Source organism: Acinetobacter sp. ANC_7635, from assembly GCF_056779945.1.
In genome coordinates, this window is sequence record NZ_JBWYIS010000001.1 from 173,015 (window position 1) to 288,357 (window position 115,343).

At 38.8% G+C, this 115,343-nt stretch carries 109 protein-coding genes, 1 tRNA gene and 1 pseudogene (1 of these 111 cut by a window edge); 64 read left to right on the forward strand and 47 right to left on the reverse strand.

The features are described 5' to 3' along the window. The first annotated feature begins 332 nt into the window (after positions 1-332). Positions 333-1,586: a serine hydroxymethyltransferase gene (glyA, locus tag AC1M89_RS00820; protein ID WP_481613716.1), complete on the forward strand. Its 1,254-nt coding sequence runs from the start codon at positions 333-335 to the stop codon at positions 1,584-1,586. Positions 1,587-1,730: 144 nt separating this feature from the next. After that, positions 1,731-2,135, forward strand: a complete 405-nt coding sequence (gene rnk / locus AC1M89_RS00825; RefSeq protein WP_481613717.1) for a nucleoside diphosphate kinase regulator — start codon at positions 1,731-1,733, stop codon at positions 2,133-2,135. A gap of 38 nt (positions 2,136-2,173) precedes the next feature. Here rnk and AC1M89_RS00830 read toward each other — a convergent pair whose 3' ends face one another. From AC1M89_RS00830 to AC1M89_RS00850, 5 genes are all read right to left on the reverse strand, one after another. Continuing rightward, a complete protein-coding gene (locus tag AC1M89_RS00830; protein ID WP_481595544.1) occupies positions 2,174-2,578 on the reverse strand; it encodes a DUF3106 domain-containing protein in 405 nt (134 codons plus the stop codon). Continuing rightward, on the reverse strand, positions 2,568-2,894 hold the full coding sequence (locus AC1M89_RS00835) for a hypothetical protein (RefSeq protein ID WP_481613718.1): 327 nt from the start codon (positions 2,892-2,894) through the stop codon (positions 2,568-2,570). Before AC1M89_RS00835 ends, AC1M89_RS00830 begins: the two co-directional genes overlap by 11 nt. Next, positions 2,884-3,504 (reverse strand): RNA polymerase sigma factor, encoded by a 621-nt coding sequence (locus tag AC1M89_RS00840; protein ID WP_481613935.1) that lies wholly within the window; start codon positions 3,502-3,504, stop codon positions 2,884-2,886. The genes AC1M89_RS00835 and AC1M89_RS00840 overlap by 11 nt, the downstream gene beginning before the upstream one ends. A gap of 160 nt (positions 3,505-3,664) precedes the next feature. Continuing rightward, on the reverse strand, positions 3,665-4,441 hold the full coding sequence (locus tag AC1M89_RS00845; RefSeq protein ID WP_481595542.1) for a TrmH family RNA methyltransferase: 777 nt from the start codon (positions 4,439-4,441) through the stop codon (positions 3,665-3,667). A gap of 50 nt (positions 4,442-4,491) precedes the next feature. Beyond that, positions 4,492-5,466, reverse strand: coding sequence for a class 1 fructose-bisphosphatase (locus tag AC1M89_RS00850; protein WP_035265714.1), 975 nt, complete (start codon positions 5,464-5,466; stop codon positions 4,492-4,494). A 172-nt stretch (positions 5,467-5,638) separates the two neighbouring features. On the opposite strand from AC1M89_RS00850, the gene AC1M89_RS00855 reads away from it, so the two are divergent. Then, the gene (locus AC1M89_RS00855; protein WP_035265716.1) at positions 5,639-5,824 is read left to right on the forward strand and encodes an NF038105 family protein; all 186 of its coding nucleotides are present in this window, start codon (positions 5,639-5,641) and stop codon (positions 5,822-5,824) included. 47 nt (positions 5,825-5,871) lie between these two features. Here the strand turns inward: AC1M89_RS00855 and pal are convergent, their stop codons facing one another. From pal to ybgC, 6 genes are all read right to left on the reverse strand, one after another. Next, a complete protein-coding gene (pal, locus tag AC1M89_RS00860) occupies positions 5,872-6,444 on the reverse strand; it encodes a peptidoglycan-associated lipoprotein Pal (RefSeq protein ID WP_481613719.1) in 573 nt (190 codons plus the stop codon). Between the two features lie 28 nt (positions 6,445-6,472). After that, entirely contained in the window at positions 6,473-7,756 is a 1,284-nt protein-coding gene (gene tolB / locus AC1M89_RS00865) for a Tol-Pal system beta propeller repeat protein TolB (RefSeq protein ID WP_179998402.1), read from the reverse strand. Positions 7,757-7,893: 137 nt separating this feature from the next. Further along, entirely contained in the window at positions 7,894-9,102 is a 1,209-nt protein-coding gene (gene tolA, locus AC1M89_RS00870) for a cell envelope integrity protein TolA (RefSeq protein WP_481613720.1), read from the reverse strand. 3 nt (positions 9,103-9,105) lie between these two features. After that, positions 9,106-9,555 carry a protein TolR gene (gene tolR, locus AC1M89_RS00875; RefSeq protein WP_481589753.1) on the reverse strand — a complete coding sequence of 150 codons (450 nt, stop codon included), beginning with the start codon at positions 9,553-9,555 and terminating at the stop codon, positions 9,106-9,108. Further along, a complete protein-coding gene (tolQ, locus tag AC1M89_RS00880) occupies positions 9,556-10,254 on the reverse strand; it encodes a protein TolQ (RefSeq protein ID WP_179998400.1) in 699 nt (232 codons plus the stop codon). It abuts the gene before it with no gap. A gap of 23 nt (positions 10,255-10,277) precedes the next feature. Beyond that, complete coding sequence (gene ybgC / locus AC1M89_RS00885; protein WP_035265725.1) at positions 10,278-10,685, reverse strand: tol-pal system-associated acyl-CoA thioesterase; 408 nt, start codon at positions 10,683-10,685, stop codon at positions 10,278-10,280. 262 nt (positions 10,686-10,947) lie between these two features. Between ybgC and AC1M89_RS00890 the strand changes: the two genes are divergently transcribed. After that, positions 10,948-12,174, forward strand: a complete 1,227-nt coding sequence (locus AC1M89_RS00890; RefSeq protein WP_481613721.1) for an acetamidase/formamidase family protein — start codon at positions 10,948-10,950, stop codon at positions 12,172-12,174. A 48-nt stretch (positions 12,175-12,222) separates the two neighbouring features. Here the strand turns inward: AC1M89_RS00890 and AC1M89_RS00895 are convergent, their stop codons facing one another. Beyond that, positions 12,223-13,566: an amidohydrolase gene (locus AC1M89_RS00895; RefSeq protein WP_481613722.1), complete on the reverse strand. Its 1,344-nt coding sequence runs from the start codon at positions 13,564-13,566 to the stop codon at positions 12,223-12,225. Between the two features lie 205 nt (positions 13,567-13,771). Here AC1M89_RS00895 and AC1M89_RS00900 point away from each other — a divergent pair, with 205 nt between their 5' ends. Then, positions 13,772-14,551 (forward strand): hypothetical protein, encoded by a 780-nt coding sequence (locus tag AC1M89_RS00900; protein ID WP_481613723.1) that lies wholly within the window; start codon positions 13,772-13,774, stop codon positions 14,549-14,551. Between the two features lie 14 nt (positions 14,552-14,565). Here AC1M89_RS00900 and ruvB read toward each other — a convergent pair whose 3' ends face one another. The 3 genes from ruvB to AC1M89_RS00915 all read right to left on the reverse strand — a co-directional run bounded on the left by ruvB (position 14,566) and on the right by AC1M89_RS00915 (position 17,649). Further along, positions 14,566-15,573 carry a Holliday junction branch migration DNA helicase RuvB gene (gene ruvB, locus AC1M89_RS00905; RefSeq protein ID WP_481613724.1) on the reverse strand — a complete coding sequence of 336 codons (1,008 nt, stop codon included), beginning with the start codon at positions 15,571-15,573 and terminating at the stop codon, positions 14,566-14,568. 11 nt (positions 15,574-15,584) lie between these two features. Then, entirely contained in the window at positions 15,585-16,187 is a 603-nt protein-coding gene (ruvA, locus tag AC1M89_RS00910; RefSeq protein ID WP_092766079.1) for a Holliday junction branch migration protein RuvA, read from the reverse strand. 121 nt (positions 16,188-16,308) lie between these two features. Beyond that, positions 16,309-17,649 (reverse strand): deoxyguanosinetriphosphate triphosphohydrolase, encoded by a 1,341-nt coding sequence (locus AC1M89_RS00915; protein ID WP_481613725.1) that lies wholly within the window; start codon positions 17,647-17,649, stop codon positions 16,309-16,311. Positions 17,650-18,077: 428 nt separating this feature from the next. Here AC1M89_RS00915 and sohB point away from each other — a divergent pair, with 428 nt between their 5' ends. Further along, on the forward strand, positions 18,078-19,040 hold the full coding sequence (sohB, locus tag AC1M89_RS00920) for a protease SohB (RefSeq protein WP_179998383.1): 963 nt from the start codon (positions 18,078-18,080) through the stop codon (positions 19,038-19,040). 52 nt (positions 19,041-19,092) lie between these two features. Here sohB and AC1M89_RS00925 read toward each other — a convergent pair. Beyond that, positions 19,093-19,734: pseudogene (locus AC1M89_RS00925) on the reverse strand (DUF2238 domain-containing protein). Positions 19,735-19,895: 161 nt separating this feature from the next. On the opposite strand from AC1M89_RS00925, the gene AC1M89_RS00930 reads away from it, so the two are divergent. Next, positions 19,896-20,135, forward strand: a complete 240-nt coding sequence (locus AC1M89_RS00930; protein WP_035265735.1) for a hypothetical protein — start codon at positions 19,896-19,898, stop codon at positions 20,133-20,135. A 74-nt stretch (positions 20,136-20,209) separates the two neighbouring features. Here the strand turns inward: AC1M89_RS00930 and purB are convergent, their stop codons facing one another. From purB to AC1M89_RS00980, 10 genes are all read right to left on the reverse strand, one after another. Continuing rightward, a complete protein-coding gene (purB, locus tag AC1M89_RS00935) occupies positions 20,210-21,598 on the reverse strand; it encodes an adenylosuccinate lyase (RefSeq protein WP_092766083.1) in 1,389 nt (462 codons plus the stop codon). A gap of 55 nt (positions 21,599-21,653) precedes the next feature. Next, a complete protein-coding gene (gene hflD / locus AC1M89_RS00940; RefSeq protein ID WP_092766084.1) occupies positions 21,654-22,385 on the reverse strand; it encodes a high frequency lysogenization protein HflD in 732 nt (243 codons plus the stop codon). Between the two features lie 14 nt (positions 22,386-22,399). Next, on the reverse strand, positions 22,400-23,533 hold the full coding sequence (mnmA, locus tag AC1M89_RS00945) for a tRNA 2-thiouridine(34) synthase MnmA (protein WP_481613726.1): 1,134 nt from the start codon (positions 23,531-23,533) through the stop codon (positions 22,400-22,402). Positions 23,534-23,537: 4 nt separating this feature from the next. Beyond that, the gene (locus tag AC1M89_RS00950) at positions 23,538-24,023 is read right to left on the reverse strand and encodes an NUDIX hydrolase (RefSeq protein ID WP_481613727.1); all 486 of its coding nucleotides are present in this window, start codon (positions 24,021-24,023) and stop codon (positions 23,538-23,540) included. A 676-nt stretch (positions 24,024-24,699) separates the two neighbouring features. Further along, entirely contained in the window at positions 24,700-24,819 is a 120-nt protein-coding gene (locus AC1M89_RS00955; RefSeq protein ID WP_481586643.1) for an SRPBCC family protein, read from the reverse strand. 58 nt (positions 24,820-24,877) lie between these two features. Then, positions 24,878-25,537, reverse strand: a complete 660-nt coding sequence (locus tag AC1M89_RS00960; RefSeq protein WP_035265744.1) for an HAD-IA family hydrolase — start codon at positions 25,535-25,537, stop codon at positions 24,878-24,880. 109 nt (positions 25,538-25,646) lie between these two features. Further along, positions 25,647-26,675 carry a MerR family transcriptional regulator gene (locus tag AC1M89_RS00965; RefSeq protein ID WP_481608333.1) on the reverse strand — a complete coding sequence of 343 codons (1,029 nt, stop codon included), beginning with the start codon at positions 26,673-26,675 and terminating at the stop codon, positions 25,647-25,649. 199 nt (positions 26,676-26,874) lie between these two features. After that, entirely contained in the window at positions 26,875-27,405 is a 531-nt protein-coding gene (locus AC1M89_RS00970) for a gamma carbonic anhydrase family protein (RefSeq protein WP_035270475.1), read from the reverse strand. A gap of 85 nt (positions 27,406-27,490) precedes the next feature. Then, positions 27,491-28,639, reverse strand: coding sequence for a D-alanyl-D-alanine carboxypeptidase PBP5/6 (dacC, locus tag AC1M89_RS00975; protein ID WP_035270478.1), 1,149 nt, complete (start codon positions 28,637-28,639; stop codon positions 27,491-27,493). A gap of 119 nt (positions 28,640-28,758) precedes the next feature. Next, the gene (locus AC1M89_RS00980) at positions 28,759-29,157 is read right to left on the reverse strand and encodes an MCR_0457 family protein (protein WP_092766090.1); all 399 of its coding nucleotides are present in this window, start codon (positions 29,155-29,157) and stop codon (positions 28,759-28,761) included. A gap of 290 nt (positions 29,158-29,447) precedes the next feature. On the opposite strand from AC1M89_RS00980, the gene surE reads away from it, so the two are divergent. The 3 genes from surE (at position 29,448) to AC1M89_RS00995 (ending at position 32,222) form a co-directional block, all read left to right on the forward strand. Next, a complete protein-coding gene (gene surE, locus AC1M89_RS00985) occupies positions 29,448-30,218 on the forward strand; it encodes a 5'/3'-nucleotidase SurE (protein ID WP_035270482.1) in 771 nt (256 codons plus the stop codon). 128 nt (positions 30,219-30,346) lie between these two features. Continuing rightward, positions 30,347-31,186 carry a peptidoglycan DD-metalloendopeptidase family protein gene (locus tag AC1M89_RS00990; protein WP_481613728.1) on the forward strand — a complete coding sequence of 280 codons (840 nt, stop codon included), beginning with the start codon at positions 30,347-30,349 and terminating at the stop codon, positions 31,184-31,186. A 103-nt stretch (positions 31,187-31,289) separates the two neighbouring features. Beyond that, positions 31,290-32,222: a LysR family transcriptional regulator gene (locus tag AC1M89_RS00995; RefSeq protein ID WP_179998372.1), complete on the forward strand. Its 933-nt coding sequence runs from the start codon at positions 31,290-31,292 to the stop codon at positions 32,220-32,222. 53 nt (positions 32,223-32,275) lie between these two features. On the opposite strand, the gene AC1M89_RS01000 is transcribed toward AC1M89_RS00995, so the two are convergent. Continuing rightward, positions 32,276-33,487 carry an aspartate aminotransferase family protein gene (locus tag AC1M89_RS01000; RefSeq protein WP_092766093.1) on the reverse strand — a complete coding sequence of 404 codons (1,212 nt, stop codon included), beginning with the start codon at positions 33,485-33,487 and terminating at the stop codon, positions 32,276-32,278. A gap of 161 nt (positions 33,488-33,648) precedes the next feature. Between AC1M89_RS01000 and grxD the strand changes: the two genes are divergently transcribed. Continuing rightward, positions 33,649-33,990: a Grx4 family monothiol glutaredoxin gene (grxD, locus tag AC1M89_RS01005; protein ID WP_092766094.1), complete on the forward strand. Its 342-nt coding sequence runs from the start codon at positions 33,649-33,651 to the stop codon at positions 33,988-33,990. A gap of 57 nt (positions 33,991-34,047) precedes the next feature. Here grxD and AC1M89_RS01010 read toward each other — a convergent pair whose 3' ends face one another. Continuing rightward, a complete protein-coding gene (locus AC1M89_RS01010; RefSeq protein WP_481613729.1) occupies positions 34,048-36,666 on the reverse strand; it encodes a Lon protease family protein in 2,619 nt (872 codons plus the stop codon). Positions 36,667-36,849: 183 nt separating this feature from the next. Between AC1M89_RS01010 and AC1M89_RS01015 the strand changes: the two genes are divergently transcribed. The 4 genes from AC1M89_RS01015 (at position 36,850) to rpmE (ending at position 40,951) form a co-directional block, all read left to right on the forward strand. Continuing rightward, entirely contained in the window at positions 36,850-39,027 is a 2,178-nt protein-coding gene (locus AC1M89_RS01015) for an AmpG family muropeptide MFS transporter (RefSeq protein WP_481613730.1), read from the forward strand. A gap of 9 nt (positions 39,028-39,036) precedes the next feature. Further along, entirely contained in the window at positions 39,037-39,438 is a 402-nt protein-coding gene (gene gloA / locus AC1M89_RS01020; protein ID WP_481588447.1) for a lactoylglutathione lyase, read from the forward strand. A gap of 100 nt (positions 39,439-39,538) precedes the next feature. Continuing rightward, on the forward strand, positions 39,539-40,510 hold the full coding sequence (locus AC1M89_RS01025) for a bile acid:sodium symporter family protein (protein ID WP_481608337.1): 972 nt from the start codon (positions 39,539-39,541) through the stop codon (positions 40,508-40,510). 216 nt (positions 40,511-40,726) lie between these two features. Continuing rightward, on the forward strand, positions 40,727-40,951 hold the full coding sequence (gene rpmE / locus AC1M89_RS01030; protein WP_004971624.1) for a 50S ribosomal protein L31: 225 nt from the start codon (positions 40,727-40,729) through the stop codon (positions 40,949-40,951). A gap of 57 nt (positions 40,952-41,008) precedes the next feature. Here rpmE and AC1M89_RS01035 read toward each other — a convergent pair whose 3' ends face one another. From AC1M89_RS01035 to epmB, 3 genes are read right to left on the reverse strand one after another with little or no spacing between them, the layout of a single operon-like run. Beyond that, positions 41,009-43,219, reverse strand: a complete 2,211-nt coding sequence (locus tag AC1M89_RS01035; RefSeq protein WP_481608338.1) for an EAL domain-containing protein — start codon at positions 43,217-43,219, stop codon at positions 41,009-41,011. After that, positions 43,216-44,973, reverse strand: coding sequence for a GTPase (locus AC1M89_RS01040; RefSeq protein WP_481608339.1), 1,758 nt, complete (start codon positions 44,971-44,973; stop codon positions 43,216-43,218). Before AC1M89_RS01040 ends, AC1M89_RS01035 begins: the two co-directional genes overlap by 4 nt. 12 nt (positions 44,974-44,985) lie before the next feature. After that, entirely contained in the window at positions 44,986-46,002 is a 1,017-nt protein-coding gene (epmB, locus tag AC1M89_RS01045; protein ID WP_035265849.1) for an EF-P beta-lysylation protein EpmB, read from the reverse strand. Between the two features lie 347 nt (positions 46,003-46,349). On the opposite strand from epmB, the gene efp reads away from it, so the two are divergent. From efp to AC1M89_RS01115, 14 genes are all read left to right on the forward strand, one after another. Continuing rightward, complete coding sequence (efp, locus tag AC1M89_RS01050) at positions 46,350-46,919, forward strand: elongation factor P (RefSeq protein WP_035265851.1); 570 nt, start codon at positions 46,350-46,352, stop codon at positions 46,917-46,919. Positions 46,920-47,089: 170 nt separating this feature from the next. Further along, positions 47,090-49,183 carry a carbon starvation CstA family protein gene (locus tag AC1M89_RS01055; protein ID WP_035265853.1) on the forward strand — a complete coding sequence of 698 codons (2,094 nt, stop codon included), beginning with the start codon at positions 47,090-47,092 and terminating at the stop codon, positions 49,181-49,183. Continuing rightward, positions 49,180-49,482 (forward strand): YbdD/YjiX family protein, encoded by a 303-nt coding sequence (locus AC1M89_RS01060; RefSeq protein ID WP_481588442.1) that lies wholly within the window; start codon positions 49,180-49,182, stop codon positions 49,480-49,482. The genes AC1M89_RS01055 and AC1M89_RS01060 overlap by 4 nt, the downstream gene beginning before the upstream one ends. Before the next feature lie 125 nt (positions 49,483-49,607). Next, positions 49,608-50,624 (forward strand): 2-dehydropantoate 2-reductase, encoded by a 1,017-nt coding sequence (locus AC1M89_RS01065; RefSeq protein ID WP_481613731.1) that lies wholly within the window; start codon positions 49,608-49,610, stop codon positions 50,622-50,624. 98 nt (positions 50,625-50,722) lie between these two features. Next, on the forward strand, positions 50,723-51,682 hold the full coding sequence (locus tag AC1M89_RS01070; RefSeq protein WP_035265922.1) for an AAA family ATPase: 960 nt from the start codon (positions 50,723-50,725) through the stop codon (positions 51,680-51,682). Between the two features lie 10 nt (positions 51,683-51,692). Next, positions 51,693-52,598, forward strand: a complete 906-nt coding sequence (locus tag AC1M89_RS01075; protein WP_481613732.1) for a DUF58 domain-containing protein — start codon at positions 51,693-51,695, stop codon at positions 52,596-52,598. A gap of 29 nt (positions 52,599-52,627) precedes the next feature. Beyond that, complete coding sequence (locus AC1M89_RS01080) at positions 52,628-54,640, forward strand: transglutaminase TgpA family protein (protein ID WP_481613733.1); 2,013 nt, start codon at positions 52,628-52,630, stop codon at positions 54,638-54,640. A gap of 26 nt (positions 54,641-54,666) precedes the next feature. Continuing rightward, positions 54,667-54,743: transfer RNA gene (locus tag AC1M89_RS01085), tRNA-Val, on the forward strand. 583 nt (positions 54,744-55,326) lie between these two features. Then, complete coding sequence (locus AC1M89_RS01090; RefSeq protein WP_481586658.1) at positions 55,327-57,558, forward strand: NADP-dependent isocitrate dehydrogenase; 2,232 nt, start codon at positions 55,327-55,329, stop codon at positions 57,556-57,558. A gap of 234 nt (positions 57,559-57,792) precedes the next feature. Beyond that, positions 57,793-59,997, forward strand: a complete 2,205-nt coding sequence (locus AC1M89_RS01095) for an OsmC domain/YcaO domain-containing protein (protein ID WP_481613734.1) — start codon at positions 57,793-57,795, stop codon at positions 59,995-59,997. Positions 59,998-60,232: 235 nt separating this feature from the next. After that, positions 60,233-60,349, forward strand: a complete 117-nt coding sequence (locus AC1M89_RS01100; protein ID WP_092766106.1) for a hypothetical protein — start codon at positions 60,233-60,235, stop codon at positions 60,347-60,349. A gap of 451 nt (positions 60,350-60,800) precedes the next feature. Further along, the gene (locus AC1M89_RS01105; RefSeq protein WP_481589776.1) at positions 60,801-62,120 is read left to right on the forward strand and encodes an NCS2 family permease; all 1,320 of its coding nucleotides are present in this window, start codon (positions 60,801-60,803) and stop codon (positions 62,118-62,120) included. 73 nt (positions 62,121-62,193) lie between these two features. Next, positions 62,194-63,192 carry an adenosine deaminase gene (locus tag AC1M89_RS01110; RefSeq protein WP_481588437.1) on the forward strand — a complete coding sequence of 333 codons (999 nt, stop codon included), beginning with the start codon at positions 62,194-62,196 and terminating at the stop codon, positions 63,190-63,192. 92 nt (positions 63,193-63,284) lie between these two features. After that, the gene (locus tag AC1M89_RS01115) at positions 63,285-63,647 is read left to right on the forward strand and encodes a hypothetical protein (RefSeq protein ID WP_481588436.1); all 363 of its coding nucleotides are present in this window, start codon (positions 63,285-63,287) and stop codon (positions 63,645-63,647) included. 12 nt (positions 63,648-63,659) lie between these two features. On the opposite strand, the gene AC1M89_RS01120 is transcribed toward AC1M89_RS01115, so the two are convergent. Next, complete coding sequence (locus AC1M89_RS01120) at positions 63,660-64,217, reverse strand: cytochrome b (protein WP_035265864.1); 558 nt, start codon at positions 64,215-64,217, stop codon at positions 63,660-63,662. 203 nt (positions 64,218-64,420) lie between these two features. Between AC1M89_RS01120 and AC1M89_RS01125 the strand changes: the two genes are divergently transcribed. Both AC1M89_RS01125 and rnhB read left to right on the forward strand, forming a co-directional pair. Beyond that, positions 64,421-64,801, forward strand: a complete 381-nt coding sequence (locus AC1M89_RS01125) for a hypothetical protein (protein WP_180027580.1) — start codon at positions 64,421-64,423, stop codon at positions 64,799-64,801. Between the two features lie 66 nt (positions 64,802-64,867). Then, positions 64,868-65,434 carry a ribonuclease HII gene (rnhB, locus tag AC1M89_RS01130; RefSeq protein WP_481595669.1) on the forward strand — a complete coding sequence of 189 codons (567 nt, stop codon included), beginning with the start codon at positions 64,868-64,870 and terminating at the stop codon, positions 65,432-65,434. 66 nt (positions 65,435-65,500) lie between these two features. Here the strand turns inward: rnhB and csrA are convergent, their stop codons facing one another. From csrA to alaS, 3 genes are all read right to left on the reverse strand, one after another. Next, the gene (csrA, locus tag AC1M89_RS01135) at positions 65,501-65,755 is read right to left on the reverse strand and encodes a carbon storage regulator CsrA (RefSeq protein ID WP_035265869.1); all 255 of its coding nucleotides are present in this window, start codon (positions 65,753-65,755) and stop codon (positions 65,501-65,503) included. Positions 65,756-65,999: 244 nt separating this feature from the next. Beyond that, positions 66,000-67,280 (reverse strand): aspartate kinase, encoded by a 1,281-nt coding sequence (locus AC1M89_RS01140; RefSeq protein WP_092766113.1) that lies wholly within the window; start codon positions 67,278-67,280, stop codon positions 66,000-66,002. Between the two features lie 65 nt (positions 67,281-67,345). Then, the gene (gene alaS, locus AC1M89_RS01145) at positions 67,346-70,039 is read right to left on the reverse strand and encodes an alanine--tRNA ligase (protein WP_180027581.1); all 2,694 of its coding nucleotides are present in this window, start codon (positions 70,037-70,039) and stop codon (positions 67,346-67,348) included. A 368-nt stretch (positions 70,040-70,407) separates the two neighbouring features. Here alaS and gap point away from each other — a divergent pair, with 368 nt between their 5' ends. From gap to AC1M89_RS01170, 5 genes are all read left to right on the forward strand, one after another. Beyond that, a complete protein-coding gene (gene gap, locus AC1M89_RS01150) occupies positions 70,408-71,439 on the forward strand; it encodes a type I glyceraldehyde-3-phosphate dehydrogenase (protein ID WP_481588434.1) in 1,032 nt (343 codons plus the stop codon). A gap of 227 nt (positions 71,440-71,666) precedes the next feature. Next, complete coding sequence (locus AC1M89_RS01155; RefSeq protein WP_035265874.1) at positions 71,667-72,833, forward strand: ATP phosphoribosyltransferase regulatory subunit; 1,167 nt, start codon at positions 71,667-71,669, stop codon at positions 72,831-72,833. Between the two features lie 70 nt (positions 72,834-72,903). After that, a complete protein-coding gene (locus AC1M89_RS01160; RefSeq protein ID WP_035265875.1) occupies positions 72,904-74,223 on the forward strand; it encodes an adenylosuccinate synthase in 1,320 nt (439 codons plus the stop codon). A 137-nt stretch (positions 74,224-74,360) separates the two neighbouring features. Beyond that, the gene (locus AC1M89_RS01165; RefSeq protein ID WP_180027584.1) at positions 74,361-74,669 is read left to right on the forward strand and encodes a hypothetical protein; all 309 of its coding nucleotides are present in this window, start codon (positions 74,361-74,363) and stop codon (positions 74,667-74,669) included. A gap of 102 nt (positions 74,670-74,771) precedes the next feature. Continuing rightward, entirely contained in the window at positions 74,772-75,548 is a 777-nt protein-coding gene (locus tag AC1M89_RS01170; protein ID WP_035265878.1) for a M48 family metallopeptidase, read from the forward strand. 116 nt (positions 75,549-75,664) lie between these two features. Here the strand turns inward: AC1M89_RS01170 and AC1M89_RS01175 are convergent, their stop codons facing one another. Both AC1M89_RS01175 and crp read right to left on the reverse strand, forming a co-directional pair. Then, positions 75,665-76,714, reverse strand: a complete 1,050-nt coding sequence (locus tag AC1M89_RS01175; protein WP_481613735.1) for an NADP(H)-dependent aldo-keto reductase — start codon at positions 76,712-76,714, stop codon at positions 75,665-75,667. Positions 76,715-76,873: 159 nt separating this feature from the next. Continuing rightward, a complete protein-coding gene (crp, locus tag AC1M89_RS01180) occupies positions 76,874-77,587 on the reverse strand; it encodes a cAMP-activated global transcriptional regulator CRP (RefSeq protein ID WP_035265881.1) in 714 nt (237 codons plus the stop codon). Positions 77,588-77,736: 149 nt separating this feature from the next. On the opposite strand from crp, the gene AC1M89_RS01185 reads away from it, so the two are divergent. Then, positions 77,737-78,162, forward strand: a complete 426-nt coding sequence (locus AC1M89_RS01185; protein ID WP_481608349.1) for an OsmC family protein — start codon at positions 77,737-77,739, stop codon at positions 78,160-78,162. A gap of 64 nt (positions 78,163-78,226) precedes the next feature. On the opposite strand, the gene AC1M89_RS01190 is transcribed toward AC1M89_RS01185, so the two are convergent. After that, positions 78,227-78,715, reverse strand: a complete 489-nt coding sequence (locus tag AC1M89_RS01190) for a rhodanese-like domain-containing protein (RefSeq protein WP_481613736.1) — start codon at positions 78,713-78,715, stop codon at positions 78,227-78,229. Positions 78,716-79,157: 442 nt separating this feature from the next. On the opposite strand from AC1M89_RS01190, the gene clpB reads away from it, so the two are divergent. The 5 genes from clpB (at position 79,158) to AC1M89_RS01215 (ending at position 85,985) form a co-directional block, all read left to right on the forward strand. Then, positions 79,158-81,734, forward strand: coding sequence for an ATP-dependent chaperone ClpB (clpB, locus tag AC1M89_RS01195; protein ID WP_481613737.1), 2,577 nt, complete (start codon positions 79,158-79,160; stop codon positions 81,732-81,734). 204 nt (positions 81,735-81,938) lie between these two features. Continuing rightward, positions 81,939-82,775, forward strand: coding sequence for a hypothetical protein (locus AC1M89_RS01200; protein ID WP_481613738.1), 837 nt, complete (start codon positions 81,939-81,941; stop codon positions 82,773-82,775). Further along, positions 82,775-84,298 (forward strand): GH3 family acyl-acid amido synthetase, encoded by a 1,524-nt coding sequence (locus AC1M89_RS01205; protein ID WP_481609466.1) that lies wholly within the window; start codon positions 82,775-82,777, stop codon positions 84,296-84,298. The genes AC1M89_RS01200 and AC1M89_RS01205 overlap by 1 nt, the downstream gene beginning before the upstream one ends. 10 nt (positions 84,299-84,308) lie before the next feature. Continuing rightward, positions 84,309-85,451, forward strand: a complete 1,143-nt coding sequence (locus tag AC1M89_RS01210; RefSeq protein WP_481595507.1) for a GNAT family N-acetyltransferase — start codon at positions 84,309-84,311, stop codon at positions 85,449-85,451. Positions 85,452-85,550: 99 nt separating this feature from the next. Further along, positions 85,551-85,985, forward strand: coding sequence for a hypothetical protein (locus AC1M89_RS01215; protein WP_481612474.1), 435 nt, complete (start codon positions 85,551-85,553; stop codon positions 85,983-85,985). A gap of 51 nt (positions 85,986-86,036) precedes the next feature. On the opposite strand, the gene rlmKL is transcribed toward AC1M89_RS01215, so the two are convergent. Then, positions 86,037-88,241 (reverse strand): bifunctional 23S rRNA (guanine(2069)-N(7))-methyltransferase RlmK/23S rRNA (guanine(2445)-N(2))-methyltransferase RlmL, encoded by a 2,205-nt coding sequence (gene rlmKL / locus AC1M89_RS01220; RefSeq protein ID WP_481613739.1) that lies wholly within the window; start codon positions 88,239-88,241, stop codon positions 86,037-86,039. Positions 88,242-88,411: 170 nt separating this feature from the next. Here rlmKL and AC1M89_RS01225 point away from each other — a divergent pair, with 170 nt between their 5' ends. From AC1M89_RS01225 to AC1M89_RS01255, 7 genes are all read left to right on the forward strand, one after another. Then, positions 88,412-89,023, forward strand: a complete 612-nt coding sequence (locus tag AC1M89_RS01225) for a LysE family translocator (RefSeq protein ID WP_481613740.1) — start codon at positions 88,412-88,414, stop codon at positions 89,021-89,023. A gap of 34 nt (positions 89,024-89,057) precedes the next feature. Continuing rightward, positions 89,058-89,456, forward strand: a complete 399-nt coding sequence (locus AC1M89_RS01230) for a hypothetical protein (protein WP_481595504.1) — start codon at positions 89,058-89,060, stop codon at positions 89,454-89,456. A 586-nt stretch (positions 89,457-90,042) separates the two neighbouring features. Continuing rightward, positions 90,043-91,059 carry an aspartate carbamoyltransferase catalytic subunit gene (locus tag AC1M89_RS01235; protein ID WP_092766128.1) on the forward strand — a complete coding sequence of 339 codons (1,017 nt, stop codon included), beginning with the start codon at positions 90,043-90,045 and terminating at the stop codon, positions 91,057-91,059. Between the two features lie 10 nt (positions 91,060-91,069). Continuing rightward, positions 91,070-92,305: a dihydroorotase gene (locus AC1M89_RS01240; RefSeq protein WP_481586674.1), complete on the forward strand. Its 1,236-nt coding sequence runs from the start codon at positions 91,070-91,072 to the stop codon at positions 92,303-92,305. Between the two features lie 191 nt (positions 92,306-92,496). Beyond that, the gene (locus tag AC1M89_RS01245) at positions 92,497-93,396 is read left to right on the forward strand and encodes a lysozyme inhibitor LprI family protein (RefSeq protein WP_481589789.1); all 900 of its coding nucleotides are present in this window, start codon (positions 92,497-92,499) and stop codon (positions 93,394-93,396) included. Between the two features lie 128 nt (positions 93,397-93,524). Beyond that, positions 93,525-94,550 (forward strand): lysozyme inhibitor LprI family protein, encoded by a 1,026-nt coding sequence (locus AC1M89_RS01250; RefSeq protein WP_035265899.1) that lies wholly within the window; start codon positions 93,525-93,527, stop codon positions 94,548-94,550. 85 nt (positions 94,551-94,635) lie between these two features. Next, positions 94,636-95,412, forward strand: coding sequence for a Rossmann-like and DUF2520 domain-containing protein (locus AC1M89_RS01255; RefSeq protein ID WP_092766132.1), 777 nt, complete (start codon positions 94,636-94,638; stop codon positions 95,410-95,412). Positions 95,413-95,440: 28 nt separating this feature from the next. Here AC1M89_RS01255 and trmB read toward each other — a convergent pair whose 3' ends face one another. Continuing rightward, entirely contained in the window at positions 95,441-96,157 is a 717-nt protein-coding gene (trmB, locus tag AC1M89_RS01260; protein WP_035265903.1) for a tRNA (guanosine(46)-N7)-methyltransferase TrmB, read from the reverse strand. A 210-nt stretch (positions 96,158-96,367) separates the two neighbouring features. Here trmB and AC1M89_RS01265 point away from each other — a divergent pair, with 210 nt between their 5' ends. Continuing rightward, positions 96,368-98,830 carry an ExeM/NucH family extracellular endonuclease gene (locus tag AC1M89_RS01265; protein ID WP_481608356.1) on the forward strand — a complete coding sequence of 821 codons (2,463 nt, stop codon included), beginning with the start codon at positions 96,368-96,370 and terminating at the stop codon, positions 98,828-98,830. A gap of 36 nt (positions 98,831-98,866) precedes the next feature. Here AC1M89_RS01265 and AC1M89_RS01270 read toward each other — a convergent pair whose 3' ends face one another. After that, the gene (locus AC1M89_RS01270) at positions 98,867-100,312 is read right to left on the reverse strand and encodes a SulP family inorganic anion transporter (protein ID WP_481608357.1); all 1,446 of its coding nucleotides are present in this window, start codon (positions 100,310-100,312) and stop codon (positions 98,867-98,869) included. A 209-nt stretch (positions 100,313-100,521) separates the two neighbouring features. Here AC1M89_RS01270 and AC1M89_RS01275 point away from each other — a divergent pair, with 209 nt between their 5' ends. From AC1M89_RS01275 to AC1M89_RS01285, 3 genes are all read left to right on the forward strand, one after another. Next, positions 100,522-101,133: a glutathione binding-like protein gene (locus AC1M89_RS01275; RefSeq protein ID WP_092766135.1), complete on the forward strand. Its 612-nt coding sequence runs from the start codon at positions 100,522-100,524 to the stop codon at positions 101,131-101,133. A gap of 264 nt (positions 101,134-101,397) precedes the next feature. Continuing rightward, on the forward strand, positions 101,398-101,589 hold the full coding sequence (locus AC1M89_RS01280) for a glutathione S-transferase N-terminal domain-containing protein (RefSeq protein ID WP_481608358.1): 192 nt from the start codon (positions 101,398-101,400) through the stop codon (positions 101,587-101,589). 156 nt (positions 101,590-101,745) lie between these two features. Next, positions 101,746-102,060 (forward strand): glutathione binding-like protein, encoded by a 315-nt coding sequence (locus AC1M89_RS01285; protein WP_481613741.1) that lies wholly within the window; start codon positions 101,746-101,748, stop codon positions 102,058-102,060. Between the two features lie 31 nt (positions 102,061-102,091). Here AC1M89_RS01285 and AC1M89_RS01290 read toward each other — a convergent pair whose 3' ends face one another. The 5 genes from AC1M89_RS01290 to AC1M89_RS01310 all read right to left on the reverse strand — a co-directional run bounded on the left by AC1M89_RS01290 (position 102,092) and on the right by AC1M89_RS01310 (position 104,818). Next, entirely contained in the window at positions 102,092-102,877 is a 786-nt protein-coding gene (locus AC1M89_RS01290) for a thiazole synthase (RefSeq protein WP_092766137.1), read from the reverse strand. 12 nt (positions 102,878-102,889) lie between these two features. After that, entirely contained in the window at positions 102,890-103,087 is a 198-nt protein-coding gene (thiS, locus tag AC1M89_RS01295) for a sulfur carrier protein ThiS (protein ID WP_481608360.1), read from the reverse strand. Between the two features lie 15 nt (positions 103,088-103,102). Further along, positions 103,103-103,468, reverse strand: a complete 366-nt coding sequence (locus tag AC1M89_RS01300; RefSeq protein ID WP_035265913.1) for a DUF423 domain-containing protein — start codon at positions 103,466-103,468, stop codon at positions 103,103-103,105. Between the two features lie 117 nt (positions 103,469-103,585). Further along, positions 103,586-104,455 (reverse strand): RNA polymerase sigma factor RpoH, encoded by an 870-nt coding sequence (rpoH, locus tag AC1M89_RS01305; RefSeq protein ID WP_035265916.1) that lies wholly within the window; start codon positions 104,453-104,455, stop codon positions 103,586-103,588. 141 nt (positions 104,456-104,596) lie between these two features. Next, on the reverse strand, positions 104,597-104,818 hold the full coding sequence (locus AC1M89_RS01310) for a sulfurtransferase TusA family protein (protein WP_035265917.1): 222 nt from the start codon (positions 104,816-104,818) through the stop codon (positions 104,597-104,599). A 387-nt stretch (positions 104,819-105,205) separates the two neighbouring features. Here AC1M89_RS01310 and AC1M89_RS01315 point away from each other — a divergent pair, with 387 nt between their 5' ends. After that, positions 105,206-105,418 carry a cold-shock protein gene (locus tag AC1M89_RS01315; RefSeq protein ID WP_004824348.1) on the forward strand — a complete coding sequence of 71 codons (213 nt, stop codon included), beginning with the start codon at positions 105,206-105,208 and terminating at the stop codon, positions 105,416-105,418. 106 nt (positions 105,419-105,524) lie between these two features. Beyond that, a complete protein-coding gene (gene rhlB, locus AC1M89_RS01320) occupies positions 105,525-106,676 on the forward strand; it encodes an ATP-dependent RNA helicase RhlB (protein WP_035265921.1) in 1,152 nt (383 codons plus the stop codon). 49 nt (positions 106,677-106,725) lie between these two features. On the opposite strand, the gene AC1M89_RS01325 is transcribed toward rhlB, so the two are convergent. Then, complete coding sequence (locus AC1M89_RS01325; protein ID WP_481608361.1) at positions 106,726-107,109, reverse strand: hypothetical protein; 384 nt, start codon at positions 107,107-107,109, stop codon at positions 106,726-106,728. Positions 107,110-107,339: 230 nt separating this feature from the next. Between AC1M89_RS01325 and AC1M89_RS01330 the strand changes: the two genes are divergently transcribed. The 9 genes from AC1M89_RS01330 to AC1M89_RS01370 all read left to right on the forward strand — a co-directional run. Continuing rightward, positions 107,340-107,915, forward strand: coding sequence for a nitroreductase family protein (locus AC1M89_RS01330; RefSeq protein ID WP_481608362.1), 576 nt, complete (start codon positions 107,340-107,342; stop codon positions 107,913-107,915). A 53-nt stretch (positions 107,916-107,968) separates the two neighbouring features. Next, a complete protein-coding gene (locus tag AC1M89_RS01335; protein ID WP_481588416.1) occupies positions 107,969-109,042 on the forward strand; it encodes an NAD(P)H-dependent glycerol-3-phosphate dehydrogenase in 1,074 nt (357 codons plus the stop codon). A gap of 73 nt (positions 109,043-109,115) precedes the next feature. Continuing rightward, a complete protein-coding gene (locus tag AC1M89_RS01340) occupies positions 109,116-109,571 on the forward strand; it encodes a SixA phosphatase family protein (RefSeq protein ID WP_092766142.1) in 456 nt (151 codons plus the stop codon). Positions 109,572-109,613: 42 nt separating this feature from the next. Next, positions 109,614-110,756, forward strand: coding sequence for a type II secretion system protein GspL (gene gspL, locus AC1M89_RS01345; protein WP_481613742.1), 1,143 nt, complete (start codon positions 109,614-109,616; stop codon positions 110,754-110,756). Continuing rightward, positions 110,756-111,235 (forward strand): type II secretion system protein GspM, encoded by a 480-nt coding sequence (gene gspM / locus AC1M89_RS01350; RefSeq protein ID WP_180027608.1) that lies wholly within the window; start codon positions 110,756-110,758, stop codon positions 111,233-111,235. Before gspL ends, gspM begins: the two co-directional genes overlap by 1 nt. Positions 111,236-111,323: 88 nt before the next feature. Next, entirely contained in the window at positions 111,324-112,328 is a 1,005-nt protein-coding gene (locus AC1M89_RS01355) for a quinone-dependent dihydroorotate dehydrogenase (RefSeq protein WP_481596875.1), read from the forward strand. A 3-nt stretch (positions 112,329-112,331) separates the two neighbouring features. After that, the gene (locus AC1M89_RS01360; RefSeq protein ID WP_179998321.1) at positions 112,332-112,916 is read left to right on the forward strand and encodes a CvpA family protein; all 585 of its coding nucleotides are present in this window, start codon (positions 112,332-112,334) and stop codon (positions 112,914-112,916) included. A 24-nt stretch (positions 112,917-112,940) separates the two neighbouring features. After that, positions 112,941-114,479, forward strand: coding sequence for an amidophosphoribosyltransferase (gene purF / locus AC1M89_RS01365; protein ID WP_481613743.1), 1,539 nt, complete (start codon positions 112,941-112,943; stop codon positions 114,477-114,479). Between the two features lie 84 nt (positions 114,480-114,563). Then, positions 114,564-115,343: the 5' portion of a M48 family metalloprotease gene (locus tag AC1M89_RS01370; protein WP_481613744.1), read on the forward strand. 1,110 nt of this gene lie beyond the right edge of the window; only the first 780 of its 1,890 coding nucleotides appear in the window; its start codon is at positions 114,564-114,566; its stop codon lies off the right edge, out of view.

The window sequence follows — 115,343 nt, forward strand, 5'->3', positions numbered from 1 at the left end:
GTCAATGAATTGTATAAATTATGCTGAATTGAACAAATTATGGGAATTATTTAGATAAGGTGCTCATTTAAAGAAATTTCGTTTTCTATGATATTGACGCTGCAAGTTTAGACTGTAGGTTGTTAAAAATAATTTTTAAAAATGAATAAATTTAAAAAGAATAGTCATAATTCAGATATTTGTTTTTAATAGTAATAGAGTGAACACACAAGAATTAATCAAATTTAATTGCAAACTGTTTAAACTTCATTCTCGAAATTTAACAAGTTCATGTTACAATACGCGCCAATCTTAGCACGGCTTAAAAGCCCTACATTAATAGGACCTCGCTAATGTTTGCCAATATCTCTATTGCTGACTTTGATCCAGAATTAGCTCAAGCTATTACGAGTGAAGATGCTCGTCAGGAAGCTCATATTGAGTTAATCGCTTCAGAAAACTATTGCTCTCCAGCAGTAATGGAAGCTCAAGGTTCAAAACTCACTAACAAATATGCAGAAGGCTACCCAGGCAAACGCTACTATGGCGGTTGTGAATATGTAGACGTGATTGAACAATTGGCAATTGACCGTGCTAAAGAACTCTTTGGTGCTGATTACGCGAACGTTCAGCCTCATGCTGGTTCTCAAGCAAACTCTGCAGTTTATCTAGCGCTTCTTAACCCAGGCGATACTGTTTTAGGTATGAGCTTAGCTCACGGTGGTCATTTGACTCACGGTGCTAAAGTTAGCTTCTCAGGTAAAACATATAATGCGATCCAATACGGTTTAAATCCAGAAACGGGTGAAATCGATTACGAAGAAGTTGAACGTTTAGCTGTAGAACACAAGCCACGTATGATTGTCGCTGGTTTCTCTGCTTATAGCCAAATCGTTGATTGGCAGCGTTTCCGTGAAATCGCAGACAAAGTAGGCGCTTATCTATTCGTTGATATGGCTCACGTTGCTGGTCTTGTTGCTGCTGGTGTTTATCCAAGCCCAGTTCAAATTGCTGACGTAACTACAACGACGACTCACAAAACACTTCGTGGTCCACGTTCAGGTTTAATCCTTGCAAAAGCAAATGAAGAAATTGAGAAAAAACTTCAATCTGCTGTATTCCCAGGTAACCAAGGTGGTCCTTTAGTTCATGCTGTAGCGGCTAAAGCAATCTGCTTCAAAGAAGCAATGGCTCCTGAATACAAAGCATATCAACAACAAGTTGTGAAAAACGCGCAAGCAATGGCTGAAGTGTTAATCGAACGCGGTTATGATGTTGTTTCAGGTGGTACGAAAAACCACTTGTTCTTGTTGTCTCTCATCAAACAAGACATTACAGGTAAAGATGCTGATGCTTGGTTAGGTGCGGCTCACATCACTGTGAACAAAAACTCTGTGCCAAACGATCCACGTTCTCCATTCGTAACTTCTGGTATCCGTATCGGTACTCCAGCTGTAACAACTCGTGGTTTCGGTGAAGCAGAAGTACGTGAACTTGCAGGTTGGATCGCGGATATCTTAGATTCTAAAGGTGATGAAACTGTCATCAACGTTGTGAAAGCTAAAGTTGAGACTGTATGCGCTAAATTCCCAGTTTACGCAAAATAATCTTCGACTTGAGAAAAGCCCCCTCAAGGGGGCTTTTTTATTGAATGTTGGAATGTCAAATCTGTCATTTTTAGATAGTTCTGATATAACTGATGTATCTATTAATTATTCAATTGTCGTTATACATTTGAATTGGAGCAGAAAATGAGCCATCCAAATATTATTATTTCGGAACAGGATTTAAATCGTTTAGAAACCATGTTGGAACATCAGAAGCAGATAACTCCAACGATGGAGCATTTAGAAAATGAGTTGGCTCGTGCTGAAGTCGTACAGCCTAAAGATATCCCTGCCAATGTAGTAACGATGAATGCTAGAGTGCTGATAACGGTTGCACCGTCCACTGAATCTACAGAGATTGTGCTGGTATATCCCCATGACTTTAAAGGTGAAAAGGGGCAGGTTAATGTGATTGCACCTATTGGTGCAGCAATCCTAGGTTTGGCGGAAGGACAAGAAATTGAATGGCCTCAGCCTGATGGGCAAACAATGAAAGTGAAAATTGATAAAGTGCTCTATCAGCCTGAACGTGAGGGTATATATCTTTAACTAAAAAATAAAGCCTCTTGTGGAGGCTTTAAAGTTTATTATTTCATCGTGGTTTGTTGCATATATTTATTTATATAAGTTTCGCGTATTTCCCTGCGCTGCTCGGCAGTCGTCGCGTTCATCATTTTTTTACGCAAATCATTTCGTTCACTTGAGCTCATCTGTTGCCAAGTTTCGCGCATTTGTATTTTTTCTTGTTCAGGCAGTTTAGTAAACCAATCCATTCTTTGTTGTAGAACAACACTTTGCTCTTCAGGAATTTCTTTCAAATTTTGATAGCGTTTAATCAGTGCTTTTTGTTCTTCTTCAGAAAGCGATTCCCAAGATTCATTAAGTTCAGAATTATTGTCTTTCGAGAAGATCCAAAAACGTTCATAGCCTGCAAAACTGGTTTGTAAAAAACCTAATGTGCAGAGTGCAATCGCTAAGCCTTTAGCTGCCATGAGCTGATTTATCCTCACCAAAAACAGATAACATTTCTAGATCTTCCATCATTTGCGGAGAAAGTTTAGGGGTGACAATCACTTGTTGTGGGCTTGGAGCTTCTTCCAAATCAAATGTATTTGGAAGTACCACAAATCCTGTGATCGCGGCTGCTAATGCAAAACCAGTAACTTTCCAAGTCATCAACTGAGAAAATAACGGTTTGTCTTTAATCTCATCGAGTACATGCTCCATCACGACCGCTTTATTGCGATGTTTTGATGCCAGTACATTCAATTTTTCAGTCACTTGTTTCGTAAATTCATCATGATTCATCCGATGATCCCCCGTCATTTGGGTTTAAGTGAGACAAAGCAGATCTTAAGCCCTGTATAGCTCGATGGTAATGGGTCTTCACACTGCCTTCTGAACAATTCATGATTTCGGCTGTGGTTTGTGTGTCAAACCCTTCCCATGCTCTCAACATAAATGCTTGTTGTTGGCGAACAGGTAACTTAGAAATTGCATTTTGAATCTCCTCAACAGCCATCTCTTGTGCAAGAAATTGCAGCGGATTAGGTGTTGATTCATCCACAATATTGATGGTTTCGTCATCATCTTCATCGTGGTTATTTTTTTTAAATAACGAGAATGGAAAAGCCCGTCGAGATTCTTTACGACGCCAATCCTGAAGTTTGTTATTTAAAATGGTATAGAAAAGGGGATACCACTCTGCAGTGGATTTATCAGCATATGATTTATGCAAAGATATAAAAGCTTCTTGGACTAAATCCATGGCAATGCCATTGTGTCCTTGAGTTGCGCTTTCCATCATCACCAATGCACGCCCAGAGACGTCTTGCATAAAATATTTAAGACGTTGTTCTGCCGTATTCAAAAGAACACTCGAATCTTCAGGCTTGACTTTTTTTGGTGCTAAATCCATAGAGATGGAAAATCCCGTCATTGGGTACCCACCATTATTTTCTAATCGTTACTTATATAACGTCAAAACATAATGGTAGGTTGACAATCTAAGCAACTATTTTTTAGCAGTTTAATAGATTTTTTTATTTTCAGTGACTTCGTTAATATATTTTAACGAATCATATCCGTTGGCGTACCATTTCAAAGAAACAAATCGATCCGGCAACTGCAACGTTTAATGATTCTTGACCACCCGGTTGGGGAATGGTAATTGCTGAAGCATGCGCTAGGGCATATTCCGAAACGCCTTGACCTTCATTGCCCAGTACCCATACGCAAGCTTGAGTTAAGTCTTTTGCATATAAACTTTCTGATTCATGTGAGCTCGTGACATACACGGGAATTTTGAATTGAGACAGCACATCTTCAAGCGCAACGTTTTCATAGGTTTTTAATGAAAAGTGCGCACCCATTCCTGCTCGTAATACGCGAGGAGACCACAAAGATGCTGAACCTTTGGTGCAAACAACTTGTTCAATACCTGCAGCCGCAGCTGAACGAAGTAATGTACCCACATTGCCTGGATCTTGAACATTTTCAAGAATTAAAGTGTCTTGAGTATAATCTAGAGCATCACGTTGAGTTGGTAAATCCACAATCGCTAAACATGCTAAGGTGGTTCCTAGCGTGCTAATGTCTTTATAGAGTGATTCACTAATAACAAACACTGAACCTGTATAGTGTTGTGCGATTTCGTCAAAATCGGCGTGTTCCATTGCTTTTTCAGTGGTAAAAATCGAATTCAATTTACGATTTTTTTCTAACCAAGCTAAGCACAAATGTGTGCCTTCTAGAACAGTTTGGCCTTGCTTTTTACGGTAACTATTTTGATCAATTAAACCACGTAAATGTTTAATTTTCGGGTTGTCTTTAGATTCTAAAAAGATAATGGCCATTCAGTTTGACTTCCATGAGAGCCTAAATCAATAGGCTCTCAATTGTAAAATTATTGATGATAAGCAGTAACAAGCTCAACTTCATTTTTTGAACCAATAACGACTGGTACACGTTGGTGAAGTTCAGTCGGTTGGATTTCCATAATACGCACGCGACCTGTTGTCGAAGCACCACCTGCTTGTTCCATGAGCATACTCATTGGATTTGCTTCATACATAAGACGTAGACGACCTGCTTTCTTAGGATCTTTGGTATCGTAAGGGTATAAGAAGATCCCACTACGGCAAAGAATACGGTGGATATCACCAACCATGCAGGCAACCCAACGCATATTAAAGTCTTTTTCACGTACAGATGTTTTACCCGCTTGTAGCTCACCAATATAGCGTTGAACAGGTTCTTCCCAATGACGTTGGTTTGAAGCATTAATGGCGTATTCTTTTGTATCGGCATCCACTTGGATATTTTCAGTCGTCAACAGGAATGTTTTTGACTCTGGATCAAATGTAAAGAAAACAGTACCTGCACCAACGGTTAATGCCATCATAGTTGATGGGCCATATAACACATAACCAGCTGCGACTTGTTCAGTGCCTGCTTGAAGGAAATCTTCTGCTTGTGTCACTGAATTTTTGGCAGGTAGGATAGAGAAGATGGTGCCAACACACATATTGATATCGATATTACTTGAGCCATCTAGTGGGTCAAATAAAACTAAATACTTACCGTTCTCTTGTGCTGGTGTAAACTCATCGAGTTCTTCAGAAGCTAAACCGCCTACATTTGCGTTGTTTTTTAGCGCATCAATTAAATAGTCATTTGAAATAACATCTAATTTTTTTTGCGCTTCACCTTGTACGTTTTCATTACCAGCACTACCTAATACACCCGCTAAGGCACCCTTTTGCAATGCTGAATCGATGGTTTTACACGTTTCAGCAATGGTTTCAATCACATTAGAGAGTTCAGGCGTTAGATTTCCTTGTTGTTGTGCAAGATATTGTGACAAGGTGAGGTATGACATTACAAGGACGCTCCTAAAAGCTTTAAAAGAATAAAATTTGGATCTTGGGCTATTTTAGATGAGTTCAGTGCAAAATAGAAATTATCCTGCGTTATTTGTGGTGATTTTGCACTTGCCAGAGTTTTAGAACATGGTATGTTGATAGGAGGATGATTTTAAAAGGAGCTTTAAAATGAGCATTCAAAAGTTTGAAGCAACTCCAACGCCAGGTGAGGCAATCGACTTAAACGAAATTAGTTCAGAGAGTTCCAAGGAAGCATGGAAACAGTACGAGGCTAAACCTGAATATAAAGAGTTTAATAAGCATGACATGATTGAGTCTATGCAAGTGCCCATGCCAGACTCGCAAAGGTCTTAAACCTGATGTAAAAAAAGCGCTCGAATTGAGCGCTTTTTTTGCATTCATTAGCGAAGAAGTGGTGGCACTGCTTCATAATTGAGTTCTACACGACGGTTTTCTTTCCACGCAGCTTCATTATTACCTGTATTAATTGGCATTTCTTTACCATAACTCACAGCTTCGAGTTGGTTTGGATTTACACCATTTGTAATTAGATAACTTTCAACTGCTTTGGCACGTCGCTCACCCAAAGCCATATTGTATTCACGCGTTCCACGTTCATCGGTATGACCAGTTAATGCGATTTTAGAGTTTGCATTTGCCAATAAAAATTGTGCATGTGCTTGGAGGGTTTGATAGTCCTCAGTAGATAGCTCACTGCTGTCATAATCAAAGTGAACAACACGTTTAGCCAAGAAAGCTTTATTGGCTTCAGTTACCCCTTTAGCAGAAGCACCCGTTAAGTTTTGAGCATTTAATGCTGCATCTTCACTGAGACCAGTCGTATTTACAGAGGTGGACGTTGATGGTGGTGTCATCGTAGTGGTATCTGTAGTTGCTGGTTTACGGCTTGCGCACCCCGTCATTACTAAACTTACAGCAATGAGTGGAAGAGCAAACGTTTTAATCGCGTTCATGTTCATCTCCTTGAAAGATTAAATTCGATTATTTAGGTGCCCAAGCAGGTTCACGAACTTCACCTTGCTCGCTAGGTAAATTCATGCGGAAGCGGCCGTCTGTAGACATAATCGATAACAATCCACGGCTGCCTTCACGTGTCGCATATACGACCATTTGACCATTTGGTGAAAAGCTTGGTGATTCATCTAAACTGGTTGGCGTTAATATGTTCGTGATCCCAGTGGAGATTTCCTGAATTGCTACCTTATAGTTGCTACCTGAAGGGCGATGTACTAAAGCAACATATTTACCATCGGCACTTAAACTGCCACGTGCGTTGAATGCTCCGCGGAAAGTCAAACGTTTTGTTGAACCATCAGCAAACGTGTAATGATAGATCTGTGCTGAACCACCACGGTCTGAGGTAAAGATAAAACCTTTACCATCTGGGGTATAGCGAGCTTCTGTATCAATTGCTGTATTATTTGTCATACGCTTCACTTGGCGCGTATTTAAATCCATTTGATAAATTTCAGGGTTGTCATGCATTGAAGCAGTGAACAACATGCTTTTACCATCTGGGGAAAAACTTGGCGCACCGTTTAAGCCACGGAACCCAGCTAATTTTTCACGTTGTCCAGTCGCTAAATCTTGAACATAGATCGCTGGACGTTTAGTTTCGAATGAAACATAAGCGATTTTTTTGCCATCAGGTGTCCAAGCAGGGGATAAAATTGGATCGCGCGAACTCAATACAGTGCGTGGTTGTTCGCCGTCCGTATCTGCGATTTGTAAAGTATAGCGATTATCAGGAGTCGCAGGATTTCGCAAAACATAAGCGATGCGACCACTAAAGTCACCAGGAATACCTGTTAATGCTTGGTAAATCGCATCACTGATCATATGTGCTGCAGATCGAATTCGCGATGGTGGTACAGTTAATAGTTCATTGAGCAAATATTGTTGTTTTTGGACATCATAGAGTTGGTAATGAACAGCCAGTGAGCCATCAGGATTGGTTTTAACTTCACCATTCACAACATAAGGTACGCCTGCAGATTGCCAAGCAGCACCATTGGCTTGATTGATGGTTGCTGTTGCAGGTAAATTTTTAGATGAACTGGTAAAGCGACCTGAACGGTTTAAATCTTGCTCTACAACAGGGTATAAGCGTTGATCACCTACGAATGGCACGATAGCAATTTTTGGTGCTTCTTCAGGTGCTTTAGCAATTTCAAGATGAAGCTGTGCATAAGAGGTCGTAATGAGAGCAGGGCTAAATGCTGCCAAAATTGCTAAACCGAGAAGATGTTTTGAGATCATTTTCATGAGAGGTCACGTACTCAAGATACTAATTTTTCGAATATTCTAGCTTTTTAGCATATAGCTCCGTACCGAATCTATATAAAGCGTGTAATTATCCGCAATTCATAAAAAAACCTTTCGACGAATCGAAAGGTTTTTTATTATTTCACGGTGAATGAAGAAGTGAAACTACGAGCTTCACGCCTTGCATCAGGATCGGATGGCATCGGATATGGTGCTGCTGCACGAACAGCCTGTTCAACACTGGCTTTGACATCTGGATCTGATGCATTGACGATGACTGAAGTCACAGAACCACTGTCAGATAATGTCACGCGTGCTGTCGCTTTTTGACCTGAAGAGCCTATTGGCATTCTCCAAGCACCTTTAATTTTTTGCTCAAAGTCTCTTTTTGCTGAAGAAGCGATGCGTTTAGATTCAGCTTTTTTGTTGGCTGCTTCTTGTCTAGCTTTTTCAGCGGCAGATTCTCGAGCTTCAGCTTCGGAACGTTCTTTGGCTTCAGCGTCTGCTTTTCTTTGTGCTTCCTGACGAGCTTTCGCATCAGCCTCTTGTTTAGCTTTGGCATCAGCTGCAGCCTTAGCTTTACGATCAGCATCCTGTTTGGCTTTTGCATCTGCTTCCGCTTTACGATCAGCCTCTTGTTTGGCTTTGGCTTCAGCAGCAGCTTTGGCTTTCCGATCGGCTTCTTGTTTGGCTTTAGCATCGGCCTCTGCCTTAGCTTTCCGGTCAGCTTCTTGCTTAGCTTTGGCTTGAGTTGCCTCAGCTTTAGCTTTACGATCAGCTCCTTGTTTCGCTTTTAAAGCCGCATCAGCTTTCGCCTTTTGTTGTTCCTGTTTTGCGTTTTGCTCTGCTGCTTTGGCTTTTTGGGCGGCCTCTTGTTTAGCTCTAGCATCGGCCTCAGCTTTAGCTTTACGATTCGCTTCTTGAGTCGCTTGACGTTGTGCTTCAGCCGTTGCTTTACGTTCGGCTTCTTGTTGAGCTTTAACCGCAGCCGCTTGCTCAGCTTTACGGTCGGATTTTGGCTCTTCGACTTTTGGTTGAGCTGGAGGAGGTACAGCAGGCGCAACAGGAATCACAGGAGCATTTTGAATCGGCTCATTGGTCTGTTGAACATTTTCTTGAACGTTCTGGTGCGCTGTATCTGAATGATCAGATTCAACCAATGGCGTGGGTTCAGGTGGTACCAGATCCTCAGGTTTCACTAAAACTGTTTTAACAGTTTTAGTTGGCTCAGGAGGTTGAGTCAATCCAAGAAACAATAAGCCTGTGATCGCAATCACATGGACTGCAACAGTGAATCCGATTGCAATTTTCTTTTCTTTTGAAAAGCGGGAGTTAGATTCTTTCATAGCTTATTGAATCGGTTTGGTCAGCAAGCCAACTTGATTGATCCCTGCATCTTGTAAGTTAGACATGAGCGTCATCACCTCACCATAAGGTCGAGTATTATGACCATTGATGACGACACTAAATTGTTTATTCTCACGTTCAGCAATTTGTTGTGCATCACGAAGTGTCTGTTGTAATTCTTGCAAGCTCAGTGGACTTGGTTGGCTACCCTTGTATTCTAAAAAGTATTGTCCTTGTTGATCTAAAGTCACCATAGCTGGTGCATCCTTAGATTCAATCGGTACACTGTTTGCTTCAGGTAAATCAACTTTTATGCCACTTGTGATCATTGGTGCGGTCACCATAAAAATCACTAAAAGTACTAACATGACATCAATATAAGGAACTACATTCATGTCACTGTTAAGTGGCTTTTTGATGCGTTGGAAACGCCCTGAGCGACGAACGGCCATTTATTCAGCTTCCTGTGTAGAACCCACAGATCGACGTTGTAAAAGCGCCACCATTTCTTCAGCAAACAAGGAACGATCGGAGTAAATTTCTTCACTTTTGGCCGTATAGTGGTTGAATGCAAGTACTGCAGGAATCGCAGCAAATAAACCAATAGCAGTCGCAATGAGGGCTTCCGCGATACCTGGTGCGACAGTTGCTAGCGTCACTTGATCGACTTGGGCTAAGCCGATAAAAGCATTCATAATGCCCCAAACTGTACCAAATAAACCAACATAGGGCGCAACTGAACCAATACTGGCAAGTGCACTGAGGCCTTGTTCCATACGGCTCTGATCTCGGCTTAAACCCACCCCAAGAATACGCTCTGTGCCATCAATGACTTGTGCTGTTTCAGCTTTGGTTTTTTTGAGTTTGAGAAATTCTGCAAAACCAAGATAAAAAACATCTTCCAAGCCTTCACGCTTAGAGTTGACTTGTGCATTGTTATATAAAGTGTTGAGTTCTGCACCAGACCAAAAAATCTTCTGAAAATGATCATCACCTTGGCGAGCTTTCTTAAACGTCATATGTAACTTGGCAATAAGGTACCAGCTAAAGAGTGAAGCTAGTACCAACACCAGCATGACCAGTTGTACGACTGGACTCGCTTGAAGAATTAAATCTGTGACGTGAAGTGAAGATTCGAGTTGTGTTGCCATAGTTACATGTGCCAATCATATTTTTATGCGTGGGCTAATTCTTTTTCGATTAGATCACGGATTTCATTTGGAATTCTCAGCGGTTTCATTTCAGCGCTAATACACGCCAATTCTACTTCCCCTGAAGCTAGCATGATTTCACCACGATAAATATTTTGTTGCAATACAAAAGACGTTGCTTTACACGAAACTACACTTGCTGTAACAGTAATTAAGTCATCCATTAATATTGGACGTGAATATTTAAGCGCTAATTTATGCACGACAAAGTTGTAATCTTTTTGATGCCAGTAATGTGAAATCCCTGAAGCACGTAACCATTCTGTACGTGCGCGTTCCATAAAGCGAATATGATTGGCATGATAAACAATGCCTCCTGCATCTGTATCTTCAATATACACTCGGATTTGAAATTCAAATTTGTTCGCCATACAGGTGTTCCATTACTTTAAATAGTCCAGTGTTTTGCAACATTCTTGACAAAGAATGCGAAACGCTGATTTATACAATCTTTGAAAGGCTTGAAGTTTAGCACTCCATTTTTACAGACCAATGGCACAAGATTTCAAAAATAGCTGTAGATTGGGCGAAATATTTTAAGATGAAAATGCAGATTTAATTGAATTTTAATCATGTTTGGCATAGGGATTGCTTAAATAAATTCACATGAAATTTATAGTTGGATTTGAGTGCATGTTAAAAAAGTTAGCTTTATCGATTTCGATTGCTACATCAATATTAAGTTTTTCGACTTTTAGTTCGGCTGAAGATTTTAAAATTTTAAAACAGATTGAAAGCAAGCCAACTTTACTAAAAAAAGGGGAATATGCTGGACACTATTATATTCCAAGTACACTCAATACTATTCAATGGGGTTATCTACCGAATAAAGATGCTAAGCCAGTTTTAACGGTTCCATCGGGGAGTCATGTGACTTTTGATACAGTGTCACATGAAGGTTTATTAGAGGATCAAGGGCGTGATGCTGAAAAATACTTTACATCTAAAGGTGTTAAAAAAGAGCACATTTTAGATGAAGCGAAATTGATCACTCGCTCTAATTTAAAGCATGATTTCCATAAAGATGGTCCACACATTATTACTGGTCCGATCTACGTTGACGGTGCAATGCCGGGAGACGTGCTTAAAGTTGAAATATTGAAAATAGAACCACGTGTTCCTTATGGTGTTATTTCGAACCGTCATGGTAAAGGTACATTGCCTGAATTCCCTAAACGTCAAAAACATGATCATGCGTCACCTGCAAACCCTGAGGCTTATGGCAATGTTTCAGTATTTACACCCATTGCGCAAAATAAAGAGGGTGTATGGGAGGGGGTGATTCAAACAGAATCTGGTAAAGCGATTCGTTTTCCATTAAATCCGTTTATGGGAACAATGGGTGTTGCACCAAATACCAGCGAACCTGTTCACTCAGTTCCACCCTCATTTTATGGTGGAAATATTGATATTAATGATTTAACTGCTGGGGCAACCGCTTATTATCCTGTTCAAGTTCCAGGTGCATTATTCTACGCAGGTGATAGTCATTTCGTTCAAGGCGATGGTGAGGTTGCATTAACTGCTTTAGAGGGTTCAGCGCGCGCAACGTTTAAAATTAGTGTGTTAAAAGTGGGTAAAGATCATATTCCAGGTAAGCAACTTTCTCAGCCATTAGGTGAAAACGATCAATTTTGGATTACACCTGGCTTAGATGAAGATTTGGATGAAGCAATGCGTAAATCTACGCGTGAAGCAATCAATTTCTTAGTAAATGAATATGGCATAAGTGAAGAAATTGCATATGCTTATCTCAGCGCTGCGACTGATTTTGAAGTTTCTCAAGTTGTAGATAAAACCAAAGGCATCCATGCGATGATTCGTAAAGCAGATTTTAAAGAGTTCATCGAGCAGAAATAAATTTTTGAAATAAAAAATCCTCCATCAAGGAGGATTTTTTTATGATGCTTAAGATTTGTTATTCCAATCTTGTTGAACTTGTTGTGCAATAGTCGGATAGTCCATCACAAAACGAATGTGGCTTTCAACGCCAGTTTTTAATGTCGCATCATCTACAATAAATTGAGGGTTATGATTGGGTGCAGCCTTACTCATCTCTTGATCTTGAGGTGTTGCACCAATGAAAATGAACAATGAAGGCATAAGTTGACCATAATAGGCAAAGTCTTCACTTGCACTCGCATTGTTCTCGAGCACATGTAATTTATCTTCACCGTGAACTTTCGCAAGTGATGGCGCGATGAGTTGAGTTAGCGTTTTGTCGTTCGTGGTGACGGGGGCATAAGCGGCAATTTCTACTTTGGCTTTTACGTCATTTGCATGAGCATTATGTTCGACGAGCTTTGGTAAATCCTTGAGAATATTCTGGCGGACTTCTTCATTATTTGATCGAATCGTGCCAACCATATTGACTTGCTCTGGTATCACATTTCCTACCGTTCCACCTTGGATATTACCGATACTGATTGCTCCCATACCTTTGGTTAAATCTGCACGACGGCTGATCAAACTCTGCATATTACTAATCATTTGAGATGAAGCGTAAATGGGATCGCGTCCAAGCCATGGCATAGAACCATGAACTTGTTTTCCACTGACCTGAATGCGCAAATGATCTGCACTGTTTAAAATAGTGCCATCTTTATAAAAAATATGACCACTTGGCATACCCGCCATAACATGCATACCGAAGATCACTTCAGGCTTAGGATTTTTTAAAGCCCCATCTGCAATCATCTTACGTGAACCAATTTGATCGCCATGACTAAAGTTATCAATATCTGCTCCACCTTCTTCAGCTGGTTGGAAGACGAACACAACAGTACCTGCAATTTTATCTTTATTTTCCGAAAGTACTTTTGCAGCGCCGAGTAACATTGCTGTGTGAGCATCATGTCCACAGGCATGCATGACTGGCGTTTCTTTACCTTGATAGGTTGCCTTTGCTTTACTCGCAAAAGAAAGTCCTGTTTTTTCCTCGATAGGTAATGCATCCATATCTGCACGTAATGCCATCACTGGGCCAGGTTTTGCACCTTTAAGAATTCCGATTACACCTGTTTTGGCATAGCCTGTGCGGACTTGAATCCCATATTTTTTTAATTCTTTTTGAACCAGAGCCGAGGTTTTAAATTCCATATTGCCGAGTTCGGGATGTTGGTGAATGTGCTGTCTTAATTTGATGGTATGTTGTTCAACAGCGTTCACACCGTCATCAACCCAATCTGCAAAACTCAAGGTTGAACAAAGGGGCAAGATGGTACAAGCAGAAAATAGCCTAAGTGAAATCATAAACTCAATGTCCTAAAAATCCAAAAGTTTTGGGAGCTTCTCATTCACTTCTGATGGTTGCAAAACTTAACAGGTATATCGAAATACATGAAAAGTATAGTGACCATGAAGCATTGATTTTTAATGCTTTATCCATAGATTTAAAGTTGTTATTATTTGTAAATTATTCATTTTAAATAATTATTTTAATTGTTGTGGGGGGCTAATGAGCGTTGATGAAGAACTTAAGCATAATCAAGATGTCATGATTCAACTTCCATGGACTGTACCTCAACAGCCTGTGATAGCTTATATCCAAGTTGATCCCGATACGAATAAAATTCCTTTAGACATAACCCATTCAGAAGATACAACTGCAATTTCATCTTTTGAAAATAGCACGCTGATAGCAACTTCTGCTTTTGATTATGCTACAGGAATAGCTGTTTTTCTGGCTCTATGTGCAACAGTATTAGCTTATTGGTTTGGTGTGAGAAGTTTTAAACTGACAGAACAAGGTTTTCAATTAACGCTAGAGCAAATAGGAAAGTCAGTAGAACAAACTCTAAATTCTAATAAAGAGCTTTATCAGAGTCAGAAGGAATTACAACTAATACAAATTAAATCTAAGCATCGGCAGGATTGGATTAATGAAGTTAGAGGTTTATTTACTGAAATCTTGGTTGTTAGGTCTAATCTTAAAACAATTTTGATAAATTTAAAAAATGATGGAAGCCACAGAAAAGAACTCTATGAAAATTTAACAAGACTAGAAAGCTTAAAATATGAAATAGAGTTATTTTTAAATCCTGAAGAAGAGTTAAATAAAAAGATTATAGATGAGATTTTTAAACTCATTTGTCTATGTCAATTTGTCTACAATGGTGATGAAGATGTTATTAAAAAAATAGATTCGTACTCTTCTAAGATTGATAACATCTCTATAAAAAACAATATGCAAACTTTATTGAAAAATGAATGGAATAGAGTCAAAAAGGGAGAATAAATCTCCCTTATAAATCACTTCTCTTTTGGTTCAGGCGGTGTCATTCCAAACTGTAAGTACGCCATATTTGTTGCAATACGACCACGTGCAGTTCGCATCACATAACCTTGCTGAATCAAGTAAGGTTCAATGACATCTTCCAGCGTGCCTGAATCTTCTGCCATAGCCGCAGCCAAAGCCTCAACCCCTGCAGGACCACCGTCAAAACGTTCAAGCAACATACTTAAATAACGACGGTCTAAAGTGTCTAAACCATCTTTATCGACATTCAGCATGTCCAAGGCACGTTGCGCCATTTCTTGTGTGACTTCACCAGTACCTTTCACTTGCGCATAGTCACGTACACGACGCAGTAAACGGTTTGCGATACGAGGCGTACCACGAGAACGACGAGCCACTTCCTTCGAACCAGCTTCTGTGATTGGAACATCCATCAGATTTGCAGAACGAGTCACGATATGGGTCAAATCTTCAACCGAATAAAACTCTAATCGTTGGACAATACCAAAACGATCTCGAAGCGGAGAGGTCAATAAACCGGCACGAGTAGTCGCAGCGACTAAAGTGAATGGTGGTAAATCTAACTTAATTGAACGCGCAGCAGGACCTTCACCAATCATAATATCCAGTTGGTAATCTTCCATCGCGGGATAAAGGATTTCCTCGATCACTGGAGAGAGACGGTGAATCTCATCAATAAATAAAACGTCACCTTCTTCTAAGTTAGTGAGCATTGCTGCCAAATCACCAGCGCGCTCTAAGACAGGACCTGAGGTGGATTTTAAATTACCACCCATTTCACGCGCGATAATATTAGCAAGAGTGGTTTTACCTAAACCCGGAGGACCAAAAATCAAGGTATGGTCTAAAGCTTCACCACGTCCACGAGCTGCACCAATGAAAATTTCCATCTGCTCACGCACAACAGGCTGACCAATATAATCATCTAATGATGTTGGTCGAATGGCACGATCAAAATGATCTTCTGGTTTTTCAGAACCACTGATAATACGGTCTTGCATAATATGAGATCTTATTTATTCATCGATTTTAAAGCAGCACGGATAATATCGGATGCCTCAGTGAAGTCACTTTTAACGGTATTGACTAACTTTTGTGCTTCTAGTGGCTTGTAACCTAATGACTGTAAAGCAGCTTCAGCCTCAGCGACAGCAGAGTTACCCGTAAACTGAATTTGCGCTGTTGTAGAGTTTGATGTGGACGGCTGAGCTGCAAGCGCTTTAAAGCGATCTCGAAGTTCAATCATTAAACGCTCTGCGGTCTTTTTGCCTACACCCGGAACTTTGACTAAAGTGTTTACATCTTCATGTTCAACAGTATGAATAAGCATGTCTACGCTGAGTGTTGAGAGAATACCCAGTGCCATTTTTGGACCAACGCCGTTCACTTTAAGTAAAGTGCGGAAAATACTTTTTTCTTGTGCGTTGGAAAATCCATACAGTAATTGAGCATCTTCACGTACAGCCAAGTGCGTCCACAAAGTGACTTTTTGTCCTTTCTGCAATTGGCAAAATGTTGAGAGAGGTGTATCAACCTCATAACCAACACCATTTACATTCAATAAAACTGTTGGTGCTTCTAAAGCAAGCACTTCACCAATAAGACATCCAATCATTCAATTATTTCACTTATTTGTCGATGTTAAATTCACTATGTCAGCATAGTAGTGTTCATTGCTTCAGAACGCAAAATCAAAAAACACTTTATGCTCTTTTCCTGAACACTAAATTTAAGTTTTATAAAAATCCAACTTTATTCCCTTGAAGTTCCTGTGCCAAATGATAAGCCTGATGATCTGAAAATTTTGAGATCACATCTAAGACTTGCATGATATTGTCATAGTGATCATCACTAAAACGAACACCTAAGCCTGAGATAATAGACAGTAAACGTCCTTCCTTAAAATTATGAATTTTATTGGGGGTCGTAAGCGGAATAAAGGCATCTAGTATGTGCTGTAAGCTTTGATGTGCAATGATTTCTAAACCAGATTTTTGAGGATGCTCAAAGATTTTTTCCCGCGCTAAATTCTTTGCACAATCAATTCCTGCTTCGATATCGGGCGAGCAATATTGGAGCAAACTACCTTTAAGCTGTCCTGACAAAATTTCAAAATGATGTTTAGCAAAAGCGGAAGTGACTTCATCAACCAAGCGTTTCATCACACGACCACGCAATGCTGCAATCTTTTGTTGCCACGTGGTGTATGGCATTGCAAGTTCAGCAGGCGTGCCATAGTCACCGAGCAGATTTAAAAAAATAGGTTCGACTTGCTCATAGCTGAGCATGTTAAGAATAATGCCATCTTCTAAATCGATCAGGGCATAACAAATATCATCCGCAGCTTCGAGTAAATAGGTGAGTGGATGGCGACAGAAATGATATTCACCATATTGTATAAGACCTAATTGGTGACCAATTTGTTGCAAAATTTCTTTTTCAGATTGATAGCAACCAAACTTAGCTCGTTTACTGGCAGGCGTATTTCCCTGAGAGTCAATGGTTTTAGAAAGCCATGGGTACTTTAAGTAAGCTCCTAAGGTTGCGTAAGTGAGGCGCATTCCACCGTCATTAGGGTGATAGTCAATATTCGTGAGTAAACGAAGACCTTGAGCATTGCCCTCAAACTGGCGAACATCGGCCTGCTGTTCAGGGGTTAAACTCGATAAAAAATCGCCGTGTGATGCATCATCAAACCATTCACGAATAGCGTACTCACCTGCATGACCAAAAGGAGGATTACCAATATCGTGTGCAAGACAAGCTGCTTGAATAATTGCACCGACATCTGCAGGAGAGATCCACATAGGTAACTCATCACGAATTTTTTCAGCTGCCAGCATTCCCAAAGAGCGTCCGATGCAAGAAACTTCAAGGGAATGTGTTAGACGCGTATGAATGCCATCATGTTGAGTCAGGGGGTGAACTTGAGTTTTACGGTTAAGTTGCCTAAAACTCTGAGAAAAAATAATACGATCGTAATCTTTATGGAAGGGGCTACGTGCTTGTTCTGTATTTTGTTTTGAACTACCAAATCGAACTGTTGATAACAGTTCCAGCCAACGCATTTGAGTCATTTATCATTATTCATCATTACTGTATGGAACCATCATGCCAAAAAAATAGTGAAAAATATATGCTGACACGACATAATTTGGCGCATTGAAAATGCATTTCAGAAAAGTTTAAGAAGTAAAATAATAAGTATTAAGGTGTTGATTTTAAGAATTATTATCCTAATATAATTCAATTTCCTCACTCTCAAATCATATAAGAGTCTCTAATTGATTTTAAAGATAGATATCAATCATGAGATGATGCGTGGATGCTCATCGGTTCGATAATTTTTTATCGAGATAGTATGCATAATGTATCTACTTTTTATGCCGATTGTTGATCAAATTGATCCTACGATTGGCATAACATTTCAATAAAGCTATTGAAATTTGTCTATTTTGACCTCATGTTATCCTCATAAAGATGAATTATAGAGATGTGAATTTATATGTTATTTCATTTGCCGAAACTTCCTGCCGAAATTCGAGTCACTCACTTAAATGCGCGTATTAATGAACAACGAAAAAAAATTGCGCAAAGTACTGCATCTAAACTTGAACTTCTGCAGTTGTCTCAGCAGTTTTCAAAAGAAGCACGCACGCGTAAAAAGAACAATCAGAAAGTATATGTAATTGATTTTAAAGGTGACATGGCAGCTTCAGCTGTAGAGAATCTTCGTGAAGAAATTACTTTGATTTTGGCGACTGCTAAAGCAGGGCGTGATCGTGTCGTAGTTCGTTTGGAAAGTCCAGGTGGGATGGTACATGGTTATGGACTTGCGGCTGCTCAATTGGTGCGTCTGCGCGATGCTGGTTTTCATTTAACCATTTGTGTTGATAAAGTCGCAGCAAGTGGTGGATATATGATGGCATGTATCGGTAACGAAATTATTTCTGCTCCATTTGCAGTGATTGGTTCAATTGGCGTTGTTGCTCAAGTGCCTAATTTTAATCGTTTACTTAAAGAACATAATGTTGATTTTGAGCTTTATACTGCGGGTCAATATAAACGTACCGTGACCATGTTTGGTGAAAATACGGAAGAGGGTAAAGCCAAGTTTGAAGAAGAGTTGCAACAAACGCATGCATTGTTCAAGCATTTTGTTGAAAAATATCGTCCACAGTTAAATGTTGAAAAAGTAGCAACAGGTGAACATTGGTACGGTCAAGATTCATTAGATTTGAATTTGGTTGATAAGCTTCAAACCTCGGATGAGTATTTATTAAGTTTATTGACAGTGCATGATGTTTACTTGATTCAAACTCGCCGTAAACCTACCTTAGGTGAGAAATTAGGACTGCAAGCGGCACAAATGGCGGACAGTTTGATTCCTGCTGTGATGAATAAAGTTATGGACACTTTAGTCAAAACTAATGCGAACTTAGTGCAACTACGTGATCCTAAACTTTAAATTTGATGAAATAAAAAAAGCCAATCTAATGATTGGTTTTTTTTATAATTTATCATTTGTATGGTCGAGAGTCTAATTTTCGATATAACATCACTATTCCTGTGATCATGGACCCAAGTGTTGCGAACAACATATCTTTATGGGCATCCCAAATATCACCTTGTTGACCATTATAATTTTCTGCTGCCTCATGGGAAAGATTAATTGCAATCAACCATTCCATCCATTCGTAAATGAGACTGGTGACCATGACAAACTGAACAACAATAAGAAAAAGTACTCGTGCAGATAATTGGGGTAAATAGAATTGAATGATCCTATGGAAAAAAGGATAGAGAAGTAGACCATAGGTAAAATGGACCAAGCGATCATACATATTTCGCTCCCAACCCATCTGTGCATTTAAATCTATGCCGAAGTTGTGCATCAACCATTCATTATAGGGAATATACGAATATAAATAGTGTGCCCCAAGAATATGAATGATCAGAAATCCAATATAGAGAGAAAATGCGATAAAACTCAAACCAACTTTCTTTTATATATAGATCAAAAACACCAGCATTAAAGCTGTGCCAAGTTGATGTAAGCTATAAGAAGCATATTCAAGAGGCTTTATACTTGCCAAGATCAGCACCATTATGAAAATGAAGAATACGAGGTGGTGTTTAGGAGTAAATTTTTTGTAGTGCATTTTGTTATATGTTGATTTGATTAATTTCTTCATATGATTGTAATGGATCAATCCTGAGAATAAGCTGCAGATCGCATTATTTTTATAAATAGTTGTTTATATCAATAGCTCATTGCAATCAGGATGATCAGTTAGAATATGATTTATTTTGAGTTTTTATTATGACGGTTTCAGCTGCTTTTCTTGCACAGCAAAATGCATATTTTCATTATGAGTTTGAAGAGCTTACTCTGAATGACTTTCCTGAAGAGATCTCAGTATCACTCCGAGGAATGATGTTTAGGCATGACATTCAATATGCTCAAGTGACTCATTATATTTACTATAGCGATGTTTTAACTGGTGATGAATTAGAAAAGCTCAGAACTGACTTTATACGTTACTGTCCTGATGAAGCATGATTTTTATTCAAACATTTGATGAGTCTCATACAAAAAAAGCGAAGCCTAAGCTTCGCTTTTTTATTCAATACTATTTAGATTTTAGCAATCAAATCTTTAATTTGTTTCGCTTGCTCAGCAGCATTACCTGTATAAGATGCAGGTGTCATTTCAGCAAGACGCGCACGATCTGCTGCAGGAACAGCTTCTAATTCGTTACCATTTACAAAATTCACCATCATTTCGCGAGTCATTGCTTGACCACGAGTAAGGGCTTTAAGTTTTTCGTATGGTTTTTCAACGTTATAACGACGCATTACTGTTTGAATTGGTTCAGCAAGAACTTCTTGAGCGTTGTCTAAGTCTTCAAGAATACGGTCGGCATTCAATTCAAGTTTGCCCACACCTTTCAAGCAAGCTTCAAATGCGATCAAGCTTTGTGCAAAACCAACGCCCATGTTACGAAGAACAGTAGAGTCAGTTAAGTCACGCTGCCAGCGAGAAATTGGAAGCTTTTCACCAAGGTGAGCAAGGACTGCATTAGCAATACCCAAGTTACCTTCAGAGTTTTCAAAGTCGATTGGGTTCACTTTGTGTGGCATTGTTGAAGAACCAACTTCACCTTCTTTTAATTTTTGTTTGAAGAAACCAAGAGAGATATAACCCCAAACATCACGGTTGAAATCGATAAGAATTGTGTTAAAACGGCGAAGCGCATCAAACAATTCAGCCATGTAGTCGTGTGGCTCAATTTGAGTTGTATACGGGTTAAACGTGAGACCTAAAGATTCAACAAATGCTTGCGAGTGAGCAGGCCAGTTAATTTCAGGGTAAGCAGAAAGGTGAGCATTATAGTTACCTACTGCACCATTGATTTTACCTAGAAGCTCAACATTGTTGAATTGTTTGATTTGGCGTGCAAGACGGTATGCCACGTTTGCCATTTCTTTCCCCAATGTTGTTGGGCTTGCAGTTTGACCATGTGTACGAGACAACATTGGTTGATCAGCGTGTTTTTCTGCAAGTGCAACAATTGAGTCCACGATTTGTTGCATAGACGTAGCTAGTACTTCACGACCGCTTTTCAGCATGAGTGCATGAGACAAGTTGTTGATGTCTTCAGATGTACAAGCAAAGTGAATGAATTCACCCGCATTTTTAAGTTCATCAATGTTTGCAATTTTCTCTTTTAAGAAATATTCAACCGCTTTTACATCGTGGTTGGTTGTGCGTTCGATTTCTTTGATACGGTTAGCATCGTCTTCAGAGAAATTTGCAACGATTGCATCTAAAGCTGCATTTGTTTCGTTAGAAAAAGCTGGCACTTCAGTAATTTCTGGGCGATTTGCAAGTGCTTGTAACCAGCGCACTTCAACAGTCACACGAGCATGGATTAAACCAAACTCAGAGAGGAAAGGGCGCAAAGCATCACATTTGCTTGCATAGCGACCATCTAATGGAGAAAGTGCGGTTAAAGCGTTCATAGCAATTCCTTAAACTTTGGAATGAAACGTAAAACAGAACTCGATATACATAAGGTTAAACCACCTGAAACTGTAAACGAGCGAGATCTTGAATATCTTTCAGTAACTTGCGTTTGGTGAAGATCATGCTCCATGAACTTCCACCTGACTGACGCCATAAATGCGCCATCTGTAAACCTGTAAACAATGAAGCACGAATACGATTGGTGTGCGAAGAATCCTTAAAAGCTTCTGCATTGCCTTTCACCATAATGCGAGGATTAATCTGTCCTGCAGTTTCGACATAGGTTTGAGCAAGGTTTGCAAGAATACTTGGATGTAGATAATTATGATCAAAAAAGGAGAGTTGTTTTAGTATTTTTTCTTGTGATTTTTCAATAATTTCAACGAATTTTGGGTTGCTATATACTTTCTTTTCTAAATGTAATAATGCCATCGCATAGGACATTGGAAGTTTTGCATTGGCAAATTTAGGTATTCTTGATTTTGGTGCAGTATTGAATGGTTGGGTGATGCTACTTTCTAAAGTTTTCAATCCCAGAGAAATATCTGCAAGCTGGTTAAAAAAATCTAAGGTTTGACAATTCTTATTGGAAGTAGGGCGAATATTTAAACTCGCCTTAATTAATTGTTCTAAATAGAAGTTACCGTTTTCACCAATATTTTGTCGACCTGCAATGGCTGTCATATGTGTCAGCTGAGTCGATTGAAATACTGCTGCCAAAGCCAAAGCTCTGTTTTGACGATCATTCAGAGTCTGAAGCTGCTGGAACGGTAACTCTGTCATGCCTGAAAATTCCTTTAAATAAAATCAGGTTTAGGCGTATTGGTATGATGAATCACACCGCCACCTAAACAAACTTCATCCGCGTAAAACACAACGCTTTGTCCTGGCGTAACAGCTCGTTGAGGTTCATCAAATTCTACACGTACACCTTGCGGTGCATTTGGGTCATTAAATAAGACACATGCTTGATCAGATTGTCGATAGCGAGTTTTCGCTGTGCAACGGAAACCATTTTCTGGAATCTCTTGCTCACCTGCAACCCAATCAATCGCTTCAGACCATAACATGGTACTTTGCATGAGGGGATGCTCATGACCTTGGCCAACAACTAAACGATTGCCTTCGATATCTTTGTGTAATACGAACCAAGCACCTTCTTCAGCGCCTTTCATTCCACCGATACCAATACCACCACGTTGACCGAGCGTATAGTACATTAAGCCGTGATGATCACCAACCTCTTTACCATCTTCAAGGACAATTTTACCCGGTTGAGCAGGTAAATATTGCTTCAAGAAGTCATTAAATCGGCGTTCACCAATAAAACAGATACCTGTAGAGTCTTTTTTCTTCGCTGTTACAAGACCTAAATCTTCAGCAATTTTACGAACTTGAGGCTTTTCAATTTCACCGACAGGGAACAAGGTCTTGTTAATTTCACGACCATGAACGGCATGTAGGAAATAAGTTTGGTCTTTGTTGTTATCCACGCCACGGAGTAAAGGCGCATATTGCTCACCTTTAGAGTTGGTCATGGTTTCACCGCGACGAGCATAGTGTCCTGTTGCGATGAAGTCAGCACCTAATTTCATGGCATGATCGAGGAATGCACGGAACTTAATTTCTTTATTACATAAAATATCTGGGTTTGGGGTGCGACCCGCAGCATATTCAGCCAAGAAGTGCTCAAATACACGATCCCAATATTCCATTGCGAAGTTGGCTGTATGTAATTTGATACCGATACGATCACATACGGCTTGCGCATCTGCAAGATCATCCATAGCCGTGCAGTATTCTGTGCCGTCATCTTCTTCCCAGTTTTTCATGAAAAGACCTTCAACTTGATATCCTTGTTGAAGTAATAAAGCCGCAGAGACAGATGAGTCTACACCACCTGACATACCGACGATGACACGTTGTTGCATAGGATTAGGCATCCAAATTTGAAATTAACGGAGAATTTTGGTGCTCATAAACGAGCGATAAAGGAAATTTTTGTCCTGATTGGGCATCTTCAATGGCTTTGATGACCAAAGGACTACGCGCGCGCGCCGTTTCTAACAGCTCATCTAGACTCATCCAAACTGCACCTACGATACCTGTATCTAGTGTTGCATCTGCAAAATACTGTGTTGATTTTGCTAAAAAACAGAAGCGGTAATAGGTACGATCTGGAAACATAGGTGGGGTATAGGTGTATATACCCAATAAATCTGTGACTTCAACTTGGTGACCTGTTTCTTCCATGGTTTCACGAACCGCGGCTTGAATAAGGGTTTCACCAGCTTCTACATGACCTGCAGGTTGATTAAAAACGGTGTGCATGACACCTTCTGTTTGTTCTTCTACAAACAGATATTTACCATCTTTTTCAACCACTGTTGCAACAGTGACGTGAGCAGTCCAAGCGGTCATAAAAAAGCACCAGATGAAGGGAAGGCATATTGTATAAAATTTTGAGGTGTGTGGCTATGATGGGAGGGGATTTCTTTGAAGGCGTTCTATCTTAAGTTTAACTAAGAAGTTCTTTGGATCAATAATTTAATAAAGGGCGTAGAACATGAAGAATCAACAAAAAAGCCCAATTTAAGTAAATTGGGCTTTTGAATGTAATTTAAGATTATGATTTATATGAAATAAAAAAGATAATTTAGCATAAGGTGTATTATGTTAATTTTAGGGGAATTTAAAAATTGAAAGAATAAAGAAGCGAAGTGCCTACATGGATCTGTTTTAATAAAAATAACAATTTATTACCCTATGATTTCAAATCAAAAGTTTTAATTCTACAAATAATTTTAGAGATTGATTCATGTATTCAAAATCTTTCCTTATAGATTTCAAATTATTACGCATCATAGGTACAAGTAGACCACTAAATGTCTCAGAATGTATGAGACAAGTGCTGCCATCTTCTTGGGAGCAAAGTTTAAAATGATGCTCCATCTAAAAGACCAGGGATTAGAAAGTGACCTAGCCAGCTTAAAGACTGAGCATTTTTAACTTCCAATAGTGTAGGCTTAAATTCCATTGCTTTTTGCTTAGTTGGGTGAATCCTAATCTTTAGTTTTTCACCTATGTTTAACTTTCCTTAAACTTTACGGATAAAGGGATTCCAACTCTCATACGATTTAAAATCAGTCAGTACTTGCCAAACTTGCTCCGGTGTCGCATGAATATCAATATGTGTAGTTATCTTTAAAGAAAGCATAATTTACCTCTGGTATCTAGAATGGCGATTCTCTGCTTATAAGCATAATTTAGTAGGGTTATTTTTTGCTGACAGTAATCCTCTTTATGGCAGACACATTTTCAAATGTCTCATCAGGTGACAATTTCTTTAAAAGTCTTTCTGTGCTGTAACCCCATGAAACTGCACCGAAAGCAATTCCTACCGATCTAGCTGCCTCATAATCGGTAATCTGATCACCTATATAGATAGTTTCTGAGGGTTTATAGCCTGCTTTTTTTAAAAGCTGCTTTAACCTAGATGCTTTTCCAAAAAAAGATGCACCGCATTCAAAGTAATTAAAGTATCGACAGCTTGAACCAAGAATACGGGTCACATTTTCGTATCCATTTGAAGAAACCAGGCCCACTGTAATTCCATGTTCATTAAGGTGGGAAAGCATTTCATCGGTATGGTCGAATAGAGGAATCTTTGAAGGATTTACCTTCATGAGTTTTATGAAATTCTGAGTAATCGCAGGTAGTTTCCATACTGGTATTCCAAGAGTTTTCATTAGCTCTCGGGAAGGTATTTCTCTAAAAGATTCCACTTCATCTAAATGAATCTTCTTGAAAGAGTGCATGTCAGCCAGATGATTTATAGTTGAAACAAAGAAAGGAAATGAATCTGCTAAGGTTCCATCAAAATCGAAAATAACCAACTTATATAGTGTAGTTGGATAAGTTTGTGATAATACCATTTACTCTACTTTCTCTATATAAAATATTTTGAAATCATAAACTTAATGACTACCCCGTATTATGGGATAGCCACACTACTTTGATTATTTGAATAGAGGTAAGCATGTACTAAGCACAACGCATCAAAGCTGCTACTGCTTTTTCTAAAAATTGCAAAGTGGTAGGTTTGAGCCAGGTTCCCTCGGCAAGACTTGGTTCATTTTGCATGGCATTGCGAATCTTCGCATGTGTCGCTGGATTTTTGCCTGCGTAACCCTGTAACATGGAGAGCCATTGCTGTGCTAAACATTTTGCTTGTTCACTGTCAGGTTCAATCCCAGCACGAATGGCCTTCTCCAATCCAATCAATAACTGGGGCCAATTTTTCATCTCACGTACATAATGTTGCTTCATAAAAGCAAATTCCTGCTCGGATAAATAACGTGCAAAAACGTTCAGCTTACTCTCGGCAAATGCTTCAAGTAGAAACTCAACCACTTCCGGACGCACACCCAATTTTTCCTGAAATGCCGATTCAGCTGAATGCATGCTATTCAATTTAGCCAACCATTCAGGATTAGCAGCCGTATTCTGTTCGAGGGTCAGCATCCAGCGTGAAGCCAGGTTTTGGGCAGTTTCACTACTAGAAGATTCTCCGGCCTTAAAGAGTGCATTGGCTTCGATGACAAGCGCTTCCCATTTTTTTTGTTGTTTACTATCTGCCTGTAAAAAAGTCAGTTCTGCAAGTTCCTCTTTTGTAAAATATTGTTCGTACATAGACATAAGCTCCAATGTTTTTAGCCAATTGTCCAGTTCCAGCTCTTCACCATTCATCAGTTGATTTTTGAGACTGCTCAAACGATAGCGCAGTTGAGTCTGCTTAATGATCATCTGATCGATTGCCTGAATCTGCCGATCAATTAATGGGGCGAGTGCAAGGTTTGGACTATTAAGAACCGCGCCAATTTCTGCCAATGTCATTCCAAGCCCTCGCAATGCCTGAATTTGGTATAAGCGAGTAATATCTTGACGACTGTAAAGTCTATAACCGGCGTCGGAGCGGGCCGAAGGCTGAAGTAAACCGATATCATCATAGTGATGAAGGGTACGAATAGTTAACCCTGTTCGCTTCGCCAATTCACCGACTTGTAATAACATCTTTTGACTCCTTTATCCCTTAGGCATGTTTTATGCTAGAGGCTAACGTTACGTGAGGGTCAAGTATCTAAGCTATAAAAAATATTTATGGTAAATAATTTACATTTTTGATGTTTTATTTATTTAGGTAGTAAAATTTTTTATATTCCATACATTTCCATCTTCCATTTAACATAATAGGTGTTATGCGAATTCAAAATTATTTATAATTTCCCGAAACCTTTACATAATTCTGCGCTGAATACGGCAGAAACGCTTTTTCTTTATCAGTCAGTGGACGCACTTTTTTCACTGGGCTACCCACATACAAATAACCACTTTCCAAAACTTTATTTGGCGGAACAAGCGAACCTGCACCAATCATCACATCATCTTCAACAACGACGTCATCTAAAATGATCGTACCAATCCCGACTAAAACACGATTACCAATGGTACAACCGTGTAATTTCACATGATGACCCACGGTGACGTCCTCACCAATAATGAGCGGTGAGCCTTCAGGTTTATCCGCTTTCTTATGACTAACATGCAACATGGAATGATCTTGGATATTGGAATTTTTACCAATCCGAATAAAATTAACATCACCACGGATCACAGCATAAGGCCAGACCGAAACATTCTCAGCCAAGACAACATCACCAATCACTAACGCAGTTGGATCAATATAATTTGTTGTATCAAATTTTGGGTAAGTCTCTAAGTATTTGCGGATATTTTCAGTCATAAAAAATTGCCTGTTTTTATTCATTATAAACAAAAAAGCACCCAAAAGAATTTGAGTGCCTTTATATCTTTAGTCAAGCTGTGACTTAAAACAAATTACTAAAGAACTGTTTGATATGATCAATCATACGCGAGAAGAAACCAGCTTCTTCAACAGCTTGCAAAGCAACAAGCGGCTTCTCCGCAATAACTTTGCCGTCAAGTGTCGCTGTTAATTTACCTACAACTTGCCCTTGTTGAAGAGGGGCATTTAAGTTCGGTTGAACCGCGATTTGAGTCTGAATGGCATTTGCTTGACCTTTTGGCATAGTCACGTTGAAGTTCTCAGCAAGCCCCACACTCACTTGATTAGATTGACCAAACCAAACTTTAGAAGTGGTCAACTCTTTGTGAGCGGGTTGAACACTGACAGTTTCAAAGTTTGCATAACCCCAAGATAACAAATCACGTGTTTGTGTTGCACGTGCTTGCATTGATGGAGCACCAAAAATCACTGAAATTAAACGCATTGGGCCACGTTTAGCTGAAGTCGTTAAACAATAACCAGCTTCAGAAGTATGACCTGTTTTAAGACCATCTACACTCGGATCTGTATATAGCAACGCGTTACGGTTACCTTGCTTGATCCCATTAAAAGTAAACTCTTTTTCAGAGTAAATAGGATAATACTTTGAACTGTCATGAATGATGTGCTTCGCAAGGGTAGCCATATCTTTCGCTGTAGAATAATGACCTTCAGCAGGCATACCTGTTGAGTTCATAAAGTTCGTGTTGGTCATGCCAATACGCTTTGCTTCTTGGTTCATGCTGTGTACAAATGTACCTTCATTACCAGAAATATGCTCAGCCATCGCCTTAGATGCGTCATTACCAGATTGAATGATAATCCCGCGTAACATTTCCAATACGGTTGCTGTGCCGTTGAGAGGTACATACATACAAGATTCTGTACTACTACCACGACACCAAGCAGACTCGTTCATCCGAACTTTTTCATCTTCCGTGAGTTCACCGTTCAACAACTTTTGTTCAATAATGAAACTGGTCATCATTTTGGTCATTGAAGCAGGAGCAAGTTTTTCATTTTCATTTTTACTTGCGAGAATTTGACCTGTTTCATAATCCATCAAAACGTAAGACTTGTTATTGAGTTCTGGTGGTGAAGATAAAACAGTTGCTGCATAAGTAAATGAAGGTAATAGTAATAATGCAGCAATGGCGCTTTTTCGGGTCATTCTATGTAGTTCCAATCTTGTATGAACGCAAAAATCAGCTTTGCATTCTAGGACAAAGCAAAGCCGACTTCTAGCAGTGGAGTCGGCTTATTTCAATCGAATTGTAACTATTTCGTGCTCTATTTAACTGAAGACTGATATTTTTTTATATCCTCGCACACTTGTTGATTTGCTTTATCTCCAGCGTTTTTCGCATCTTGTCTCGCTTGAGCTAATGCTTGCTGATAATCCTGTTGTTTAATTAGATTGTTCAGCGTGGTTTGAGGTGAATTTTCGTTAGGTAAATAGTCTTTTAATAGCTTTTGATAGCCTGCTTTAAACGCCGCATCTTCTTCCACTAAACTTGGGCATGATTCTGAAAAGACATAGATTGCAGCGAGTTCATCTTTAGTCACTTTTTGTTGAGTAACTTCGATATTTTCTTTTAAGTCTTGAGCATTGGCGAAAGTGAAACTTGAAAATAACATTGAGCTGCTGATAAATGCGGTTGAAATCAATTGTAAAAAACGGTTTTGCATAAATGACTCAAAAATTAGTAAGTTAGTTATAAGAATAGAATAATCTTTTTTCGTGTTTAAAAAATAGAGAAAGTGTATTAATGCTGTTGGAACTCAGAAAGTAAAGAAGAAAAGTTCAGGTATGAACAGGGGGATGACTACATGCCGAGTTTTCAAGATTAAAGGGTAAGCAGATTTTCAAGATTAAAGGCGTTTAAAACCTCAACATCTATGCGTGTGCTCATTGTTGTGTTGGGGGATTTTGATTAGGCTATCGAACAGATGGGATTACATGAATTGAGTGAATTGTTTTGAATATTTTGATTGCCAACGATGACGGTGTGTTCGCACCAGGAATACAAGCATTAGCACAAGCATTAAAACCTTTAGGTCGAGTAGTCGTGGTTGCTCCAGAAAGTGAGCGAAGTGGTTTTTCAAGTGCATTAACGCTTGATCGTCCATTGCGACCAGTACAAATTTCAGAGGACGTATGGGCAATTAATGGCACGCCAGCGGACTGTGTTTATCTGTCCATGAATGGTCTATTTGATTTTGAATTTGATCTAGTCGTAAGCGGGATCAACAGTGGTGCGAATTTAGGTGATGATGTGCTGTATTCAGGTACAGTGGGGGCCGCGTTTGAAGGCCGACTCATGAAACAACCTGCAATCGCAGTTTCATTGGCTGGTCCAAATGTTCGTTCGTATCAAGATGCTCAAGATTATGCACAAGCTGCAAATTGGGTATATGAGTTTATTAAAAATGGTTTGCCTGAGTTACCACCGCGTCATATTTTCAATATTAATATTCCAGATACGGCTGAAATAAAAGGGACATTGGTGACTTATCAAGGAAGAAGAAAACAAACGAAACCGATTACCACACAAGTGGACCCGAGAGGTCGTCAAGTTGTTTGGATTGGTTTGGCTGGAGAGGCCGTAACAGATCCCGAAAAAAGCCAACTGGGTTATCAGTCAGACTTTTATGCCATTGCAAATGGATATGTCAGTGTGACACCGATCCAAATGGATGCTACCAACTATCAGGTGTTGGCTTCACTTGAATCTCAGTTAGAGCTTTAATTGAATGACCACAGGTAGGATGTGTTATAACTTTGTGAAAAATATATTTGAAACGGTGAATTTAGCATTAATTTTGCTACTCTTAAGCCGAATTCAGTCTTTTTAATCTTTTGTCAGAGAGGGAAATCATGCTTTTGGCCAGACCCAAAACAGTTTTGAAGTTGTCTAAACCATCTATTCACTCAGCATTGATCGCGGTTGCTGTCGCTTCTTTTCTTGGTTTGTCGGGCTGTGCATCGAAACCCCAAATCCACAATTCTGCTCGTTATGCTGTTGCCCCTGACTTCTATACAGTTCGTTCTGGCGACACTTTAAGTAAAATTGCGGCACGTTATGGATTGAGCTATTTGAGCATTGCGGAGATGAATGATATTGCACCGCCTTATCGCATCTATGTAAATCAATCTTTAAGATTAAAACCCTCTGGCAATCGACAAGTGACACGTTCGACCACGCGTCCTTTGACTGCGACTGAAACTCAGATTCAACGTCAAACCATTCAGTTACCAACAAAACCAGCTGTGGTTACGCCACCACCACAAACCACACCAGTACCAGCGGTAACTGCTGCAGTACCGACGACTTCGTCTAAAGCAACTTCATTACGCTGGGTGAAACCATCGAATGGTCCAGTCATTGAAAACTTCAATGTGGCAAGTAATGTCAAGGGATTACGTTTTGGTGGCAATGTTGGTGATCCAATTTTTGCAGCAGCTGATGGTCAAGTGGTTTACGCTGCTGATGGTTTAAAAGAATATGGTAATTTGGTGCTCATTAAACATATTGATGGTTATATCACTGCGTATGCGCACAATAACCGGATGTTAGTGAAGAGTGGGCAAAACGTAAGTGCGGGGCAACAAATTGCAGAAATGGGCTCGAGTGGTGCAACCCGTACGATGCTTGAGTTTCAAGTTCGTTTAGATGGTAAGCCAATCAATCCAGCAAATATTTTGCCAATCAACTGAAGATATTTAGTGCAATTTAACAATTTCTTCGTATAATACAATGAGTTGCTTTTGTTAATTTTTGTTAATTAGAGAAGCATCTCATAATTTCAGAGGGAAATTTATGTTAGATCAACTTCGCTCGATGGGCGTATTTGCATGTGTTGTTGAAAAAAGCTCTTTCAGTGGTGCTGCTCGAGATTTAGGCATTACGACGAGTGCAGTTAGTCAGCAAATTCGTTCACTAGAACAAGAAATGGAAGTAACACTTCTGCACCGTTCCACAAGAAAACTAAGTTTAACGGAAGCAGGGCAGGCCTTTTTTCATAGCTGTCAAGAAATGCTCGCTGCAGCAGAGCGCGGTAAAATTCGAATTAATGAGTTACGAGACGATTTAGTTGGTGATTTACGTATTGCAACAACGCCAGAACTCGGTGCAACCCATGTAGTTCCTGCGTTGTCGCATTGGATTTCGGCACATCGTGGTTTAACCGTTCACTTTGAAGTTGAAAATCAATTTGTCGATTTGATTCAAGAAAGAATCGATATTGCAGTGAGAATGTGTTCTCGCGTGGATGAGTCTAATCACTTATCTTGTCTGCCGCTTGCACGTGTGGATCAAGTCTTGGTGGCTTCACCAAGTTATTTGAATCAAAATGCAGTTATTTCAAGACCTGAAGATTTAGCACAGCATGATTTGATTCCAGTAAATATTGTAAAAAATCAGCAAATGATGACATTTGAACACAGTACATCGCGTGAATTGGTGAATGTGTCCATGGAAAATCGTTTACAGACAAACAATGTTTATGTCGCTAAATCACTGTGCCAAAATGGTCACGGCATTGCGCGATTATTATATTTAGATGTGCAAAAAGAATTAATGAATGGCACATTGGTTGAAGTTTTACCTGAATGGAAGTTACCTGCATACACTTTGAATGCAATGACATTAAAACGTGAACAACAACCAATGAAAATTCATCGCTGCCTAGATGCTTTAAAACAATATTTCAGCCAGTTGCCTGGTGGTCGAGTATTCCAAGAAGCATCTTAAGTGTTCTTCTTAATAAAAAAGCCGCAATATGCGGCTTTTTTATTGATCTTGGCTTAAGCCAAAAAGTTTTTAATCGCTGGAACTAAGCGTTTTAATAAATCATCAGCTTGTTCTTGATTCATATTCAACGCTGGCAACAAACGAACGACATTACCTGCGGTGACATTAATAATTAGATTGTGCTCTATGCGTGCAATATCCACCAACTCTGCGCATGGTTTTGGTAATTCAATACCAATCATCATACCAAAGCCGCGAACAATAACGTTTTGATCTGCAAGTTGTGTACGGAATTGATCAACTAAGTATTGGCCAATTGTTGCTGCATTTTCAACAATATTTTCTTTTTGCATCAAATCGATAATCGTGTAGACAATGCGCGAACCTAATGCAGTACCACTATAAGTTGATCCGTGGTTACCTGCAGTAAGAATACCTACACCTTTACCTTGAGTCATCACTGCACCAATTGGGAAACCATTACCCAAGCCTTTAGCTGTCGTCATGACATCAGGAATAATATTGGTATGTTGATACGCGAAATATTTTCCTGTACGACCGTTACCTGTTTGAACTTCATCTAGCATCATCAACCAATTATGTTGATTACAGATTTGACGAATTTCTTCAAGATAACTAAAACCTTGAGGGGCAGTATTTACACCACCTTCACCTTGGATCGGTTCAACGAGAATCGCGACGATATCTGGATGGTTGATTGCTGCTTCTTCAATTGCCTCAATGTCGCCAAAAGGTACTCGGATAAAACCTTCAACGAGCGGGCCAAAACCTTCTTGTACTTTTTTATTGCCTGTCGCAGAAAGTGTTGCCATTGTACGACCATGGAAAGAATGATCAGCTACAATGATTTTCGGAAGAGCAATACCTTGCATATGACCATATTTACGCGCAATTTTAATTGCACCTTCATTTGATTCAGCACCACTATTCGAGAAGAAAATTTCTTCCATACCAGATACTTCAGCTAACTTTTGCGCAGCTGCAGTCTGCCAAGGTACTTCATAAATATTACTGGTGTGAATAAGCGTCGCCGCTTGTTCTGCAATTGCTTCTGCCAAAACTGGATGTGCATGACCTAGACCACATACTGCAATGCCAGTCAGCGCATCTAAATATTCTGTACCTTCAGCTGTATAAAGATACGAACCTCGGCCACGCACAAAGCTGATCGGTTGACGGCTGAATACAGGCATCAAATGAGATGGTTGATCAGTTTGAACTGGAGCGAGGGTGATATTGTTCATGTCTAACTCGTATTTGTTAGGTGGAAAATAAAAGTTTATCTAAGCAAAATCTGCTTAAGATTAAAAGCCTAATTGCAAATTAAACTGGAAAAATTTAGCAATCCATACTCTTTACGGCGGTTTTAGGTATAATGCAGGCAGAATAGTTGAGGATTTAATCAATGACTGAACAAGTGCGTGATACAGAAGCGTTAATTCGTGATCAAATTGCAAAACATGCAGTTCTTCTTTATATGAAAGGCACACCACAGTTCCCACAATGTGGTTTCTCTGCACGTGCAGTTGAAGCATTGAGCCAAATTGGTCGCCCATTTGCTTATGTAAATATTCTTGAAAACCAAGACATTCGTGCGACTTTGCCACAAATTGCAAACTGGCCAACATTCCCACAATTATGGATCAATGGTGAGTTGATCGGTGGTAGTGATATTATGCTAGAAATGTTCCAAACAGGCGAATTAAAAACGCTCGTGGAGCAATATAGCCCAGCGCCTGAAGCTTAATTTAAGCGCAATAAAAAAAGCACCGATGGGTGCTTTTTTTATTTTGAAAACTTCAAATTAGTTTGAAGTCTCATCAGCGAGTTGAGAAGGTTGTTCTTCAGCATTGATCGCTTTATCTTTTTTAGCTTTGTCTTTTTTCTTCTTTTTTTTCTTTTTCTTTGGCTCTTCTTCAATTTCAGCGCCATCTTCAATGGCTTGCCAATATTCTAGCTGCTCCATGACAGCAGCGTAAATTGATCCTTTGGTATAGCGACCTTTTTTATTTAATTCTCCGACAGGACGCGCCATGAGAATCTCAAGTGCTTGATCAATTGTGTTGATGGCATGAATATGGAATTGACCGGCCTCGACAGCATCAATCACATCTTGACGTAACATTAGATGCTGCATGTTTTGACGTGGAATAATGACACCTTGTTTGCCTGTTAAACCTTGAAGTTTACATGCATCAAAGAAACCTTCGATTTTGGCATTGACGCCACCAATCGGTTGTACTTGACCCAGTTGATTCATTGAACCCGTAATCGCCCATGACTGATCAATCGGCAGTTGGCTGATCGCAGAAATTAAAGCGGAAAGTTCTGCAACGGTTGCACTATCACCATCGACTTGACCGTAACTTTGTTCAAAAGCCAAAGCGGCAGAGAAGTGCAAGGTTTGTTCACGTCCGAAATGTGCTTTCAAGAAAGATGACATTAACAGTACACCTTTAGCATGAAGTGAACCTCCTAACTCCACGCTACGTTCGATATCTAAAATATCGCCGCCACCCTGATACACTGAAGCAGTCAATCGTGATGGTAAGCCAAACTCGACATCTGCGTAGTGAATCACAGACAAAGCATTAATCTGACCGAGTCGATGACCACGCGTTTCGATAAGCTGTGTACCACGAGATAAATCTTGCCAGTACAACTCTCGTAAATAACCTAGACGATATTGGCGGTGTTTGAGCGCAGTGCCGATATGTTCTGCTGTCACCATAGTTGCATTAGATTTGGATGCATGGTGATGAGATTCATGAATCAGATCACCTAAAGTTAAGGCATGTAGTGACAACGAACTCTGATCCTCTGCTTGACGACTTGAGTCGGTCAGTAAAGCAGCCAAGGCAGAACGATCAAATGGAAGTAGTTTAGAGGATTGAACATAGTCTGCAATCAAATGCATATAAGCTTGTTCATTTTCGTCATTACGTTGTAATGTGTCAGTAAAATCAGCTCTGATTTTAAAGATACTTCCTAACTCAGGCTCCACCTCCAGAATCTCATAATAGATTTCTGGTTCAGCCATTAAAATGACTTTCAATTGTAATGGAATCGATGCTGGCTCAATTGAAATGCTGCCCGTCAGCGTTAGCATGTGCTCTAGAGATGAGAGTTTAATTTGACCAGACTTAATCGCTCGTTTGAGTCCTTGCCATGCATAAGGTTGTTCTAAAAGCTGCTCAGCCTCAAGCATTAAAAAACCACCATTGGCACGATGCAGTGCACCAGGTCGTATTAAAGTGAAATCAGTGCTGATAGTGCCATTTTGCGTTAATTGTTCAACATGGCCAAGTAAGTTGTAATGTGTGGGGAAATCTTCAAAGATGACTGGTGCCCCAGAATTTGGCTTGTTGCTAATGACTAAATTTGCTTGGTAACGCGCAGGGACACGGTTAAATAATGCAGGTGAAAAATCACTTTCTTCCTGTTCTAGTACGGTTTCCACATTGTCGATAATATCTTGAGCATATAATTTTAAGTATTGTTCAAGATGTTTGATATCTGGAAATTTATTTAAAATATGTTCCATGCGAGGAATAATGACTTGTTTGGCAATGTCACGATTCAACTCAGACACCATATCACGTGCTTCATCTTCAAGATCACCAATTTGTAAACCTAAACGCTCAAGCTTTTTATCCATATAACGGATATTGGACGCAATTTCAGAACGTTCTTTGCTACTCAGTGCATTGATGTCATCTTGAGACATCTCTTGAATTTTATTGTCTTTAATATGAACAGGGATAAAGCAGTGTTCTTCATTACGACTGATCAACTTTAAATCAAGCTCTTCACCTTCTTTGGTGAGCTCAATCAAAGCTTGTTGTTGTTCATGACCTGTCGTTAAACGAATTTTTTCTATCCGATTGTGATACGTTTCAGCACTAAAACGACGTTCGAGCTGTTTGAAAATGGTTTGCCATGTTTGATGTAGCGTACTTTGAAACTTTGCGCCTTGTCCTGCAGGAAAGTTAAGCGCAATTGGGTTGCGTGCATTTTTGAAGTTGTATACATAAACCCAATCATCCGGTGTAGGCATATCTTTGGCATGTTGTTGGAGTAAGCGCTTAATCATGGTGCGTTTACCCAACCCTGCCGTACCCACAGCAAAGATGTTATAGCCTGAGTATGGAAGGGCAATGCCTGCTTCTACAGATGCTTTAGCACGATCTTGTCCTAAAAAATTATTAAGAGGCTTGATACGTTTTGTAGACGCAGGAATATTGTCATAATTTGGAATATGCGTCAGTTGTTCTGGTTTGAGTGCTGTTGCATTCAAGGTGTTTTGCGTGGCTTCAAGTTCAAATACGGATAGGAGCTTGTTTTGCGAGTTTTGTTCTAAGTTTGTGGATGTCGTGGTTAAAGCTACTGCGGTGGAACTAATTTGATCGTGTCTCTGGGTCACAGGTGAAATCCAAAACTATAATTTACATTTGATAGTTTAAGGTATACAGGTTTAGCCAAAAATATCAAGTTGAGATAGATCAAATTGATGAAATACTCGGTGAAGTTTGCGTAAATTATATTGAAACCAAGCGCATTACAGAGTTGAATAGCGAGAGTACTTTTCACTGAAAATAACAACGCAATGACATCACAATCTTCGTCACCAGAATCAGCTGGATGGACTTCGGCATTTAAAGCCTTTCTTGATCGACGCGCGATCATTATGCTTTTTTTGGGTTTCTCATCAGGTATCCCAATTTTTCTGATTTTTTCAACTCTATCTTTCTGGTTGAGTGAAGCCGGTATTCAACGTAGTACCATTACCATGTTTTCATGGGCAGCCTTAGCTTATGCCTTCAAGTTCATTTGGGCACCTTTGATTGACCGATTACCATTACCTTATTTAACAAGGAAATTGGGTAAACGACGAGGGTGGTTGTTGGTTTCACAGATTTTGGTTGCAATTGCTATTTGTTCAATGGCATTTACTGATCCGAGTATTCATGGAGGAAGTGTAGGGCCATTTTCAAGTTTAACGTTCATGGCGATATCCGCAATCTTTCTAGGATTCTCATCAGCGACACAAGATATTATCGTGGATGCTTATCGTATTGAGTTGACACAAGATACGAGTGTTCAGACGGTTATGGCTTCGACCTATAACGCAGGTTATCGAATTGCGACCATTGTAACTCAGCTCGGTGCATTACTCTTCGCTGCATCACTTGGTACAGCCATGGGTAACTATATTTATGAGGCGTGGCAGTCCACCTATTTACTCATGGCTGGATTGATGATGATTGGGATTGTGACGACTTTAGTGATTCATGAACCGGTAGTAAATCAAGAACCTCATCAATATCAAGCAAAGGATTATTTTCAGTTATTTATCGTCTTTGTGATTTCAACAGTAGTTTTCGTTTGTGGGTTTCTCCAATTTGGTGCTTGGATTTCACAGTTACATATTGATGGTAATTTTTTGTCATTTATCGGGCAAGTTTTACGTTTCTTCGCGAGTGTGGCGTTGGCTGTGCTAGTCGTATTTGGATTAATCCGAGCAAAACTCATTGATGAAAAAATAGTCGTCGAGACATGGCTATCACCGATTTTAGATTTCTTCAAACGTTATGGTTTGAAAGTTGCGTTAGCTATTTTATTACTCATTGGTTTTTATCGAATTTCAGATATTGTCGCTGGAGTGGTTGCCAATCTTTTTTATCTTGATTTGAATTTTGATAAAGAAGAAATCGCTTGGTTTAACAAGTTTTTCGCCATTTTTTTTGTAATTTTAGGTGGCTTCCTTGGAGGCTTATTAGCTCAGCGTTATAACATTATGAAAATGATGTTGGTGGGCGCTATTGTTGCCAGCACGACCAATCTCATCTTTGTGGGGCTCGTAAAATCTGGACCAACGATGAATCAAGTCTTGGTACAAATGGGAGGTCAACAGCATCAAGTGACTCCTGATGAAGTGGGGAACTGGTCTTTAAAGCTCCCTGCATCTAATTTTGCTGAACATCATAGTATTCAAGTGTTATCCACCCCTGATGGTTATGATAAAGCCCTGAATGTTGAAATCCCGCTTCAACGCTATTCGAGTCAAGATGATTCTCAGATTTTCATCCAAGCCATTGGAGGGGATAATGTTCTCTACCAAGATGAGTTAAGCAAGGATGTCATTATTCGCGGTCAACTCTCGAACTTAAAAGCTGACAGCACACTACAAACATTGAATATTCGTATTTCAAATCAGCAAGTGATACCTGCGAAGTTGGATCAAAATAATTGGAGCGTGGTCGTCCCGGGAGACAGTCTAAAAGACCACAATAAATTTACGGTTCAAGCGGTTGTGCAGCATGCAGGTCAGGCGCATGAATTAACCCAAGATCATATTTATAAAACAGTTTCAGCGATCCAACCGAAGTCACGTATGACTTTATCTGATCTTCCAGCTGTTCAAGTTGATAGTGATCAAATAGTCGAACTCAAAGGTAAAGTGGTTGTCCCTTATAGCAAGGTGTGGCTGGTGATGGGCATTGTATTTGACAATCTCGCATCAGGACTTGCTGGTGCAGTATTTATTGCATTCCTATCAAGTTTGACTAGCGTTTCATTTACAGCAATGCAATATGCAATTTTTAGTTCATTGATGTTATTACTTCCAAAGATGATTGGTGGCTATTCAGGTACAATAGTGACAAACTTCGGTTATTCATCATTCTTCTTTATGACTTTTTTAATGGGTTTACCTATTTTGTTACTTGTTATTTGGGTGGCGAAATTGTTAAATCAGTTGAAAAGTACATCTTTCAATCAATAGGTAAATTTTATGCGAATGTTACATACCATGTTACGTGTAGGCAATTTAGAGCGTTCATTGGCGTTCTATACTGAAGTACTCGGTATGACTTTGCTTCGTAAACGCGATTATGAAGAAGGTCGATTCACTTTAGCCTTTGTGGGTTATGGTGATGAAGAAAACAATACTGTTCTTGAGCTAACGCATAACTGGGATACAGACAGCTATGAGCTGGGTAATGCGTATGGTCATATTGCGATCGCAGTGGATGATGCGTATAAAGCGTGTGAAGAAATCAAAGCACGTGGTGGTAACGTTGTCCGTGAAGCTGGACCAATGAAAGGCGGCGTAACCGTAATCGCTTTTGTGGAAGATCCAGATGGTTACAAGATTGAACTTATTCAACAAGACAGTAACGCGAGAAATAATTAAATTTCACTCGCTGATTGGTGAGTAAAATTTTAAAGATAAGCCCAATCAATGTGTATTGGGCTTATTTTCAATTCAGATAGAATAAAAAGAGGGATATGGGGTGCTAAAGCTCTTAGCGTTAGATCGTTTCACGATATTGCTGTTTGTTATGGTGATTTTAGCGTCAGTGATGCCAATTTCAGGTGTTGCTGCTCACTATTTTTCTTATTTCACCACGATTGCAATTGCAATCCTATTTTTTTTACATGGTGCAAAGTTATCACGTGAGGCGGTGATTCAAGGCATTAAACATTGGCAATTACACAGTTTGGTCTTTGCACTGACGTTCGCAGTTTTCCCAATTCTAGGATTAATAGCTAAACCTGTATTGCTACCGCTACTTGGACAAGAACTGTATTGGGGCTTCTTGTTTATGTGCTTTTTACCCTCAACAGTTCAGTCTTCTATTGCATTTACTTCTGTAGCAGGTGGTAATGTCGCAAGTGCTGTGTGTAGTGCTTCATTCTCTAATATTATTGGTATGTTTATCACTCCTATATTAGTGACCTTATTTATTTTAGGTCAGTCTGATCATGGGTTCGATCCAACCAATGCGATAGTCAAAATTATTCTGCTCTTATTGGTTCCATTTATTCTGGGACAATTATTGCGTCCTATCGTTTTTCCTCTGATTCAAAAAGCCCCGAGCATTGTCAAAACTTTTGATCAAGGATCAATTCTTTTGGTGGTGTATGGCGCATTCAGTAGTGCAGTCGTAGCAGGTCTATGGAATGAAGTCAGTGGGGTGACCTTAATGTGGTTAATTATTGCATGCTCTGTGCTTCTGACTTTGATTATGCTTTTAGCCTATCACGCCCCAAAGTGGTTTGGATTTAATCGTGCCGATCAAATTGCTGTATTTTTTTGTGGTTCTAAGAAAACACTCGCAAGTGGAGTGCCTATGGCGCAAATTCTTTTCATTGGACAACCTATGGGGATGATCATATTGCCAATTATGATTTTCCATCAAATCCAATTAATGGTGTGCGGAATTATTGCAAATCATTGGTCCAAGCAAATTGAAAAGTCTTAAAGGAAAAATTCGCTATCTGAAATAAAGTGGCGTATAATGTCGTCCACTTGTTGTGCTTAGCTCTGACGGAAGCCGTCTCGGTGGGCCAAAAGAATGGTCTGTTGTGGTGTTGATCTGCTGTATTTCAGCCTTTCCTCTGCGTCTGTTGTAATGGATGAAGAGAGTGATCAATTGCGATGACAGCTAAAGCCTTCTTAACTCTATGGAGAATCGACCATGCGCGCCGATATTCACCCAAAATACGAAAAATTAGTTGCTACTTGCTCTTGCGGTAACGTAATCGAAACTCGTTCAGCTGTTGGTAAAGAAACACTTTACCTAGACGTATGCTCAGCTTGCCACCCATTCTATACTGGTAAGCAAAAGAACGTTGACACTGGCGGTCGTATCGACAAGTTCAAACAACGTTTTGCTGGTATGTCACGTTCTATCAAACGTTAATACCCAAAATAAAAAAAACAGGCGTTCAGCCTGTTTTTTTATGTCCAAAATTTGGAATTAACTTTGATCTTGAACATTCATGAGCTGATCCAATTTACGCTGGTAATAATCACCTTGTAAAAATCTCACGTCGACATTCCACGCGTTGGCAAAGCTATTCATATCATTGAGATTTTTGAGTAATAAATTGACTGATCGATGACTATTGAAGTATTCAATCGCTTGTTTAAAACGTTCAATACCTTCTTCAGTATTTAAATCATCTGTGAATTCTTCATGCAGCGTGAAATTCTGAATATTGGCAACTTTGAGAATGAGATCGCTACATTTACTTAATCCAAACTCGCAAACGGCAATATCTGCACCTTGTGCTCTCAATACCTCAATCGCAGGCAGAATTTCATTTAAATGTTGAGCAATGTATTTTTCTTTAAACTGTAAAATCAGTGGTTGAGGTGCTTTTGCGCCTACAATCATGAGCAGTTTTGAAATTAATTCTGCCAATTGATGATGCTTTAAAAGAACATGGTGTCGTAAATTAATAATCAGTTTAGCTTCAGGATATTGTGTTAAAAAATTGTGCAGTTGCTTTGCTGCTTCAACCAAAATCCATCGGTCAATTTTAATAGACAACTCAGGGTCATCCACCAATTCTTCAATATCGTCCAATTGAATCCATTGGTTTTCAAAAATAAACCCACTGCTTACTTCATAGGTATTAAGACTAGTGTCTTCTTTATCATAGATTTGTTGGAACTTTAGCGTAATTTGATCGCGTTCAAGAACTTTACGAAGATGTACTAGGATATCGCCGTGAACTTCGTCTGACTGTACAGGTTCTTCAATTGCTTGAAATACAAATTCTGTTGAATGATCAGGCTCTACTTCAGAAGAAGGTGTATTCAACTGAATAGAGGTCGGCTCATCTGCTTGAGTAACTTCAAAATGAATCTCTTCAATTTCTTCAAGCGTTGTCTCTAAAGCAGCATCATTGCTCAATAAATTGGGTAGGGGTGTGTTATAAGCATTTGCAATGAGCTGTTCAAAATTATCTACATTTAAATCTGACAGTTTGAAGAGACTATAACCAATTTTGACATGCTGTTGATAGGTTTGATCTCCCAGATTGACGAGCCTAGGTTTTTCAAGCGCATGTAGTGCAGAGAGTCTTGATTTTAGAACTTCAATCGTTTCAGCTTGAATGATAGTGGCATACAGGGCTGTTTCAATTTTAAATACAGCGCCATTGGTCTGTTCGAGAATAAAGTCTGAAAGTTTGCCGAAATAGCCTTTAAAAGTATCCCAATCAGAACTCAAGATATAGTCTGGACAACTGGCTAGGCTGAAGATGACCAAAGCATTTTCTTGAGCAGGGTGTTCTTCAAGATGTTGTAAAATTTTTGCCAATGTTGTGTGTGGTGCAATTCTACTGTCTTGGTGAGGTGCAGTCTCAAGTTGAGAACTAAATGGTTGATCATCCTGTTGAAAATGCGTTGAAATCGTAATTTCAATGATTTGATTTTGATCTGTAGGATTACATTCAATTTGGACTGGATTTTGATGTGTTAACTGTGGATTAAGAGAAATCAGTTCAAAAGGTCCATACTCAAATTTACCGAAAGCTAATTTTTTAAATCGTGCTTTAAAAGATTGAATATCCTCAGGTTGTATTAAATCAATGAGCGGGGATCCAATAACGTCATCAAACGTGTTGAAGCCAAATAAATGCGTAAACTCATGGTTGCATTCAACGACAATCCCTTCTTCTATGATTGCAACTGCTTTTTTATGCTCTTCGATCCAATTTTGTTTAATTTGAACATTGTGTTTCAGTTCATCCGTTAATTGCATCTGATTTTTTTGTAAGCGACTAAAAGCCAATGCTCGAATAATTTTAAGTAAACATTGTTCAGGTTGATCAATATTTAAAACATCGTAGATGCCCATCGAAATGAGTTTTACTTCAGACATTTCTAGCGCTTCTGGAGCTAGATAAAGTGTTGGGGTAAAAGCTTTATCAGAATCTGCAAGCAGTCGAAGAAAATGAGTTAAGGTCAGTTCATAGGCACGACCAAACAGAATTAAATCCCAATCTAAATGAAGTTGCTTTTCAAGACTCACTTGATCATCGAGTAGCACTGCTTCTACCTTGTACTCGCGTTTTTCGAGTAAAGAGATAATATGGTTATAACGAATCTGATTATCATCGACAATGAGTAAGCGCATTCCAGATTGCTTTAATTGTGTTGATAGAAGTAGGTTTTTCACTTCAATGCTTCCCATACGTCTTGAAAACGATTTGATTCAAGGTTTTGATGTTGTAAAAATTCATCAATCAGATATTGCTGCTCATCATTAAATAATTCAAATTCAAATTGAACAAAACTTTGTGTGATGAGCATGGTCTTTATCAATTCTACTTTGATATCTTGATCAGTTAAGCGTAAATAAATAGATTGTTGTTCTTTGAAAAACTGTAAATTTGGCAAAATAAGAGAATGCTGTGGAGCATCAATCTTCAAGGTATGTACAAATAAACATGGATGATAATTAAAAGAACTTCGATCTGTATAAACTTTTGCGGCGCAAGGGTGGATGTCGGGTCCAATCACTTCAAGCCCAAGTTCATAGCTTTTTTTAACAGATTGTTTGATCCAACGAATTACACCACCTTTCCATTTGCTGTTCACTCCCTCATTGATCAGGATAAATTCACCAGTTCTTAAATTTGGAGGTGCTTCTTCTTCTAACCAACGTACGCGATAACCATTTAAACTGATATCTAAAACTTGAGCCGCATGGATTTGACGTGTCTGTTTATCTAGAACCTTGTTTGATTTGTCTGTATAGGCATCTGGGTAGTCATTTAAATATGTAAATGCAAACTCGTCTTCTGATTTTGATTTAGGCGGTGTTAGTCGTAAGGTTTCGCTAAAAGTTTTGGTTTTAGAGAGATAATAATGAGCGGTAAGTAAACTGAAACAGAGTTGTAACTGAGCGGAATGTTCATAACGTTCATGTCGGCGTTCAATGGTCGAGCCTAAAACATTTTGTACATGAAATTTAAGAGGCGCAGTTAAATATGCTTTCTCTTTCTTAGATAAATATTCATTGTCCTTTTGAATGGTTAAGTTGACATGCTCAAGCAACGATTGTGTCGCCACGAAAATGTTTGGTTTAAAACTCTCATGGTGTTTTCGGTTGTAAACTGGCGGATGATCTTTAGTGGTATCAATGACGTAACGAGATAAAGCGGTTTCGCGTGGTAAAACTTGCACTAATTGTGCCCAATCCGCTGTGCATTGATAGAGCGCGTAGATCTCAGAAGGACGAATTTGGTGAGTATTAAATATTTCTAATAATAAGACTTGGGCATAGCACTGTTGAATATTTTTTAAAGCGTGATGAGTGCCTTGCAATAAATTAATATTGACCGTGTGTTCTTGGTTTTTTAATGCCAAATCATACAGATAATGGGTCATTAACCATTGCTTAGACAAGGCAGAACGATAAAGCATCTGTTGTTGTACTAGCAATAAACCCAATTGTTGAAGAGCGTAATAACTGGAAAGGAGTCGTGCAGTTTTCAGATTACGCTTTTGAGCAAACTTCAAAATAGAAAACTTTTGTTGTTTTAGCTGCATTTCACTGCGCTGTGCAATATCTATGTAGATATCAGCAAATAATGTTCTCAAGCGAGTGGTTAATTCAATAATATCTTTGTTACGGTCAGATAGAAAAAGACCTTGATTTAAAAAGTTTTTTTCAAGTCTCTCTAAAATATTTTCGATCAAAGGGTGTAGCGCTTGAATAAGATCAAAGCGCAATGTTTCCGAACATTTGAGTTCAGCGATTTCATATAGGGCTTTCAACACCGCTTCAGAGGTGTCACCTAATTGCATAATTGAAAGTTGAGATGCCCAAAAACCCAAGTCATGAACATTTGCATTTGCAAAACTCAGTTGATCTCGAGTCAAGGCAGTAGGATAGTGAAAAATTTCTGAAATCTGAGCCTGAAGCATGTGAATGAGTCTCTAAAAAGTGGCAACTCCATAAAGCGGTGTTTTATTCTGTTCTCCCGCAATTTCTCTAACCAGCTTTGGAACCAAGTATCCAGGCAACCTTGCCAAAACCTCTTTATAGATTGAATCAATAGATTCACTTGGTAAATCAAAATGCTGAGCACCTTTCACTTTATCCAACACATGTAAATAATAAGGCATCACACGCGCATCAAATAATCGATGACTTAGATCAACCAAAATATCAGGATGATCATTAATACCTTTTAATAACACAGCTTGATTCAACACCAAAATATTTTGTTGTGAAATTTGCATTAATTTCGAAGCGGTAAAGTCATCAATTTCAGTAGCATGGTTTGAGTGTACCACTAGAATAATACGTAGCCTACTGTTTTTTAACAGAGAAATAAGTTCATCATCAAGCCGATTTGGGATAACGATTGGAACTCGAGAATGAATACGCAAAATTTTAAGATGTGGAATTGAACTTAATCTATCGATCCAAACGGCAAGTTTACGATTTGAAAGTGTTAGGGGATCCCCTCCGCTTAAGATCACTTCATTGATTTCTGGATGAGCGAGTAAGTAGTCTTGTATTTTTTTCCAGTCGTCATTTTTAGGTAAATTTTCTTGATATGGAAAATGACGTCTAAAACAATAACGACAATGAACAGCACATGCACCTGTTAAAGTCAGTAAAAAACGTGACTGATATTTATGTAATACACCTGGAATTAAATTGGCAGCCTCCTCATCAAGGGGGTCTGTCACAAAATCAGGATGTTCATTTAATTCCAGATGATGAGGGAGTACTTGAAGTAACAGTGGATCATCAGGATTAGATTTTTGCATCTTCGCGACGAAGGCGCGAGGGACTCTTAATTTAAATTGGGCTGATGCCAAAATTGCACCATGTATTAAATCTTCAGGTTGCAATTCCAAGAGTTCAATGAGCTCATGTGGGTCAGTGATTAAATCGCTGAGTTGATTTTGCCAATGTTGCTCTTGATACAAATAGTGGGTCATACAGTTTAAATTTAGAGGGAGATGAAAGGCTTCATTTTAAATCAAAACCCATTGAAAAACTCAGTTGTGTCCTGATTAAGCCTTCTTTATTGAATGTTGGGATGAAAATACTCAAGCCTAAAGATGATCAAATTAAGTCTACAACAGTAGTTCTGCATGGAACTTAGACAGCTTAAACGTTGTATTTCGGAATTTATCATTGCGGCAGAGTAGGTTGGTCATTTAGAATACGCAACATAAATGCATGTGCATGTGGCATATCATGCACCTGTCAGACTTGCTAAATGACAGTGTAGCAGCCCATCGCATTAATAGATTAAAGTTAGTAAGTTTGGAGTGAGCCTCTCATGGCCTATTATTCTACGAACGATTTCAAGTCTGGCCTTAAGGTAATGCTTGATGGTAACCCATGCTCAATCATGGAAAACGAATACGTTAAACCAGGTAAAGGCCAAGCGTTCAACCGTGTTAAATTACGTAACCTTAAATCAGGTAAAGTATTAGAAAAAACATTTAAATCTGGTGATTCTTTAGAAGCAGCAGATATCGTAGAAGTAGAAATGGACTACTTATACAACGACGGCGAACTATGGAACTTCATGGATCCTGTGACTTTCGAGCAAATTGCGGCTGATAAAGTTGCAATGGGTGATGCTGCGAAATGGTTGAAAGACGATTCAAACGAAAAATGCACAATCATGTTATGGAATGGTGTTCCTTTAACAGTGAATGCACCTAACTTCGTGGTATTAAAAATTGTTGAAACTGATCCAGGCGTACGTGGTGATACTTCTGGCGGTGGTGGTAAACCAGCGAAACTTGAAACAGGTGCTGTAGTACGTGTTCCATTATTCGTTCAACAAGAAGAAAGCGTTCGTGTTGATACACGTACTGGTGAATACTTAGAACGTGCATAATGGTGTAAATTTATACTATTATCGAAAGGGATGATGACAATCATCCCTTTTTTAATGCCAAGGTCTAAGGTAAAGAAGAATTATTGAGGAGTATAGTCGCAAGGGAAAACAGCAGTAACACGAATAATAAAATTGAGCTGATTGCAAATACGAAATAATGAGGGTTTGATATGGATCAAATACAACCGAAGTCATCCATGACTTCGAAATTGATTTGGATTATTGTGGCCATAATCGGTGCAGTATCCTTTGGAATATTAGCGGTTAGTCGTGGAGAACATGTCAACGCAGTTTGGCTCGTACTCGCTGCAGTCTGTGTTTACAGTATTGCATATCGTTTTTATAGTTTATTTATTGCTAATAAAGTATTCGAGTTAAATGCTCGGCGTTTAACACCTGCGCACCGTCTAGCGGATGGTCTAGATTATGTGCCTACAAATAAAAGTGTTCTGTTTGGTCATCACTTTGCTGCGATTGCAGGTGCTGGTCCGTTAGTTGGGCCTATTCTTGCTGCGCAAATGGGTTATTTACCAGGAACGATTTGGCTGTTAGTCGGTGTTGTACTGGCAGGTGCAGTCCAAGATTTTCTAGTTTTATTTATTTCTACACGCCGTGACGGACGTTCACTGGGTGAAATGGCAAAACAAGAACTGGGTTCATTTGCAGGAATTATTGTGATGCTTGGCGCATTAGGGGTAATGATCATTATCCTAGCTGTGCTTGCACTCGTCGTGGTTAAAGCATTAACCAATAGTCCATGGGGGGTGTTTAGTATTGCTGCTACCATTCCAATCGCATTATTTATGGGCGTATATATGCGATATATCCGTCCAGGAAAGATTGCCGAAGTTTCAATCATTGGCTTTGTACTGATGATGCTCGGTATCATTTATGGTGAAAACATTGCGCAACATCCTTATTGGGGGCAATTATTCACTTTATCTGGTACAGAGTTAACATGGGCATTGATTATCTACGGTTTCATCGCTTCTGTATTACCAGTATGGTTGTTATTGGCGCCACGTGATTATTTATCGACTTTCTTGAAAATTGGCGTGATTGCAGGTTTAGCATTGGGTATCGTATTTGCGATGCCTGAATTAAAAATGCCTGCAATTACCCACTTCGTAGATGGTACGGGACCTGTATTCTCTGGATCACTTTTCCCATTCTTATTTATTACCATTGCCTGTGGTGCAATTTCAGGTTTCCATGCATTGGTTTCATCAGGAACTACACCTAAGCTCGTAAATAATGAACGCGATATCCGGATGATCGGATACGGCGGTATGTTGATGGAATCATTTGTCGCAATCATGGCGATGATCTGTGCAACTATCTTGGATCCAGGCGTTTATTTTGCCATTAACTCACCAGCTGCGGTGATAGGAACGACGGTTGAAAGTGCCGCAGAGGCGGTACGTAATTTAGGATTTGTGGTTACACCTGAAGCTCTAACACTACTTGCTCAAGAGGTTGGTGAAAGCACAATTCTTTCTCGTACTGGTGGTGCACCGACGTTTGCGATTGGTATGGCGCACATCATCACTGAAATTTTTAATAGTCGAGAAATGATGGCATTTTGGTATCACTTTGCGATCTTGTTTGAAGCGCTATTTATTCTAACTGCTGTTGATGCAGGAACACGTGCTTGCCGTTTTATGGTTCAAGATACTGTGGGGATCGTTGTCCCTGCGGTTAAAAACTCTAAGTCATTTGTGGGCAACTTGATTGGTACTGCCGTTGCAGTCTCAGGCTGGGGTTTCTTTGTATATCAAGGGGTAGTTGATCCACTGGGCGGTATTAATAGTTTGTGGCCATTATTTGGTATTGGTAACCAAATTTTAGCTGCGATGGCGCTGATGCTGGGTACCGTAATTCTGTTTAAGATGAAGAAAGAAAAATATGTATGGGTCACCATTGTTCCAACGATTTTCCTATTCATTACAGCGATGACTGCTGGTTGGCAAAAAATCTTCCATGAAAATCCAAAAATCGGATTCTTGGCACAAGCAGATCGTTTCAATGCGGCTATTGAGCGAAACGAAATTTTAGCGCCTGCGAAATCAATTGCGGAAATGCAAACTGTTGCTTTATCAAATCAGATTAATGCTGCGTTATGTGCATTCTTTATGATTGTTGCTGTGGTGATGTTATTTGCTGCTATTAAAGTGATTCGTCGTGCTTTAGCAAATCCGCAGCCAACGGCTCAAGAAGCTGAAGCAATTTATACTGATCAAATCCCTGCAGGAGAGACCAAATGAGTTTGAAAGAACAAATTCGTCAAAAGCTAGCATTGGGTAAAATCATTAAATTCACGATTTTGGCTCAGCCGAAGAAGTTTTTAATGTTGAATGGAATCAAAACAGTTCAACTGATTTGGCAGCGGCTACAACAAAGTTTTCGTTTAATGGTGGGTGTGCCAGATTACCAAAACTATGTAGAACATATGAAAAAGCATCACCCTGACTTAGAGCCAATGGATGAAAAAACTTTTCATCGTTATTGTGTCGATGCACGCTATCCAAGTGCAGCAGGCGGTATGAAGAAATGTCCATGTTAATTTTCTAGCTTTACATAAAAAACGGCACTGAGGTGTCGTTTTTTATTTGTCTTAATTGTATAAAACCTGACAAATTTATTGTTCTGAAACTCGTATACTCTTGATCAATAACAAAGGATAAAAACATGAAAATTGGAATTTATGGTGCTGGGTCGATTGGGTGTTATATCGGTGGAAGAATGGTCGCAGCAGGCCATCAGGTGACATTTTACTGTAGAGAAAGAAGCTATCAAAAATTAAGCCAAAATGGGTTGGAGCTCAGTGATTTAAACGGCTACCATCATAAGCTCACTCCAGATCAATTAAGACTTACAACAAATCTAGCAGAAGTCCTAGACACGGACTTAGTCATGATTTGTGTAAAATCAGCAGCGACAGAGCAAGTGGCATCTGAAATACGAAGCCGTGATACTCTCAATAAACCACGTCTCATCAGTTTTCAAAATGGGGTGAGTAATGTTCCACGGTTAAAAAAAATGCTGCCAGAATGGGAGATTATGGAAGGAATGGTTCCATTTAATGTCGCAGAAATCAAACCTTCTCATTTTCATCAAGGTTCTGATGGAATATTAATGATAAAAAAATTTGCAGAAAATAATCAGCTAAAAATAATGTTAGATGCGGCGAAACTACAAGTTGAATTCCGTGATGATATGTTAGAGGTACAGTGGGCTAAAGTCTTATTCAACTTGAACAATTCGATTAACGCTTTATCTGGTTTAACTTTAAGAAATCAACTTACTAATCGAATGTATCGAAAGTGCCTTGCTCAGGCACAGTTAGAGACGCTTCAAATTTTAAAGCAGGCAAATATTCAACCCGCACAATTAACGCCTGTACCAGCGAACATTATTCCTCATATTCTTCGACTTCCTAATTGGTTGTTTAAGTTGATCAGTCGCAAAATGTTAGCCATTGATCCACTAGCTCGTTCATCTATGCAGGATGATCTTAATTTAGGGCGCACGACGGAGGTTGATTGGATTAATGGTGAAGTGGTCAGACTTGCTAATACACTCGGGGGGAATGCACCGATCAACAGCTATTTTATTGAACAGATCAAGCTGGCGGAAAACAATCATTCAAGCCTTCAAATTGGACCTGAAGAGATGCTCACACAGTTGAAGCTTATTCAGCATTAAGTTTGATACTGATTCTTTAATACACTGATTATTAGAAATATTTGAGAAAATAAAAAAAACCTGTATGGTAGAAATATATAGTTTTGGAAATGTAGATGATGATTTGGGGAATGAAGCAGAGTGTTCAATCAAAAGATATTATACAGCCTGAGTTAGAATCTCAGATTCAATCATTTACTCCCAAAATTTCATTATTTCTAGAACAAATCAATCAAATTGTTTTGGATAAAAATACGCAAACTGAATTGGCTTTATGTAGTTTAATTGCAGGTGGTCATATTTTATTTGAAGACTTACCTGGATTGGGTAAGACCACATTGGCCAGTAGTTTGGCATCATTATCAGGTTTATCATTTCAAAGAATCCAATTTACCAATGATATGCTCGCCAGTGATGTAATTGGCGTAAATGTTTTTAATCAAAAAGAGCATCAGTTTGAATTTAAGTACGGACCTGTCTTTACCCAAGTTCTTTTGGCAGATGAAATTAATCGCTGTAGTCCTAAGACACAGAGTGCATTGCTAGAAGCGATGGAAGAGGGCTACGCCACGATTGATGGACAGCGTTATGCTTTACCTCAGCCTTTTTGGGTGATAGCGACTCAGAATCCACTCTTTCAAAGCGGGACTTATGCACTACCAGAGTCTCAGTTAGACAGATTCCTCATGCGGTTATCTCTTGGCTATCCATCTCGCCATGCAGAAAAAATACTTCTTCAACAAGAATCACGTGCCAAATTAATCGCACAGTTGATCCATGTATTTAATGAGACTGAAATACTAAGATTGCAATCCTTGACTCATCAAGTCCATTTAAGTGATGCAATTCAAGACTATTTATTGGATTTGGCTGCGGTAACACGAAAAAGTGCGCATGGTTTATCGACGCGTGGATTATTGGCTTTAAAACGAGCATCACAAGCGAGAGCGATCGTGCATGCCAGAGCCTTTGTCATTCCTGATGATGTAAAAGCTGTATTTTCAGCAGTATGCGCTCATCGATTAAACTTGAGTGAGGATGAGACGGTCTCCCTAATGAATCAGGTTAAATTGATTTGAGGGTATGCAGGTGACCAGTATCTGGAAGCAATGGTTAAAAAAAAGATTTCGGTTTGAGCAGAGTAAAAAAATTGGTCAACGCGATATTTTGATTTTTATTTATCAGCAAGGTTTCTTATATCTTGTGTTGATTTTGATCACATTTATTGCGGGTATTAACTATGCCAATAATTTGATATTAGGTTTCTGCTTTTTAATTAGTGCGATCTTATGCATTAGTTTTTATATCACCTTTAAACAATTGCATGGTCTTGAGATAGACATCATTACTGATGAAGTCGGACAGGTAGGGCACTCGATTTTATTTAAAATCTACTTGAATCAACCTTATTCATATTCACGTTATTTATCGATCTCCATCGATTCTGAGACACAGCACATTCACATTGACCAAAAACAGTCTGAATGTGTTATACCGATTCATGTTGATCAACGAGGACAGTATAACTATCCCGATATACACATTGCTTCAGTGTATCCATTTGGACTTGTTCGAGCTTGGACTTATATCTTTCATGGTCGACATGCATGGATTGCGCCACAAGCCAAAATAAATCCGAATACAAGCTTTTCAAATGAATTTGTATTGGATCAGGAAAAAGATGAGTTTAAAGAATTAAGAAGTTTTCAGGTCGGAGACTCATTACAAAGTGTATCTTGGAAGCAGGCTGCTCGTGGACAAGGTTTGTATATTAAAGTTTTTGAAGAGCATCAACAGGATCGATGTGTTGATATTCATTATCATCATATGCCGTCAGTCGAGCATGAAGAAAAGCTCAAATATATGATGGGTGTGGTGGAGCAGTGTGAGCAATTACAAATTCCTTTTAAGCTGGTGTTACCTCATGCCGAACTGAATCAAGGATTTGGAGCTGAGCATATCAAGCAGGCTAAAATTCTGCTTGCTCAGGCATAAAGTGTGAAATAGAAAATAGGTTTAGATATATGGTACATCCTAAAGTTTCACAATCCATGCTATTGAGTTTGGCACTCATTTTATTTATCCAGATTATTTATCTTCCTTATGCTTTAATTTTGGTGCTCTGTATTGAGCTTATATATTTATGGCATATTCAAAAAAGTAAAAAAAATGTCTCCAAAGCAATAAAATTTAGTTTTACAGCAATTGCACTTGGCGCGATTTATCTGCATTACCATACTTTTGTTGGTGTTGAGGCTGGGGTAGCATCGCTGACAACTTTTCTATTTGCAAAAGCATTAGAAACCCAAAAAAAACGTGATTTGATCATCGTTTTTAATTTTGCCTTATTCGTGGCGGCAAGTACGTTTTTATACAGTCAAACGTTGTATGTTGCTTTGGGAGTGGTACTGTGCTTAGTGAGCTGTTTTGTAGGACTGTATAGAATTCAAACTGCGGAGTTTCTGTCCACTCCTGAAACTAAAAATGGCTTAAAGCACGATGTCATTCATGTCGGTAAATTCATCGGATTGGCAATTCCTTTTTTTATATTGCTCTTTATTTTTTTCCCACGATTACCTCCGCTTTGGCATATCCCGATTCAACAAAATAAGGGGATGACAGGAATCAGTGATTCCATGTCCCCAGGTGACATTGCTGAGCTGTCTCAGTCAAATGAATTAGCATTTCGTATTATTGGTGATATCACAAAATTACCGCCTCGTTCAGAAATGTATTGGCGAGCTTTGGTCTTAGATCAATATGATGGTCAAAAATGGACGAGTCATGGATTTAATAGAGGGTTAAACGAGTTAAACTCTTATCAACTTTCTAATTTAAATCAAAAAGTTGAATATCAGTATTTGGCTAAAGATCCTTCTGTAGAATGGATTATGGGATTAGAGCAATCTGTACCTCAACAACGAAATTATTATCTCCGTTATGACGGTGGTATTTCAGCTCAACGACCTATTCAAACGGCTCAACCTATAAACTTAGTTTGGTTAGGGCGTGGGATGAAAATAAATCATGAACTTAGTCAGTTTCAAATTCAGTATTACACCCAGTATCTCCATCAGCGTGATATCAAAAGTCAAAGTTTAGCGTGGGACTTATTTATTAAAAGTGGAGAGCAGCCAGAGCGTTATATCCAGCAAGTTTTAGACTGGTTTAAGCAAAATAGCTTTCAGTATTCTTTATCTCCCGGTGTTTTGAGTGGTGATCGGATAGATGCATTTATGTTTAATTCACGACAAGGATTTTGTGAGCATTTTGCTTCTAGTTTTGTCATGTTGATGCGTTATGTCGGTATTCCTGCCCGCGTCGTGACAGGTTATCAAGGAGGTCAGTTTGCACCAGACCAAAAGAGTTGGGAAGTGAGGCAGTTAGATGCACATGCTTGGACTGAGGTATATTTTGGAGGTCAATGGCAGAGGATTGATCCCACTGCAATGATTGCTCCAGAGCGTATTGACCAGGGAATGCAAAGTTTAATGCAAAATAATCAAACACTTTACTCTGAGAATAAAAATTGGTCAGTTGCAAAATATCCTTTTTTGACAAAAATTCGCGTATGGAGTGATTACGCAAGTTATCAATGGCAAAGTAAAGTTGTTGGATATAACGCTGATCAACAACAGAGTTGGATGACAAAATTTGGAATTCATTCAGTTGCTTCAGTGTTTGTGATTATCCTTGCAGGCTCACTGATCATATTAGGATGTTATGCACTATGGATGTTGAGGAAAAAAAGAAAACACTATTCACAAATCGATTGGGTACTTCAAGTTTTTAATAGAAAATTAGGACTTCACAATCGCCGTTATTCTTACGAAACGGTTCGACAATGGTTAGAAAGAATTTCATCACCTTTAAGTCAAAATGATAGAGCTGTTTTCCTCGAAATTATCATTCTGTACGAGCACTTAAGTTATTCACAATCGAGTATTTCTAAACAAGAGTTCGCAAATTTTAAGTCAATGATTAAAACTTGTTCATATCTTTTGGTTAAATATGAAAAAGGCTTGTCAGCCAAGTGATTTTTGCATAAGATGCGAAGCATTCTAGGTGTATAGCTCAGTTGGTTAGAGCGCTACGTTGACATCGTAGAGGTCTCCAGTTCGAGTCTGGATATACCTACCAAGATTAAAAAAAAGGGCTTAAGTATTTTACTTAAGCCCTTTTTTCGTAAGCAAGATATTACTTCTTTATTTAAAAGTACTTCTTTATTTAAAAGTAAAGTATTCGTTATCACTTGCTCTATCAAGAAAAATTGCGTTTCAAAAATCTCTAAATTTGATATTAAATTATATATTTTAAGTATAAATACCCAAAATGCTTTAATCTAAATATTGGGTATTTCTGTAATTTATTAATATACCTGTACATTAACACTTACAATAACGTCCGAAATGTACGCTTTTGCCATCCTGTTTAAATATGAGACACGTATAATGTTCATATTACAGGGAAGTTGAGATCAACGTTCATTACCAGTTCTTCACTTTTCATTCAGAAATAATGAAATTCATACAGTATTATCAAACTAAAGATGGATACTATTTTGTATGTTATTTCATCAAAATAGCGTACTAAAAGCTTATTTCATTGACTGAAATGCGACGAAGAACGATACTCTCAACGTTTTAATTTAAGCAAATCGGTTCTAAGAGACTGGACCAAAAGTTCGGTGCTCTGTAACTCAATCCAAAGCAAGGGGCTATATATGGCTGGTGGAAAGTCAACTATCATCTACACACTGACCGACGAGGCGCCATTACTGGCGACTTACTCACTACTGCCGATCATTGAGACCTTTACTAAGCCTGCTGGTGTTGAGATTGTAAAAACTGACATCTCAGTTGCAGCACGCGTGCTCGCTGAATTCTCTGAATACCTTAGCGAAGAGCAGAAAGTATCAGACAATCTTGCAGAATTAGGTCGTCTTACACAAGATCCAGACACAAACATCATCAAACTTCCAAACATCAGTGCATCTGTAGCTCAGTTGACTGCATGTATCAAAGAGCTTCAATCAAAAGGCTATGCAATTCCAGATTATCCTGAGAATCCTACGACTGAAGAAGAAAAAGCACTCAAAGCACGTTTTGGTAAATGCTTAGGTTCAGCAGTAAACCCTGTATTGCGTGAAGGGAACTCTGACCGTCGTGCGCCTGCTGCTGTTAAAAACTATGCGAAAAAACACCCACATTCTATGGGTGAGTGGAAACAGTGGTCACAAACTCACGTTTCTCACATGGATGAGGGTGACTTCTATCACGGCGAAAAGTCTATGACTTTAGATCGTCCTCGCAATGTGAAAATGGAACTGATCACGAATTCTGGTGAAACCATCGTTCTTAAAGACAAAGTTGCATTGCAAGACGGCGAAATCATCGATTCTATGTTCATGAGCAAGAAAGCGCTTTGCGACTTCTATGAAAAAGAATTAGATGATTGTAAAGAAGCGGGCATCTTGTTCTCTTTACACGTTAAAGCAACCATGATGAAAGTTTCACACCCGATCGTATTCGGTCACTGTGTGAAGATTTATTACAAAGAAGCGTTCGAAAAACACGGTAAACTGTTCGACGAACTAGGTATTAACGTAAACAACGGTATGGCTGGTCTTTACGAGAAGATCGAAACTTTACCGACTTCTTTACGTGAAGAGATCATCGAAGATCTACACGCATGTCAAGAACACCGTCCTGCTTTAGCAATGGTGGATTCAGCAAAAGGTATCACTAATTTCCATTCTCCAAACGACGTGATTGTAGATGCTTCTATGCCTGCAATGATCCGTGGTGGTGGTAAAATGTGGGGTGCTGACGGTAAGCCTTACGACTGTAAAGCAGTAATGCCTGAATCTACATTTGCACGTATTTACCAAGAAATGATCAACTTCTGTAAGTGGAATGGTAACTTTGACCCACGTACAATGGGTACTGTACCTAACGTTGGTCTAATGGCTCAAAAAGCTGAAGAATACGGTTCACACGACAAAACTTTCGAAATCGCGCAAGCTGGTGTTGCTAACATCACAGATATCGAAACTGGCGAAGTATTAATGTCTCAAAACGTGGAAGAAGGTGATATCTGGCGTATGTGTCAGGTGAAAGATGCACCGATCCGCGACTGGGTAAAACTAGCTGTAACACGTGCACGTAACTCTGGTATGCCAGCAATCTTCTGGTTAGACCCATACCGTCCACACGAAAACGAATTGATCAAGAAAGTTCAAAAATACTTAAAAGATCACGATACAGATGGTCTAGACATCCAAATCATGTCTCAAGTACGTGCAATGCGTTACACACTTGAACGTGTTGCTCGTGGTCTAGATACAATCTCTGTAACGGGTAACATTCTACGTGACTATCTCACTGACTTGTTCCCAATTATGGAGCTTGGTACTTCTGCGAAAATGCTGTCTATCGTGCCTTTAATGGCGGGTGGTGGTATGTACGAAACTGGTGCAGGTGGTTCAGCACCTAAACACGTACAACAACTTGTTGAAGAAAACCACTTACGTTGGGATTCTTTAGGTGAGTTCCTTGCACTCGCTGTTTCACTTGAAGAGCTTGGTATTAAAGAAAACAACCCTAAAGCTAAACTTCTTGCGAAAACATTGGATGCTGCAACTGGTAAATTACTTGACAACGACAAATCTCCATCACGTCGTACAGGTGAGTTAGACAACCGTGGTAGCCATTTCTATTTAGCGAAGTTCTGGGCTGAAGAATTAGCAGCTCAAGACGAAGATGCTGAATTAAAAGCGACATTCTCTACTTTAGCGAAGACTTTAGCTGAAAATGAAGAGAAGATCGTTGCTGAACTTGCAGAAGTTCAAGGTAAATCTGTTGATATCGGTGGTTACTACGCAATCGATCCAGAGAAAGTAAATGCAGTTATGCGTCCAAGTGCAACTTTAAATGCTGCTATTGCAAGCATCTAATAACACTTAAGTTGAACTGAATTTCAGTTTGGCGGATTAAAAAAGCTGGTACTTCGGTACCAGCTTTTTTTGTTAAAATTTTTGTAAATAAAACACTGATTACGCCCAATTAGAGAGAGCTTAAGGGGAGGATCTAGAAAACTTTCATTCAATTTGCATGCATTTCTGATTACAATGCGTTTTAATTTATTTTTAACTTATCTAGCTGTTTGGATAAGTTCTGTAGGTGCCCGCATGGAAATCAAAGTCAATTATCTCGACAATCTTCGACAGGAAGCAAAGTTCGACGATTTCACGGTTATTGCCGATCAACCTATTCGTTATAAAGGTGATGGATCTGCACCAGGCCCATTTGACTATTTTCTTGCGTCTTCAGCATTATGTGCAGCTTATTTTGTAAAGGTGTATTGTGCTGCACGAGATATTCCTACAGAAAATATTCGATTATCCCAAAATAATATTGTTGATCCAGAAAACCGTTATAAACAAATTTTTAAAATTCAAGTCGAATTACCCTCAGATATCTCTGAGAAGGATCGACAAGGTATTTTACGTTCAATCGACCGTTGCACTGTAAAAAAAGTCATTCAAACAGGTCCTGAGTTTGTTATTGAGGAAGTTGAAAGCATTGATGCGGATGCTCAAGCTTTACTTATGCCAAATATTGCCAAGGAAAATGTGACTGTTATTCCGGGCAAAGATTTGCCGCTTGAAGAAACGATTGCCAACATGTCTGCAATTTTGGCGGGCTTAGGGATGAAGATTGAAATTGCGTCTTGGCGGAATATAGTGCCAAACGTATGGTCTTTACATATTCGCGATGCACAAGCGCCAATGTGTTTTACCAATGGTAAAGGTTCAACGAAAGAGAGTGCCTTAGCATCTGCATTAGGCGAGTTTATTGAACGTTTGAATTGTAATTTCTTCTATAACGACCAATTTTGGGGTGAAGAAATCGCAAATGCTGAATTTGTGCATTACCCTGATGAAAAGTGGTTCCAACCAGGTCCAAATGGTGAATTGCCATCAGAAATTTTAGATGAATATACACTTGAAATTTACGATCCTGAAGATGAATTATTAGGCACACATCTGTACGACACAAATTCTGGCAATACTGCGAGAGGTATTTGTTCGTTACCTTTTGTACGCCAGTCGGATGGTGAGATTGTATATTTCCCTTCAAATTTGATTGAAAATTTGTATCTGTCAAATGGTATGAGCGCAGGAAATACCTTGGCTGAAGCACAAGTACAATGTTTATCTGAAATATTTGAACGAGCAGTGAAGCGCGAAATTTTAGAGGGTGAAATTACCCTGCCAGATGTACCTGAACATGTTCTAGCAAAGTACCCAAAAATAGTTGAGGGTATTAAGGGGCTTGAGGAGCAAGGTTTTCCAGTGCTGGTCAAAGATGCTTCATTAGGTGGGAAATTCCCAGTCATGTGCGTGACATTAATGAATCCAAGAACGGGTGGTGTTTTTGCATCATTCGGGGCTCATCCAAACTTTGAAGTTGCATTGGAACGCAGCCTTACCGAACTTTTACAAGGTCGTAGTTTTGAAGGTTTAAATGACTTACCACGTCCTACTTTCAATAGCCATGCCCTGACAGAACCAAATAACTTTGTGGAACACTTTATTGATTCATCGGGTGTTGTGTCTTGGAGATTCTTCAGTTCGAAATCTGATTATGATTTCGTAGAGTGGGATTTCACCAGTCAAGGTGAAAATACAAACGCTGAAGAAGCTGAAAAGATGTTCAATATCCTAAAAGAGATGGGTAAAGAAGTTTACATGGCTGTATACCAACATTTAGGTGCAACTGCATGCCGAATTCTGGTGCCAGGATATTCTGAGGTGTATTTGGTTGAAGATCTGGTTTGGGATAATACCAATAAAGCTTTAGCCTTTAGAGAAGATATTCTTAACTTACATCGTTTAGATAATGAACAGCTCGAAGCTTTGCTAGAGAAACTTGAAGAAGTTGAAGTGGATGACTATACCGATATTATTACCTTGATTGGTGTTGAATTTGACGATAATACGGTGTGGGGTCAGTTAACTATTCTTGAATTAAAACTATTAATTAACTTAGCTTTGGAAAATTTCGAAGAAGCGAAAGACCAAGTAGAACAGTTCTTACAATACAACACCAATACTGTAGAGCGCGGTTTATTCTATCAATGCATGGATGTCGTTTTAGAAGTATTGTTAGATGAAGAGATGGAAATTGAAGACTACGAGTCGAATTTTAGACGTATGTTTGGTGATGAGAGAGTCGATGCTGCAATAGGCTCAATCGAAGGTGATGTGCGTTTTTATGGATTGACGCCAACCAATATGCAACTTGAAGGTCTCGATCGTCATTTAAAACTTATTGAGAGCTATAAGAAGCTTCATGCTGCCAGAGCGCGTTTTGTTTCTCAACAAAACTGATCGAATGAAAGGCCACTATGAAGAGTGGCCTTTTTATTTTAAAGATCAGCAAATCGATGCATCTAGTTAGGGTGCTCAATTTTTTATCATAAAATGAAGTTGTTATGAAAAGTACTGATAGTATTTATTAAAAATAGTAATTTATTGATATTTAAGGGAAATAATTCTATTTAACTGGTATTATTAGCTAAATGCATTATCATAGTGCATGACGAGTTAACTTAAGGCGAGCATTATGAATTTCTTGAAAAAAAAGAATAAAGCAAGTTTCGTTTTCTTTATTATTACTGCGTATTCCTGTTTGGGCTTTGGATTAGGTTACCTAATTTGGGAATACCTCCAAATGAAATAATGTTCATATTGATCGGTAAGAGTGCAAATTTAGAAAGTATTCACTGTTAGCAAGCTTAATTTACTCTACCATTTAAAATTAAATGATCTAAAAATCATCAGTGATTTTTTAAGGGGTATATTTAAATTTATATTTTTTAACGTGATTTAAATAAAGATTAAATTTTAGCGTTTTATAACCTATGACTGTGTATTCAGCCCTTCAAATTCAGTCTATGTTATAATTAAAAATATATCCCGATAGATCGAATTGTCTAGCGACTGTTCAATTGATAGATCATCATATCAAAGCTGCTTTATTGCAGCTTTTTTAATTGTGCTTCAATTTATCGGAAATGTCATTTTGGTACGTTTATTGAATGCGTCATCTGAGCTACATTTGCCAATGAATCATTGAATAAATGATCTAAATAATTTTTACGACTCGCTCGATCTTAAGCAGGGGCTCGACAATGACAAATCCAAATTCTTCAGCGGGTTTGCTTGAACGCTTATTTAAACTAAGCGAAAACAAAACAACTTTTCGAACTGAAATGATTGCAGGGATGACGACATTCCTGACAATGTGCTACATCATCATTGTCAATCCAATGATTCTGTCTGAAACAGGAATGGATCATGGTGCGGTATTTGTTGCGACATGTTTGGCAGCAGCAATTGGTTGTTTTGTCATGGGTATTATTGCCAATTACCCAATCGCATTGGCTCCGGGTATGGGCTTAAATGCATATTTCACCTATTCGGTATGTTTAGGAATGGGTGTGCCTTGGCAAACCGCTTTAGCTGCGGTATTTGTGTCTGGTCTGGTCTTCATCGCGATCAGTATGTTTAAAATTCGTGAAGCTATCGTGAATGCCATTCCAATGTCTTTAAAATTGGCTATTGGTGGTGGTATTGGTTTATTCCTAGCTTTAATCGCTTTGAAAAATGCTGGCATCATTGTGGATAATCCTGCAACTCTAGTGGGTTTAGGTGATTTAAAACAACCAACCGTTCTCTTAGCCTTATTCGGCTTTTTGATGGTTGTTGTTATGCATCACTTTAAAATACGTGGTGCGATTATCATTAGTATTTTAGTGCTGACTGCAATCTCAACATTCCTAGGATTGAGTGAATTTAAAGGTGTGATTGGTCAAATTCCTTCAATTGCACCAACATTCATGCAAATGGATTTTGAAGGCTTATTTACCGCAAGTTTAATCGGTGTAATTTTTGTGTTCTTCTTAGTTGATCTATTTGATTCAACAGGAACGCTGGTCGGTGTTTCACATCGTGCTGGTTTACTCAAAGATGGTAAATTACCACGTTTGAAGAAAGCTCTGTTTGCCGACTCTTCAGCGATTGTTGCTGGTGCTGCATTAGGTACATCATCAACGACACCATATATTGAGTCTTCTGCGGGTGTAGCAGCAGGGGGGCGTACAGGTCTTACAGCGGTAATAGTTGGCTTACTTTTTATTGCTTGTTTGTTCTTAGCACCGTTGGCTCAATCTGTTCCTGGATTTGCAACTGCACCAGCCTTACTCTTTGTAGGGGTATTGATGATTCAGGGTATTACACATATTGATTGGGATGATATTACTGAAGCGGTTCCTGCTTTCTTAACGATCGTGTTTATGCCGTTCACTTACTCAATCGCTGATGGTATTGCCATGGGCTTTATCAGTTATGCGTTGGTGAAGTTACTTACAGGTAAAGCATCTACGGTGCCATACATGGTATGGATTATCGCAGTATTATGGGCGCTGAAATTTGCAATGTTTGGCGGCTAATTTTTAACAGTTTTTAAAAGGGTGTAAACTCAGTTTGCACCCTTTTTATTTTTTGGTTTCATGAGGAGTAGCAATGAACCGTGTTGAGTTAATTAAAGCTTTACCTAAAGCTGAGCTTCATGTCCATATTGAAGGGACATTTGAACCTGAGTTGATGTTTGCCATTGCTCAGCGCAATGAAATTGCAATCCCATATCAATCAGTTGAAGAAGTCAAACAGGCTTATAATTTTCACAATCTGCAATCATTTCTAGATATTTACTATGCAGGTGCGAATGTATTGATCAATGAGCAAGATTTTTATGATCTTGCATGGGCATATTTTGAAAAATGTGCAGAAGATCGAGTGGTTCATACTGAAATGTTTTTTGATCCGCAAACCCATACGGATCGTGGTGTGTCATTTGAAACGGTAATTAAAGGCTTAAAACGAGCTTGCCACGATGCTGAGGTAAAATTAGGCATCACAACGCATTTGATTATGTGTTTCTTACGTCATTTGAGTGAAGAGGCAGCATTTGAAACACTTGAACAAGCTTTACCTTACAAAGACCAAATTATTGGGGTAGGGTTGGATTCAAGTGAAGTTGGGCATCCACCTTCTAAATTTGAAAGGGTATTTGCAAAAGCACGTGATGAAGGATTCTTGGTGGTTGCACATGCAGGTGAAGAAGGTCCAGCAGAATATGTCTGGGAAGCTTTGGATTTACTCAAAGTGAATCGTATTGATCATGGTGTACGTTCTGAAGAAGATCCAAAGTTGTTGGCGCGTTTGATTGCTGAAAAAATGCCTTTAACGGTTTGTCCATTATCAAATTTAAAGCTTTGTGTTGTAGATGATATGGCAGATCACAATATTCGCCGTTTGTTACAGCAGGGTGTGCATGTTACAGTAAATTCTGATGATCCATCATATTTTGGTGGCTACATGAATGACAACTTTATTGCGATCGCTGAGGCCTTGGATTTAACAAATCATGAATTAAAGCAACTCGCTATAAATTCATTTGAAGCATCGTTTATTTCCGATGAGCAAAAACAAAAGTGGAAAGATAAAATTCTCACGATTTAAAACAGTTAAACTTGTTTATGTAACATACTGAAAGGTGGGGGTCAAAATCCCACCTTTGGTTTAAGATGCTTTAAACAATAGAGCCGAATGTGATGTTGAAATTGAAATCTGTGCTTTGCCTGAGTCTGCTAACGTTGCCTGTAGTTATCGCGAATGCAAATATGACTTTGACACAGCGTGTATTACAGCCTGTCATCCAGTATCAATGCGAGCGTGAAGTCGATCATTCGAAAATATGGAAAATAACGACATATTTAATGAATGAAGAAAACAAAAAGAAATTAAAATTAGAAACCTGTGATTGTGTATCAAATCATGCTTTAAAAGATATTCCGGCTCAGGAACTTGCCAAAGCAACAGTTAACGAAGATATCAAGCAAGAAGTCATTCGAAAAGCCATGTTGAATAGCCTAAAAGCATGTGTAATTAGCTCTAAATCTAACTCAGAAATTTAGAGCCGTACTCAATCAATCTTTAGGTTGTTTGGTCATGCTGTCTAAGACATGATCTTTATCTATAAAGTGATGCTTTAATGCCGCAGCAATATGTCCGAGTAAAAGTAAACCTGCAGCCCAAGAAATCCAAATATGAAGTGGTTTTACAATTTCAGTTACTTGAGGATTCTCACCTATTAAAGCAGGTAGATCAAATAAGAATAATACTGGTGCAGGGTAGCCGAGACTCCAACTCCATAAGCAACCCGTAATTGGTAAAGCCAGAAGCATAAAATAAAGTCCAAGATGCCCTAAATGTGCGAGTCTTTTCATGAGGGGAGACATTGTCTCTGGTAACTCGGGTGCAGGATGAGTGTAGCGCCAAAAGATACGAACCACGACCAGAAAAATAATGGTGGTTGCAATATTTTTGTGAAGCGTGATGACGTCACCTTTGAAGCTACCATCTACTTCATAACTTAAAAAATTGCCGCTATAAAAGCCGATCGCCCACGCCGTGATAAAAATAATCGCCATGACCCAATGCAAGACTTGAGCTGTACGTGTGTAATATTTGGATTTATTATTCATGATATAAACTTATGATTGAATTTCGCACATAATAATTTAAGCATAAATTATTTATAAGTATTGAAATGGGACACAGTGTTGAAAATATGCAACGGAATGCGACTTATAACTGAACATATAGTCGGGAAATACAAAAAATCTATTTCTTCATGATGTTACATTAGGCAAAATAGCTCAATTCGTAAGATCATAAGGACAATACTATGAAAAAATTAATCGCTTTACTTGCACCAATGACATTAGTGCTCGGAGCTTGTGCTACAGGTACAACAGGGACATCATCACCTGCCGCAAATACCACTCAACAGTTAGGTTCGGCTGCACTTAAAATTGCGATCAATGCAAAATGCACAACTGAATTGAACAATATTTCTGCTTGGAAAACTGCAACGAAATTAATGACTGCAGAGCAGAAAGAAAATATCCAAGGTGAAATTTGTGGATGTGTAAGTGAAAAAGCTCCTCAAAGCGTAACTACGGTTGATTTGGCTACAGCAGCGATTGATCCAACAGCACGTGCAACAATCGTCAGCAATATCGTGACTAAAACTATTAATGAATGTGTAGCTGAAGCTGTACGTTAATTTCAAAGATACATGAATAGGCTGATTTTGATCGGCCTATTTTTTTAAGGATAAATTAGGAAAATGATGTTGATTGCTGGTGCTGATGAAGCAGGGCGCGGTCCACTGGTAGGATCAGTCGTTGCGGCTGCTGTAATTTTGGATCCTAACAATCCGATTCTTGGGTTAAATGATTCTAAAAAACTCAGTGAAAAAAAACGTGAAAAATTATTTATAGAGATCAAAGAAAAAGCACTAGCTTGGGCTATCGCTGAAGCGAGTCATCACGAAATTGATGAACTCAATATATTGAATGCTTCGTTGTTGGCAATGCGTCGTGCCGTTGAACAATTGACTGTGCAACCACAACATGTATTGGTTGATGGTAATAAAATTCCCCAAGGATTGAGTATGAGTTGTGATGCTGTAGTTGGAGGAGATGCATTACATCCAGAAATTTCTGCTGCCAGTATCCTGGCTAAGGTGACACGTGATCATCAAATGTTAGAACTTGATGCTAAATATCCTCAGTTTGGTTTTGCAAAACATAAGGGCTACCCGACCAAAGCTCATTTTGAAGCTATTGCACAGTTTGGCGTGGTTGAAGAGCACAGGCGTAGTTTTGGTCCAGTACGCAAATCATTGGGACTTTAAACAGCTTAAACACCAAAAATTTAAAGCGGCTAAATTTAGCCGCTTTAGTCACAAAATCATTTCTAATCAACGATTGAAATCATTTTGAGTGTAATTCTCTTCTTCGTAAGAAGGTTGGTAATCTTGGTCAAGATGTTGCAAGTGCTCATGCATCGCACGTTCATGCTGAATTCGTTGATAGATTTCTTCACGATGTACAGATACTTCTTTAGGCGCATTCACACCAATTCGCACTTGGTTACCTTTTACACCAAGTACAGTGACACTGACTTGATCCCCAATCATTAATGTTTCACCAACACGACGGGTGAGAATCAGCATGTTTATCTCCTTGCTTAAACGCTAAACCTGCGATAGTTTTTTCAAAAAGTGAAAATAACAACCTCGGCACCACGAAATATTTTAATAGATAAATGTGACGAATTTAACCATTCGCACAGGACTATTGAAATTATCCCATAAACCTCTAGACCTAATATAACAGAGCCACTATAGGAAAAACTATAGTGGCTCTGAATATTTCTTCATCAAGTATGCATTGTTTCTGCTAACTCATGGCAGAAAATTAAGCACGTGCGCTAGACTCACCATGTTCGCGGTCAAGACCAAACGCAGTGTGAAGTGAGCGAACAGCAAGCTCTAAATAATTTTCTTCAATAATAACAGAGATTTTGATTTCAGAAGTTGAAATCATCAGGATATTGATGCCTTCATCAGCAAGTGCTGTAAACATTTTACTTGCAACACCAGCATGAGAGCGCATACCAACACCTACGATAGATACTTTTACAATATCATCACGTGTTGCAACTTCACGAGCACCGATTGCTTGAGCAGTTTCTTCAAGAATTTTTTTAGCTTTAGCAAGTTCGCCACGATTGACTGTGAATGTGAAGTCAGTTGTACCATCTTCTTCAACGTTTTGGATGATCATATCCACTTCGATATTAGCATCACCAATCGGTTTTAAAATTTTAGATGCAATACCAGGAAGATCAGGCACACCTAAGATAGTTAATTTAGCTTCGTCACGGTTAAATGCGATACCAGAGATAATTGGCTGTTCCATGTTGTCTTCCAATTCAGTAGTGATAAGTGTTCCGACGTTGTTTTTAAATTCTTCGTCAAATGCGCCATCATTTTCATTGTCGAAGCTAGATAGTACGCGTAAAGGGACTTGATATTTACCCGCGAACTCAACGGAACGGATCTGTAAAACTTTAGAACCAAGAGAAGCCATTTCAAGCATTTCTTCAAAAGAAATACGATCAACTTTCTTCGCTTTTGGTGCAACACGTGGATCTGTTGTATATACACCATCCACATCTGTATAAATTTGGCATTCATCCGCTTTGAGTGCAGCTGCTAATGCAACACCAGAAGTATCAGAACCACCACGACCCAAAGTTGTTGTGTTTCCATTAGCATCAAAACCTTGGAAACCTGCAACAACGATGACACGACCAGCATCTAATTGTTCAGTCATGACATCTGTATCAATTGATTCAATACGTGCTTTTGTGAATGAGCTGTCAGTTTTAATACCAACTTGGCGTCCAGTCAAAGATTTCGCTTCCACACCGATAGAATTCAGTGCCATTGCTAACATTGAAATCGTTACCTGTTCACCCGTTGAAACCATTTGGTCTAATTCTCGTGGGTCAGGGGTGTCGGTAATGGCTTTCGCTAAAGCGAGTAGGCGATTAGTTTCACCACTCATTGCTGATACAACAACCACAACCTTGTGGCCGTGATCATGCCAACGCTTTACACGACGAGCAACATTTAAAATGCGCTCAGGAGTACCCATTGAAGTACCGCCATATTTTTGAACGATTAATGCCATAGTTGTTCCATATAAACCATGACCTTGAAGAGTTGTTCAAGGTCAGTTACACAAAAGGTGAAGTTTTATTTTGCAGCTAGCCAAGCAGTTAATTCTGCCATGACAGAAGCAAACTTCTCGTTAAGTGGCGCGCCACCTTGTGCCAAATCAGGCTTACCACCACCTTTACCACCTAGCTCAGTTGCTAAGTGTTTGATGATGTCACCTGCTTTTATAGAAGCTGTGAAGTCTTTAGCTACAGATGCGATCAAGCTCACCTTGTCACCCTCTACACCTGCAAGGACAATCACAGCATTTTCTAATTTTGATTTCACGCCGTCGTGTAGATTGCGAAGTGATTTCGCATCCATACCTTGAACAGTCGTGATTAACGTTTTGCGACCTGCAATTTCCTTAACTTGGCTAAGTAGTTCACCCGCCTGTAAATGTGCAAGTTTTTGATTCAATTGATCGATTTGCTTTTGTAAGCTTGATGCTGTGTCCGCTAAGGCTTCAACTTTCTCAATCGTTTGATCTTTTTGTGCTTTCAATAAGCCATTAATCGTGTTGATGTCTCGATCAGCTTTTTGAGCCACCTCAATTGCTTTCGAACCTGTAACTGCTTCAATACGACGTACACCTGCAGCAACACCGCCTTCAGAAGTGATTTTGAACAGACCAATGTCACCTGTACGTTTTACGTGAATGCCGCCACAAAGTTCGATCGAGAAGTTTTTCTCTTCAATGATTGAACCCATAGAAAGTACGCGAACTTCTTCGCCATATTTCTCACCAAACAACATCATCGCGCCTTTAGCTTTTGCAGATTCGATGTCAAGGAGTTCGGTTGTTACAGGCGTATTGGCAATCACTTCAGCATTTACCAGACGTTCAATTTCTTGAATCTGTTCAAATGTCACGGGTTGATCATTGGCAAAGTCGAAACGTAACACGTCAGAAGCAACCAATGAACCTTTTTGTTGAACATGTGAACCCAAGATTTGACGAAGTGCAGCATGTAGAAGGTGAGTCGCAGAGTGGTTACGTGCTGTTGCTGCACGAATGTCTGCTTTAACTGTTGCTTCTACATTTTGAGTAACTTTAAAGTTACCCATGGTCACGATACCTTGGTGAACGAACGCACCACCAGATTTTTTCGTGTCTTGAACTTCGAAAATACCTGTATCGTTTTTAAAGATACCTGTATCACCGATTTGACCACCGCTTTCTGCATAGAAAGGTGTTTGGTTTAGAACGATTAAAGCTTCATCACCTTCAACGACTTCATCAACTTGTTCGCCATCTTTATAGATTGCGATGATTTGACCCTCACCAGCAGTTGCATCGTAGCCGTCAAACTGAGTTTCGCCTTCAACTTTTACAACGCTGTTGTAGTCGATTGCGAATTTACCCGCATCACGTGCACGTTGACGTTGAGCAGCCATTTCTTTTTCAAAACCAGCTTCGTCAATGGTTAAATCACGTTCACGTGCGATATCCGCTGTAAGGTCAGTTGGGAAGCCGTACGTGTCGTAAAGTTTGAAGACCACTTCGCCCGGAATGACAGAACCTTTTAAGTTAGCAAGTTCGCCTTCTAGCAATTTCAAACCTTGTTCTAAGGTTTTAGCGAATTGCTCTTCTTCTTTTAGAAGTTGTGCTTCGATACGTGCTTGGTTTGCCGCAAGTTCTGGATATGCAGCACCCATCACCTCGGTTAAAGGCTTTAACATTTTGTGGAAGAATGAACCTGTCGCACCCAACTTGTTACCATGACGAACTGCACGACGGATGATACGACGTAGAACGTAGCCACGCCCTTCATTTGATGGGTTTACGCCATCAGCGATTAGGAATGAGCACGAGCGTGCATGGTCGGCAACGACTTTAAGTGATGCTGGGTATTCAACTGGTTTGCCTTCCGCTTGCGCTTTCGCTTCAAGTTCAGCAGTATCTAAACCAATAATTTCAGCTGCAGCTTTTAATAGGTGTTGGAATAGATCAATTTCGTAGTTTGAGTTGACGTGTTGTAAAACAGCAGAAATACGCTCTAAGCCCATACCTGTATCGACAGACGGGGCAGGAAGCGGATGGAGTACGCCATCAGCAGTACGGTTAAACTGCATGAATACGTTGTTCCAAATTTCGATGAAGCGGTCGCCATCTTCTTCAGGTGTGCCTGGTAAGCCGCCCCAAATGTGATCGCCATGGTCATAGAAAATTTCAGAACATGGACCACAAGGACCTGTATCGCCCATTGCCCAGAAGTTATCTGAAGCGTATTGACCGCCTTTGTTGTCGCCGATACGGATAATGCGAGACTCATCTAGACCGATTTCTTTGTTCCAGATGTCGAATGCTTCATCATCAGTGTGATAAACCGTTGCATATAATTTGTCTTTAGGTAGACCTAACCATTTTTCATTGGTTAAGAAATCCCAAGCGAATTTAATCGCGTCACGTTTAAAGTAATCTCCGAAAGAGAAGTTACCTAACATTTCAAAAAACGTATGGTGACGAGCTGTGTAGCCCACGTTATCTAAGTCGTTATGTTTACCGCCAGCACGAACACATTTTTGTGATGACACTGCACGTACATAATCTCGTTTTTCTAGGCCTAAGAAGCAATCTTTGAACTGGTTCATACCAGCATTTGTAAAGAGCAAAGTTGGGTCGTTGGCAGGAACTAGAGAACTCGACGCGACACGTGTGTGGCCTTGCGATTCAAAGTAACGCAAAAATGCTTCACGAATTTCAGCTGATGTCATAAAACGAGTACTCACAACCAAGTCACTCCATTAATTCTGTATTGGCAAATAATATGTCTGGGAAATAAAGTGCGAATTCACAAAAAAATTCACCCCAGCATACCGGGCTAAAAGTTTAAAAACGCCAAATTATAACGGAATTTGCCACCTGTACCAATGATTTTAAAGTGTTTTAATGACAATTCTCTTTAATTCTGATTTTAGGTGAAATTTTAATCATTATTGGTGTTGAGATCATTTTCAAATGCTTAAGCAGTGTATCTCGCACGAAGATCAATCAAAAATATTGAGTAGTCATAAGACCATTATTTATTACTGAATATTTTAGAAATACTTTAACATAGAGCTTTCAAGAACTTGTATTAAAGAGTTGAAGGTTACATATGCAGCGTATCGCAATTAATGGATTTGGACGAATCGGGCGAAATGTTTTAAGAGCTTGGTTTGAAAATCCAAAACAATTCAATTTTGAAATCGTTGCGATTAATGATGTGGCTGATGTAGAAACTTTAATTCATTTATTTAAATATGACACCACACATGGAAGATTTCATGGGGAAGTGGAGTTGAGTTATGTTGCAGAGCAAGTATTTCTCAATATTTATGCCTATCAAAAAAAATTATCTATTGAAGTCCACTGTCAAACAGAACCTGATCAACTGCCATGGAAGCGTTTAAACGTTGATGTTGTTTTAGAGTGTACTGGTTTATTTAGATCTCGAGCAGAAGCGACACGCCATCTCAATGCTGGCGCTCAACGTGTGATAATTGGGGCTGCACCTTTTGATACGGTTGATGCTGCAATTGTCTACGGGGTAAATCATACAGAGGTTAAAACTACGGATCAGATTATTTCGAGTGTTTCATGTACGACACAAGCATTGGTTCCTCTGGTCAAAATTATTGACGATGCCTTTGGCATAGAAAGTGCGTTAATGACAGAAATTCATGCTGTTACAGCGGATCAATCCGTTTTAGATCATGTTCACCGCGATTTACGTCGTGCGAGGGCATCTGGGCAAAACATTATTCCAACGACTTCATCTGCTCTAGGTGCAATCAAACGTGTCATGCCAAAAATGGAAGGGCGAATAGACGGTTACTCAATTCGTGTTCCTACCATTAATGTGGCAGCTATTGATTTGACATTTATAGCGCAACAGCCAATTACAGACCATCAGTTAAATGAAGCGTTAATTTCAGCAGCACGAGAGCAATTTTCGGAAATTATGTCGGTAACAGATGAGCCTTTAGTATCATCTGACTTTAATCATTCTCCATTTTCACTCATTGTAGATTTAACTCAAACCATGGTGGTCGGGAAGCAAGCTAAAGTCTATGCTTGGTATGATAATGAATGGGGATATACCAATCGTTTACTGGATTTATGTCATTCATTTCCAGATCAGTCATGAAACTGAAATGCTGTGTCTTTTATAAAGGCTTAAGTCTATAACATAGATCAACTGCTAGTGCGTTCAGAATTACCAATAGAAGCTTATGAATAATCTAAAATTCCGATTTAATTATTTAAAAGTCTGATGCACATGGGGGTTGATCGTGATAGACTAGGAGAAATCGGGTGTGTTCCCGATTTTTTTATGCGGATTTGTTCCGCGCTGACAGAATTTAGGTTTACAACATGCCCATTTCAGAGACATGGTTATTACCTGATGGTGTAGCTGATGTATTACCAGAGCAAGCGCAAGTTATTGAAACTTTGCGTCGTACCGCGTTAGATTTCCTCGCAGCTCGAGGTTATCAATTGGTGTACACGCCATTTATTGAATACATCGAATCTCTATCTTCTCTTTCAGAATCGAATCAAGATTTAGACTTAGCCACATTTAAAGTAATCGATCAACTTTCAGGTCGTTTACTTGGTGTGCGTGCAGATATGACGCCTCAGGTGGCGCGTATTGATGCACACGTGTATCCAGTTGAAGGTGTTGCACGCTATTGCTACGCTGGAACGGTACTTCATACCAAACCACAAGGTTTCAATACCACACGTGCGCCTTTACAGCTCGGTGCTGAGTTGTTTGGTTCAGACAGTATCGATGCTGACGTCGAAATGATCGATGTTATGTTGGAATTATTAAAAAATACAGGTGTAACTGAGGCGATCCATTTAGATATTGGACACGTTGGTCTATTCCGTAGCTTAGTTAAACATGCAGGATTGAACAAAGCTACAGAGTCGCATCTATCTGATTTATATCAGCGTAAAGCATTGCCAGAACTTGCTGAATATACGCAACAACTTAAATTCGGATCTGATTTTTATTCGCTTGGTCGTTATGCAAGTGATTTAGTCGCTTTAAAATCACATTTAAGCCAAGAAATCTTAGAAGATTCGGCATTCCAAGAAGCATTTAATGCAGTTCAAAGTACACAAGATGCGATTCAGCAACGTTGGCCAAATCTGCATATTGGTATCGATGTAGTAGAGCTTCGTTCATATCACTATCACACTGGCTTAATGTATGCAGTGTATGCACCAAATCGTGCTGCGCCATTAGCTCAAGGTGGACGTTATGATGGTATTGGTGAGCATTTTGGTCGTGCACGTCCAGCAACTGGCTTTTCATGTGACTTATACGCTTTAAGCGCTGGTCAATTTAAAGCATTGGAAGTGATCGTTGCACCTAAGGGCAATAATGCTGACCTAGTCAAAGCAATTCAAGGATTACGTGATCAAGGCAAAAGCGTTGTGCAGTTGCTTGGTCAAGATGAGTTGAATTCAGTACCTAACGCGACTCACCAGTTGGTGAATCAAGCGGGTGAGTGGAAACTCGAACAGATTTAATCACCTGATTTGAATACTAAATTTCAAATCATGTTCTTCAATTTTAACAGCATGATGCAATGAGGCTATTATGGGCAAGAATGTTGTGGTACTTGGTACCCAATGGGGCGACGAAGGTAAAGGTAAAATCGTTGACCTGCTCACAGATCAAGCGGCTGCAGTTGTTCGCTATCAAGGTGGACACAATGCAGGTCATACTCTCGTCGTAGGTGGTAAGAAAACTGTTTTACACCTCATTCCATCTGGTATTTTACGTGAAAACGTACTTTGCTTAATTGGTAACGGTGTAGTGCTTTCTCCTGAAGCGTTAATCAAAGAGATGACGATTCTTGAAGAGCAAGGTGTGCCAGTTAAAGAACGTTTACGTATTTCTCCAAACTGTCCATTAATTTTGCCAAACCATATTGCATTAGACCAAGCACGTGAGAAAAAACGTGGGAATGCCAAGATTGGTACAACAGGTCGTGGTATTGGTCCAGCGTATGAGGATAAAGTTGCACGTCGTGCGGTTCGTGTCGCTGATTTAGTGCGTGGTGGTGATCATCTTAAAGCATTGCTTGAAGAGTTACTTGAATACCATAACTTCCAATTAACACAATTCTACGGTGTAGAAGCGGTTAAGCTTGAAGACGTGCTTGCGTTATGTGATCAATGGCGTGAAGTTGTTGCTCCACTGGTTGTTGATGTTACTGGCGAATTGCATAAATATCGTAAGAACGGTGACAACATCATGTTTGAAGGTGCTCAAGGCTCACTTCTTGATGTTGACCATGGTACTTATCCATACGTAACATCTTCAAATACGACTGCTGGTGGTGTGAGTTCTGGTTCTGGTCTTGGTCCATTACACCTTGACTATGTATTGGGTATTACCAAAGCTTATACAACTCGCGTAGGTGCAGGTCCATTCCCAACTGAGTTGGTTTATGATGCTGCAAACGATGTTGGTGATGCAATTGGTAAGCACCTTGGTACTGTAGGTTCAGAATTTGGCGCATCTACTGGTCGCCAACGTCGCTGTGGTTGGTTCGATGCTGAAATCCTTCGTCGTTCAGTAGAAGTAAACTCACTTTCGGGTATTTGCTTGACTAAACTTGACGTTCTTGATGGTTTAGAAGAAATCAAAATCTGTGTAGGTTATGAAGCTGCAGATTCGGGCTGCGTAGGTTCTTCTGATGCACTTGCATTTGAAACTTTAAAACCAATTTACGAAACAATGCCTGGTTGGACTGAGTCTACTTTTGGTGCTAAATCTTTAGACCAATTGCCAGAAGCAGCAATCAACTATATTAAGCGACTTGAACAGTTAATCGAATGTCCAATCGACATCGTATCAACTGGTCCAGACCGTGATGAAACGATTATTCTTCGTCACCCGTTTGAAGCTTAATTAAAAGTTTTAAAAAAGCCCTGTGATATCACAGGGCTTTTTTTGATCTAAACAACGACCAAAGTTGTATAAAAATTGGCTGTGCTGAATCTTAGAGATTGTTAAAATCGAATGTATAAAATAATAGAGTGTGCAGGATGCATAAAAATATTTCTGGAACAATGTTTTATTCGTTGTTATTTGCAATGGGGGGGGCACCCACGATTGCGATGATGATAATTCGATCTCAAACAGTAGCCGAAGATGTGGTCTACCAAGTCTTTATTGGGCTGTCGATTATGATCGCTTGCATATTGGTCCCTATTATTTTAATTCAGAACACCTATTTATTTTTTAAACGTAAAGATGAGAAGCTTGAAACTCGTTTAAAACCGTGGAGTCAAACCTATCTCGTGCTTAATATTTTTTGTTTGGTCTTTTGGATCAGCTATCAATTTGTTTACTAAATTACATAACAAATAAAAAAGTGAAGAAAAATGAGATATTAAGCTTAGTTGAGTTTGTCTATAATTATGAACAAGTACTTTCAAGTAGATTGGAACATTATAATGAAGAACAAATTATTGCTCGGTCTTACAGCATCTGCGGTAATCTCGATTTCAGGGTGTACAACATTTGCGGATATGGCGGGTGCGGACTCAGCGACATTAAATGCAGCTGCTGCACAAAGTTACTCGCAAGCCATTGATACAGCTCGCAGCAAGGGCTTATTGGATACAAGCTCAAATACCTATAAGCGTATTACGAATGTATACAATCGTTTGCGTCCATATGCTGATCAAATGAATCAAACGGGTCAGCCATTCCAATGGCAGGTATCTGTAATTAAATCAAGTGAATTAAATGCTTCTGTCATGCCGGGTGGTAAAGTTGTTTTTTATACAGGTATTGTGGAACGTTTAAATTTAACAGATGCTGAAATTGCGGCCATCATGGGACATGAAATGATCCATGCTTTGGAAGAGCATGCAAAAAGTAAATTGGGTGCTCAAGCTTTAACTGACTTGGCTTTAGGTGTTGGTTTAAGTGCAGCTGGGGTAGGTCAAGGTGGCGCAGCAGTTGCACAAATTGGTTCTCAACTGGGTGTAGGGTTGCCTTATTCACGTAACTTGGAGAGCCGTGCTGATCAGGGCGGATTAATGTTAATGGCTCGAGCTGGGTATAACCCACAAGCAGCGATTACATTATGGGAAAAGATGGCTAAAGCAAGTAATGGCGGCAATGCATCTTTCTTATCAACACACCCTTCAAATGCTCAACGAATTGAGGCGATGCGTAAAAACTTACCTGCAGCTCAAGCGATTTATAACCAAAGTCGCCGTTAAAAGAATAAAGCTAAAAAAGGATGCGTTAGCATCCTTTTTTTATATTCACCACTTAGTAAATTGTTATCACAGTATGGCTTTGATTCAAATGTATTGAAATCGAATTTATTAGACACTTAAGGTGCTGGATTTGGCTGTTGTTTATGGATGATCTCAATTTCCTGAAGTATTTCTTCTGACAATGACACATTAAAAGCATCAATATTTTCTTTGAGTTGATTTAAATCGGTTGCACCAATGATTGTGCTGGTCACGAAGAACTGCTGCTTAATGAAAGCTAACGCCAATTGCGTTAATGTCAGTCCATGTTTTTCTGCTAAGAGGGCGTATTGTTCAGTTGCCCATTCACTTTCAGGATTACTATAACGCACAAATCTAGAGTATAAGGTGACTCTGGCATTTGCAGGTCTCGCACCATGTCTAAATTTTCCTGTTAAATAGCCAAAAGCGAGCGGTGAATAGGCCAGTAAACCGATGCCTTCAAATTTAGCAATCTCCGACATGCCGATTTCATAGGTACGATTTAATAAGTTATAGGGGTTTTGTACAGAAACAAATTTAGACAGCCCTAACTTTTCAGCTAAATGTAGAAATTTCATGGTTCCCCATGGTGTCTCATTGGAGAGTCCGATATAACGAATTCTACCTCTATTAATTTCCGCTTGAAGGGCAGATAAGGTTTCCTCGAGTGGTGTGATATCTAGTGTACTGTGAGCATGGTGATTGGTATAACCCAATTGACCAAACATATTGGTTGGGCGTTGAGGCCAATGCAGCTGATAAAGATCAATATAGTCAGTTTTTAAGCGTCTAAGATTTGAGTCTAAGGCTGAGCTGATGTCGCTGGCAGTATAGCGAGTTGTGCCGCCTCTAATATTGCTACCACCTTGGCCTGGACCTGCAATTTTTGAAGCAAGAAAAAGTTGATCACGTTGGCCGTGCTGCTGAATCCAATTGCCGATAATTTCTTCCGTCGAGCCTTGAGTTTCGACTTTAGGTGGTACTGGGTACATCTCTGCAGTATCCCAAAAATTTAACCCCCGCTCGAGTGCATATTCCAGTTGTTGGAAAGCCTCGGACTGGCTATTTTGCTCACCAAAGGTCATTGTTCCTAAACAAATTTCGGGAACGTGTATATCTGTTTGCCCAAGTCGATTAAATTTCATGCTCAACATCCTTGCTGTATTTTTTAAGTTGATATATTGAAATCATACCTAATCTAAGATTCAAAACGTATGTAAAATAAATTCGAAAGTTTTCAGAAAAAAGGCAATAAAAAAGCAAATCGTCAGATTTGCTTTTTTGAATGTAGATCAGATGAAAATTTATTCATCATCATTGTTGTCAAAGTCTTCTTCAACAGAATTTACTGCTTCTAATGATGAATCAAAAATTAAGATAGCTTTACCATCAGTTTCAATCATGCCTTGTTCTTCAAGTGTTTTAAGAACACGACCAACCATTTCACGTGAACAACCTACAATACGACCAATTTCTTGACGAGTAATACGAATTTGGCGTCCATTTGGAAGAATCATTGCTTCAGGTTGAGCTGACAAGTCGATTAAACAACGTGCAATACGACCCGATACATCAATAAATGCTAGGTCAGTTACTTTTCGAGTTGTATTTTTTAAGCGACGAACGAGCTGTGCGAACACCGCATAGCTAAGATCTGGATACTGCTTACTTACTTCATGGAAGTTAGCATATGAAATTTCAGCAATCTCACATACATCACGTGTACGTACTTCTGCAGTACGCTGAGGATTACTTTCAAATAATCCCATCTCTCCAAAAAAGTCCCCTGGGTTTAAATAGGCTACAACAATTTCACGTTCATCATCTTCACGTAAAATAATTGAAACCGACCCTTTTAAAATTAGATACAGAGATTTCGACTCTGAGCCCGCATCAATAATTGAAGTTCGTTTTGGAAATCTATTGATGTGCGCACGCTTGAGCAAAGCTTTGACAGATTCAGGTAATTGACCTGGCGACAAAGCATCTGTACTAAGTTGTGAAAAATTAGAAGTCATGCTTTTTAAATTCCGATTTGGATAGTAACTAGATCTTTAGACCTAAATAAACTTGCCACGTGAAGCATAAGAGGTGAAATTCCTTATCAGCTCAATATATGCTAGTGTACAGTCCTAAGTAAATTTATAGTTTTTTTTAGGTAGTTGCAATGCATACTAGCGTACATTGGTTAGAGAATGTTGCTTTTGAAGCAAAATCTGAAAGCGGTCACCAAATTATCATGGATGGTGCTGAAGCTTACGGTGGTGAAAACCGTGGTCCACGTCCGATGGAACTCATTTTAATGGGGCTTGGTGGGTGTGCTTCGTTTGATATTGTGACCATATTAAAAAAATCTAGACAAGATGTGACTGGTGTTCAATGTCAGTTGAAAGCTGAGAGGGCAGACACAATTCCTGCGGTTTTCACAAAGATACATTTGCATTTTGTGGTTACAGGAAAAGCAGTTAAAGAAAAGCAAGTCGCTAAAGCGGTTGAGCTATCTGCAGAAAAATATTGCTCAGCAAGTAAAATGCTTTCAGATGGTGGTGTTGAAATTACACATGATTTTGAAATCATTGAAGCCGAAGCTTGATTTTATCGAGTTGAAAAAAGCAACCTTAAGGTTGCTTTTTTTATGTAAGTTGAGCGAATCAATTTTACTCTTGTACCCATGGCAGATTGTGAAATCGCCAGCCATTGTAAGTACCACGATGTGAGTTAGGGTCTAAATCACCTTCAAAACCTTGATCGATATTGTATACGTTCGTGAAACCAGCGTTATACGCCACACTCGCTGCTGCTGCAGAGCGCTTTCCACTACGGCACATGAGCAAAATGATGTCATATGCATTAACAAAAGATTGTAACTTCTCTAAAAACTCTGGGTTACGTTCAAGTGAGATGCCTGTCAGCCAAGGAATATGTTCTGAATGTTCGACATAACCTACAAATTTTCGCTCTTCATGTGTTCTGACATCAATAATGATCGCTTGCTGGGATTGAAATAAAAGCCACGCATCTTGGGGTTTTAAAGAGCCTGCAAAGAGGAGTGTATGCTCTTCTACATTTTTTTTTGCTTCAGATAAAATAAATTTAATTTTATCTTGATGGACTTTATTTTCTGAGAGATTTATAAAATGATTCATGTAAGTATGCCTGAATGATTAAATCATCCGTTTATGGAAAACGGTGATTATTATAAGTTTTATCTATATTCTTTAAATAAATATAAAATTAAATGTTTATCTTATAAATTCATATTGAATGATTTTGCACAACATGTACCGATTAGGTCGATATAAGTTCGGCGTACTCCTATGTGATGATTTGAGAACAATAATGACCGTTTACTGAGAATATATTTTCTTTGTCATATGTAGTGAATAGTAGATAAATATCATAATCACCATGAAAAAATTGTGAAGTGGTATTGAAAAATGTATGAGCAGCACAAATATTATAATTATAATCTATCTTTATTTTTTAAATAATTGAAATTTAAGAAAATAATTAAAAAACCGACTTGAAATATGACGCTTCTCACCCATTAACTAAGCAAGTACCAAATTTGTTGTGAGGAAAATAATAATGCGTTTTGAAAAATTTACAAATCGCTTACAGCAAGCCTTATCTGATGCGCAATCTTTAGCAATGGGCAAGGATCATACAGCGATTGAAGGCATCCATATACTATCGACACTGCTTGAAGAGCCATCAAATATGAGTTTGTTGCAGCAGGCAGGGGCGAATTTACGAGAATTGAGCACAAAGTTGCAACAGGCGCTTGCTGATGCACCAACACTTGCCCATCCAACTGGGGATATCAATCTCAGTCCAGATGCGGTTAAAGCGCTTAACTTGGCAGATAGTTATGCACAAAAATCGGGTGATGAGTTTCTTTCAACAGATTGGGTGTTACTTGGTTTAGCAGAAACAGGTGCAACCAAAACTATTTTAAATGCGGTTGGTGTTCAATCCGCAGGTTTAAAAGCGGCGATAACTAAAGTTCGAGGTGATGAAAAAGTCATGAGTAACAATCATGAAGATCAACGTGATTCATTAAACAAATACACCATTGATCTCACTGAGCGAGCACTTTCTGGCAAGCTTGATCCAGTGATTGGGCGAGATGATGAAATTCGTCGAACAGTCCAAGTTTTATCACGCCGTACAAAAAATAATCCTGTTTTGATTGGTGAGCCGGGTGTTGGTAAAACTGCCATTGTTGAGGGTTTAGCACAGCGTATCGTTAATGGAGAAGTGCCTGAAAGTTTAAAAAATAAACGTGTCTTATCACTTGATCTTGGATCGCTTTTAGCTGGTGCAAAATATCGTGGTGAATTTGAAGAGCGCTTAAAAGCTGTATTAAAAGATCTTGCTAAACATGATGGTGAAATTATCCTCTTTATCGATGAGTTGCACACTCTAGTCGGTGCAGGTAAAGGCGACGGTGCAATGGATGCAGGTAACATGTTGAAGCCTGCTTTAGCACGTGGAGAATTACGTTGTGTAGGTGCTACAACATTAGATGAATATCGACAATTCATTGAAAAAGATGCAGCACTTGAACGTCGTTTCCAAAAAGTATTGGTTGATGAGCCTAGTGTTGAAGACACGATTGCGATTTTACGTGGATTAAAAGAGCGCTATGAAGTACATCATGGTGTTAAAATCTTAGATTCTGCCATCATTGCTGCAGCTAAAATGTCACATCGATACATTACAGATCGTCAACTACCAGATAAAGCGATTGATCTAATTGATGAGGCAGCATCTCGAATTAAGATGGAGCTAGATTCAAAACCTGAGTCTCTAGATAAATTAGAGCGTCGTCTTATTCAATTAAAATTACAGCTTGAGGCTGTAAAAAAAGATGAAGATGCAGGAAGTAAAGCTGAAGTTTCACACTTAGAAAAACAAATTGCTGAAGTGGAGAAGGAATACAGCGATCTTGAAGAAGTGTGGATTTCTGAAAAGCGTTTAGTGCAAGGCGATCAACAAACTCAGGCTGAGCTTGATCAAGCACGTATTGCGATGCAAAAGGCACAACGTGAAAATGATCTAGCTGAAATGGCACGACTTCAATATGGAGTAATTCCTGATTTGGAGAAACGACTCAGTGAAGAAGCATCTGAAGAGAAAGTTGAACCTAAATTATTGCGTAATAAAGTGACGGACAATGAAATTGCCGAAGTTGTAAGTGCAGCAACAGGAATTCCTGTAGCAAAAATGCTACAGGGTGAGCGTGAAAAATTACTCAATATGGAAACATTTTTACATAACCGCGTCGTAGGCCAAGATGAAGCGGTAGTTGCAGTTTCTAATGCGGTACGACGCTCACGTGCTGGACTTTCAGATCCGAATCGCCCAAGTGGTTCATTCTTATTTTTAGGTCCAACAGGTGTTGGGAAAACTGAGTTAACTAAAGCTTTAGCAAACTTCTTATTTGACAGTGACGATGCCATGATCCGTATCGATATGTCTGAATTTATGGAGAAACATTCTGTTAGTCGTTTGGTGGGAGCACCTCCTGGTTATGTTGGTTATGAAGAGGGTGGTGTGCTAACTGAAGCAGTACGCCGTAAGCCTTATAGCGTGGTGTTATTTGATGAAGTAGAGAAGGCTCATCCAGATGTATTTAACATTCTGCTTCAGGTACTTGACGATGGTCGCTTGACTGATTCGCAAGGGCGTGTGGTGGATTTTAAAAATACCGTGATCGTCATGACTTCAAACTTAGGTTCAAATGAAGTGCGCGAATTAGGTGACATGGCGACGGAACAAGATGTACGCAGTGTTGTGATGGCTGCTGTTTCTGAGCATTTTAGACCAGAGTTTATTAACCGAATTGATGAGCTTGTAATCTTCCATGCACTGAAAAAATCGCAGATTCGAGGTATCGCGGATATTCAGTTAGATCGCTTACGTGCTCGTTTGGCTGATCGTGATTTAAGTTTGACTGTAGATGACACTGCTTTCGATGAATTAATTGAGGCAGGATATGACCCAATCTATGGGGCTCGACCACTTAAACGTGCTATTCAACAAAAGGTTGAAAATACATTGGCTCAAAAAATCTTGGCGGGAGAATTTTTGCCAGGAGATACAATTGTTATACAAAGCACCGATGGAAATTTGAGTTTTAGTAAACTTAAATTAAATTAGAATTTAATAAACAAACTTAGAAAACCTGAATTCGTTCAGGTTTTTTTTCATTTAAGTGATTTAAAAATAATAAATTTATTTTTTAATAAAATTGCTACTCAAATCTATTAAGTATAAGATTGCACTCAATATTTTTGTGAATAAATGTTTAATTTGTTTATTGATTCACAAAAGGAATTCATTGTTTAGCTTAATGGGATCAATATGCTAGAATTAAAACGACTCCGAAAATTAAAAAAAGAACCCTATAGTGAGTTTGTTAAGGTAAAAGATTTAAAACCCCGTGATATTGAAAAGATGTTCAATATTTACAGTAATTATTATTCAAATACAGTCTTTGAAATTTTTGAAAGAGACCTTCTGGAAAAGACTGGTGTGTTTATCATTCGAGAACCTAAAAAAGATTTTTTAGTGGGTTTCTCAACTGTAATGGAGCGAAATTTTACCGTGAACGGTAAAACTGCCCATGCTTTTTTTAGTGGTGATACCATTATTGAGGAGGCGTATTGGGGTAGTCGAGCATTACAACGTGCGATGTTCCGTTATGTAATTACCTTCAAATTACGTCATACGGGTGTACCGATCTATTGGATGCTGATCTCAAAGGGCTTTAAGACCTACTTACTTCTTGCAAATAATTATTATCACTATTATCCAAATCCAGAAAATAAAGATGAATATTTAAAAGATTATGTTGAAGCATATTGTCGTGAGTATTTTGCAGAATACTATGATGATGAATCAAAGCTGATTGATTTTGGAGAAAACTATCAGTGTCTGAAACCTGATGTGGCCCCAATAACAGAAGAAATGCGCCAGAAAAATCGTAAAATCGAGTTTTTTGAGGAATGCAATCCATCTTGGGTTCAAGGTACTGAATTACCGTGTATTGGTGAGCTGCGTTGGGTTGATATTTTGCAAACAGCCGTAAGGTTTGTGAAAAAATCATCGCTCAAAAAAAATAAGTCGAAACTGAATAAAGATAAATTATCTAAATCGGCTCAAACCAAAGATCAAGATCAAGATTCTAAGGTGGCCTAATGTCTGTGATATTTGCAGCTCATCAAGTTTTAAATTTGGCCTGTAAAAAATCATTTAAAGACTTTTATCAATACGCTGATCAATTGGAAAAAGTTCAGCGTGATAAATTAAAAGTTATATGTGATGATCCAAAGATGGAATATGAGTCGTTTGCTCAACATTTTCCAGTAACACGTTATGCTGATTGGAAGCAGAAAGTTGAAGCATCACGTAATCAAGGCGTAAATTTACTTAACAAAAGTAAAATTATCCGATTCCAGCCTACAAGTGGTTCAAGTGAAGCACTCAAATTTATTCCATATACCCAACAATTTTTAGGTGAAATAGATCAGGCGATTGGTTTATGGCTCACGAGTTTATATCGTCGTTATCCTGAACTAAAACGTACAACACACTATTGGTCTGTATCTTGGTTGCCTGAAAGCCAGCGTCAACTGACGACCACTCATAATTTAAATGATGATAGTGCTTTACTTTCTTTTTCAAAACGAATTTTAACTCAAATTACGCAGGCCGTGCCTGCTGACATTGCTTTGGCAGAAACTGCTGAAGATGCGATGTTCGCTACGGCTGTGTATTTAGTCAGAGATGAAAATCTCGGCATGATTTCAGTGTGGAGCCCAACTTTTGCACTGCAACTGATCGAAATTATCCAAGAAAATAAGAGTGAAATCGTTGAGGTTTTATCGACTGGTCAGTGGAGTCGTCAAAGTTTAGATTTTTTAAAAATCAAAAAATCAGTAAAACGTAGCCAGATTCTAGAACGATTAGATTTGGAAGATCCGACTTGTTGGAAAAAATTGTGGCCAAAGCTATTTTTAATTTCATCTTGGGATACCGCAAGCGCACAGCACTGGGCACAAATTTTAAAAACCAAAATTAAGGGTGTAAGTTTTGAAGGTAAAGGGCTTTGGGCCACTGAAGGCGTAGTGACTATACCTTTAGATGATCATTATCCCTTGATGTATCAAGCTCATTTTTATGAGTTTCAAGATTTAGATACTCAGCAAATTTACCCTGCTTGGCAGCTTAAACCAGGTCAAATCGTGAGTCCGATTATTACGACAGGGTCTGGCCTAAAACGCTACATTATTGATGATGAATTATTGGTTGATTCTTTTTATCAGGGCATTCCGTGCTTTAAATTTCTTGGTCGAAAGATGACAGTTGATTTGGTCGGAGAAAAGATTGATCAATCTGTTGCTTTGAGTGTGATCGATACATTTAAACAAAACGGTTTTTTACCCATTAGTTTACTCGGTATAGAACAGACCGAATCGAAACCTTATTATGTTTTGCTTTCTGAGGGTAGTGTGAGTGGGCAGCCGTCCGATCAACAGTTAGATCAATTGCTAAAACAAAATTTTCACTATGAGTTGGCACGTAATTTAGGGCAATTAGATGAAGCACGCGTGATGCATGTGGAAGATGCATGGCATGAATATAAGACAATCGCAATGCGCAATGGCATGATTGAGGGGAATATCAAGCCAGAACCGTTGAAGAAAATGAAATTTATTTAAGAATTTAAAAATGACAGAGCAAAATTTACTATATCGATCAAAAATCTCGCCTGAATTTTATCTACGTTATGCTGCGGAGCAAGATGATCCTCAATTGATTGAGCTGATTTCTGAAAGTATGCCGAGTAACGGTATGGTGATTTCATTTGAGCGGAAACCGAGTTATTTTCGGGCTACACATGCACAATATAATAAGCCTGAAATTTTGGTTGTCGTACATCAAGATCAGCCTGATCAAATTATTGCCATGATGAACATCGGTTGGAAATCGTATTGGATCAATGGCGTCACTGAACAATTACGCTATGTATCAGATTTACGAATCAAACTTACAGCTCGGGGTAAAAAAGCGTTTAATGTATTTATGGAATACATTTTTGAATGTTTCCCTCGTGAAATTATCTTCCAGAGTGTGATTTTAGAAGATAATAAAGTAGCTCGTAATATGATGCATCGTGAAAGAGAAGGATATGCTTTACCTTATATCTTTGATTCGATGACCACTTTTACCATTTCTAAGGTGCCTAAGTTTAAGCAGTCTGCTGAACTTCGCCTTGAAACAATGACCATAGATAAGATTGATGCGGTCAATGGTTTTATACAAGAAATGGCTTCCCATTATAATTTTTTACCTGATTATGACTTTAGACAGTTATTGGAAGCTAATCATCCTTTTTGGTATGGGCTGAGATTAGAAGACTTTCATTTAGTGCTCAATTCAGATCATAAAATCGTAGGTTTATTTGGTTTGTGGGATCAAAAAGATTTCAAACAAACTAAAGTGGCGAGTTATTCTACAACGTTAAAACTGTTAAAACCTGTCTATAACACTTATGCTCGAATTACTGGACAGTTAACGCTTCCCGAAGAAGGGCAATCCTTTGATTATCTCATGACGCATAGTTTCCTCTGTGATCCAAGTGCGTTAGACGTACTAAAGTTTATGCTGACCAAAGTAAATACATTGGTGAAAGCTCAGGGTAAAACATCATTTTGTGTGACTGTGGTTGAGAATGACCCACGTAAGCAAGTTCTAGAGCAGTGTTCATCACATAAAATGAAAGCAGTTCACACGCTTCATAGTTATGAAAGTAAACCCTATGACGTGATTGATCGTTCTAAATACTCTTACTTTGAAGTGAGTCGTATTTAAGAATATGGTGCGTTCATCGGAATGCGAGTGAACGCACTTGATTAGCTGTAATTAATAAATATATAAATAAAATTACAATAATAATTCTCGAGATAAAAAATGGAATTCATAAGTGTTACTTTTCGACGGTCAATTTTAATTTCTTGCATGCTGATGTGTGGTTTCCAATGGGCAACTGCACAGCAATTAGATGAATCTGAACTCATCGAACAGCAAGTGATTGATCAGAATTTGAATGAAAATTTAGTGCAAGAATTAAAAAAAGAAGTATCACAGAGCGCTGAGGTACAAATACAAAATCAACAACATTTGGCTCAGACTCAAGCAGAAGAGTTTAATCAGAAGCAATTGGTTTCAAATGCAGTTTCTGATTTTGAATTGAGCAAAAAAGCAGATCCAGAGCAGATTAGCAAAACCATTAAACCACTGACGTATTATCCTTATGATACGCTACCACGCACTGTCTATGTTTCAACAGATCCAACCATTATTGTGACAAAGGAATATTCACCTTCAAAAAATTTAAAAAAATAAAAAAAGGGCAAACGAATTGCCCTTTTTTTTATTGGTCAAGCTCTCTAGTCATTAGGCTTGAAGGTGTCTAATTTTCCATGAACGATGAATTTTAGTATTACGTTTAAAGTCTAGACCAATTGTTTCATGGGTGAGTTCTTCAATGTCATAAAACGCTTTGATTTCGTCGTCTAATTCGAAACCACGATAGTTATTTGAGAAATACAGCGTACCACCAGTGGTTAAACGATTCATTGCACGTTTAATCAGGGATAAGTGATCACGTTGAACGTCAAACGTACCATGGAATTTTTTAGAGTTCGAGAACGTTGGCGGATCGATAAAGATTAAGTCATATTGTTCATTACCTTCTTTTAACCATTCAAAACAATCGCTGGCAAAGAACTGGTGTTGTTGGTCAGCATGATCAACCGTTAAACCATTTAAGACAAAGTTTTCTTTAGACCAGTTCAAATAAGTATTTGAAAGGTCGACACTGGTCGTGCTCGCAGCACCACCTAACGCAGCATGTAAACTTGCAGTTGAGGTATAACTGTATAGATTAAGGAAATGTTTACCTTTTGCTTCAGCAGCGATGCGTAAGCGAATTTGGCGATGGTCGAGGAAAAGGCCAGTATCCAAATAATCTGTGAGGTTAACCAAAATTTTCGCTTTGCCTTCTTGAACGATAAAGCGTTTAGAGGCAGTACTTTGTTTTGTGTATTGGTTTTTACCTTCCTGACGAGCACGAGTCTTGATAAAAATGGCATCGCGACCTAAACCTGTGACAGCACGGATAGCTTGTAAAGCAAGATTAAAACGTTTTTTCGCTTTTTCAGGATCGATTGATTTTGGTGGGGCATATTCTTGAACATGCAATCGGTCACCATATAGATCTACGGCGACATTGAAGTCTGGTAGATCAGCATCATAAATTCGCAAACAATAGATATTTTCTTTTACTGCCCATTTTTTCAAATTCTGCATATTCTTTTGCAGGCGATTTGTAAAATCTTCAGCACCTTCAATTTTATCGAATTGAAGTGGTTGCCAATTGGCTAAGAAAGGTTGTGTCACAACAGGCGGCTTAATCTTACCTGAGCGAATATAAATAGGTAGCTTACCATTCATTAAGCGAAGTGTTTGAGTTTCGCTAAATGCCAACACGTCTGCTTGTTCAATTTGAGCTGCAATAACTGCGGCAGTTTGGTTGGCAAAGTTCTTTTGAAGTAAGCCAGATAGACCAAGATAGAATGAACGGCTAGAGCCTTTATCACCAAGACGCTCACCATAAGGTGGGTTAGTGACAACGACCACAGATTTACCTTCTGCCTTAAAATCTGGCCAATCAGAAAGGGTGCGCTCTTCTATTTGAATTTGATCTAGCAATGCCTCAAATCCTGCAGCGCGGATATTATTTTTGGTTGCTTTTACTGCTTCCCAATCTGCGTCAAAGGCATAGAATTTTGGAAGCGGTTTTTCTAAGGCAACTTTGTGACGTTCCGCAGCTTCACCTTTAATTTGCATCCAAAGATCATGATCATGACCATTCCAGCCATTAAAGCCGAAACGACGAACCAAACCAGGAGCACGGTCAGTTAACATCATCAAAGCTTCAATAATGAATGTTCCTGAACCACACATTGGATCAAGAACAATATCTGGATTCTTTTCAATTAATTTTGCATGTTGAAGGATGGCTGCAGCCAAGTTTTCTTTGATGGGTGCATCAGTCATATAGTGGCGATAGCCACGTTTATGCAATGAATCACCAGACAAATCTAAACAAAAAGTATGTTCTTTCTTACCAGCCAAAGCATAAATGGTAATTTCTGGTTGTTTGATATCGATGCTTGGACGTTTACCGACAGCCTCCATGAAGGAATCTACGATACCGTCTTTTACACGTAATGTGGCGAATTGGCTATTGACCTTGATCTCACGTTCAACATGTAAACGCACAGCAAATGTACTTTGAGGTGCAAAAATAAGCGACCAGTCAAAACTATTTGCACCTTCGTAGAGTTCTTCAGCTACATCGCGTGCATCGTGAGTAAATTCAACTTCAAACGTATGAATAGGCGTCAAAACACGTGATGCAAGACGAGACCACATACAAATGCGGTAGGCATCAGCCAATTGACCTTTGAAAACCAATCGCCCAGGGAAACGTTCAACGTTTTGTACTCCTAAACCTTCAATTTCTTCTTGAAGTAAGGTTTCAAGCCCATCTGCACAGGTAACCCAATATGTAGAAAGACGAGGTTTAGAATTCATGAACATTCCCAAAGACAAATAAAGCAATCGCATATTTTAACTTATTTTTGATTTTAAAACTGCTTTAATGCGCTGATACAACCATTTTAAAAATAATTTAAATTTAAAGATTGATTGAAACTGGTTGATATAGCCCCATAAAACTAAAAAAACACTAAAAGATAAAAAATATGCTGGCTTTAATTTTCTCTATGTTTACTTTTTCATTATCGATGTCTATCTCTCCTGGACCTGTTAATTTAACTATTCTCAGTAGCAGTATGAACTTTGGTGTTCGAAAAACTTTTGCTTTTATTTCAGGTGCTACCATTGGATTTACTGCTTTACTTGCAGCAGTTTGCTTTGGTTTATATCAGATTATTTTATTGTATCCGGTTCTTTTGGATGCTATTGCGCTGTTAGGAACGGCTCTATTGGTTTGGATTGGCTGGAATATTTTAAGTGCTAAAGGCGAGAAAATTCAAACGGATCAACAAGATCTAGAGAAAATTCCAAATTTTACGCAAGGTGCTTTAATGCAGTGGCTGAATCCAAAAGCTTGGATTGCCGCTGTTTCAGGTACAGCTCTATTTTCAGCTTCAGAGAATAGTGTTTATTTAGCGCTTTTTGTTTTGATTTATTTTATGGTCTGCTATGTCTCTTTATGGCTTTGGGGATATGCAGGGGAAAAATTGGCTCAGTTTCTTAATGTGGGAAATCGAGCAAGAATTTTTAATATTTGGATGGGATTGATTTTAATCTTTATTTCACTTCAGATGTGTTGGGCGCATTTTTATGGTTAAATTGAATCAATAAAAATGCCAAAAAAATAACCATATGAAAAAAATCGCTTTAATATTGAGTATGTTTTTTCTCTTTCAAGGGCAAATATACGCACAAATTTCAACACATGCGTTATGGAACGCCGAAAAGACCTTAGCGATTGACACTCAAAAACAAGATAGAAAGAACAAAATCACAATTTATATGCAATTTGGACAAGATTTACTAGAAGAAATTGATATTAGTCAAGTTGAAGGAATGAATTTGGGGAAGTTGGGTCTTTATCGTTCTAATTATTATGATCGAATTGAAACAACACCTATCGCATGGATCAATCGTGATGATGGAAAGTTTCAGGTGGATATACAGACACGTGTTTGGAAAAATGGGCAGAGACAGACAGTGAAAGAATCTGTTGTTTTTGATAAAGATGGAATATTCTATTGGCGTTGAATTTACTCATGTTATCAATCTCGTTGAATCTAAACTACAGCGCCTATAAATTTAAAAAAGGGGTAATGTCCATATTTTTAGATATTGAAAGATCATGAAAAAAAGTATCATGTAAACTTATAAAAATTAAATTTTTTAAAAACTTATTGCTAAATAGGATGAAACCTAAACCAATATTTTCGGTATTTATCTAATGGCTTTCTTTAGAAGAAGGAGGAAAGGACCATATTCCGAAAGGTGGGATTTATTATTCAACGACACAAATCAATCATTAATTTACTCAAGTTAGTGCCTAGTGATTGAAATAGACACCAATAATGTACAAGTTGCTAGAATGCAATATCTGATACCTGATGTACCAATAAAAATTGCAGTTGGAGATATACTTCCATTATTGGAAAGGTCTCGAATTGTTGCAAATATATGTATTAAGCGTGAATTATGGCAGCGTGGTTGTATTTGGAATAATTATATTTTTGAAATTTAATTGGTTTCTAGTTTTTAAAAAACTAATGTTTAAAAGTTAAACTGCGGTCAGAAAAGAATTTCTGTATAATACGTTAACTTAACGTATAAGGAATCTCTCATGCACTTCGCTGCATTGCATACACCGAGCCAGATTCAACTCAACCAAGATGGGAATCTCAAACACTTCCTCACCATCGAAGGCCTTTCAAAAGAAACTCTTACAAAAATATTGGACACTGCACAGTCCTTTTTTAATGACCAAAATCAGCTCATTACCAATAATATGCTTGAAGGCAAAACGGTAATGAATCTGTTTTTCGAAAATTCGACACGTACACGAACGACATTTGAAGCAGCGGCAAAACGTCTTTCTGCCAACGTGCTCAATATTGATATTGCTCGCTCAAGTACTTCTAAAGGCGAAACACTGAGAGATACACTGTGGAATTTAGAAGCAATGGCGGCCGATATCTTTGTTGTTCGACATTCTTCATCGGGTGCTGCACATTTTATTGCGAAGGATGTTTGTCCAACTGTTGCGATTATCAACGCGGGTGATGGACGTCATGCGCATCCAACACAAGCAATGTTGGATATGCTTACGATTCGCCGTGAAACCAATAAAAAATTTGAAGATATTTCCATTGCGATCATTGGGGATATTAAACATTCACGAGTTGCACGTTCTGATGTGGCTGCATTGCAAACATTAGGTTGTAAAGATATTCGTGTGATTGCGCCGAATACGTTACTTCCTTATGGCTTCGATGAATATGGTGAAGGTGTTCGCCTATTTAACAATATGGAAGCTGGGATTAAGGATTGTGATGTCATCATTACTTTACGTATTCAAAATGAACGTATCGATTCACCTGCATTATCTTCACAAGCTGAATTTTACAAAATGTATGGTTTGAACAAAGAGCGTTTGGCTTTGGCCAAACCTGATTGTATCGTGATGCATCCAGGGCCGATGAATCGTGGTGTTGAGATTGATTCAAGTATTGCAGATGGTCCTCAATCAGTGATTTTGAATCAGGTGACCAATGGTATTGCGGTGCGTATGGCAGTTCTCGCGCTGGCGATGCAGGGTCAGTTACAAGAACAAGGTTTAATTGAAGCAGTTGCGGTATAAGGAATCAGTCATGTCTATTGTTAAAGTCGAAAATGTACGCGTCCTAGATCCAATTGCTCAAACTGATCAAATACAAACTATTTTTATTCAAGATGGAAAACGCATCGAAGCGACTTCAGATGTGCATGAAAGCATCGATGGGCAAGGCAAATGGTTGATGCCAACGATGGTTGATTTGTGTGCACGTTTACGAGAGCCAGGTCAACAACAACATGGAACGTTGAAATCTGAAGGTAAAGCAGCACGTGAAAATGGCATTTTACATGTATTTACCCCACCAGATTCAAAACCTATCGTTCAGGACAATGGTGCTTTAATTCATGGTCTTGTTGAAAAGGCAATGTTAGATGGCGGGATTTACCTTGAAGTGATAGGTGCACAAACACAAGGGCTTCAAGGAAATCAACCAGCCAACATGGCAGGTTTAAAAAAGGGTGGTTGTACTGCTGTATCAAATGCAAATGCACCTTTTGCGAATGACGATGTGGTGCTTCGTACGCTTGAATATGCTGCAGGTTTGAATTTAACTGTCGTATTCTATGCTGAAGAGCCTCAAATTGCGAAAGATGGCTGTGTGCATGAAGGCTTTATTGCTTCACGCCAAGGTTTACCAATGATTCCTGCTTTGGCAGAAACGGTCGCGATCGCAAAATATCTATTAATGATAGAGGCGACAAAAGTCCGCGCACATTTCGGATTACTGTCTTGTGGTGCTTCGGTTGAGTTAATACGTATCGCGAAGGAAAAAGGATTGCCAGTCACGTGTGATGTTGCAATGCATCAGTTACATCTTACGGAATCTTTAATTGATGGATTCAATTCCTTGGCACATGTACGTCCACCTTTGCGTTCAGAGTCTGATAAAGAGTTACTTCGTCAGGGAGTGAAATCTGGAGTAATTGACGCGATTTGTACGCATCATGAACCACTCAGTAGTTCTGCAAAAATGGCACCTTTTGCAGAGACTTTGCCAGGTTTTACTGCTTTTGATTCATATGTTCCTTTTGGAATCAAATTGATTGAAGAAGGTTTATTTAGTCCATTAGAGTGGGTTGAAAAAGTAACGAGTGCGCCAGCTGCTGTTGCACAAATGACTGAGACATGGAAAGCACAGGCTGGATGGGTGCTGGTTGATCCAGATTTGGAATGGACACTTGATAAATCTTCTATTATTTCTCAAGGTAAAAATACACCGTTGATTAATCAAAAAGTCAAAGGTAAGGTAATTCGTACTTTCATAAAATAATGTGAATTCAATCATTTAAAGGTCGATTAATATCGGCCTTTTTTATTTTGGATGATTGAATAATTCATGATTCAGTATATTTTATGAAGATCTTTATTTTTTAATAAAATTTAACTGAGAGCTTTAATAAGAATCAAAACAAAACCAATGAGGTTTGGTATCAAGAGCTTGAGTTTGATTGGGGGAGTAGCATGAAACTTCGGATGAAAACATTGACCACATTGTGCATGGTTGGTGCATTGTCAGGATGCCAACAAGTGTATTCAATCATGTATGCTTTTAATCGTTGTGATCAACCTGAAGTGCAATTAAAACTCGAACAAGTCATCCATAAAGACATCGCGAATATCTCAGCGACTCAACTCAAAAGTATTATAGAAAATGATCAAGTTATTATAGATGGTCAACTCTTACAGCGTAGTTTGAAACCAGTTCAATTTAAAATTGAAAACATTGATAAAATAAAGAAAATGAGATCCTCTGATCAGACGATGTGTACAGCAAGAGTCACTGCTGAACTACCATCAAATTATCTGACGGATGCTGATGTATCGCGCGCATTAAATCGAGAGTCAAATGTTTTAGAATCAGCTGCACTTTCTCAATTAAACTTTGAGAACAATCAGATTTCTACTGAGTTAAATTATAGTGTACGAATTTCAGAGCATGAAGTAACTGTACAATTGGTGAATGCACTACATTTCACCAGTTTTATGCAAAAAGTTCTAATAGATGCCCATTTAAAACCATCACGTTTGACGGCTTTAGTGTTAGATCGTCAAAAGAAACAAGCACTTTTAAATCAGCAAAATAAAACATCAGATGATTATCAATCCATTCTTATTGCTGAAGCACAACTTAAATTAGATCAAGCCAATGAAGATCTAAATTCTGTATGGAGTAGAGCTTCACTTCAAGCACGCCAAAAAATACAATACGAGCAAGAACTGTGGGCAAAAAAGCGTAATTTAGAATGTAAATTAAATAGTGAAGGCGCCGATAATCCTGAAGTTTTTCGATTGAATTGCGAAACAAATATGGCGATTAGTCGAACATCTGAATTACAGCAAAAAATTTTCACTCTAAGTTAGGCATTGATTAAACAGGGTTGTTGAGCGTTAGCTTTTACGCATCAAATTTTAAAAAAATAAAAATGTGATGGAGTTGTTGTTTTTTATTTGATTAAATATGTCAAAATTATAAATATGCGGTATAAAAAATGACGTATAAGATTAAATTGGCTTTGATTATCTCTACCATCTTCGTTGCAGGTTGTGATCTGAATAAGAAAAGCAAAGACACCTCACAGAATGTAGAAATTGCTGATTGGAGTTGTACTTCTCCTACGAATGTCAAAGAAATTGAACGCTTTGCGCAACAGGAATATAACAACATTTTAGATCGTCGTTTAAAAGCAACAGATCAGTATGAGTCAGATTTAAAATTACTTTCCCAAATCAATTCATCGCTTAGATTTGAACTCAAGTCGATTACAACAACGAGTGATCCTTCAAATGCAACAAACAAATTGACGTGTTCAAGCCAGTTGGTTATCCACCTGCCGAAGGGGCTTCAACGTCGTGCTGAAAATGCATACCTTGAAAAACCTTGCGAATACGAATGTGAACATGACGAAGGTAGTTATACGCTCCAACATTGGATTAATGATGTTCATGGCAATATCAGTTATGGGCAAGATAAGCTCACAGGCACTTTGAATTATGAGATTACCAAGACGGATAAAGAAGGTTTAATGCTGAGTGTGCAACCTGATAATGCATTGTTAGATATTGCTGCAAGTATGACGAGATATGCTGTTCAATTTGAAGCATTTCGTAAAGCAAATCAGAATGAATCAAAAGCTTACGAAGAGTATGAGGCTGTTCAACAAAAACAAAAGGCCTTGGCACTCAAAGCTATGCAATTGAGAAAATCTGATTTAGATAAAGAGCAAGCAAGAGCTGTCGAGCGACTTAATTTAACTTGGGATAATTTGAGCGGCGAACAAAAAGAGCAGCTAAAGAGCGATCAAACTGAATGGTTCGAACGTCGTGACGTGGACTGTAAAGTGGTCTCTCAAAAGTCAATTGAAAGTATCCCAGAAAAAGAACGCGAAACTTATCAGCAACATTATCAATATTGGGACAATGAAATGAATCAAATGAATGTTGAGATGCAATATTCTAAATGTTTCATTCAAAAGACCAATGAGAGAATTGTGTACCTAAACAATGTGTTTAATTAATTCATTACAATATAGCAAAAGGGCGAATTGATTCGCTCTTTTTTTATCGGCATGCTTAGGTATACAGAATATATGTGGAAGCGATATGCGTATTAGTGTGATTGGAGCAGGGCGCGTAGCTCATCATTTGGCTCAGGTATTGAGTCAGCATCATGAGATTGTCCAAGTGTTTAGTCGAGAGCAATCTAAAGCCAATTTGTTGGCGGCTTTAGTAAGAGCTAGACCATGCAATGCAATTGAAGATCTCGAAGACACTGTTGATATTGCATTATTGGTGGTGAGTGATAAGGCAATTGAAGAAGTTGCTGAAAAAGTTGCAAAACAGCTTCCTCAGGCTTTAATTGTACATACGTCTGGCAGTACCCATATCTCTAAAATCACGCAATATCATGAACGTGCGGGTGTGTTCTATCCACTACAAACCTTTAGCTTTGAAAGTCAAATTGATTGGTTGAGTACGCCAATATTTGTTGAAGCGATGAGCGACCAGGATTTAGCATCCTTGACTCAAATGGCAAAAGAGTTGAGTCAAAAGGTTTATCAATATGACTCAACACAGCGCTTGAGTTTGCATTTAGCAGCTGTCTTCGCGTGCAACTTTACCAACTACTGCTATGACGTCGCTAAGCAGCTCGTAGATGCACAAAAAGTCGATTTTAATTTATTGTACCCATTGATTTTGGAAACTGCGAAAAAAGCGACTTTAAATCCCCCAAAACAGGTGCAAACTGGTCCAGCGATGCGTGGTGATCAAAACATTATCCATATGCATCAAGAGATGCTGGCGCAGGCTGGACGTACGGATTTAAGCCAAGTGTATAGTGTGGTGAGTGATCAAATTTATAAAAGACAATCAGAATAAAAAACAGGACTTAAGTCCTGTTTTTTTATTATTGAATCTTTTTAAATAAGAAGTCGTTAATTTTATGGCCTTCTTCAATTCCACGACGTTCAAACTTAGTTTGAGGACGCCAGTCAGGGCGAGGATAACTGTTACCTTTACCCGCCATATTTTCTAAACGAGGGCGGTTATCTAATACATCTAACATCCATTCTGCATAGGGTTCCCAATCGGTTGCAGCATGGAATGTTCCACCCATTTCAAGTTTTTCTTCAACTAAAGGCATACGATCGTGTGAGACAAAGCGACGTTTATGGTGACGTTTTTTCTGCCAAGGATCGGGGAAATAAAGTTGAATTGCATTGATACTGTTATCAGGCATTTCACGCAAAACTTGAATTGCATCCGCATCAAGTAAACGTAAGTTTGTCAAACCAGCCATACCCGCTTCATATACACATTGTGCAATGCCAGGAACATGTACTTCAATGCCGACATAATTGCGTTCAGGATTGGCTTTTGCCATAAGTACAAGAGAGCGCCCCATACCGAAACCGATTTCAACCGTCAATGGACGTTCAGGATGCTCAAATTGCTGACGTAAATCACCAACAGGATATTCCAAAATTAAGTGACCATATTGTTCAAGCGCAGTTCGTTGAGAAGTATTCAACGGAGATGAACGGCGCATAAATGTGACAATTTCGCGATGCTCGTTCAAGTTGTCTAATTCTACAACTTGCGGGTCTAATTGATCGTTCGACATAACTTTGGCAAATGAGAAAAAATTCGAATGCGGTATTTTAAGACCTGAGTCTCCTAAGTCAAACCTTTTTCTACCTGAAAGCGCTACGTAGCTATCAATGATTTGTCGATCTATTCATGAACTTTTTCAAAATGTCATGAATTGTTCATCTACTTGTCATGCCTGTACACTAGGCTTGGAAAATAATATGAACAATGAATAAGACTTAAAATGAATAAAATAACGCTAAATAAATGGGTGTTCAATAAACTCACATTATCTTTATGTTTGATCGGATTTAGTTCAACGCCCTATGCTGAACTCATGATCAGCCAGTATGTGGATGGTAATAACAACAAGAAAGGTATTGAACTATACAATCCAGATGGAGGTGTTGTTGATTTATCCGCGTATCAATTAAAAATATTTCCGAATGGTCTAACCACCGCGAATTTGACGGTTAAGCTGCAAGGAACTTTAACAGCTCAGCAGCACTTTTTAATTGGACATTCAAATTTAAAAACTGAATTGGGTGAAGCTGTTCAGCAAACTGCTAACCTTTCATTTAATGGCGATGATGCAATTGTTCTCTATAAAAACAATGTGGCTGTCGACCGTTTTGGTGCGATTGGAATACAGCAAAACTGGGCAACCGGTTTAAGCTTTGAACGTACAAAGAAAACACATGATGTCGTTTCGATAGATCCATCTGCACCCTTTGAAATTCAAAAAGAGTGGGCTAAATGGTCGGATCGCAATGCTTTTAACCAGTATTTAGCGATTAGTACAAATGAACCAATAGAGCCATCTCCGACGACTCTAAGTTGTAACTCTGCGAATACACCTATCGCTGAACTCTCACAAGCAGCTAAGAATCAAAACTATACTGTGAAGGGGGTGATTACTGCGGATTATCGTTATGCGAATGGATTCTCAGGTTTCTATATCCAAACCCCTGATGCTAAAGCAAAACCCGATCTAACTAACGCGATTTTTGTATATGCTCCTGCTTCAAGTCCTATAAAAGGAGGAAAAGTCGGAGAAGAAGTCGTTCTTAAAGGTCGATTAACTGAATATCAAAATCAGTTACAGATTGATAATTTATCCGAAAATATTTTAACTTGTAATCAAGCGGCAAGCGCTTGGATAACGCCATTATCAATCGAGTTACCATTTGAGAGTTTAGCTAACGCGTCAGGGCATGCGCCAAAGCGTTATCAAGGTATGTTGGTTAAAATCCCTCAAACATTAACGGTAAGTGAAAATTACAATTATGGTCGCTACGGACAACTGTCACTAAGTCTAGGACGTTTGTTTATGCCGACCAATATTTATCCAGCTAAATCAGCACAAGCAACGGCATTGGCGCAAAAAAATCTTTTGTCCAAAATTGAACTTGATGACGGATATAATGCACAAAATTTAACGCCTACATTGCCAAGTCAGTTTAGTGCTTTAAATACTTTACGTGCAGGTGATCAGTTAAATGCTGTTGAGGGTATTCTAGAATATCGATTCAATTCTTGGCGTATTCAACCTGTACAAGGTCGTACTCAAATCCAAATTAAAGCGAATAACCCGCGGCCACCAATGATTCAGAAAAATTCAAACCAAACCCGTGTCGTGGCTTTCAATGTTTTGAACTATGATAATGGTTTAAATGGTTTTCCAACTGAGCGAGGTGCTAGCAGCAAAGCTGAGTTTGAGAAGCAACATGCCAAAATTGTCAGTGCAATGAAAGAAATCGATGCTGATGTAGTTGGTTTAATGGAAATTGCGAATAATGGATATGGTGAAAATAGTGCTATTGCATATTTAACACGAGCACTTGGATCGGAGTGGAAATATATCACTCCGCCAAATTCAAATCGATTAGGTGATGATGCGATTGCTGTTGCGATTATTTACAACAGTAAGCGTGTAAAACCTGTTAACGCTGCTGCAGTGTTTGATGACCAGTCACAAAGAAATCGAGTGACCCTTGCTCAAAGTTTTCAACCAGTGAGTGGCGGTAAAATCTTTACGGTTATTCCGAATCATTTGAAGTCTAAAGGAAGTTGTCCTTCAAATGATCAATCTGCTGATGCGGATCAAGGTGATGGTCAGGGATGTTGGAATGCGACACGAGTTAAAGCGGTACAACAACTCATGCAGTGGATTGCAAAGAATCCAACGCAAATTACAGGTCATCCGAATACGCTCTTGATTGGTGATTTAAACAGTTATGCAAAAGAAGATCCTATCTTGGCTTTAGAGCGTGCTAATTATACGAATGTACTGGCGGACAAAGTTGTAGGGCTCGGCGAACAGGCGTATACCTATGTATTTGGTGTCGACAGTAACAAAGCTGGATTTGGTGGAGCAGGTAATTTGGATCATGCTTTAGCTGATGCTTCGCTATTTCCTGCGGTTAAGCGTGCATTTGTATGGCACATTAACGCTGATGAGCCAACTAATCTAGATTATAACGAAGAATTTAAGACTACAGAGCAGAAGTCGCTCTTTTATGCTGATCATGCATTTAGATCATCTGATCATGATCCAGTGATTGTCGACTTAGAGCTCAATAGCTCAACAAATGCTGAGCAGCCACAGCGTGACACTAAGTCAGGTGGTGGTTCGTTGAACTGGCTATCCATTTTAGGATTAAGCCTGTTAGCCTTGGTTGGTTGGAGACGCAGAAACCATTCCTAAAACTTAACAGTAAAAAAGAGCCATTTGGCTCTTTTTTTAAGTATTTGAGATACGTTCTATCAATGTTACGCTCGCTTGGTTTAGACCAATCACACGTACCTGAATTCCTTGGGCTTCAAATTTAGCCACGACATTCGCTAACATATTGACAGAAGTGATGTCCCAAATATGAGCATAGCTGAGATCTATTTCTACTTGCTTGATATCTTCTTTGAAATCAAAAAATGCATAAAAAATTTCTGCGCTACTGAAAAATATTTGACCTTTCACCGTATAGTAGCGCACGTGATTTTCTAATTCAGATTGAACTTTTACTTCACTCTCGAGTTTATTAATGAGAAATAAGGCTGACAGAACTACACCAATCAATACGCCTAGAGCAAGGTTATGTGTTGCAAGAACAATCACCACGACAGTAAGCATGACAACATTACTTTGCACGGGATGTTTGCGGAAATTTTTTACTGAATCCCAATTAAATGTCGTGAACGCGACCATGATCATAATGGCGACTAAAGCAGCCATAGGAATATAAGCCAACCAATCTTTAAAGAAGACCACGAGACATAGCAAAAAAACACCAGCCACTAATGTCGATAATCTTGTTCTTGCACCTGAGCTGACATTGATGATGGATTGACCGATCATTGCACATCCAGCCATACCCCCCATAAAGCCACTTACCATGTTCGCGATCCCTTGACCGCGACATTCTTGATGACGATCTCCTTCAGACTCAGTCATTTCATCAATCACAGTCGTAGTCATCATGGTCTCAAGCAAACCAACTGTGGCGAGCGTGAGAGAGTACGGTAAAATAATAAGTAAAGTGTCGAGATTGAATGGAATTTCAGGAACTAAAAATACAGGCAAGGTATCTGGGAATGCACCTAAATCACTAACTGTTCTCATGTCAGCGCCAAGTAGAAGTGCCAATACACTGAGTACAATAATACACACTAATGGCGATGGTATGATTTTTCCGATTTTGGGTAAATAGGGAAATGCGTAAATGACCAATAAACCAATCGCTAAAAATATATAGCCTAAGCTATTCATTTGAGCAATTTCTGGAAATTGAGCGATAAAAATGAGAATCGCTAAAGCATTTAAGAAACCATAGACCACTGACTGGGAAACAAAACGCATGAGTTTTGCGACTTTGAGATATCCAGCGATAATTTGAATTACACCTGTCAGAATCGTAGCTGCCAATAAATATTGTAATCCGTGTTCTTTAACAAGAGTGATCATCAGCAGCGCCATCGCACCTGTAGCAGCCGAAATCATAGCAGTCCTACCACCAAAGAAGGCGATCGTAACAGCTATACAGAATGAGGCATACAGACCTACCTGAGGATCAACGCCAGCTATCGCCGAAAATGCGATTGACTCTGGAATCAAAGCTAAGCCTACGACTAAGCCTGCAAGTACGTCAGTTCGAATGTTAGAAAACCACTGATCTTTCTTTAAATAAATCACAATTTGCCTTTCACAAAGATGTAGCAGCGCTATGGTAAAACATCACACAAATAAAAGCTGAAAAAAGCTTGAAAATTAATTCAATCTGCACAATATTCATAAGGAGATCATCGATGTTTACGCTTGCTTGCAATTTAAAAAACAGTTCTTATTGAAAAAAAGCGTGAAGCAATTTAAAAATGATAGTAGTTAGATAACAAGGAAAAAGTATGAAGTTGTATTATTCGCCAGGTGCATGTTCACTCGCAGCGCATATTATTTTAAATGAAATTAATGTTGATTTTGATTTGGTTCGTGTTGATCTTAAAACTCATACCACTGAAAAAGGCGAAGATTACTTCGCAATTAATCCTAAAGGCTATGTGCCGGCGCTAGAAATTAATCCTGGCTTAATTTTAACGGAAAATGTCGCAATTTTACCATTTTTGGCACAGCATGATCCTGCTCAAGATTTAATCCCCCCTTCTGGATTAGGTCGAGCAAAAGTATTAGAGTGGCTTGGTTATCTAAATTCTGAATTACACGATGCTTATGCAGTGTTTTTCGGTGCACCGCTCACGGACGATGCTAAACAAAAAGCGTATGCCGAAGTTGATCGTTTACTGACATTCATTGATAAAACAATTGGTGAATCTAATAATGATTATTTGGTAGATGATAATTTTGGACCTGCAGATGCGTACTTATTTGTACTCACCAATTGGTCTAATCATATTGAACATGACTTGAGTCCTTATAAAAATATTATTCATATACGCAATAAAGTTGCAGAGCGTCAGTCTGTACAGATTGCGATGCGAGATGAAGGATTGATTCCTTAACAGGTAAGGTTTCGTTCCGTTTGTTTCGAGAAAGAGCCGAAAGGCTCTTTTTTTACTCTAAAATTTTCAGAGTAATTTCACAAAGATTATTTAGAAATAGAGAGCATTAAAAAGACAAATTTTTCATCATAATTCGTTTCAGATTCAGTGGTAATCCATTAAATAAGATATCGTTATTCATGATATTTTTTGAACTAAACATTATTTAAGTTGCTGATTTAAATCTGATATTTATATTTTGTATTTAAAACGGTGGACTAAAAAATGAGTTTGAAATTATATTCTTACAACGAATCAGGTAACAGTTATAAAGTACGTCTGTTAGCAGCATTATTGAAAGTGGATCTTGAAATTGTAGAACTAGATTATTTCAGTGATGAACAGCATAGTGAGAAATTTTTAAAAATTAATCCAAAAGGCGAAGTGCCAGCATTAGTAGATGGCGATATTGTTTGAACTGATTCTGCCGCAATTTTGGTGTATTGAGCAGATAAATATTCAGATAAAAACACATGGTGGTCTGAGGATTTAGTAGAACAAGCTAAAATTGTAGATTGGCTTGCTTTTGCTGCCAGTTGGGTTCAATACGGGGTTTTCACGGCACGCGCGATATTGTCTTTCAAAGGTCCATACAATGGTTTGGGATTAGAAAGTACTGAGCAAACACTTAAAGAGGCGAAAATACGTGGTCACAAATCTTTGGCTATTTTAGATGGTGTGCTCAAAGACCGTGAATGGTTAGCGAATAATAGACCAACTATTGCGGATATCGCAGTGTTTGTCTATGTCGCGTTAGCACCTATGGGTGATATTTCTCTAGAGCCTTATCCAAATGTACGCGCTTGGATTGAAAGAATAAAAAATTTACCTAACTTTATCAAAATTGATGGATTGGATGATCCTTTGTATCGTCGACGAGTGAGTTAAGAAAAAACCCACTTTTAAAAGTGGGTTTTTTTTATTTAAAAAAGTATCCAGTTTCTGGAGAGCTTGCATTTGCCATACGTTTACGTGGCATACGACCAGCAAGATAAGCCTCGCGTCCAGCTTCAACGGCTTTTTTCATAGCAGAAGCCATTAGAATCGGATTCTGTGCAGCAGCAATTGCAGTGTTCATGAGTACGCCATCACAACCTAATTCCATCGCAATAGCAGCATCACTAGCTGTACCAACCCCAGCATCCACCAATACAGGGACTTTGGCATTTTCTTTGATGATAGAAATGGTATGTGGATTAAGAATACCTAAACCAGAACCAATTAAACTCCCCAAAGGCATAATAGCGACACAGCCCATACTCTCAAGTTCTTGCGCGACGATAGGATCATCAGAGGTATAAACCATGATTTCAAAACCATCATCGATCAATGTTCTTGCAGCTTTTAAGGTTTCAGTAATATTAGGATAAAGCGTTTTTTCATCACCTAATACTTCAAGCTTGACTAAATTGTGACCATCTAAAAGTTCACGTGCGAGCATACAAGTGCGAATGGCACTATTGGCATCAAAGCAACCAGCTGTATTGGGAAGAATGGTGTATTTTTCCGGTGGAATCACTGAGAGTAGGTTAGGTTGATCTGGATTTTGACCAATGTTTACGCGACGGATTGCAACAGTAACGATCTCAGCACCACTGGCTTGGATGGCTAAGTCAGTTTCCTGCATATCCTTATATTTTCCAGTGCCCACTAATAGTCGTGAACTAAATGAACGTGATCCTATGATCAACGGACTATCTTCCATATTTACTCCGAGTTAACCACCGCCAACAGCATGAATTATTTCTATACGGTCAGCATCTGAAATAGGGGTATCTGCTAGTTTACTTTTTGAAATGATCATTTCATTTTTTTCAACAGCAAATCGTTTACCTTCTAGCGATAATTCTTGAATCAGTTCTAATAAGTTTTGGCATTGCGTTTGAATCGACTCGCCATTTAAAAAAATATTCATCAGATGACCTTCAAATTAATGTTGAATTTTGAATGCTTGCCATGCTAAAAGTAGCCAGCCAATAATCATCAATGCTCCACCAAGAGGTGTAATTGCCCCTAACCCGCGCGGGAGCCCTAAAGCCATGAGATATAGAGATCCACAAAATAAAATGATACCGAACTGGATGAAGATAAAGCTGAATTGAGTTGAAAAGTTTGGAATTATTTTTGGTATGAGGGCGAGTATTAATAATCCAATTGCATGATAAAAGAAATAATCAGTTGCAGTCTGCCACCATGTCAGTTGGGCTTCGGTTGCACGAGCTTTAAGGCCATGAGCGCCGAAAGCACCTAGCATTACGGCAAGCGCTAAATTAATGGCTGATATTGAGATCCACATCAGGTTATTCCCAATCGAAAATTGCGTCATACGATAGCATACATGACGTACGATTTTTTTAAACTTGCATAGCGTAAATACAAAAAAAGAGCTTATAGCTCTTTTTTGGTAATCGTATTAATTTGATGACATGGCGATCTTGATCTTGTCCATGGCATTTTTTTCAAGCTGGCGAATACGTTCAGCGGAAACATTATATTCGGCAGCTAGTTCATGCAACGTAGACTTATCATCATCTAACCAGCGGCGCTGTAAAATATTGCGTGAACGATCATCCAGCTGATCCATTGCTTCATGTAAAGCAGAGGTGCTCTGAGATTCATAATCTTCTTCCTCTGCTAAACGAGCAGGGTCATAACGATTATCCTCTAAGTAAAGCGCAGGAGCGACATGAACTGAGCTTTCATCATCTTCATCGGATTGAGCTTCGAAGGCTGCGTCATAAGCTGTTAAACGACCTTCCATTTCAAGAACTTGTTCGGCTGTTACATTTAAATCAGCCGCAATAGATTGCGCTTCCTCGAGCGTTAATTTCTTGCTCGATTTTTTTAAGCTTCTTAAGTTGAAGAACAGTTTACGTTGAGCTTTAGTTGTCGCAATTTTAACAATACGCCAGTTACGAATCACATATTCGTGGATTTCAGCTTTAATCCAATGTACTGCAAAAGAAACTAAGCGTACTCCCATATTGGGATCGAAGCGTTTTACGGCTTTCATCAAGCCTAAATTACCTTCTTGGATTAAATCGCCTTGAGGTAAGCCGTAACCTGCGTAACTGCGGGCAATATGCACAACAAAACGAAGGTGGGACATCACCAGCATTTTAGCTGCGTCTAGATCTTGGTCATAAAAATAACGTTCAGCTAACTCTTTTTCTTGTTCAGCTGTCAAAATAGGGATCTGGTTTACAGTACTAATGTAAGCACCTAAATTGACCCCGGGCGCAGACAATGACAGGGGCATCAATTGATTGCTGCTGTCAGTCATGAGTACTCCTTATAGGAAAATAGTTTAAAAAACCAATTACATTCATCTTAATCCTTATAGCATACAGAATTAAGCGAATTTGGGTAGTGAAATGTAAATTTAAATACAATATTTATCCATGATTAATTTAGATGAAAACACCTAAGATTCAATCACGTAATGAAATTCAGAATCCGAAACTTGTTTAAATGCGCATGTCAATTTATGTAGCTGACAATAACGTTGAATATCGATTTGACTGTTCGGATCTGAAGCTTTTAATAAAAATTGCTGAGGTGCACTATTTTGTTTCATCGATTTCTTAAGTAGCAGTAAAGGTAAAGGGCAAGGTTTACCCATCGCATCGATTAACACTTGAGACATAGTAAAACACGAGATTGAATAATAAAGTTGGGCATTATTCTAGCAAAAGTGTGACTTAAGAATAAAATTAAATGATTTAGATGAACTGTTCAAATAAAGTGCAATTTTTGCACTAAATTTGTGTGATTAATATACAAGTTTTAGTTGGATAATTAGCTAAAATTTTTCTATTAATTGTGTTGTACCCATGTTAAGCTCAATGCGTACTTAAGGATTGCGTAGAGAAATTTGTTCTCTAGGCCTTATTTATAATGGATATAACCGGGATTTTGTTAATAGTTTTACAGAATGATTACAAGCTTTGAAATAAAAAATGTTTTAAAATTTGTTTGCTCTGCTGTTTGCAACACCGGGTGGTCCCTTTTCTTACCAACTGAGGATTAACTTATGACAGCTCGCGAACAAGGCGTTGTTAAGTGGTTTAACGATACTAAAGGTTTTGGCTTTATTCAACGCGCAGGCGGTGATGACGTATTCGTTCATTTCCGTGCTATTCAAGGTGAAGGCCACCGTTCACTTCGTGACGGTCAACGCGTAGAATTCAGCGTTGTGCAAGGTCAAAAAGGTTTTCAAGCTGAAGAAGTTCAGCCTTTAGACTAATCCTACTTTTCACTGAAAATTAGGTTGCGCTCCAATTTTGATAAATTGGGGCGTTTTTTGTTTATACTATAGACCATTATCAAATATTGATTGTAGAGCCCCTTATATGTCATCAGGTTTCGAAACCCTTAATTTACATCCGCAACTTAAGCAAGCGATTGATGCTTTAGGGTTTAATGAAATGACCCCCATTCAACAGAAAGTATTGAAATATACGTTGGCAGGGCATGATGCAATTGGACGTGCACAAACAGGCACAGGAAAAACCGCAGCATTCTTAATTAGTGTTATTAATGATTTATTGAACAATCCGATACAAACACAGCGTTATCGTGGTGAACCCCGTGCCTTAATTATGGCGCCAACGCGAGAGCTTGCGATTCAAATTGAAAACGATGCACGTGATCTGACTAAATTTACCGACTTAAATGTTGTGACTTTGGTGGGTGGCGTAGATTTTGATAAGCAAAAAAAACAACTGGATGAAAATTTCGTAGATATTCTTGTCGCGACACCAGGTCGTTTGATTGATTTTACTGAACAAAAAGAAATTTGGTTGGATCAAATTGAATTTTTAGTCATTGATGAGGCAGATCGTTTACTGGATATGGGATTTATTCCTTCTGTTAAACGCATTGTGCGATTCTCTCCACGCAAAGAACAACGTCAAACCTTAATGTTCTCTGCTACGTTTAGTTATGATGTACTCAATCTTGCTCAACAATGGTTATTTGAACCTGTTACTGTCGAAATTGAGCCTGAGAAAAAAACCAATGCTGACGTAGAGCAACGTGTTTATGTGGTTGGGAAATCAGATAAATACAAATTGCTTCAAGAAATATTGCGTGATGAGCCAATTGAAAAAGTCATGATATTTGCAAATCGCCGTGATCAAGTCCGTAAGCTGTATGATCATCTTAAGCATGATGGTTACAAGGTAGTGATGTTATCTGGTGAAATCGCGCAAGATAAACGTTTAAAGATGTTGGATCAATTTAAAAATGGCAAACACAACATTATGATCGCAACAGATGTGGCTGGTCGAGGTATTCATGTGGATGGTGTGTCACACGTGATTAATTTTACTCTGCCTGAGCAGTCTGATGATTATGTACACCGTATAGGTCGTACAGGTCGAGCAGGAACAAGAGGGGTGAGTATCAGTTTCTTGTCAGAAGATGATGCTTTTTATTTACCTGAGATCGAAAAAGCGATTGGTCAAAAGATTCCATTGACACGTTTAGATGGTTATTGCTAATTGCTCAATAAAAAAAAGTCCCATCAAAGGGACTTTTTTATAGGAAATTTTAGCGGGTTGAATTACAGCTGAAGGTGATTGTTGTTTCATAGTCAGTGTCTTTTTCGATTGTATTTTTAGTACCAATAACAGAGCCAAGAACTGATGAAGCTGCAGTAATGAGTTTACCAGTCTGTTCATCCACAACACCTTTTAGTGCGCCGTTATATTCAGTTTTTTCGTCAATTAAGACAGGTGCAGAATTCTTACCACAAGTTTTGTTCGCGGCAGAAATTGCATTATTTTTTGCAAGAACTTGGGTTTTGCCTAATCCTGACACTTCATATTGATTGTTTGGTTTTTGAATAGCAAGTGTTTCAGTAGGTGTTGATGCACAAGCACTCAGGAGAATTGTTGCAGTAGCTACAGAAGCCAATGTCATTAATTTTTTCATTTTATTTTTCCTCTAGCGTTGCAATATTAAGTTTGGAGCTCAGTCATGTATGCTAGGGCTTAAATTCCAAAGAATTAAGCATGTTTTGTATCGATTTTGAAGTAAAATGCCTTATTTATGTTTGATTGTAATTATGCTGGATGCCTCGTGTATAAGTATAACTGTAGAGTAGTTTTCAATGTTTATGCTAAGCTTAAGTACATAGTGTTAGTTTAAAGATTAGTCTTCAAATGTCAGATCAATTTTCTCAAGTAGTGCATGACAATATTCATCAGCGTCAATCCGTTGGTCATTTGGTAGAACCTCATCCTAACGCAGAACAATTAGAATTAGCTTTTAAAGCCGCTTTAACCGCACCCGATCATCATCGTCTGAAACCGACGCAATTTATTGTTGTGAAAGGAGAGCAACGTGAAGCATTTGGTGTTTTACTCAGTGAAGCAGTAGCAGACCTTGGTGAAACTGATTCAATTCAAATTGAACGCGTACGTCATCATCCTATGCGTGCACCTATGCTGATTATCGCTGTAACACGATTTCATGATCATGCGAAAGTTCCATATTTTGAGCAAACTTTAAGTTCAGGCGCTGCAATACAAAATCTTTTGCTCAGTTTACAAGCTCAGGGTTTCAATACCATGTGGCGCAGTGGTGCTGTTGTGGAGTCAGATCTATTTAAAAGAAAGCTTGGGCTACAAACGCATGATTTAATTTCAGGTATCATTTATGTAGGGACTGCTTTTAAGGCGATTGCACCACGCGCTGAGATTGAAATAGATGCATTCGTCAGTTTTTGGCAGCCGTAATTGCAACATTGCAAATTTAACGATTAGAAAAAGAATGTTTAGGATTTAAAAGAATGTCGGAATTAAAGTTTTCAGATTTGGTCGAGCCAGTTGCAATTGATCATAAAACAGCATTGCGCGTTACGATTCTTGGTGGTGGTAGTTTTGGTACAGCCATGGCGAATACGGCAGTACGAAATGGTTGTGATACCATGATTTGGATCCGTGATGAGGAAATTGCGAAAGAAATAAATCGAACACATGTAAATTCAAGATATTTGCCAGATTATAACCTTGAGCCAGCATTAAAAGCAGAATCCAATCTTGAAAAAGCTGTTCGAGATCGAGACATTATTTTGGTTGCTATTCCGAGCCATTCATTCCGAGATGTACTCAAACAGATTAAGCCCTTTATCACCGCTCAGGCAGTTGTATCACTCACAAAAGGGATTGAAGCTAAAACCTTTAGTTTCATGAGTGATATTATTCGTGAAGAGCTTCCAGAAGTGCCTTATGGCGTCCTTTCGGGCCCAAATCTAGCGAAAGAAATTATGTCAGGAATGCCTGCTGGAACAGTGATTGCCAGCCATTCTGAATTGGTGAGATATGCAGTGCAACAAGCATTACACAGTGCACTATTTCGTGTATTTGGAAGCGATGATGTACATGGCGTGGAGCTTGGAGGTGCACTTAAAAATATCTATGCTGTCGCAATGGGGATGGCTGCAGCTTATAACGTTGGCGAAAATACCAAAAGCATGATTTTGACACGTGCGTTGGCGGAAATGAGTCGCTTCGCTGTACAGCTAGGTGCAAATCCACTGACATTCTTAGGTTTGTCTGGTGTTGGCGATTTATTCGCAACGTGTAATAGTCCCTTAAGTCGAAATTATCAAGTTGGATTTGCTTTAGGTTCAGGTAAAACCTTAGAGCAGGCAACGACGGAACTGGGTCAAACAGCTGAAGGGATTAATACCATTGTGCAAGTGAATGCAAGAGCCAAAGAGCTTGATGTCTATATGCCAATCACCACAGCACTCTATGAAGTGATTTATGAAGGTGCACCACCATTACATATTGCATTATCTTTGATGAAGAATGGTCATCGAAGTGATGTTGAATTCGTATTGCCGCATCATAAAGTTTAAGATTAATGAATGGTTTATCATCATTGTCATAATGTTTAGATATGATGGATGACACATGGTTTAGGGAAAACAAATGCAACTCACTTTAGTTCGTCATGGTGAAGCCGCTCCACCAATTAATGGTAATGACTCGAAACGACCACTGACCGAGCGGGGTCATATTCAAGCTGAACAAACTGCACACTTTTTAAAAGACATGGTTGCACCTGATATATTTGTAGTGAGTACTTTGCTCAGGGCGCAGGAAACTTTAAAACATATACAGCTATTCTTTCCAAATGTTGAAGTTTTAGTATGTGATAAAATTAAACCTGACGATGATGCTAAAGTTGCAGTTGAGTGGTTATCTCAACTACCTTTTGAGAATATTGTGGTTGTATGTCATATGAATGTTGTGGCATATATTGAAGAAATTATTACGTCTGAATTTTTTAATCCTTTTGCACTTGCTGAAGCGCGGATTTATGATCAGACAGTCATTGCTGCGGGACTTTCCACAAAATTAAAACATTTTGTACCGTCAGCTTAATAACCATAAGTGTTTAATGAATAAAACGGCAGAATAAAATTAATGTTGTATTTATGGATGCCAGTGTCGAATGGGGTTTGGCTCTGGTCAAATGGTGAAAATTGGAATTCATCAACAACGCTAGAAGAGTTAATTCAAGATACTCAACCGTATCATGGACAAGAAGCTGTTGTATTCTTTTCAAGCCATGATGTACAAATTATTGAACAGAATATGCCCAAAGCGCAATTCAAGCAAATTGGAAGCGAAGGCGCTAAATATTTACTTGAAGAATATACCATTCACTCCATTGATCAGATGAAAGTGCTTACTCAATTTGAGGCACCAGATCAATTGTCAGTAATGGGGATCAGTCAATACCAAGTCCAGACAATGCAACATGCTCTGAACTTGATTCCGGTGAAAGTGGTTGCGCTATTACCCGATTTTTTGGTCTTACCAGTGCCAGAACAGGGGCAAACTATTTTAGCCAATATTTATGGGCATTTATTGGCGAGAACAGGATCAAATCAAGGTTTTGCGATTGATGATTTAGCATTGTTTTTGGATCTATTGCCAAAGCCTATACATATTTTGCATGATCGGTTAAATGATGATCAGATGATGAATTTGATTCATGCAACGGAACAAAATGAGCGGGAAAGCTTTAATTATGTATTTAAAGCTGAAAAAAAATTAAAGAATCATCCATTCAATGTTTTGCCTAAAGCAAAAAACACAGAGGGTGGAATCTCAGGCTATTGGAAAGCATGTGCAGCACTGCTTGTGGGCTTGCTTGTAGTGCAATTCAGTTATGATTTAGTGCGTTGGGTAAAGTTAAAAAAAGTATCTGATCAAACGGCTTTGGTTGCGGTAGAGCAATATCAATCTTGGTTTGGACCCAATAGTCGTCTCAATGAGCAAAATTTGCGAAGCCAATTTGAAAGTAATTTGCGGATGAGTAAACCTGCAAATACTGAGGTCTTACAGTTAATCAGCCGTGTAGGTCCGATTTTAATGCAACATCAAATTATCGCAAATCGTGTTTCTTATGAAGCATCTGGTTTAAGTATGGATTTGGTGGCGGACTCATCCGAAAAATTACAAAATCTAATTCAGCAAATGAATCAGCAAGGCTTCAAAGCTGAACTTGGGAATGTGCAAACTCAGGATAAAATGGTCGTTGGTTTGGTGAAAGTACAATAATGAAAACTTTAGAAAAATTTCAAAATCAATTTGATCAATTATTTGAAAAGATTGATGACTATTTATCGTCATTGAGTGTACGTGAGCGTGTACTTGTCATCGCTGCAACGATTATCGTTGTCGTCGCATTGATTGGTTCTGCTTTGTGGAAAATGCATGAAGCAGCAGATAATCAGCAAAAAAGATTGAATGAACTGAAAGACACATTGGTGTGGATGCAATCCAATGTGGTGACAATGAAATCTTCAACAGATTTAAGCCTAACACCTTCGGATAAAATTCAGCGTGTGGCACAACAAGCAGGATTATCTGTGGTCACACAACCAAGCGATAATAAATTGATGATCAGTGCTGAGCATGAAAACTACGCGATCCTCGCAAATTTTCTTACCCAATTGGTTCAAATGGGTTTAAGTGTTGAAAAATTGGAACTTATTAAGTCTGGAGCTGCGATTAAATTAACAGCATCAGTACAGTAAGTGGTGAAAATAAACCTATGACAGGCATAGCGTTTTGGGCATACTCAGCCTATAATGTGGCAACTTAAAAAACCGCAGTTTTTGAGATATGTTATATTCGCTTGCTCGTCCATTTCTATTTTCATTGGCGCCTGAGCGTGCACATGATTTGACATTATCAATGCTTAAATCGACATATAAGTTTGGCATAATGCGTCAAAAAATAGACCCAAAGCCAGTGACTTGTATGGGTATTCAATTTCCAAACCCAGTTGGTTTGGCTGCAGGTTTAGATAAAAATGGTGCATATATTGATGCACTTGCGAGTTTAGGTTTTGGTTTTATCGAAATTGGAACCATTACCCCTCGACCTCAGTCTGGTAATCCTCAACCGCGTTTATTCCGCCTTCCAGAGGCTCAAGCGATTATTAATCGTATGGGTTTTAATAATGATGGTGTAGATCAGCTGATTGAGAATGTTAAAGCAGCAAATTATAAAGGTGTATTAGGCATCAATATCGGTAAGAACGCCGATACAGCAGTTGAAGATGCTGTAACTGATTATCTAATTTGTTTAGAAAAAGTTTATAATTATGCATCTTATATTACTGTTAATATTTCATCTCCGAATACCAAGAACTTACGTAGTTTACAAAGTGGACATGCATTAACAGAACTTCTTGAAACTTTAAAAAATCGTCAACTTGAACTTGCTGAACAATATCAACACTATGTTCCACTGGTATTAAAGGTTGCCCCAGATTTAACTGAGTCAGATATTGAATTTATTGCATCTCAATTAATTCAATTTAAAATTGATGGTCTGATTGTGACCAATACGACTTTGTCACGTGAGGGTGTAGAAAATTTAGTGCATGGTGATGAAGCAGGTGGTTTATCTGGTGCGCCTGTATTTGAAAAAAGTACACAATGTCTATCTGCATTTTCAAAATTACTTCAAGGTCAAATCCCATTGATTGGTGTTGGTGGTATTCTTAGTGGTGACCAAGCTGCGACTAAACAGCAATCGGGTGCGCAATTGGTTCAAATTTATAGTGGTCTAATTTATACAGGGCCAAAACTGATTAAAGATTGCGTACAAGCTATGACCTAATCTATGAATACCATCGATATCTTTATACTGATTATTCTGCTCATTGGAGGGCTTAACGGTTTGCGTCAAGGATTCGTTAAAGCCTTTGCGAACTTGGTAGGATGGATTTTTGCACTCATTATGGGTGCAAAATTTGCGGGTCAAATTGCGCCTTCAATGTCCGCACTCAGTCAAGATCCTGTGGTTCAAAAAATAGCGGCATTTGCTTTTATTGTTCTGATTATTGTTGTTTTGACTTGGATCGTCACTGCAATATTAAATCGGTTGCTGAAAAGCTTAAAGCTTGGTCCATTAAATCGATTGGCAGGTGGTGCATTTGGCACCTTGAAAGGTCTCTTAATCGTCCTCATTACTATGCAAGGGATTGGTTCATTTGTAGAGAGCTCTCCACATTGGAAACAATCTAAGTTTATTCAAACTTTATTGCCTTACGCGCCTTTAGCGACTGAGTACACCAAAGAGACAGCGTCAAAAGCTTTAAGTCATATGAAATCAGAAGAGTCGAATCAATCATCAGATTCTTCTCGTCAATCATCTTCTGAACAAGATGATTCGTCATCTCATTCAACGAATAATCCTTTTTATTAATCCTAGCTTGTCTGCGAGGTTGCTATGTGTGGAGTTGTTGGTATAGCTGGTAAATCACCTGTTAACCAAATGTTGTTTGATGCATTAACGATGTTACAACATCGTGGACAAGATGCTGCAGGGATTGTGACATGCCATAATGGTCGTCTCTTTTTGAGAAAAGACAATGGCATGGTGCGTGATGTATTTCATACACGTCATATGCGTGCATTGTTAGGTAATTACGGAATTGGTCATGTCCGATATCCAACAGCTGGCTCATCGAGTAGCGCTGAAGCACAACCATTTTACGTAAACTCTCCTTATGGTATTACTTTAGCGCACAATGGTAATTTAACCAATGCTGACGAGATTCATGATGATCTGTTTAAAACAGATTTACGTCACATGAATACTGATTCAGATTCAGAAGTGTTATTAAACGTTTTTGCACATGAATTACAAAAACGCGGCAAACTTACACCGACTGCGGATGATATTTTCCATGTAGTCACTCGTGTGCATGAGCGTTGTAAAGGTGGTTATGCTGTTGTTGCGATGATCACAGGTCATGGTTTAGTTGGCTTCCGTGATCCAAATGGTATTCGACCTTTAATTTTGGGATCGCGTGATACCGATGATGGTGTTGAATATATTCTTGCTTCCGAATCAGTTGCTTTAACAGCGCTTGGTTTTAAAGTTGAACGTGATGTGATGCCAGGTGAAGCAATTTTTATTGATGATGCCGGTAATCTATTCACGAAGCAATGTGCGGCTAACCCACACCATTGCCCATGTATTTTTGAGTATGTTTATTTTGCTCGTCCAGATGCCATCATTGATGGAATTTCGGTATACAAAGCACGTTTGAAAATGGGTGAGAAGTTGGCGCAGAAAATCCTGCGTGAATGGAGTGAGGACCATGACATTGATGTTGTCATTCCTATTCCAGATACTTCGCGTACATCCGCGTTAGAACTTGCCAATACACTCGGTGTGAAATTCCGTGAAGGTTTCATGAAAAACCGTTATATCGGTCGTACCTTCATTATGCCGGGTCAGCAGTTGCGTAAAAAGTCTGTACGTCAAAAGCTCAATCCAGTTGAATTAGAGTTTAAAGATAAGAACGTATTGCTTGTAGATGACTCAATTGTGCGTGGCACAACGTGTAATGAGATTATTCAAATGGCGCGTGACGCCGGTGCTAAAAAAGTTTTCTTTGCATCTGCTGCACCAATGGTGAAATACCCGAATGTCTACGGTATTGATATGCCAGTTAAAAACGAATTAATTGCTTCAAATCGTGATGTTGAAGAAATTCGTGAAATGATTGGTGCTGATCGTTTGATTTTCCAAGATTTGGAAGATTTAAAGCAAGCTGTTCGTACGAAAAAAGTACCTGAGTTAACTGACTTCGACTGCTCAGTATTTGACGGTATTTACGTTGCGGGTAACATTGATGAGTCATATCTCGATGGTTTAGAGCGCAAGCGTAATGACTCTGCCAAGAAAACCAAAGATGGTTATATCGATCTAAATATTGATGCAGCCTCAGTTGATCTGAGTGGTATTAAAGAAAATTAATTTATAGTTTTCTATTTGAAAAAGCGGGTATTTCCCGCTTTTTTAATTTATGATCACAACACAATGTAATGAGGAAATTTTACATTGAAAGATGTGAGTGGTTACTTAATTAAAAACAAAAATATGCTGTGGTCATTAAGCGTATGTTTAATTGTTATTGTGCTCGCAATTATCATTTTAAACACGACGCTCGGATTGTTGGTTCACTATATTGATCCTTCTGAGTCCATTTGGTGGCATTTTCTCAGTCCATATATGATGCTGCTATTGATTAGCATTATTGGTGGTTCTGTCGTTTATGAGTTTTATGTCTTCCGCTCTGGTGGTCATACGCTCGCAAAACAATTGAAAGCACGACAACTCACTTTTATTGAAAGTACTCCAGAAGAAAGTACAGCGCTTAGGCTTGCTGAAAAATTAGCACATCGTTTCTCAATTGATACACCTACACTCTATGTCTTACCCGATGAAATAGGGGTTAATGCACTGACTGCGGGTTTTCATCCCAAAGATACTGTGATTATTCTGACTTGGGGGGCGCTACAAAATCTCGATGAGTTAGAGCTTTATGGATTGTTGGGTCATGAATTCCATAAAATTTTATCGGGTGAAACTCGAGAAAATACTCGTCTTAAAATTTTATACAGTGGGTTAATTACCTTTAGTCAATGGGGCAGTAAAATCGCGAAGCAGGGATTTCGACGTAATCGGGATCAATTGAGAGATAGTTTGGAAACAACTTTTGTGGCGATCGGTGGAGTCATATGGTTAATTGGTAGTTTAGGCGTCTTTATTACGCGTCTGATGAAATATATTACTTTGGGTAGTCGAACATTGTATAACGATGCAATGACAAGACAATTA

What these genes read in the sequence shown, in the direction of transcription:
- glyA (WP_481613716.1), top strand. Translation starts at nt 333, where the DNA reads ATGTTTGCCAATATCTCTATTGCTGACTTTGATCCAGAATTAGCTCAA.
- rnk (WP_481613717.1), top strand. Translation starts at nt 1,731, where the DNA reads ATGAGCCATCCAAATATTATTATTTCGGAACAGGATTTAAATCGTTTA.
- AC1M89_RS00830 (WP_481595544.1), bottom strand. Translation starts at nt 2,578, where the DNA reads ATGGCAGCTAAAGGCTTAGCGATTGCACTCTGCACATTAGGTTTTTTA.
- AC1M89_RS00835 (WP_481613718.1), bottom strand. Translation starts at nt 2,894, where the DNA reads ATGAATCATGATGAATTTACGAAACAAGTGACTGAAAAATTGAATGTA.
- AC1M89_RS00840 (WP_481613935.1), bottom strand. Translation starts at nt 3,504, where the DNA reads ATGGATTTAGCACCAAAAAAAGTCAAGCCTGAAGATTCGAGTGTTCTT.
- AC1M89_RS00845 (WP_481595542.1), bottom strand. Translation starts at nt 4,441, where the DNA reads ATGGCCATTATCTTTTTAGAATCTAAAGACAACCCGAAAATTAAACAT.
- AC1M89_RS00850 (WP_035265714.1), bottom strand. Translation starts at nt 5,466, where the DNA reads ATGTCATACCTCACCTTGTCACAATATCTTGCACAACAACAAGGAAAT.
- AC1M89_RS00855 (WP_035265716.1), top strand. Translation starts at nt 5,639, where the DNA reads ATGAGCATTCAAAAGTTTGAAGCAACTCCAACGCCAGGTGAGGCAATC.
- pal (WP_481613719.1), bottom strand. Translation starts at nt 6,444, where the DNA reads ATGAACGCGATTAAAACGTTTGCTCTTCCACTCATTGCTGTAAGTTTA.
- tolB (WP_179998402.1), bottom strand. Translation starts at nt 7,756, where the DNA reads ATGAAAATGATCTCAAAACATCTTCTCGGTTTAGCAATTTTGGCAGCA.
- tolA (WP_481613720.1), bottom strand. Translation starts at nt 9,102, where the DNA reads ATGAAAGAATCTAACTCCCGCTTTTCAAAAGAAAAGAAAATTGCAATC.
- tolR (WP_481589753.1), bottom strand. Translation starts at nt 9,555, where the DNA reads ATGGCCGTTCGTCGCTCAGGGCGTTTCCAACGCATCAAAAAGCCACTT.
- tolQ (WP_179998400.1), bottom strand. Translation starts at nt 10,254, where the DNA reads ATGGCAACACAACTCGAATCTTCACTTCACGTCACAGATTTAATTCTT.
- ybgC (WP_035265725.1), bottom strand. Translation starts at nt 10,685, where the DNA reads ATGGCGAACAAATTTGAATTTCAAATCCGAGTGTATATTGAAGATACA.
- AC1M89_RS00890 (WP_481613721.1), top strand. Translation starts at nt 10,948, where the DNA reads ATGTTAAAAAAGTTAGCTTTATCGATTTCGATTGCTACATCAATATTA.
- AC1M89_RS00895 (WP_481613722.1), bottom strand. Translation starts at nt 13,566, where the DNA reads ATGATTTCACTTAGGCTATTTTCTGCTTGTACCATCTTGCCCCTTTGT.
- AC1M89_RS00900 (WP_481613723.1), top strand. Translation starts at nt 13,772, where the DNA reads ATGAGCGTTGATGAAGAACTTAAGCATAATCAAGATGTCATGATTCAA.
- ruvB (WP_481613724.1), bottom strand. Translation starts at nt 15,573, where the DNA reads ATGCAAGACCGTATTATCAGTGGTTCTGAAAAACCAGAAGATCATTTT.
- ruvA (WP_092766079.1), bottom strand. Translation starts at nt 16,187, where the DNA reads ATGATTGGATGTCTTATTGGTGAAGTGCTTGCTTTAGAAGCACCAACA.
- AC1M89_RS00915 (WP_481613725.1), bottom strand. Translation starts at nt 17,649, where the DNA reads ATGACTCAAATGCGTTGGCTGGAACTGTTATCAACAGTTCGATTTGGT.
- sohB (WP_179998383.1), top strand. Translation starts at nt 18,078, where the DNA reads ATGTTATTTCATTTGCCGAAACTTCCTGCCGAAATTCGAGTCACTCAC.
- AC1M89_RS00930 (WP_035265735.1), top strand. Translation starts at nt 19,896, where the DNA reads ATGACGGTTTCAGCTGCTTTTCTTGCACAGCAAAATGCATATTTTCAT.
- purB (WP_092766083.1), bottom strand. Translation starts at nt 21,598, where the DNA reads ATGAACGCTTTAACCGCACTTTCTCCATTAGATGGTCGCTATGCAAGC.
- hflD (WP_092766084.1), bottom strand. Translation starts at nt 22,385, where the DNA reads ATGACAGAGTTACCGTTCCAGCAGCTTCAGACTCTGAATGATCGTCAA.
- mnmA (WP_481613726.1), bottom strand. Translation starts at nt 23,533, where the DNA reads ATGCAACAACGTGTCATCGTCGGTATGTCAGGTGGTGTAGACTCATCT.
- AC1M89_RS00950 (WP_481613727.1), bottom strand. Translation starts at nt 24,023, where the DNA reads ATGACCGCTTGGACTGCTCACGTCACTGTTGCAACAGTGGTTGAAAAA.
- AC1M89_RS00955 (WP_481586643.1), bottom strand. Translation starts at nt 24,819, where the DNA reads ATGCTTTCTTTAAAGATAACTACACATATTGATATTCATGCGACACCG.
- AC1M89_RS00960 (WP_035265744.1), bottom strand. Translation starts at nt 25,537, where the DNA reads ATGGTATTATCACAAACTTATCCAACTACACTATATAAGTTGGTTATT.
- AC1M89_RS00965 (WP_481608333.1), bottom strand. Translation starts at nt 26,675, where the DNA reads ATGTTATTACAAGTCGGTGAATTGGCGAAGCGAACAGGGTTAACTATT.
- AC1M89_RS00970 (WP_035270475.1), bottom strand. Translation starts at nt 27,405, where the DNA reads ATGACTGAAAATATCCGCAAATACTTAGAGACTTACCCAAAATTTGAT.
- dacC (WP_035270478.1), bottom strand. Translation starts at nt 28,639, where the DNA reads ATGACCCGAAAAAGCGCCATTGCTGCATTATTACTATTACCTTCATTT.
- AC1M89_RS00980 (WP_092766090.1), bottom strand. Translation starts at nt 29,157, where the DNA reads ATGCAAAACCGTTTTTTACAATTGATTTCAACCGCATTTATCAGCAGC.
- AC1M89_RS00990 (WP_481613728.1), top strand. Translation starts at nt 30,347, where the DNA reads ATGCTTTTGGCCAGACCCAAAACAGTTTTGAAGTTGTCTAAACCATCT.
- AC1M89_RS00995 (WP_179998372.1), top strand. Translation starts at nt 31,290, where the DNA reads ATGTTAGATCAACTTCGCTCGATGGGCGTATTTGCATGTGTTGTTGAA.
- AC1M89_RS01000 (WP_092766093.1), bottom strand. Translation starts at nt 33,487, where the DNA reads ATGAACAATATCACCCTCGCTCCAGTTCAAACTGATCAACCATCTCAT.
- grxD (WP_092766094.1), top strand. Translation starts at nt 33,649, where the DNA reads ATGACTGAACAAGTGCGTGATACAGAAGCGTTAATTCGTGATCAAATT.
- AC1M89_RS01015 (WP_481613730.1), top strand. Translation starts at nt 36,850, where the DNA reads ATGACATCACAATCTTCGTCACCAGAATCAGCTGGATGGACTTCGGCA.
- gloA (WP_481588447.1), top strand. Translation starts at nt 39,037, where the DNA reads ATGCGAATGTTACATACCATGTTACGTGTAGGCAATTTAGAGCGTTCA.
- rpmE (WP_004971624.1), top strand. Translation starts at nt 40,727, where the DNA reads ATGCGCGCCGATATTCACCCAAAATACGAAAAATTAGTTGCTACTTGC.
- AC1M89_RS01040 (WP_481608339.1), bottom strand. Translation starts at nt 44,973, where the DNA reads ATGCTTCAGGCTCAGATTTCAGAAATTTTTCACTATCCTACTGCCTTG.
- epmB (WP_035265849.1), bottom strand. Translation starts at nt 46,002, where the DNA reads ATGACCCACTATTTGTATCAAGAGCAACATTGGCAAAATCAACTCAGC.
- efp (WP_035265851.1), top strand. Translation starts at nt 46,350, where the DNA reads ATGGCCTATTATTCTACGAACGATTTCAAGTCTGGCCTTAAGGTAATG.
- AC1M89_RS01055 (WP_035265853.1), top strand. Translation starts at nt 47,090, where the DNA reads ATGGATCAAATACAACCGAAGTCATCCATGACTTCGAAATTGATTTGG.
- AC1M89_RS01060 (WP_481588442.1), top strand. Translation starts at nt 49,180, where the DNA reads ATGAGTTTGAAAGAACAAATTCGTCAAAAGCTAGCATTGGGTAAAATC.
- AC1M89_RS01065 (WP_481613731.1), top strand. Translation starts at nt 49,608, where the DNA reads ATGAAAATTGGAATTTATGGTGCTGGGTCGATTGGGTGTTATATCGGT.
- AC1M89_RS01070 (WP_035265922.1), top strand. Translation starts at nt 50,723, where the DNA reads ATGATTTGGGGAATGAAGCAGAGTGTTCAATCAAAAGATATTATACAG.
- AC1M89_RS01080 (WP_481613733.1), top strand. Translation starts at nt 52,628, where the DNA reads ATGGTACATCCTAAAGTTTCACAATCCATGCTATTGAGTTTGGCACTC.
- AC1M89_RS01090 (WP_481586658.1), top strand. Translation starts at nt 55,327, where the DNA reads ATGGCTGGTGGAAAGTCAACTATCATCTACACACTGACCGACGAGGCG.
- AC1M89_RS01095 (WP_481613734.1), top strand. Translation starts at nt 57,793, where the DNA reads ATGGAAATCAAAGTCAATTATCTCGACAATCTTCGACAGGAAGCAAAG.
- AC1M89_RS01100 (WP_092766106.1), top strand. Translation starts at nt 60,233, where the DNA reads ATGAATTTCTTGAAAAAAAAGAATAAAGCAAGTTTCGTTTTCTTTATT.
- AC1M89_RS01105 (WP_481589776.1), top strand. Translation starts at nt 60,801, where the DNA reads ATGACAAATCCAAATTCTTCAGCGGGTTTGCTTGAACGCTTATTTAAA.
- AC1M89_RS01110 (WP_481588437.1), top strand. Translation starts at nt 62,194, where the DNA reads ATGAACCGTGTTGAGTTAATTAAAGCTTTACCTAAAGCTGAGCTTCAT.
- AC1M89_RS01115 (WP_481588436.1), top strand. Translation starts at nt 63,285, where the DNA reads ATGTTGAAATTGAAATCTGTGCTTTGCCTGAGTCTGCTAACGTTGCCT.
- AC1M89_RS01120 (WP_035265864.1), bottom strand. Translation starts at nt 64,217, where the DNA reads ATGAATAATAAATCCAAATATTACACACGTACAGCTCAAGTCTTGCAT.
- AC1M89_RS01125 (WP_180027580.1), top strand. Translation starts at nt 64,421, where the DNA reads ATGAAAAAATTAATCGCTTTACTTGCACCAATGACATTAGTGCTCGGA.
- rnhB (WP_481595669.1), top strand. Translation starts at nt 64,868, where the DNA reads ATGTTGATTGCTGGTGCTGATGAAGCAGGGCGCGGTCCACTGGTAGGA.
- csrA (WP_035265869.1), bottom strand. Translation starts at nt 65,755, where the DNA reads ATGCTGATTCTCACCCGTCGTGTTGGTGAAACATTAATGATTGGGGAT.
- AC1M89_RS01140 (WP_092766113.1), bottom strand. Translation starts at nt 67,280, where the DNA reads ATGGCATTAATCGTTCAAAAATATGGCGGTACTTCAATGGGTACTCCT.
- gap (WP_481588434.1), top strand. Translation starts at nt 70,408, where the DNA reads ATGCAGCGTATCGCAATTAATGGATTTGGACGAATCGGGCGAAATGTT.
- AC1M89_RS01155 (WP_035265874.1), top strand. Translation starts at nt 71,667, where the DNA reads ATGCCCATTTCAGAGACATGGTTATTACCTGATGGTGTAGCTGATGTA.
- AC1M89_RS01160 (WP_035265875.1), top strand. Translation starts at nt 72,904, where the DNA reads ATGGGCAAGAATGTTGTGGTACTTGGTACCCAATGGGGCGACGAAGGT.
- AC1M89_RS01165 (WP_180027584.1), top strand. Translation starts at nt 74,361, where the DNA reads ATGCATAAAAATATTTCTGGAACAATGTTTTATTCGTTGTTATTTGCA.
- AC1M89_RS01170 (WP_035265878.1), top strand. Translation starts at nt 74,772, where the DNA reads ATGAAGAACAAATTATTGCTCGGTCTTACAGCATCTGCGGTAATCTCG.
- AC1M89_RS01175 (WP_481613735.1), bottom strand. Translation starts at nt 76,714, where the DNA reads ATGAAATTTAATCGACTTGGGCAAACAGATATACACGTTCCCGAAATT.
- crp (WP_035265881.1), bottom strand. Translation starts at nt 77,587, where the DNA reads ATGACTTCTAATTTTTCACAACTTAGTACAGATGCTTTGTCGCCAGGT.
- AC1M89_RS01185 (WP_481608349.1), top strand. Translation starts at nt 77,737, where the DNA reads ATGCATACTAGCGTACATTGGTTAGAGAATGTTGCTTTTGAAGCAAAA.
- AC1M89_RS01190 (WP_481613736.1), bottom strand. Translation starts at nt 78,715, where the DNA reads ATGAATCATTTTATAAATCTCTCAGAAAATAAAGTCCATCAAGATAAA.
- clpB (WP_481613737.1), top strand. Translation starts at nt 79,158, where the DNA reads ATGCGTTTTGAAAAATTTACAAATCGCTTACAGCAAGCCTTATCTGAT.
- AC1M89_RS01200 (WP_481613738.1), top strand. Translation starts at nt 81,939, where the DNA reads ATGCTAGAATTAAAACGACTCCGAAAATTAAAAAAAGAACCCTATAGT.
- AC1M89_RS01205 (WP_481609466.1), top strand. Translation starts at nt 82,775, where the DNA reads ATGTCTGTGATATTTGCAGCTCATCAAGTTTTAAATTTGGCCTGTAAA.
- AC1M89_RS01210 (WP_481595507.1), top strand. Translation starts at nt 84,309, where the DNA reads ATGACAGAGCAAAATTTACTATATCGATCAAAAATCTCGCCTGAATTT.
- AC1M89_RS01215 (WP_481612474.1), top strand. Translation starts at nt 85,551, where the DNA reads ATGGAATTCATAAGTGTTACTTTTCGACGGTCAATTTTAATTTCTTGC.
- rlmKL (WP_481613739.1), bottom strand. Translation starts at nt 88,241, where the DNA reads ATGAATTCTAAACCTCGTCTTTCTACATATTGGGTTACCTGTGCAGAT.
- AC1M89_RS01225 (WP_481613740.1), top strand. Translation starts at nt 88,412, where the DNA reads ATGCTGGCTTTAATTTTCTCTATGTTTACTTTTTCATTATCGATGTCT.
- AC1M89_RS01230 (WP_481595504.1), top strand. Translation starts at nt 89,058, where the DNA reads ATGAAAAAAATCGCTTTAATATTGAGTATGTTTTTTCTCTTTCAAGGG.
- AC1M89_RS01235 (WP_092766128.1), top strand. Translation starts at nt 90,043, where the DNA reads ATGCACTTCGCTGCATTGCATACACCGAGCCAGATTCAACTCAACCAA.
- AC1M89_RS01240 (WP_481586674.1), top strand. Translation starts at nt 91,070, where the DNA reads ATGTCTATTGTTAAAGTCGAAAATGTACGCGTCCTAGATCCAATTGCT.
- AC1M89_RS01245 (WP_481589789.1), top strand. Translation starts at nt 92,497, where the DNA reads ATGAAACTTCGGATGAAAACATTGACCACATTGTGCATGGTTGGTGCA.
- AC1M89_RS01250 (WP_035265899.1), top strand. Translation starts at nt 93,525, where the DNA reads ATGACGTATAAGATTAAATTGGCTTTGATTATCTCTACCATCTTCGTT.
- AC1M89_RS01255 (WP_092766132.1), top strand. Translation starts at nt 94,636, where the DNA reads ATGCGTATTAGTGTGATTGGAGCAGGGCGCGTAGCTCATCATTTGGCT.
- trmB (WP_035265903.1), bottom strand. Translation starts at nt 96,157, where the DNA reads ATGTCGAACGATCAATTAGACCCGCAAGTTGTAGAATTAGACAACTTG.
- AC1M89_RS01265 (WP_481608356.1), top strand. Translation starts at nt 96,368, where the DNA reads ATGAATAAAATAACGCTAAATAAATGGGTGTTCAATAAACTCACATTA.
- AC1M89_RS01275 (WP_092766135.1), top strand. Translation starts at nt 100,522, where the DNA reads ATGAAGTTGTATTATTCGCCAGGTGCATGTTCACTCGCAGCGCATATT.
- AC1M89_RS01280 (WP_481608358.1), top strand. Translation starts at nt 101,398, where the DNA reads ATGAGTTTGAAATTATATTCTTACAACGAATCAGGTAACAGTTATAAA.
- AC1M89_RS01290 (WP_092766137.1), bottom strand. Translation starts at nt 102,877, where the DNA reads ATGGAAGATAGTCCGTTGATCATAGGATCACGTTCATTTAGTTCACGA.
- thiS (WP_481608360.1), bottom strand. Translation starts at nt 103,087, where the DNA reads ATGAATATTTTTTTAAATGGCGAGTCGATTCAAACGCAATGCCAAAAC.
- AC1M89_RS01300 (WP_035265913.1), bottom strand. Translation starts at nt 103,468, where the DNA reads ATGTGGATCTCAATATCAGCCATTAATTTAGCGCTTGCCGTAATGCTA.
- rpoH (WP_035265916.1), bottom strand. Translation starts at nt 104,455, where the DNA reads ATGACTGACAGCAGCAATCAATTGATGCCCCTGTCATTGTCTGCGCCC.
- AC1M89_RS01310 (WP_035265917.1), bottom strand. Translation starts at nt 104,818, where the DNA reads ATGTCTCAAGTGTTAATCGATGCGATGGGTAAACCTTGCCCTTTACCT.
- AC1M89_RS01315 (WP_004824348.1), top strand. Translation starts at nt 105,206, where the DNA reads ATGACAGCTCGCGAACAAGGCGTTGTTAAGTGGTTTAACGATACTAAA.
- rhlB (WP_035265921.1), top strand. Translation starts at nt 105,525, where the DNA reads ATGTCATCAGGTTTCGAAACCCTTAATTTACATCCGCAACTTAAGCAA.
- AC1M89_RS01325 (WP_481608361.1), bottom strand. Translation starts at nt 107,109, where the DNA reads ATGAAAAAATTAATGACATTGGCTTCTGTAGCTACTGCAACAATTCTC.
- AC1M89_RS01330 (WP_481608362.1), top strand. Translation starts at nt 107,340, where the DNA reads ATGTCAGATCAATTTTCTCAAGTAGTGCATGACAATATTCATCAGCGT.
- AC1M89_RS01335 (WP_481588416.1), top strand. Translation starts at nt 107,969, where the DNA reads ATGTCGGAATTAAAGTTTTCAGATTTGGTCGAGCCAGTTGCAATTGAT.
- AC1M89_RS01340 (WP_092766142.1), top strand. Translation starts at nt 109,116, where the DNA reads ATGCAACTCACTTTAGTTCGTCATGGTGAAGCCGCTCCACCAATTAAT.
- gspL (WP_481613742.1), top strand. Translation starts at nt 109,614, where the DNA reads ATGTTGTATTTATGGATGCCAGTGTCGAATGGGGTTTGGCTCTGGTCA.
- gspM (WP_180027608.1), top strand. Translation starts at nt 110,756, where the DNA reads ATGAAAACTTTAGAAAAATTTCAAAATCAATTTGATCAATTATTTGAA.
- AC1M89_RS01355 (WP_481596875.1), top strand. Translation starts at nt 111,324, where the DNA reads ATGTTATATTCGCTTGCTCGTCCATTTCTATTTTCATTGGCGCCTGAG.
- AC1M89_RS01360 (WP_179998321.1), top strand. Translation starts at nt 112,332, where the DNA reads ATGAATACCATCGATATCTTTATACTGATTATTCTGCTCATTGGAGGG.
- purF (WP_481613743.1), top strand. Translation starts at nt 112,941, where the DNA reads ATGTGTGGAGTTGTTGGTATAGCTGGTAAATCACCTGTTAACCAAATG.